Here is an 87073-nt window from a genome sequence, read left to right on the forward strand (position 1 = left end):
ATGGTCAAGCTTAGACACAAGCCGATCTCCCGTCAGAGATCGATCATTCCTCAGCCGACGCCCTCAATGGAAGGTGGGGCCGAAACAGCGCTTACTGGTTTCTGCGCGCCATCAGATCTATACCGGCAAGGTCTATCCGTTCGCGAATTATGAGCTGATGCGTGCCGGTACGTCGCCGCTGCTCGCACCGTCAGTCGCCCGGCAATACATCCGCATCACATCACCATGGGAGCTTCAAAACGCTGCGTGGGCCTATTTGGCGCTGTTGCGTGGTATCAACCAGAGCGAATAGTGCCGTTTAGAAGCTTTATCGCAAGCTCACAATCATCAGCTATTCCCTGTTCGGCTCGCGACCTCAAACAGTTCAGCAGCGCGAGCCGCGATGGAGCTCATTTCCTCAGGCGACAAAGTCGGATGCACCAGGAAAGCCAAGCTGGTTTCACCAAGCTCCCGGGCATTCGGCAAGCGTTCGGCCGGGCGGAAGCCGGTGCCTTCGAACGCCTTCTCAAGGTAGACCTCAGAGCAAGTGCCCTGGAAAACCGGAAGCTTTTCCTCTGCCGCTGCGGCCAAAATACGGTCCCGTGACCATCCGCCTGCCAGCTTTTCGGGGCGAACGTAGACGTAATATCGGTAGTTCGCGTGACGACAGCCCGACGCTTCGCACTCGAGCCGCGGCATCCGCAACGGCCCATTATCTTTCGAAAACCGCTCGAACGCATGGGTCAGGCGATCGGCATTGGCCTGGCGCTTGGCAGACCAATCCGCCATGCGCTTCAATTGAATACGGCCGATCACAGCCTGAACTTCCAGCATTCGCCAGTTGGTCCCGAACGACTCATGCAGCCAGCGGAAACCTGGCGGATGCCGACGATGATAGACGGCGTCAAAGCTCTTGCCATGATCCTTGTAGGACCACATCTTCGACCACAATTGCTTGTCGTTGGTGGTCACCATGCCGCCTTCACCGCCGGTGGTCATGATCTTGTCCTGACAGAATGACCACGCGCCAATGTCGCCGATATTGCCGACGGACTTGCCCTTGTAGATCGCGCCATGCGCCTGAGCGCAATCCTCGATCACCGCAAGACCTCGCGCTCTGGCAAGCTCCATGATCGGGTCCATGTCGCACGGCCACCCGGCCAGGTGCACGCAGATGATTGCCTTGGTGCGCTCGCTCAGAACTTCGGTGATGGTTCGCGCTGAAATGTTGCCGGAGTCGCGTTCCACATCGGCAAACACCGGAATGGCGCCAGCGTTCACGACACAGGACACCGAGGCTAGGAAAGTACGAGAAGTGACGATGACTTCATCACCCGGGCCGATCTGCAACGCCTTTAATGCGACATCCAGCGCCACAGTCCCGTTGCTGAGCGCGACCGCATAGTCTGAACCGACCCATGCAGCGAATTCTCGCTCAAACTGCTTCGTCTCTTCGCCCGTCCAATAATTGACCTTGTTCGACAGGATCACGTCGCGAACGGCGTCCGCCTCTTCCGCATCAAAACAAGGCCATTGAGAAAACACTGGCTTAGCCACGCGCCCCACCCTTCTCCATCAGACGCGCCGGATTGCCGACGACAGTTACGCCAGGCGGAACGTCTTTGGTGACCACCGCGCCCATGCCAACAACCGCCCCCTCGCCGATGCGAAGCGGTTGCCCTGGTTTGCCCTGGCGGAGTACCGCACCAGCTCCGATATAGGCTCGATCGCCGATTGCCACGTTGCCGTTACACTGCACCCCCGGCGCGAACGTCACAAAGTCGCCGATCGCGCAATCATGCTCGACGTAGCTGTAGAGGTTCGCGTGAAAATGTCGGCCGATACGGATATTCGACGTCAGCGTGACATAAGCGCAGATAATCGCTCCCTCACCAACGACCACGTCGTCATAAAGCTGAGACGCCTCCGCACGAACGGTCCACGGATTGACGCCGTGTGCGCTGCATTTCAGCGCCAATCTTTCACGGACGCGACCGTCGGCGATAGCGATATTGGCCAACCGCCGGCTCGCCGGTTCCGCCACGAATTGTGCAAAGGTCATCACGCGATGACCGTTCACCTCCGTCGCGCCCGCACCATCATCAATGAACACCAGTCGATCCACTGGCACGTTCAGTGCTCGACATTGCTGGCGAGCCAGCGGCATCACCCCCCTGCCGCAACCGCTTGCTCCATAGATCGCATAGAGGTCGCTCATGATCACATCGTGTCCTGGCTACCGCGAAACCTCGACATCGTCACCGACCCCTCTTGCGTGATCCCTTCTCGCTTCAGCACTTTGCCGACGGTGGCTGCCAAAATCCTGATATCGAGCCATAGCGATTGATGATCGACATACCAGGTGTCTAGCTGCAGCCGCGATTCCCAATCGAGGGTATTGCGTCCGTTGATCTGTGCCCATCCCGTAATCCCAGGGCGCACTTCATGTCGACGCGCTTGCTCTGGTGTATAGAGCGCCAAGTATTCAACGAGCAGCGGCCGAGGGCCGACCAAGCTCATTTCGCCACGGATCACATTAATCAATTCGGGAAGCTCGTCGAGACTGGTCGACCGCAACCACGCACCAAAGGATGTCAGGCGCTCAGAATCCGGCAACAACTGACCGTCTGGCCCCCGCGCGTCAGTCATGGTGCGGAATTTCAACATCGTGAACAAGGCGCCCCCCCGTCCAGGGCGGGATTGCCGAAACAATACCGGGCTCCCGAGCTTGATGCGCACCAAGATCGCAACAACGAGCGCGGGAAACGCAATCACTAAAGCCGCAGGGATCGCCAATATCAAATCCAGCAACCGTTTGCTCGACGAACAGCCCTTCTCTGGCACTTATCTCTCCGCAGTCAGCCTAGTCAATGTGACCTTTTGAATTTCGATACACGCGCTTCCTGTTCCCTCGAGAGCGATTGCAACCGAATCAGTGTCTGCGTGAGTTGTAAATCGCCCTTCAAAGTCCCGCTTTTGCTGCTTATCACTCAATTCAAACGTGGTGATTGGCGTCAATTCAGCTGGTTGCACCGCCCCGGCTGCACCATTCTTTAGTTGTTCGATTAAAACTCGGACAAAGCCCGATCCAAACAGTTTTAACTTGAGGACGTATTGGGCAGAACCATCAACCTTGATGGCACGCCCACTTTCGTCTCTCTCAACCCGTGCAACATTGATCCAGTGTCGATGAAATAGATCATACGGCAAGCCGCGACAGAGCCGGGCTCGGACGAGCGGTTGACGGTCTGAAGCGATGCTCGATAGCATCTTTCGCCCCCCGAGCGCCAATTTCGTCTCGATGGTCCAAGCTGACTTGTCCGGTGACAGATCGGCTGAAGGCCCAGCGACGAGCGCCTCAGGGCGCAACTGATAGTACTGCCCCGCGTCGTTTTCCCAGCGCAACGTTGAAACCTCTGGTGAAGCCAGCGCGCGAAACAGCACAGAATTATAGAGCGGCGGAATTGCATAGCTCGGCACGTGAATCGAGGTGACGCCGATCTCACGAAGCAGCTCTATCGATCTTTTTAGATCCGTTTCATCGTAGAACGGGACCATCCGCGGGTCCAGATAGCTAAGCATCTTGCGCCGACTGTAGTAGAAATCCGCTGGCTTGAGCGTCAACACGCGCCCCGCATCGGTTCCGCCGTCAACCGCGGAAATCAACTCATACTCAGCAGCCTTGGCAGTCTTGAAACGCATCGGTTTGGCAAGATCACTCAATCCAAGGTTAAGCTTATGAAAGGCATAGTGGGTAAGGACCGCGACATTTACCAAGCCCATCAGCGCAATGAGCGACAGCCCCACGCTCTTCAACGACGAAAACCGTGGAATGACATTCGAAAGCTGGACCACCCCAAAAGCCGCAACGACTGACACCATTGGCAAAGTGATCAGCAGATATCGCTCATTCTTGACAAAATGATCGATGCCGAGCGCTACCGACAGTATTGTTCCTGCGACGTAGCAGCAGATCAAGAGGATCATCAGCCATAACACGCGATCTTGCGTATCCAGCAATCGCGCGCCCGAGCAGATCAGTCCTTGAACGGTAGCCCGAGTTTGACGACCGAGAAAAACAACAATCGAGCCAGCGACTAGCCAAAAGATCAAACCATACGTTTCGAGAGCAAACAGACCCTTCAGCACGCCATATTGAACCAGTGCCGTCGGTGAACCGAGACCGCGACCGATTGTGAAATAGTCGCTCCAATGCAGCCCGCCCAACGCAAACACCACCGGATTGTCGCTGATCGGAGCGCCAAAGAGTTCGGTATTTCGCCAATATGGCCATCCAGCGATTGCCAGCGCCACAGCAAGCGCTACCGCAGCCTCACGCGCTGTTCGAAACCACCCCTTCACTCCGTTATCGAACGCCAACGCTGCGAGAGCCAGCGGTACAAACAAGACAGCTTGGGAATGGGTCCACAACGATGCACCAAGCAAGACGCCGAGCACCGCTCCAATACTGATCGCGTTCGAGTTGAAGCCGACAATCCCGGCAACAACGAGCGCAAAGCCGACCACAGGAAGCGCATCAATCAATGCCGAGCCTGCGCCGAGGAACAATAACGGTGTCGACATGAACAACAATGCGGCCATCAGAGCTGTGGCACGATCAACCAACCGACCTAGCGACCAGACGACACCCGCCCCACACCAGAGGAACCACGGCGCTATCAACCTGATTGCACCCGGCACATCAGCATGCCCTTGGATCACATCGGCCAAATACAGCAGCACGACGTACAGCGGCGGATGTGTCCACGGACCGTAGAAACCGGTAAGATTGCTCTCGGGATTCAGTACCGGATAAGCATGCAGATCTCGCGCAAAGTACAATTCGCGAGCCGCTAAGCCATATTCCAGCGCGTCGTTCTGAATGAGCGGCACCAAGAGCGTAATCGCCAACAGCGCGACAACCGCTGCTCCCAACGCAAGGACGAGCGACCACTCTCCGAGCGACAGAGGCTGCCGATCTGTTCGATCAACCTTGAACTGACGAGGCCACACCACCCGGACCGCAGCAGCACCAACGCCAACAGTCGTTACGAAGGCAAGCGCAACGCCAAGATGAAGCAAGTGACTAGCACCACCCGCGGCGGTCAATGCGAGGATCCCGCCGAAACCGAGCAGGAACGGGCCGAACGCGATCCCTGTTGTCAACGGAAGCCGAGCCTGTCTGGCTTCGATCGACCACGGAAGAACCGACGACAGCACCACTCCGCAAACCGAACAGGCAGCGACAATCCCGACGAACAGCACAGCGCCAACGAGCCCAATCTCAATCATTTCTTGTCACTCGAACGTCCTTCCCGCCCCACTCTGGCGTCGGCCTCGCCGGACTCGCTCCGATAATGAACCCGCACTACAGCGAGTTGCCGCAGTGTAGCCCCATCGTATCGAGCCGATTGATCACCTTGATGGTGTCGTTGAAATCGAGATCGATCGTCTCCAGGTACCACCTAAGACCTTCGACCCGCGGCCGGTTTTCCACCAAGACGGCCTCGAGCGCAGTTGTTCGATCGATTTGCCCTTCCCGGATTTGATTGCTGCGGAACGTATCGAACTCGGTGAAGCCACGCGCAGTCATGTAGATGTAGTTGTAGAATGGCGCGGTGCCATCACCAATTCGCCACGTACTCGGCGAGTCCGGTGCGAGTTCAAAATCATACTCGCCGATGATCGTCTTGTTGACGGTCCGCTCGTCCCAGACGATATGATTGAACATGAAGAAGAAGTCACGGCGCGGCTCAAGATAATACGACGCGAAGGCTCTCGCGGTATCGATCAGCGATTGATTCAAGTAACCTGGATTGGCCGCAAATCGGCTCAGATAGTAGCCGGCCATCTTCACTTTGCGACCTAGCGAAAGATAGTCCAAGCGCGCCTTGTCGAAATCGGGAGGCACACCGCAGAACCCAGATTTGAAGTCGGTGTTCTCGAGCGGATTTGCCGACCACAAATCCAACCGAATCCCAGTCTGCCGCTTCAGGTCGTTGACGATCTTGAAGAAGTGCTTGTCCCCCGCCATGAACAGCGGGACCATCCCAAGATCAGGCTTCTTCAACCAAGCCGATACGTTCTTGCGGACATTGTCCCGCTTTTCCTTGATGTCCGCCGACACCAAAACATTCGGAACACCCAGCGAGCCGCACAGCCGCGCTACATTACGACGTGCGAGATCGGTAACCATCCCCCAGTCGTAAGTGAAGGTGATTGGATTAAACCCGAACTCACGCTTGATCAGGTGTAAGCCATAGCAACTGTCGCGACCACCGCTGAACGGCACCAGCACATCGGGGGAACCATCCCGGCTCCGATAGCCTTCGAGCGACGCCAGGAATTCAGTCTTCGCGTCCTCGAGGTGACGTCCTTTGTACTTAAGCCTATAGCCATGGCAATAATTACAGACCCCACGCTCATCAAACGAAATGAACGGGAACGTTTCGGGGAGAATGCACGCGCTGCAGCGGCGCAATCTCCGCATCGCGTTATCATCGTAGCGGAGCAGCGACTCGTCGGCGGTTGCAGCGCGAATAGCAATCGGAGCCGGCACGTATCCTTTCGGCTGTTTGATTGTAGAGCGCGGCAAGCGCTCGGCGATGAAAGGCGCTTCATTCGCCTCGAAGCCAAATTCTCGAATAGCGCAACCCGCGGCAACGTTAACAACGATTCCCGTACCGGCCTTCACCAATACGGCCGCGCCCAACTGTTCGAGTCCTTGCAACGCCTCGGTGAGAATGTACTTCTCAGAAGCGAACACCAATCCTTGGCCACCCTCGATCCGCGACACGTACAGGTCACCTGTGTTCGTCGCGAGTGTAAGCGTCGCTGTCTCAGCGTGCGTCCAGGCAATCGAAGCAGCACCCTTCAGGGCAATATAAGCATCACGGGTCGCAGCGATCGGATCCAACTGACGATCCATGCTTGATCCGACCAGTGCCGCAAGCACCTCGGTGTCGACCTCCGCCGTTCGTTTCAGATCTGGCCGCTCAGCCCATAGACGATCGACATTCACGACGATTCCGTTGTGAATCATCGTCACATCACCCCATGTCACGGGCTGATTGTTTTCGGAACGTTCTGCCCTGCCATTCGTCACGAGGCGAGAATGAGCAATCGCGATGATGGGATCGGAAGTCGCCTCGTCGCGAGCACGGTAGACGGTATCGAGTGAGGCAGTGAGGACGGAACGGAAGTCAGCATCTTTCAACAACTGCGAGGCTGCCGTCGCACTCTTGAAGATCAACCCCTCACGAGTTGCAGGCAAGCCGACATGCAACCCTGCTGACTCTTTGCCGCGACTTTCCGACAGTCGATAGAGCTTCTCCAGAAGAGCCTCGAATGACCGTCGCGGGATGCTAGCGTTGCCCGCAAGCACAATACCGAAGATGCCGCACATACCTTCACCTGTTGCTCGTCGAACGAACGGAGTTGCTCAGCAGGTTCCAGCCCAGCATTCGCTGAGTGAATACACAAAGCAACAAAACGTTCGTGAGATAGCTGATCGCAGTCCCTGTTGCAGCGCCCTCAACTCCCAGCACCGGGAGCAGCAGGATCGCCACACTCGCGTTGGCGACGACCACACCGACCTGCTGCAATGCTTGAAAGCCAGGATGTCCCGAAACCACCATCAGATTGTCAAACGGGACAAATGAACTTGCCAACACGACACCTGTCAGAAGGATCAACAGCGATGGCATCCCTTCCATGAGCCCCCTGCCCGGAAGAATGAAGCCAGCAAGCACCCAATAGGCTGCGGCGATCACGATCGCGAGCCCCAGCACGCCGGGCACAACCAACTGCCGCGTTTTCTTCATCAGCGACTGAGCGCTTGCCCATTCCTTCTGCTTGACTGCCGCGACCAACACCGGATTGAAGTTGATGCGCACCATGGCAATCACATGATACAGCCCATCAACGAGCATCGCCGCGAAGCTGTAGATGCCGGTGGCGCGGTCGTTCAGAAAATAGCCAATCAGCAGAACATCGACCCGCGAATTAACCTCAGCGAACATACCGCTCGCGAGGCCCTTCGTTCCAAACGCGAAGTGAGACTTAACCCAGCTCAACGAGATCGCGCGCGTCCCGCCCAGTCTCTTCTTCACGATCACAGCGAACGAGCCGAGGGCGGTGACAATCTCCGCTGTGATGAACGCAAAGGTCGACAGTTCAATGCTGGCTTGGGAGGCCGCTACCGAACAGACGCCGATCATTACGACTAGATATCGCGTCGCCTGCAGAATTGAGAACGCCTTCATTTCGCGAAGGCCGTTGAGATAGGCGAGCAGAACCTTATTCAGCGGAAAAAGGAACAATCCAAACGCAGCATAGCCAATCGCGCCGCCCGCATGACCGCTCTGGAACTGACTGCCCAGCCACGGAGCCATCCGCCACAGCGCAACCGCAGCCACACACCCAAGCACAACGGCTAGCAGGGACGCTGTATGAAACATGATCCCGCGCGTGTCGGGATCGTCGGAATAGTACGCTGCGTATCGAAGCACCGAATAATGGATGCCGAACGCAGCGAATTGCGACGCAACGATATAGACAGCGTATGCGAGGTTAAACACTCCGAGAGCCGCGGCGTCTCTGAAGCCAGCAACCGCTATGTTGATAACGATTCCGCTGATTGCCAGGATGACGAAGCTACCCATCGACCACATGATGTCGCGGGTCAGCTTGTTCTTCAGGATCGCGTCACGAGCCGCAGCGACTCTCCGGATCATGCAGCATCCCTCAGCACGCTCCGCCGCTCTCTGTGTTTGAGCGGCGGATTGAGATGCTTATTTTCCGAATAGTCAAACCACATCGCAAAGAACAGCGAATTGAACCCCACCGAAAACGCGAACAGCCAACTCAGAAACGTAATCTCGGGGATCTGCCCCCGCGCGCCCCACAACAGACCAAACCGAACGAACAGAATGCAGCTCAGGGCGATGTTGAAGAAGCCGAACAGATAGAAAAACACCAGCGGGTGGAAATTCCGGATGACGTATTTCTCCTTCAATCGCCAGAAGAAGAGCCGAACCAGCAAGCTTCCGATCGTAAACACGACCTTGCGGATCTTGATGCCTGACTTCTCGCCCACATTATAGACGGGTTCGATCGGCACATCGACGACGCGCATCTCCTCAACGTTCAGCTTGACGAGCAGGTCGTTCGGCTGGCCGTACCGCTTGTACATCTTGTCCCAATTCACGGCGTTCAGCGCGCGGCGATTGATTGCCGTGTATCCCGTCTGCGAGTCGGCAACATGCCAATATCCCGACGCGATCTTCGTCAACAATGACAATGCCGCATTTCCGAAGAAACGAACTTTCGGGATCTTATCGAACGCCTGGCCGGTAACGAGGCGATTTCCCTTAGTGTAATCCGCTTCGCCATCCACCACCGGATCAAGAATGGCGGGCAGATCGTCTGGATCCATCTGGCCATCGCCAGCCATGACGACGGCTACGTCGTAGTCGTTGTCGCGTGCCCATTTGTATCCGGTCGCGATCGCGCCACCCACACCTTGATTGACTTCGTGCTCAAGCAGTGTCACTCGCCCCGATCCATAGGCCGGATGCGATCGGATCACCTCTGATGTCTTGTCTTTGCTGCAATCATTGACGATCACGATCATGTCGACGATGTCAGGCATCGTATCAATGACGCGCGCAATTTGCGTTTCCTCATTGTGGGCCGGAACGACCACGGAAACTCGTTGATTTCGGTACATTGGGGAGGCTCATCGGGCTGCGGATACAAAAACAAGTCGTTCTTGCATCCGATACAAACGTTTCATCGGCAAGCCGACGCACACAAACTCGACTATGACGCGCAGCTCCTGGCTTGATCCCAGTCGCCGGGCCTATCGCCCGTTCTCCGGGCGCATTCTCTTAGCGCTCGTCAGACGCGCTTAACGCGTGCTGTCTTCGGCCTCGCGATGAGGCTGCGCAAACACTCCGATCACGGATCGGCACGCCACTCACAACAGCTCACATCATCGATCCGATATGATCTGCCGCAGGAGCACGTCACTGCGCCCTGCCCTTTGAGCTGCAGGCCGCATAGGCACATCCAACCGATACGTCGCGCCGGCACGCCGACCATCAACGCGAACGGAGCGACGTCCTTGTTCACAACAGCGCCAGCGCCGACAAAAGCGTGCTCACCAATGGTGGTGCCGCACACGATTGTGCAATTGGCGCCCAGCGTGGCGCCACGCTTCACCAAGGTCCGCCGATACTCGTTCTTGCGGACAATCGCAGCGCGCGGATTGTAGACGTTGGTGAACACCATGCTCGGACCGCAGAACACATCGTCTTCGATCTCGACGGCGTCGTAGATCGAGACGTTATTCTGCACTTTGACATTGTCGCCCAGCACAACATCGTTGCCGACGAACACATTCTGTCCAAGCGAGCATTTGCGACCGATGCGCGCGCCGCCGCAGACATGAACCCAATGCCAGACGCGGCTCTCCTCGCCGATCACTGCACCGTCATCAACAATCGCCGTTGGATGGATCGACACCGTCATGTCAGTACTCCAGGGGCAGAGCGACGCGCTTGGAATCACGCGCAGACAGATACACCGCAACGAGCGTTTCGAGCGACTTCAAGCCCTCACGACCGTCGGTCTCCGGCTCTGCCTCGCCGCGCAGCGTTTTGATCACATTGTCGTAGTAAAGCGGATGGCCAAAACCATAGACGGATGTGGTGCGATAAGACGCATCTTTGACCTGGTCGTCATCTGCGTCTGGCTCGGCGAACTCCCAATGCTGGATCTCGTTGACGGCAACGCCGCCAACCCGCACAGTCCCCTTCTCACCGATGATCGTGATGCTGCCTTCGAGGTTCTTCGGGTAAGTCAGCATGGTGACATTCATCGATCCGAGCGCACCCGATCGCCACCGCAATGAAATCACACCCGTGTCTTCAGTCTCGATATTGCGTCCGAGCGTGGCCGTGTAGGCCTGCACGCTTTCCACGGGCCCGATCAGCCAGTCGAGCAGATCGACATAATGGCTGGCCTGATTCATGAACGCGCCACCGTCGAATTCCCAGGTACCGCGCCAGGCCGCCGAGTCGTAGTATTCTTGCGGGCGAGTCCAGAACACGTTGATGTTGACCATGTAGATACGGCCGAACCGTCGCTTCTGCACGGCGCGTTTCAAGAGTTGCAACGTTGCATTGCGGCGGTTCTGCTTGACGACGAACAGCCGCACCGAAGCCTCGTCGCAAGCTTTGACCATGCGCACGCCGTCATGCCAGCGCGTCGCCATCGGCTTTTCGGTCAGCACATGCCGCCCCGATTGTGCGATCGCGATCGCCTGTTCTGGATGCAGACCGCTCGGCGTCGCGAGCGACACAATGTCAGCATTTGTATGCTGCAAGAGCTTCATAAGGTCGTCGTGTGGCCGGGCTCTGGTCTGTGCGGCAGCGGCCGCCAGTGCCGACGGGTCGACATCGCACACATCGACCAGTTCGGCGCGATCGCTATGCGCCTGAAGTGACCCAATGTGGTTCTGAGCAATCCGGCCGCATCCGACCAAGGCAAAGCGGATTTTCCGATCGGTGATCGGCAGAGCAAAATTACGCATATTAGGCTTTGATGATGTGAGGGGCAGGCTCAAGATAACGGCCGCGGGAGTCGATGATCAGCTTCGAATTGTTCTTGATGACATCGTAGTCGAAACGGTCGTGATCCGTCGCGAGTAGCACGCAGTCGTAAGACTGCAGGGCTTCGGGCGTCGGATCGACGCTCTTCAGATCGAAACGATGCTCGCGCAGCTTGGGAAACACCGGCAAATGCGGATCGGAATAATCTACTGCCGCGCCGAGATCCCGCAACTTCTCCATCAGCAGCACCGATGGCGATTCGCGCATGTCATCGACGTTCTTCTTGTAGGCGATGCCAAGCACCAGAATCTTGCTGCCCATGATCGCTTTTCGTTTAGCGTTCAGGCCGCTCGCAACCTTGGACACCACGTAGTCGGGCATCGATGAATTGATCTCGCCAGCAAGCTCAATGAACCGGGTGTGAAGTCCGAATTCACGCGCCTTCCAAGTGAGATAGAACGGATCGATCGGAATGCAATGCCCGCCGAGGCCAGGCCCCGGATAGTAGGCAACGAACCCAAACGGCTTGGTGGCCGCGGCCCTGATCACTTCGTGAATGTCGATACCCATGCGGTCCGCGACCACTTTGATTTCGTTCATCAGGCCGATGTTCACCGCACGATGGATATTCTCAAGCAGCTTGGTCAGTTCGGCTGCGCGCGTCGAACTGACCGGCACAACACGGTCGATGACTTGACCATAGAGTGCCGTGCCGACCTCGAGACAGTCGGGCGTGCATCCGCCACATACTTTGGGAATGGTGCGCGTTGTAAAGTTGCGATTGCCAGGGTCTTCTCGTTCCGGCGAAAACACCAAGAACAACTCCTCGCCAACTTTCAGCCCACGCCCCTCGATCCGCGGCCGCAATTCTTCGTCGGTTGTTCCAGGATAAGTGGTGCTCTCAAGCGACACGATCTGGCCAGGGCGAAGGAAAGGCACCAGCGTGTCGACGGTGTTGAGCACAAAGCTCAGATCTGGCTCGCGATACTTGTTAAGCGGCGTCGGGACGCACAGGATCAGGGCATCCGCTTCAACCGCACGATCGAAATCCGACGTTGCTTCGAACCCGCTATGCCTGGCGGCCCTGACCATGTCCGACGAGATATGCTCGATGTAGCTGTCGCCGGCGTTGAGCCGTTCGATCTTGTGAGAATCGATATCGAAGCCCAGAACCTTATAGCCGACTTCGGAAAAGCGGAGCATTAGCGGCAGGCCGACATAACCGAGACCGACAATTCCTATGACTGCCGATCGGTCGTTCAGCTTTTTCAGCAGTTCGGATTTGGCGCTAGTCACGTGTCCCCCTCTTCAAATTCCAAATCGTCATTTGTCGCCCGCGGGCGACGTCTATGCATGTCATCGGCCACGCCCAGCCAGCAGCTAAATTCCTCTGCGCCGACTCATTGCGGCGGGCGCGGCTGGAGGCGGATAGCCATTCAAACTAAGCAGCTTTCGCCTCTCTGTCGGCAATAAAACTGAAAAGAATTTCCTTGGCAGCCAATTCGTCTTCGCGCCGCAATGCCTCTGTGAGGCGTTCCAACGCTTCCGCCACACGGCTCTGCTGAATCGCGCCCGCGTCGGCAGTCAGGATTTTCGGATGCTTGGTCGGCTTGGCGTTAGCGCGGTCATAAAACAGCTCCTCAAACAGCTTTTCGCCGGGACGCGCGCCCATGACTTGAATTGCGATCCCGCTATGCGGGTTCTGCTCATTGCGCACCTTGAAGCCCGCAAGCCGGATCATGTTCTCCGCCAGATCGCCGATCCTAACCGGATCGCCCATATCAAGCAGAAAGATGTCGCCGCCGACCGACAACGCGCTCGACTGAACGATCAGTTCAGCAGCTTCAGGAATCGACATGAAATAACGCGTCATGGCGGGATCAGTAACGGTCACCGGACCGCCTTTGGCGATCTGCTCTTTGAACAGCGGCACAACCGATCCATTGGAGCCGATCACATTGCCGAACCGAACTGCGCAAAAGATCTGCTCGCGTCCGAGCGTCTTCGCATCGGTTGCCTTCTGCCGCACGATCAACTCGGCCCACCGCTTAGTCGCCCCCATCACATTGGTCGGACGCACCGCCTTGTCAGACGAGATCAGCACCAATTTGCTGACGTTATGCTCGAACGCCACCTCGGCGACGGTGAGCGTACCAATTACATTGTTGCGGATCCCCTCGATCACGTTGTCTTCAAGCAACGGCACGTGCTTGTGCGCCGCTGCGTGGTAGACCACCTCGACGCCGTTGCGCGTGATCGCCCGCCGCACCGCAGCCTTGTCAGTAATCGAGCCGAGAAAAGGAATGACCTCGCAGCGTGTGGCCGATAATTCGCGATGAATGCTGTACAGTGCGTATTCATTGGCTTCGAATAGAACCAGCTTAGCCGGCTTCCACTTCGCGACCAGCCGGCACAGCTCCGAACCAATCGAGCCGCCAGCGCCGGTCACCATCACCACGCGGCCTTCAAGCACTTGGCTGAGCAGCGCAGGATCAGGCGGAATAAAAGATCGGCCGAGCAGTTCGTCGAGCTCGATCTCGCGAATCTGATTGACGATGTAGCGCCCTTCCACGATATCGGCGATATCGGGAAGCATCCGAGCAGTGATGCCGAGGCTGGTGACTTCGGAAATCACAGCATGACGAACTTCCGGCGAGATCGAGGACATCGACAACACGATTTCTTCGACGTCATATTGATCGATCAAGGTACTGAGGTTGTCGGCCGGAAACACGCGGTGACCGGCCAGATCCCTGCCATGATGTTGAGGGTCCTGATCGACAAACCCCACCACTTGCCGGGTGCCATCGCCCCTCAGCGCTCCCGCCAGCCGCACCGCGGATTGACCCGTGCCGTAGATCAGCACCGGCCGCTTGCCGCCTTGCATTGGCACGTCGGTCAACAACTGTTTCACGGCGAAACGACTGCCGGCGATTAAGAACGATCCGATCACGAAATAAAACAGCGGGATTGAACGCGGCACGATGCCCTGCCCGGTCATCTCGAGCAGGAACACCAGAATCACCCAGGCCATGGTCGCGAGCAGCATGGCCCTGGCGACCGTCCAGATCGCGGCTCCCGGCAGATGGCGCACCACCGCGCGATACAATCCCATCTTGATGAAGATCGGCACCGCAACCGCGGGCGCCAGCACGCCCAGCACAATCCGCTTCAGCGTGATATCCGGGGCCCACATCGCGTAGCGCAGCGCGTAGCTCGCCCACAGCGCAAAAAGCAGCAACACGATATCGGCGCAAATCAGCAGTATCTCCTTCCAGCGACGTGGCATTCGATCGCTTAGCGAACGAATGCCGACGCTCGCCCGCCCAAGGAAGGTGTCGTTGCTTTGCTGCGCAGCTCTCTGCAATTCAATGTGTCCTCAATTCATCACCTAACGGTTTCAGAATGCCGTTTGGTGAGTCAGGTCAAACAGATTTGGACGTTGTCCCACAGTGACGACGAAGTCTCACGCCGATGAAGTTGTGCCTCACCCCCGGCGGCAAATTCGCCGCCTTACTTCACCACGCCTCGTTCTGTGAATCAGCCGCAACCGGTCGCCCAAAGATAGTCGTGACCGCAGCTGCAGAATGTGGTTTCCTTAATCCAATCCTACCGCGCTGCGCAACTGTCCGTTGTGTCGATCCGTTCCAAAACCTAAGATTCGTGTGTCGGCGTTGCTGCGGCGCCACCCCCCTTTTGAACGCCGCGCCAAACTTTGGAACTGATCGCTTATCACGGCAGAGCAAGACGGAAATACGACCGAAATGCCGACGCACTGGCCTTCGTCACAACAAAATTCAATCGCACTTCGGCCAATGCCAAGCCTCGATCAAACCGACAGCGCTGCTGACGTGAATATAGGAGATACCCCAGCCGCAAGCTGCCGCATTGCACAAAATCAGCGCTAGAACAGAGGGTTAGACCTGGCACGCCAGACAGGGGCAGGCGCAGTGATAGCCGCAGGGCCGTTATGCCGCAACCGCGCCCGAGGCGCACGCCACTGCGAGTCATTTCCACAATTCGCCACAGGTCCGGGAACTATGCGCGACTTAAGCCTTCGCACACCCGGGAACCTGGTAGCACATCTGGCGCACTTGCCGCCGCCAAGGCTGCGTTGGAAGCACCGCCCGCGAACACGGGGTCAGCCGCGAGCTCGCCCACCTGTAATCGACTCAACCGGCGTTGCTGATCAAGGCCAGCGACGGGGTCCGCGGCTTGCGCTCGCTGAGCCGCTGCAACCGGCCGATCATGCCGTCCAGCGAATGATGCTGTCTCCACTCGTCCAGCTGGTCCGCCGGCATCGGCTTGGCAAACAGGAACCCCTGGTGGACATAACAGCCCTGGGCCTCGAGCCACGCCCGCTGATCGGCGGTCTCGACGCCCTCGGCGACGATGGTGTAACCGAGTCCATCGGCCATGGTGACGATGGTTTTCACCAGCACCTCGCCCTTGGGCGAAGAGCCGATGCCTTCGATCAACGAGCGATCGACTTTCAGCGTGGTGAACGGCAATCGCGCCAGTTGCGACAGATTGGAAAAGCCAGTTCCAAAATCGTCGACTGCGATCTGCACCCCCGCCTCGCGCAGGAAGATCAGATTCTGTTGCGCGGCGGGCAGATCCGACATCGCCATCGATTCGGTGATCTCAAATTCGATGAGGTGCGGATCGGCGCCACAATCGGCGATGGTTGCCAAGGCGTCGCGCACGAAATGGGGGTCATCGAATTGCGCCGCCGAGATGTTGATCGCGACCCGGCGCGGCTGCCCTTCGCGCTGCCAATCGGCGCATTGCTGCACGGCGCTGCGCAGCACGTGGCTGCCGAGCGCCGACATTAAGCCGGCCTGTTCGGCGAGCGGGATGAACACCGCCGGCGAGATCATGCCGCGCACCCGATGCGGCCAGCGCGCCAGCGCCTCGACGCCGCATAGCCGGCCGGTCCGGGTGTCAACCTGCGGTTGATAATGCAGTTCGATGTCGCCGCGCTCCAAAGCCTGGCGCAGTTCGCTTTCCAGCCGGCTGCGGTCAATCGCGCCATCGCTGAGCGCCGAGCAGAAAAACCGCCACGGCTTGCGCTCCGTCTTGGCGGCAACCATCGCCAGATCAGCGAAATACAGGATTTCGGACGGATCGCGGCTGTCGACCGGCACCCGCGCAATACCGAGATGCGCGGACAGTGTGAACTCGGTGCCGCCGATGTCGAACGGCAGCGTCAACGCCTGCAGCACCCCCTTGGCATGACGCTCGCAATGGTCAACGTCGACCACGCCCGGCAGCAGCGCCACGAATTGATCGGCGGCAAAGCGGGCCAATGTCAGGTCCGCGGGCGGGCGGCGCTCGAATTCGCCGAAATTCGACACGCCCCATTCGAGCTGGCTGATCTCGCGGGCAAAGCCAACGCGCGCCAGACGGCGGCCGACGTCGCACAGCAACTGATCGCCGGCGCGATAGCCGAACGCATCGTTGACCTTCTTGAAACCCTGCAGATCGATGAACATCACGCTGCCCGGCATCTCTGCGGTCGTCAGACATTCCAGCAGATGGGTCAGCACCACGCGGTTCGGCAAGCCGGTCAGCGGATCGCTGTGCGCGATCATGTTCTTGCGGCGCAGATTGGCGTTGAGGCGCCCGACCAGATGGCGGAACGCGTCAGCGAGGCCGCCGACCTCGCACGAGCACTCGATAGCGATCGGCGCATCGAGATTGCCGGCGGCCAGTGCTTCGGTGCTGTCCTGCAGCGCCTTGATGTTGCTCGCCATCTTACGGGCGGCAAAATAGGTCACCCCGGCCTGAACAACGACGATCAGCGCAAACACCAGCGCTGCGACCACCAGCGGCGTATGTTCCAGCACCTCTTGCTGCCAGATCAGCGCCTGACCGATGCCACTGATCAGAGCCAATCCGAGCGCCAGCAAACCGAAACGGATCGGCACGCTGTTGATGCCTTTGCCTTTGAGCGCGACAGCAGTTTCGGGCGCGTATGACACCTCGGCACCATTCATGCTCATGATCGACTGCTCTCCGATACGACGACATCAATGGCGACGTTGTCTGGCAGGAGAGACATAGCTTACAGAAGTAAAGCGAGTTCAAAGCCTCCGCACCGAGCAGATCAATGCTGATTTGCCTGAAATTCACGAATTCGTTCGCGTCGTGCACCCGCGTCAACCAGCACTCGAAATCAAGCGTTGACACGCGACGAAAGGCTTAGGACTGTTACGAGCAATCGTGCGCTGGCTGAACACCTTGATGCATTGCTCGTTCACGAACAGTCGAGACTTGTGATGCGCCTGAGCCATCCAGCAGCGTAGTTGTTATGATCGCCGTCATCGCATCGTCGGTTTCGCAACTGCGTGATCCAGAACTAACTGCCGATCACGGCTCGTGGGCAATTGCGGCTCAGCCTTAGCAAATGCCAAACAGCGTGGCTTAATGCTCAAACCTGCGATGAACCACGCCCCAGCGAACAAACGCCCCTGTGAGTTGCAAGAACTTCAGGCCCACACGCCAATGGTTGCGCGCAAAATTGATCACCACAACTTTTAGCTGGGACTATCCCGCAACGCACAAGCCTACCCCGCATTTTCCCCATATTGATACCGCCAACCCGAGACCTTATTGATCTCGCTCATTGCGTGATGTTGCAGTGCACCTATCTCTGAACGCCTGAAGTCAGAGAACCCGAGGAGACACCAAGTCCAAGAGCGGGGCTCGCGCGGGCCACTCGTCGATGACGAGCGGTTTTCCGATGACAGAGGACGAGCACGATGACGAAATGTACCCGATGCTGTCAGACCACCGCGACCTTGCAGGTCGAGGACGTTGATGGCGTGTACGAGATTTACTCTTGGACCTGCTCCAGCTGCGGTGAGCGTGTCGACATGGCGATGGCCAACATCGATCCGCTGTTCGAGCTGCCTGATTACTGCCTGATGCTGGATGTCGAAACGGCGGCGACGCCGGAGCCGCATGTTGTCGCCGCGTTGCCGAAGGCGAGCCGTGCGGCACCGCGCCGCGAAGCCGCGCCAGCCTGAGACCAGCAGCAACGCTGATCACACGCGCGGCAGGCCATGATTACTTCGCGTTGTCTTTGCTTGCCGGCGCTTCTTTGGCGGCGGGCTTGGCGGCCTGCGCAGCTTTCAGATCATCCACGGTCTTCTGCAGCGCCGCGACATTGGCGTTGAGCGTCTCGATCTGGCGCTGCGCGGCGTCAAGTTTTAGCCGCTGATCCTGGCCGAGCTTGGTGATCGTCTTCATCAGAAAATCGACATTGCTCTGCAGACAGCTGGTGCGACGCTCCATCGTCTTTTCGACGGTGCAGATCTCAATGCCCGGCACGTCCTGCGCGCGGGCAGCTTGCATCCCCAGCAGCAGGCAGAGGGCGGTCAGCATCAGGCGGCTTGTCACTGCAACCTCACGAGTCGTTGCTCCTGTCGGCAGCGAAGCGGCCCGCACGCCCGATTGTCAACATGGCAAAGCGCGCGCTCCAATTGCCGGCCCGCCGCTTCCATGCCAGCGTCGCCACCATGGACCCGATCGAAGAGCAATGCTTCGTCTATGTGCTCGGCTGCGCCACGCCGACGCGCTACCTGACCTATGTCGGTTGGACGCTCGATCTCGATCGCCGGCTGTCGCAGCACAATGGCGGCAGCGGCGCGCGCTCGACCCGCGGCCGGGTCTGGGTGCTGCTGCATAGCGAGCGCTTTCTGTCGCGGCGCGAAGCGATGAGCCGGGAATGGCATCTCAAGCGCGACCGACGTTTCCGCAAACAACTCGCCGACGCCGCGCTGGCAACGCCTGATCCAGGCCGCTCGCCCCGCTGAGCGCCGCTTTGTCCCGCAATGCAACAGCGGATGACCGCGCGGTTAATGTTCGGAACAGCGTCGGAACGAACCGCGCCCGAATCAGCGCAAAGCGCGGCGATCGCCAAATGTCGCGGCGAGCGCGAGGCACATCCCCATGATGTCGTAGCACCGCCTGCCGAGCTGCAATGATCAAGGCCGGCCCCGCCCCTGCAAAGGTTAACGCTGGCGCAGCGCCGAATAATCTGCCCGGCCCCGCTGTTGCTGCGGCCTGTCCCGCAATGCAACGCAGCCGGCACGGCGCCGTTAAGCTTTGGAACGCGGCTGGAACGAACCACGCCCGAATCAGCCGAATCAGCGAAGGCGCCGCCCTGCCCGCTAGATGTGGTGTCGAAGCCAATCTGATCAGCGCGAGATCTCGCACGCTTCTTGAGCGCCCCTGCGTCTGCGTGAGCTGCCAGCCTCCGAAAAGGTTAACCGCGCCGCGGCAAGCGATCAGGACGCCGATCACCGCGCTGCCAGCGCCGGCGCGGCCTCTCTGTCCAGAATTGTGACGGCGATGGTGACCTCGTTAAGGTCCGGAACGCGGCTGGAACAAAGCACGCCCGAATCAGCCGAATCATCCTGTCGGCCAATACCACCGCCAGATGTTGGGGTTTTGCGCCTCCAAGCAGCGCGACATCTCGCGACCCTTTCCCTACTCGCGGCCATCACACGGCCCGCGGCGCCTCGCAAAGGTTAACAGCGCCGCGCGCACTCTGCATCCGGCCCGGTAACCGCGCTATTCATGCGCGCGCGTGCTCATTGTCCAAAAATGCGACGACGCAGGCCGCGCCGTTAAGGTTCGGAACGCGCTTGGAACAAAGCACGCCCGAATCAGCGAAATCGGGCTCGCGGCCTAGCGCAACGCCAAATGTAGGGCATTCTCGCTCCGCCACTGCGCAGATCTGGCGGCAGTGCGAGCCGCCTCGTTCCGATCAAAGATGATGGCGCTCGCCAAAGGTTAACGGCCGCAGGCGCAGCCGACCGCGAGCGGCAACGTGGTTTCGAGATCAGCAGTTCGCAGAGCCGCGAATGGGCCAGTCCAGATGCGCAAATCGCGGTTGTCCGGAAATGTGACGACGGATGGCAGCGCCGTTAAGCAACAGAACGCGGCTTGAACAAAGCGCGCCCGAATCAGCGAAAACGCAGGTCACCAACGACATATCGGCGCGCGCCGATCCGCGGCCACGACATCTGGCAGCGTTGATCAGTCCGATCGTCACGAAAGACGGCTGATGAGGGATTGAAACGTTAACGCGGGGCGGCGGGGCGCGCGCATGCCGGCGCACGCCGCGACCAGAGTCGCGACGTCGGCTTGGCGTCGGATCGGCGATGGCGAGAAGATCAGGTGCGGAAATAAGGCTCTACCGTGCCGGTCAGCTTGATGGTCATCGGATTGCCGAAGCGATCCTTGGCGGCGCCAGCGGCGACCCGAATCCAGCCCTCGCTGACGCAGTATTCCTGGACATTGGTCTTCTCGACGCCCTTGAAGCGGATGCCGACGTCGCGCGTTAGAGCTGCCGCGTTGTAATAGGGGCTGGCGGGATCGATCGAGAGACGATCCGGCGGCGTTTCGGTGATGTCGTTCACAGCAGAGCCTCAATATCTTTTTTCAGGGAGTCCGGCGTGGTGGTCGGCGCATAGCGCTTCACCACACGGCCGGAGCGATCGACCAGGAATTTTGTAAAATTCCACTTGATGGCGGACCCGAGCAGTCCAGGCTTCTCGCTCCTGAGAAAGCGGTACAGCGGATGAGCGTCGTCGCCATTGACTTCGATCTTCTGAAACATCGGAAAGCTGACGCCGTAATTGCGCGAGCAGAACTGCGCGATCTGCGAGGCGTCACCCGGCTCCTGATGGCCGAACTGATTGCAGGGAAAGCCGAGCACGCTAAAGCCGCGCGCCGCAAAAGCCTGATGCAGTTCCTCGAGGCCGCGATATTGCGGCGTAAAACCGCAATTCGAGGCGGTGTTGACGATCAGCAGCACCTTGCCCTGAAACTGCTTGAGCGACGTTTCGGTGCCGTCCAGCGTGGTGGCAGAGAAATCATAGATCGAGGTCATGAGGCGTTATCCGGTCTTGTGCTGATTCAAGCAACCGGGTCGACCGGCGCGATCGCGCCGCCGCCCGCTTCGATCGCCTCGCCGGCGGCGAGGCACAGATCTTCGCGATAACGACCGGCGACCAGCTGGACGCCGACCGGCACGCGCCCCACCCGCCCGGTCGCCACCGCCAGCGCCGGCAGCCCCATGAACGGGATCGCCACTTGCGGCATCTGCGCCTGCCACACCCGGCGAAACGATGGCTGGTCGCGCAAGTCGAGCTGGTCGGGAAACGGCAGCTCAGCCGACACCGGCAGTAGCAGCACCGCATAATCATCAAGGAATAGCTGCCATTGCCGGGTCAGCGTGGCGCGGCGCGTCAGGATTTTTGAAAACCCGGCAAGGTCGATGCCCTGCGCGAGGTCGCGGTTGCCGTGCAGACAAGCGAGCGCACCGGGATCGCCCTCGCGCTCGGCCGCGGCCAGCATCGCGTCATACCCATCCGCGAGCCACAGCTTGGTTTGCAGCTCGGCGGCTTCGGCAAGCGGCGGCGTGGCGTCGATCTCCTCGACCTGCCATCCGGCCTCGATCAAGCGCTGCGCGGCGATCCGCAGCGCGCTTTCGATGGCGGGCGTGATCGCCAGCCCATCGGGACGCAGGCACAAAGCTGCGCGCTTCTCGCGCACCGGCCCCTCGAGCGGCGCCGGCACATACCAGGGATCGCGCGCATCGGGCTGCGCCATCGCCTTCAGCGCCAGCCGCAGGTCGGCGATGCTGCGCGCCAGCGGACCGGACACCGCGGTGATCTGCGCGCCGATCACACGATCCGGCAATGATGGATTATAGGCCGGCACCCGGCCGATGGTCGGGCGCAGCCCCTGCACGCCGCAGGCGTAGGCAGGGTAGCGGATCGAGCCGGCGATGTCGGTGCCATGCGCGATCGCGCCGATGCCGGCCGCCACCGCCGCCGCCGCGCCGCCGGATGAGCCGCCGGGCGTGATCGCGCGATCATGCGGATTGCTGGTGTGGCCGTGCAGCAGATTGCTGGTGAACCAGCGATAGGAAAACGCCGGCGCATTGCTGCGCCCGAGCAGCACCGCGCCAGCTTTGCGCAGATTGTCGACCACCGGATTATTGGCAGTCGCGATCAGGTCGCGTTGCAGCGTCACGCCATTGGTAGTGGCAAAGCCCTGCTGATCGACATTGATCTTGGTGGTCACCGGCACGCCGGCCAGCATGCCGACCTCTTCGCCGCGCGCCAGCGCGGCATCGATGGCGTCGGCCTGCGCCCGCACCTCTTGCGGACGATAGGCCACCACCGCGTTGATCAGCGGATTGACCGTTTCCAGCCGGGCCAAGGCCTGGTCGGCGACTTCGCGCGCCGACAACTCCCGGCAACGGATCAGGCGCGCCAGCTCAGTTGCCGACAACCGCCATGTTTGCTGCATGCGCCCTCCCTGCGTTGGCGGGTGCGATTATGCCAGCAAGATCGGCGCCGCCAAGCGTCCCTTGCCGCGGCGGGGCGCCGATCATGGCGCCATCCGGGGTCGTCAATGGGTGGTGGAGGTGCCGCGATGCATATCGAGCAGCGCCTCGTCGAACGGGAATTCCAGCACCACTTCGCCGCTCTCGTCGGTGACTTCCAGGGCGGCGCGCAGCAGCCCAAGCTGGCCGCCCTCGGCTTTCAGGATCTGCCGGACCGTGGTGCGCGCCACCTCCCAAGCCTCGTCGGGATCACGCAAATCCTCACCGTCCGGGTCTTGGATCAACTCGCCGTCGATCCGGGTATTGAAGTAGTAGCGTGGCATGGCGGTCCTGGTTGGCAGCGCTGGGAATACCCTCAATTGAGTGGCCACGGCCCGATCCGCAACCCTCCTAGGCTGAACCGGCGCCAAAACTTCTCGCAAAGAATTCGCATTTGCGATACCTGTATGCGATGCAAGAGAGCGCCCATCAACCGCGCCACAGATCCGATGGCTTCGCGCCGCGGTCGGTGCGGCATCTGCCGGTTGGCGACGGCCACGAACTTTATGTCGAAAGCGTCGGCCGGCCGGGTGGCCTGCCCGCGGTCTATCTGCACGGCGGCCCCGGCAGCGGCTGCCAGGCCGAGCATCGCCGGCTGTTCGATCCGGTGCGTTTTCATGCGGTTCTGTTCGATCAACGCGGCGCCGGCCGCAGCCGGCCACGCGGCGAGTGCACCGCCAACACGCTGGCGCATCTGATCGCCGATCTGGAACTGATCCGCGCCGAATTCGGCTTTGAACGCTGGCTGGTGGTCGGCGGGTCATGGGGCTCGACCCTGGCGCTGGCCTATGCCGAAGCCCATCCGGCGCGCGTCACCGGCCTCGTGCTGCGCGCCACCTTTCTGGGCACGCGCGAGGAGTTGCAGACCGCGTTCTGCAACACGCTGCCGCAATTCTATCCGGCGCTGAACCACGACTTCCTGACGCTGCTGAGCGCGGAGGAACGGCTGGCGCCGCTCGATGCCTATTGGCGCCGCATTCTCGATCCTGATCCCGCGATCCACGGCCCGGCGGCCTGGGCCTGGCACGATACCGAGCGCACGCTGTCGGAGCACATCCCGGCGCGCACCCGGCTCGATCTCAACGCGCTACCCTCATACCGTGATCGGCCACCGACTCCGCTGCTGGAAGCGCACTACTTCCAGAACGATTGTTTTCTGCGGCCCGGACAATTGCTGGCCGAAGCCGGCCGGCTCGCCGACATTCCCGGCGTGATCGTGCAGGGCCGCTACGACCTGTTGTGCCCGCCCGCCACGGCGCGAACCCTGACCCGGGCCTGGCGCGGCGCAGAGCTGCGCGTGATCCACGCCGCCGGCCACTCGCTGTTCGATTCAGGGGTGCGTGAAGCGGTGGTTCAGGGCATCGACGATCTGGCTTCAGCCGATCAGCTCGCAAATTGGCCGGATCATGACGGTCCACGCACCACTTACTGCTAATGCCGCGACGCATTCAGGAACCAACAATCCTTTAGCGCGTTGCGCTATCGTTCGTCTCACTGCCGACGCAATCGCAGTCCACCGCGCCTCTCCGAGGGCCCGACTTCGACAGGACTTTCTCCGCCGGAACGATCAATTGACAATGGCCGGTATCAGTCCAGAAAGAGCCGCAGCGCCCCTCGCCTCAGTGAACGATCAAGGTCATCATGAACCCCGTCAAAGCGCTCGAACACCACGGCCAGGCAGTCTGGCTGGATTTCCTTGCCCGCGGCTTCGTCGCCAACGGCGATCTCAAGACGCTGACCGAAGCCGACGGCGTCAAGGGAGTGACCTCCAACCCGGCGATCTTTGAAAAGGCGATCGGCGGTTCGGACGAATATGACGGCGCGATCGGCGTGGCGCTGGCGCAGGGCGACCAGCCGGTGGCCGAACTGTACGAAGCGCTGGCGGTCGAAGACATCCAGCACGCCGCCGATGTGTTGCAGCCGGTCTATCACCAGTCCGGTGGCAATGATGGTTTTGTCAGCCTGGAAGTATCGCCCTATCTGGCGCGCGACTGCGAGGGCACCATTGCCGAAGCCGAACGGCTGTGGCGCCGGGTCGATCGCCGCAACCTGATGGTCAAGGTGCCGGCGACCCCGGAAGGCATTCCCGCGATCCGGCATCTGATCTCCAAGGGCATCAGCATCAACGTCACGCTGCTGTTTTCGCAGGCGATGTATATCGCGGTCGCCGAAGCCTTCATCGACGGGCTGGAAGCCTATGCCAAGTCCGGCGGCGATCCCGCGCAAGTGGCCAGCGTCGCCAGCTTCTTTGTCAGCCGGATCGACAGCGCGGTCGACAAACAGCTCGATGACAAGATCGCCAAGGCCAACGATCCCGCCGAACAGGCGAAGCTTGCCGCGCTCAAGGGCAAGATCGCGATCGCCAATGCCAAGCTCGCGTATCAGCACTACAAGCGGCTGTTCACCGGCTCGCGCTGGGATCAGCTTGCTGCGCGCGGCGCCAAGCCGCAGCGGCTGTTGTGGGCCTCGACCGGCACCAAGAACAAGGCCTATCGCGACACGCTCTATGTCGAAGAACTGATCGGGCCGAACACCGTCAACACCGTGCCGCCGGCGACGCTCGATGCATTCCGCGATCACGGCCAGCTGCGCGACAGCCTGGAAGACGGCGTCGATCAGGCCGAACAGGCCCTCGCCGCGCTGCAGGCCGCCGGCATCTCGCTGGAAGCAATCGCCGATCATCTGTTGGCCGATGGCGTGCAGCAGTTCAGCGATGCCGCCGACAAGCTGCTCGGCGCGGTGGCGCAGAAGCGCGCCAAGGTGCTCGGCGCCCGCATCGGCGCGCAAACGCTGGCGCTCGATGCCACGCTTGGCCAAGCGCTCGCCGAATACAGCGAGCAATGGCGCGCGCAGGGCCTGGTGCGCCGGCTGTGGGCGCGCGATGCCGCGGTGTGGACCGGCAGCGACGAAGCGAAATGGCTGGGCTGGCTGGATAGCGCCGCGGCCGCGAAAGCCAAACAGCGCGACTATCAGGAGCTGGCGTCCTGGGTGCAGCAGCGCGGCTTCACCGACGCGGTGGTGCTCGGCATGGGCGGCTCCAGCCTCGGCCCGGAAGTGCTGGCGCAGACTTTTGCGCCGCGCGCCGGTTTCCCAAAACTGCACGTGCTCGACTCGACCGACCCCGCCCAGGTACGCGCGATCCGTAACGCGGTGACGCTGCCCACAACGCTGTTCATCGTGTCCAGCAAATCGGGCGGCACCACCGAGCCGAACGTGATGAAGGCCTATTTCTACGACGAGGTCAGCAAGGCGGTCGGGGCCGACAAGGCCGGCGATCACTTCCTGGCCGTCACCGACCCCGGCTCGTCGATGGAAAAGGTCGCGCAGCAGCAGCGCTTTGCCCGGATCGTGCATGGCGAGCCGACCATCGGCGGCCGCTATTCGGTGCTGTCGCCATTCGGACTGGTGCCGGCCGCGGTGGCCGGCATCGATGTCGGCCGTTTCCTGGACGCGGCGCTGACCATGGTGCGCGGCTGCGGCGGCGACGTGCCGCCGGCGCAAAACCCTACCGTGCAGCTCGGGCTAGCGCTCGGCCTTGCCGGCCGCGCGGGCCGCGACAAGGTGACGATGCTGTGCTCGCCGGCGGTCGCCGATTTCGGCGCCTGGGCCGAGCAACTGATCGCCGAGTCGACTGGCAAGGACGGCAAGGGCCTGATCCCGATCGACGGCGAACCGCTCGGCGACATCGCGCGCTATGGCGATGACCGGTTCTTCATCGATCTGCGCACCGCGGGCGAAGCCGACCGCAACGCCGACAAGCTGGCAGCGCTACAGCAGGCCGGCCATCCGGTGGCGCGCATCGTGCTGAATTCAGCAGAAGACATCGGCCAGGAATTCTTCCGCTTTGAACTGGCGACCGCGGTCGCCGGCGCGGTGCTCGGCATCAATCCGTTCGATCAGCCCGACGTCGAATCCACCAAGATCAAAACCCGCGAGCTGATCGCGGCGTTCGAGCAGTCCGGCGCGCTGCCGGCGGAAGCCGCGGTGTTCAGCAGCGCGGAGCTGGATCTGTTCACCGATGCCGCCAATGCCGCCGCGCTGCGCGCTGCCGGCGCGCAGGATGATCTTGTGTCCTGGCTGAAGGCGCATCTCGGCCGCGCCGGCAGTGGCGATTATCTGGCGCTGCTCGCTTACATCGAGCGCAATGCTGCGCATATCGAGGCGCTGCAAAGCATGCGGCTGGCGCTGCGCGACGCGCTCGGCATCGCCACTTGCGCTGAATTCGGCCCGCGCTTCCTGCACTCGACCGGCCAGGCCTACAAGGGCGGACCGAACAGCGGCGTGTTCCTGCAGATCACCCATGATGCTGCCGACCTCGCCGTGCCCGGCCAGGCGGCGAGCTTTGGCATCATCAAGGCTGCGCAGGCGCGCGGCGATTTCAACGTGCTGACCGAACGCGGCCGGCGCGCGCTGCGCGTTCATCTCAAGGGCGAGCTTGGCAGCGGTCTCGCCGCGCTCGGCGCCGCACTGACCAAGGCTCTCAGCAAGGGATGAGGCTCTGATGCAACTCGGCATGATCGGCCTGGGCCGAATGGGTGGCAACATCGTGCGCCGCCTGCTCGGCTCTGGCCATCATGCCGTGGTGTATGACAAGGACCCGCAGGCGGTCGCCGCGCTGGTCAGCGAAGGCGCACAAGGCGCCGCCTCGCTCGAACAATTGGTCCAGCAGCTCACCCCGCCGCGTGCGGTCTGGGTGATGCTGCCGGCCGGCGCCATCACCGAAACCACCATCGAACAACTCGGCCAGTTGCTGTCGCCCGATGACGTCGTCATCGATGGCGGCAACAGTTTTTGGCAGGACGACATCCGCCGCGCCGCCGCGCTCGCCGAACGCGGCATCGGCTATGTCGATGTCGGCACCTCGGGCGGCGTCTGGGGCCTGCAGCGCGGCTATTGCATGATGATCGGCGGCCCAAAACCGCTGGTCGACCGGCTCGATCCGATTTTCGCGGCGCTGGCGCCGGGCCGCGGCGAGATCGCCGCGACGCCGGAGCGTGACGGCCGCGACCCGCGCGTCGAACAAGGTTTTTTGCACGCCGGCCCGGTCGGCGCCGGGCACTTCGTCAAGATGGTGCACAACGGCATCGAATACGGCCTGATGCAGGCCTATGCCGAAGGCTTCGACATTCTGAAAAACGCCAATGCGCCGACGCTGCGCGAGGCGCATCGCTTCGATTTCGATCTCGCCGATATCGCCGAGGTGTGGCGGCGCGGCAGCGTGATCCCATCCTGGCTGCTCGATTTGATCGCGGCGGCCTTGGCGCGCAACGGCACGCTCGACGGCTATTCCGGCTTTGTCGAGGATTCCGGCGAAGGACGCTGGACCATCAACGCCGCGATCGACGAAGCGGTGCCGGCCGAAGTGCTGACCGCGGCGCTGTTCGCCCGGTTCCGCTCGCGGCGGGAACATACCTTCGCTGAAAAGATTCTCTCGGCAATGCGCGAGGGCTTTGGCGGCCACAAGGAGCCTTCGCAGCATCCCGACCCGGCGCAGCAGGCCGGGCCGGCCAAACTGAAGCCCAAGGAGGACCCGGTGTGACCGTGAGCACAGCCAGCACGTCGGCTCCCGATCGCTACGCGATGGTGATTTTCGGCGTCACTGGCGACCTCACCCACCGGCTGGTGATCCCCGCACTGTACAATCTCGCCGAAGCCGGGCTCTTGCCCGAGACGTTTTGCGTGGTCGGCATCACCCGCAAGGAAATCGCGAGCGAGGAGCTGCGCGCCAGCCTGATGGACGGGCTGAAACGCTTCGCCACCCGCCCGGTGCGCCAGGACGTCGCCGACAAGCTACTCTACTGCGTCACCGCGATCAGCGCCGATCCCAGCGATCCGCCATCATTCGACCGGCTGCGCGAACGGCTGGAAAAGCTGGAGGCGGCACGCCACACTGGCGGCAATCGGCTGTTCTATCTTGCCACCCCGCCGGATGCGTTCGCGCCAATCAGCAGCGAACTCGGCCGCGCGGGCCTGCTGCGCGAGGATCAAGGCGCGTGGCGCCGGCTGGTGGTGGAAAAGCCGTTCGGCACCGACCTCGCCTCCGCCAAGGCGCTGAATGCGCATCTGCTGGGTCTCGTGCCCGAGCACGAGCTGTACCGGATCGATCACTATCTCGGCAAAGAGACGGTGCAGAACATTTTGGTGATGCGCTTTGCCAACGGCATGTTCGAGCCGATCTGGAATCGCGATCACATCGATCACGTGCAAATCACCGTCGCCGAAACGCTCGGCGTCGGCCATCGCGGCAGCTTTTACGACGCCACCGGCGCGCTGCGCGACATGGTGCCCAACCATCTGTTCCAGTTGCTATCGCTGGTGGCGATGGAGCCGCCCTCGCAGTTCAACGCCCATGCGGTGCGCACCGCCAAATCCGCGGTGCTGTCGGCGATCCAGATTCCGAGCGAGCATGACGCGCTCGCCAATTCGGTGCGTGGCCAATATAGCGCCGGCCAGATCGGCGACACCACGATCGAGGACTATCGCAAGTCGCGCAATGTCAGCCCGAACTCGACCACCGAGACCTATGCGGCGCTGAAGCTGAATATCGACAATTGGCGCTGGGCCGGCGTGCCGTTCTATCTGCGCACCGGCAAGGCGCTCGGCGCCAAGCGCACGGAAGTGGCGATCAAGTTCAAGCAGGCGCCGTTTGCGATGTTCCGCTGCACCCCGGTGCAGCAATTGTCGCAAAACTATCTGGTGATCGGCATCGAACCCGCCGAAAGCATCTCGCTGCAATTCAACTCAAAAATCCCGGGGCCGCAGATCGCGATCGACGGCGTCGAGATGACGTTCCGCTACAAGGACTATTTTAAGGTCGCGCCCTCCACCGGCTATGAGACGCTGATCCATGATTGCATGATCGGCGACAACATCCTGTTTCAGCGCGCCGACGCGATCGAAGCCGGCTGGGCGGCGGTGCAGCCATTTCTCGATGGCTGGCGCAAGGCCGGCGCCGACGGCCTGCAAATCTATCCTGCCGGCAGCAACGGCCCGGCCGACGCCGACGCGCTGCTCGCGCGCGATGGCCGCTCCTGGCGCGAGCCGCTGGTGCGATGACCAGCCGTGCCCGCGAGATCATCGTTGCCGATGACAGCGAAGCACTGGCGCGGATCGCCGCGCAGCATCTGCTGCACCGGATCGCGCAGCAGCCCCAGCGCGTGGCAATTTGCCTGACGGGCGGCTCCGGGCCGAGCCGGCTGTACCAGCTGCTGGCCGGTGAATTCGCAGCCTCGATCCCCTGGCCGCGCGTGCATTGGTTCATCGGCGACGAACGGTTCGTGCCACCCGATGATCCGCTCAGCAACATGGGCGTAGCGCGCCGCGCCTTTCTGGATGGTCGCGCGCCGCCGGGTCACATCCACCCGATGCCGACCGACGCCGCGACGCCGGATGCCGTCGCCCGTCGCTATCAAGATGAACTGCAAAACTTCTACGGTGCCGCGCAGCTTGCGCCGGCGCGGCCGCTGTTCGATCTGACCTTGATGGGCATTGGCCCGGACGGCCACACCGCATCGCTGTTTCCGGAAGCGCCGGCGCTGGCCGAAACCTCGCGCTGGGTGGTTGGCGTCGAACACGCCGCGGTGCCGCCGCTGGTGCCGCGCGTCACGCTGACGCTGCCGGCGCTGGCCGCGAGCCGCGAGCTGCTGTTTCTGGCCGGCGGCGCCGCCAAGCGCGAGATCATCACGCGGCTGCGCGCCGGCGCCGATCTGCCCGCGGCGCGCGCCCGTGCTCTTGATGGCGACACCGTGTGGCTGATCGATCGCGCCGCCGCCGGGACAGCGCGCGATGCGTGACGCGCCGCGCTACTTCACGCGCTGGATTGCCGGCTTGTCCTTGGCCTTCTGCACCGCGGTCAGATTCTGCGCGGTGTTGATCAGCGCGATATGGGTCAGCGCCTGCGGAAAGTTGCCGGTCTGGCGGCGCGCGTCCGGGTCGTATTCCTCAGCAAACAGCCCGAGATCATTGGCAACCCCGACCACGCGGTCGAACAGCGCTTTCGCCTTGTCGACCTCGCCCGACAGCAGAAAGGCGTCAGCCAGCCACAGGCTGCATGCCAGAAACGCGCCCTCCGCCGGCTGCGGCTCGCAGGTTTCGCGCGGATCGTGACGCAGCACGAAGCCATCGCGCATCAAGCCGTTCTCGATCGCCGCGAGCGTGCCCTGTACCCGCGGGTCCGACACCGGCAAAAACCCGACCGCCGGCAGCAGCAGCACGCTGGCATCCAGCATCTGCGATCCATAGGACTCAGTGAACGCATTCTGCTTGGGGTCAAAGCCGCGCTCGCACACGTCGCGATGGATGGTGTCGCGCACCTGCTTCCAGCGCTCGACCGGCGCTTTCAGCTGAAAGCGCTCCGCGCTCTTGATGCCGCGATCAAACGCCACCCAGGTCATCACCTTCGACGACACGTAATGCTTGCCCGGCCCGCGCCGCTCCCAGATGCCGCTGTCCGGCTGCCGCCAGATCGATTCCAGATGTTCCAGGATCGCGCGTTCCAGTGCCCAGGACTCTCCGTCGAGCCGCAGATCGGCCATGCGCCACTGATGAAACACGTCGATCAGCTCGCCATAGACGTCGAGCTGCAACTGATCGTGCGCAGCATTGCCGATCCGCACCGGCTGCGCGCCTTCATAGCCGGGCAGCCAATCGGCCTCCCATTCCAGCAGCCGGCGCTCGCCCATGATGCCGTACATGATCTGCATATTGGCGGGCGAGCCGGCCACCGCGCGCAGCAGCCAATGATGCCAGGCCGAGGCTTCCTCGGTGTAGCCGGAATCCATCAGCGCCAGCAGCGTGAAGGTCGCGTCGCGCAGCCAGCAGAACCGATAGTCCCAATTGCGCGAGCCGCCGAGCTTTTCCGGCAGCGAGGTGGTCGGCGCGGCGACGATGCCGCCGCTCGGCGCATAGGTCAGCGCCTTCAGCGTGATCAGCGAGCGCATCACCAGCTCGCGATATTCGCCGCGATAGCTGCAGCGACCGGCCCATTCCAGCCAGAACGCCTCGGTGTCGAGCAGCGCGTGTTCGGGATCGATCGGGTCCGGCACCGCTAGATGCGAACGCGCGTAACTCAGCGCAAACGGCACCGACTCGCCGGCCATCACTTCGAAATCGGCAACCGTGGTCAGCCCCTCGCCATGGGTATCGACCGGCGTACGCAGCACGGTCATATCCGGGCCACAGATCGCCAGCAGCGCGCCACCATCGGTACGCTTCACCCAGGGCACATTGGCGCCGAAGCCGAAGCGGATGATCAGCTCCATGCGCATGCGCACCCGGCCGCGCTCGCCGCGCACGATCCGCACCAGATCGGACACCTCCCCGCGCGGCGGCATGAAATCGATCAGCGTCACCGCGCCGTCATCGGTCTCAAAGCGCGTTTCCAGGATCAAGGTATCGCCGCGATAGCGCCTGGTGCAGCTCCGGGTCGCGCCATGCGGTGCCAGTTGCCAGCGGCCGTGCTCGCGGCCGCCGAGCAGCGCGGCAAAACAGGCTTCGGAATCGAACGCTGGCCAACACAGCCAATCGACCGAGCCATCGCGGCAGACCAAAGCTGCGGTCTCGCAATCGCCGATCAGCGCGTAATCTTCGATCAATCCCGGCACGCGATCACCGCCCGACTATGCGCCCGGCGGTGGCGTCCTGCAGGGCCTGTCGATCGATCGCCGCCGCGATCTCGCTCAGCTCAACCGGCAGCCGACGCCGCCAATTCGGGTGTTCGTCAATCGTGCCCGGCACGTTGGGCTGATCGGCGACTTTCAGCAGATCCTCCAGCGAGATTGCCAACAGCCGCGAGCGGGTGCGCGCCATGAACCGCGTCACGGCGTAGAAATCGTTGCTGTCGATTGCCTCATGGCGCAGCACATTGTCGAGCATGCCGAGCGCGTGCCAGCGCGCGTCATCGCTTTCGCCGGGATCGATGCCGACCGAGCGCTTGAAATGCAGATCGGCAAAACCGCGCCAGCCGGCGAAGGTGGCGAGATCGTGGGTGTTGAAGGTCACCAGCGCGTCGGCCGGGTAGCGATCGACCGAGCGGAACGAGCCGTCGTCGTCGCGCTCAAAGATCATCACGCGATACGACCAGATGCCCCAATCGGCGAGCCGTTCACGAAAACCATCCGGCACCGTGCCAAGGTCTTCGCCGATCACCACGCAGCGCTGCGCCTGGCTCTCGAGCGCCGTGACCGCGAGCAACGCCTCGAATGGCATCGCCGCATAGGCGCCATTGTCGGCGCGATAGCCATGCGGCACCAGATAGAGCCGTTTCAGCCCGAGCACATGGTCGAGCCGGATCGCGCCGGCATAGCGCATCGAGGCCGCCAGCATGGCGCGATAGGGCTCGAACGCCCTCGCCTCCAGCCCCGCGGCGTTGAAGCCGGCGAGACCCCAATCCTGGCCCGCGGTGTTGAGCTGATCGGGCGGCGCGCCGACGCCGAGTTTGCGCGAAATCGCGATCTGCTCATTCCAGGCATCAAAGCCATTGCTCTGCACGCCGACCGCCACGTCGAGATAAAGCCCGACCGGCATGCCGCGGCGCTCGGCTTCAAGCTGGCAGTCCTGTAGCTGCTGGTGCGCGCACCATTGCACATATTCGACAAACGCCACCGCATCGCTGTGCTCGCCGCTGGCAAACGCCGCGCATTGCGCATCGTCCGGCCGCCGCCACACCTCCGGCCATTCCCACCAGGGCGTGCCGAACTGATGGCGCAGCACTTCAAAACAGGCAAAGCGCGTCAGCAGCGCGCCGCGCTCGCGCCGAAACGCCGCGAACGCCTCGGTGCGCGCCGGATCGACACCCCTACGAAACGCCGCAAACGCCGCGCGCAAGCCGCGCCATTTCAGCTCGGCAACCTCGCGATAGCGGATCATGTCGCTGGCGCGCAGCTCGCCGAGCAGCGTTTCGATCTCATCGAGCGTGGAACGCGGCAATTCCGGCAGTTTGGCGACATCGATATAGAGCGCGTTCAGGAACAGGCGGCTGTTCGGCGAGTACGGGCTGCAATCCTGCGGCCGATCATCAAACAGCGCATGCAGCGGATTGAGGCCGATGCCCGCGGCGCCAAGCTCGGCGGCGAGCGCGATCAGGTCGGCAAGATCGCTGAAATCGCCCATGCCCCAATTGCGCTGTGAGCGCACGCTATAGAGCTGCACCGATAGCAGCCAGCCGCGATCGAACGCACCACCAAACGCGCGCGCCGGCGCCACGATCACAGGCACCTGCTCGCACGTGCCGGCGGCATCGCGCAGATCGAGCTGGTAGAGCCCCTCGGCCAGCCCTTGCGGCCCGGCCCAATGGCGCTCGACGCATTCGCCGGTGGCCCGCACACACTCATGCTGAAGAAGCCGCCAATGCACCGGCAATTGCGCGGTAGCAGTTAGTTCGGCGCGCAGCTCGCCGCCCCGCGCCACCAGCACTGTGCCAAGCAGCGGTTTTGGCTGCGGCTGCGGAATGGCATCGACGATCGCCGCCAGCGCTGCGGGAGCGGTGACACGGTGCTGTCCTTGCCCGTCATAAAACTCCGGCGAAATTCCGAGTTCGGCGGCTCTGGCGAAAGTGTCCATTCGATCTGCTGTTTCGTCGCGCGACATAGCGACGCTGGAAGGGATTTGGCGTGATGCAGCAGGCGGAAGGCCGGTAACGCCGCAATCGCGGCTGAGTTCCGGGAACCAACTGCGGTGATCAAGAGTTTCTAGTGGTGTCGGGCGGGGGCCCTCCAGTCATGGGTCGGAACATCTTGTTTGCTCCACATATTTGGCATCACCGTGAATAAAACAACCCAAACCATGATCAGCCCCGCGCTGGGTGGGGCGTTTCACATCGAAGCCATCCATCCTTTGGTCGATGGCGGCCGCTTTCCGGTCAAGCGTATCGTCGGCGAACCGATCGAGGTCGAGGCCGACATTTATCGCGACGGCCACGACATCATCGCCGCAGCGCTGCTGTGGCGGCGCGAAGTCGATCGCGATTGGCAGCGCGTGCCGATGCAGCACGACGTCAATGACCGCTGGCACGGCCAGTTCGTGCCCTGCCAGCTTGGCCGTCATCTTTATGCCATCGAGGCCTGGACCGATCAGTTTGCCACCTGGCGCCATGGTTTTGAGCTGAAGCTGAACGCCGGCCAGGACGTCTCCCTCGACGCGCTGGAAGGCGCCGAACTGCTGTCGCGCACCGCGGCCAGCGACCAAGTCGGTGCCGTGATCCAGCGCCAATGCCAGCTTTTTCTGGAATCCGGTGATTATCAGGCCCTGCTGGCGCCGGAACTGATGGCGGCGATGGCGCTGGCCCAGCCGCGCCCCGACCTGACCCGCTCGCCCGCACTGCCGCTGATGGTGGACCGGCCGCGCGCCCGCGCCGGCGCCTGGTATGAAATGGTGCCGCGCAGCCAGGGCCGCACGCCCGGCCAGCACGGCACGTTCCGCGATTGCATCGCGCGGCTGCCCGATATCGCGGCGATGGGCTTTGACGTGCTCTATCTCACGCCGATCCACCCTATCGGCCGTACCAACCGCAAGGGCCGTAACAATGCGCTCGCCGCAGCGCCCGGCGATCCCGGCAGCTTCTATGCGATCGGTTCGGCCGAAGGCGGCCATGACGCCGTGCATCCGGAACTCGGCACCATCGAGGATTTCCGCGCTTTGGTCGCCGCGTGCCGCACGGTCAATCTCGAGGTCGCACTCGACATCGCGGTGCAGTGCTCGCCCGATCACCCGTGGCTGCGGCAACACCCAAACTGGTTCCGCCGCCGGCCGGACGGCAGCATGCGTTTTGCCGAAAACCCGCCCAAGAAATACGAAGACATCGTCAATCCGGATTTTGCCTGCGACGACGCCGGTTCGCTCTGGAATGCGCTGCGCGACGTGCTGCTGTTCTGGGTGGCCGAGGGCGTCAGCATTTTCCGCATCGACAATCCGCACACCAAACCATTCCGGTTCTGGGAATGGCTGATCCGCGAGGTGCAATTGCGCCACCCGGATGTGATCTTTCTCGCGGAAGCCTTCACCCGGCCGAAATTGATGAAGGGGCTGGCCAAGCTCGGCTTCACGCAGTCCTACACTTATTTCACCTGGCGGGTGCAGAAGTGGGAAATCGAACAATATCTGCGCGAATTGACCGGCGTGCCGGAGCGGGACTTTTTTCGTCCGAACTTCTTCGTCAATACGCCAGACATCCTGCCCTTTCATCTGCAAAGCGGTGAGCCCTGGGTGTTCAAGGCCCGCTTGGCGCTGGCTGCGACGCTGTCAGCAAGCTACGGCATCTATAACGGTTTTGAGCTACTCGAACACCGGCCGATCCCCGGACGAGAAGAATATCTCGATTCCGAAAAATACGAGATCAAGGTGCGCGACTGGGATCAGCCCGGCCACCTGAAATCCTATATCCGCGATCTCAATCAGGCGCGGCGCCGCCATCCGGCGCTGCTGCAAACCAATGATCTTCGTTTTGTCGAGATCAACGACGAGCATGTGATCGGCTTCATCAAGCGTTCGCTCGACGGCCGCAACACGGTCGGGGTGGCGATCGCGCTGTCGGGCGAGGTCCATGACGTCTGGTTCCCGCTCGGCGACACGCTGGTCGAGGTCGGCGGCGAATTGAAACCGCCGGTCGCGGTGGAAAATCTGATCACCGGCGAACGCCTGCCGGTGCAGTGGGGCGGCCTTCAGCTACGCATCGATCCGGCCCGTGACCCCGCTTTGCTGTTTCAATGTCTGGCTTGAGTGTGCAGTCCATGAACATGATGACTTCGATCGACACCGCGACGACGGCGGACGACAGCAACAATGACGCGCTGTGGTACAAGGACGCCATCATCTACCAGCTGCATGTCAAGGCGTTTGCCGACAGCAACAAGGACGGCATCGGCGATTTCGCCGGGCTGACCGAAAAGCTCGATTACCTGCAGGACCTCGGCGTCACCACGCTGTGGCTGTTGCCGTTCTACCCCTCGCCTGGCCGCGACGACGGCTACGACATTGCCGATTACGGTTCGATCAATCCCGATTTCGGCACGATGAAGGATTTTCGGCGCTTCATCACCGAAGCCAAGAAGCGCAAGCTGCGCGTCATCACCGAATTGGTGATCAATCACACCTCCGATCAGCACCCGTGGTTCAAGCGGGCGCGGCGCAGCGAGAAGAATTCCAGCGCGCGCAATTGGTATGTGTGGAGCGACACCGACCAAAAATATGCCGGCACCCGCATCATTTTCACCGACACCGAGAAGTCGAATTGGACCTGGGACCCGGAAGCCGGCCAGTTCTACTGGCATCGGTTCTTCTCGCACCAGCCCGACCTCAATTTCGACAATCCGCGCGTGGTGCGCGCGGTGGAGCAGGTGATGAAACGCTGGCTCGATGCCGGGGTCGATGGCTTCCGGCTCGATGCCATCCCCTATCTGTGCGAGCGCGACGGCACCAACAACGAGAATTTGCCGGAAACGCACGCCGTCATCAAAGCGCTGCGCCGCGCACTCGACGCCTATGCCAAGGACAAGGTGCTGCTCGCCGAAGCCAATCAATGGCCCGAGGACGTGCAGCATTATTTTGGCGACGGCGACGAATGCCACATGGCTTATCACTTCCCGCTGATGCCGCGGTTCTATATGGCGATCGCCCAGGAGGACCGTTTCCCGATCACCGACATTTTGCGCCAGACGCCCGACATTCCGAAGAATTGTCAGTGGGCGCTGTTCCTGCGCAACCATGACGAACTGACGCTGGAAATGGTCACCGATGTCGAGCGCGATTATCTGTGGTCGACCTATGCCCACGACCCGCGCGCCCGCATCAATCTCGGCATCCGCCGCCGGCTGGCGCCGCTGATGGACAATGACCGCCGCAAGATCGAGCTGATGAACTCGCTGCTGCTGTCGTTCCCGGGCACGCCGATCATCTATTACGGCGACGAGATCGGCATGGGCGACAACATCTATCTCGGCGACCGCAACGGCGTGCGCACGCCGATGCAATGGACCCCGGATCGCAATGGCGGCTTCTCGCGTGCCGATCCGGCACGGCTCTATGCGCCGATGATCATGGACCCGGTCTATGGCTATGAGGCGGTCAATGTCGAGGCACAGTCGCGCAGCCTGTCATCGCTGCTCAGCGCCACCAAGCGGCTGATCTCAGTACGCAAATCAACGCTGGCGTTTGGCCGCGGCACCATGACGTTCATCCGCCCGGCCAACCGCGCGGTGCTGGCCTATGTCCGTCAATACCAAGACGAAGTGATCCTGTGCGTCGCCAACCTGTCGCGCTCGGCGCAGGCCACCGAACTCGACCTGTCGCCGTGGAAGGAGCGCATTCCGCAGGAAATGCTCGGCCGCAGCCGTTTTCCGGCGATCGGCGAACTGCCTTACATGATCACGCTCGGCCCCTATGGCTTCTATTGGTTCCGGCTGATCGAGCGCGTCGCCGACGAACACGTTGCGCCCCATAGCCTGGTGCCGGAATTCGAGACCCTGGTGGTGCCGTACGGCTCGTCCTGGATGACGCTGGCGCGCACCCGCGGCGTGTTCGAGCGCGATGTGCTGCCCGGCTTCCTGTCGCGCAGCCGCTGGTTCCCGGAGCGCAATCCGCGCGCGATCGTGCCGCGCCTGACCTCGGCGATTCCGGTGTGCATCGAGGGCGACAACCGGCCGTGGATGATCTTCTTCGAGGCCACGGTGCGCGGTGTCACCGGGCGCTACGTGCTGCCGATGAAGATCGACTGGGTGCGGTTCGACCGCGAGCGCTACAATCCGCGCGCGTTCTCCGCGGTACGCCAGGGCGCGCGCGAAGGCACCCTGCTCGACGTCGCGACCGACACCGAGTTCGTGGCGCTGCTGCTGCAATGCCTGCGCGATCGGCTCTGCGTCGAGCACGATGGCATGAAGCTGATGTACCATCCCACGGAACGGCTGGCGGAATTGCCGCCGAAGGCACCCGAGCATATCCGCGCGGTGGAGACCGAACAGTCGAACTCGACCGCGCTGGTCGACACCGATTACGTGGTCAAGACCTATCGCCGGCTCGACGACGGTCTTAATCCGGAAATCGAGATGGGCCGGTTCTTGACCGACGTCGCCGGCTTCGCCAACACACCGGCGCTGCTCGGCAGCGTCGAATATCACGAGGGCGACAGCGCCAGCGCGATCGCGGTGGTCCATGCCTTTGTGCAGAACCAGGGCGATGGCTGGAGTGTGACCTCGGCCTATCTCGACCGCTATCTCGACGAGCAACGGCTGTCGACCGAGAACGAACAGCCGGAGGAAAGCGAGCAGCAGATGCTGTATCTGCGGCTGATGGCGCAGACCGGCAAGCGGGTCGCCGAGCTGCATCTGGCGCTGGGCAGCCACCCGGAAATCGCCGATTTCGCACCGGAGCCGATCAGCGCGGCGCAGGCCGAGGCCTCGATCGACGAAGTCGCCGCGGCTGCCGATCGGGTGATCGCCGAGCTGCTCCGCAAGCGGGAGCAGCTGCGCGAGCCGGAGCGGCTGCTGGTCGACCGGCTGCTGGCGCAACGCGATCAGATCAAGCCGCAGCTCGCGGCGCTGTTTCCGCGCGGAGAGGCCGGGCTCAGCATCCGCCATCATGGCGATTTCCATCTCGGCCAGATGCTGATCGTCAAGGATGACGTCTGCATCATCGATTTCGAGGGCGAACCACGGCGCAGCCTCGCCGAACGGCGGCGCAAGGCACCGCCAGCCCGCGACGTCGCCGGGCTGCTGCGCTCGATCGATTATTCCACGACCGCGGCGCTGGAGCGCGCCCGGCAGAGCGCCCCTGAGGAGCATGGCCGGCTCGCCGCCGCGCTGGAGGCCTGGCGCGGCCGCGCCAGTGCCGCTTTTCTCAGCGCCTACCGCGAGACGATGGATGACAACGGGCTATGGCCGGCCGAGCGGCACGCAGCGGATGGGATTCTTGACTTCTTCCTGTTAGAGAAAGCGTTGTACGAGATCGAATATGAACTGGCGCATCGGCCGGACTGGCTGCGCGTCCCATTGGCCGGCGCCGTTCGGATTTTGGCGCCGCGCAACGAGGAGGTGACATGATTGCGAAGCTGCCCGATGAGGCCTACGCGATCGTGGAAGGTCGCCATGCTGACCCGTTCCGCTATCTCGGTCCGCACCGGGACAATGATCTGACCGTGGTGCGGGCATTTCTGCCCAATGCCGCCAGCGTCGATGCCGTGGACGAGCATGGCGACTGCGCCGCGCTCGAGCGGGTGCATGATGCCGGGCTGTTCATCGGGGCGCTGCCGAACGGTTCAAGCCGCTATCAGCTGCGCGCCCGGTTTGGTGATACCACCATCGATCTGGAAGACCCCTACCGATTTCCGCCGATCCTGACCGATTTCGATCTCTATCTGCTCGGCGAAGGCACCCATCTCAAACTGTACGACAAGCTCGGCGCCCATCCGATGACGCTGGACGGCGTCAATGGCGTCGGCTTTGTGGTGCTGGCGCCCAATGCCCGCCGCGTCAGCGTGGTCGGCGATTTCAATTTCTGGGACTCGCGGCGCCATCCGATGCGGGTGCGCGGCAACGGCTATTGGGAGCTGTTCGTGCCGCACGCCATCGCCGGCGACCGCTACAAATTCGAGATCGTCGGCCCGAATGGCGCGGTGCTGCCACAAAAATCCGACCCGCTGGCCTTTGCCACCGAGCTGCGGCCGAGCACCGCCTCGATCGTGCTTGATCCCGCGCAGGTGCCGACGCCGCGTCCATCCGCCAACGGCATCAACGCGCTGTCGGCGCCGATGTCGATCTATGAGGTCCATCTCGGCTCCTGGCGGCGCAAGGACGGCAATGGCTGGCTGACCTACCGCGAGCTGGCCGACACCCTGCCCGCTTACGCCCGCGACATGGGCTTTACCCATCTGGAATTCCTGCCGGTCAGCGAGCATCCGTTCGATGGCTCCTGGGGCTATCAGCCGACCGGGCTGTTCGCGCCGACCAGCCGGTTCGGCAGCCCGGCCGATTTCGCGGCGCTGGTCGATGCCTGCCACCGCGAAGGGCTCGGCGTGCTGCTCGACTGGGTGCCCGGCCATTTCCCGGATGACGCCCATGGCCTCGCCAATTTCGACGGTACCGCGCTCTATGAGCACGTCAACCCGCTGCAGGGCCGCCATCTCGACTGGGGCACGCTGATCTACAATTACGGCCGCACCGAAGTGGTGAACTTCCTGGTCGCCAATGCGCTGTTCTGGCTGGACCGCTATGCCATTGACGGGCTGCGCGTCGATGCGGTGGCCTCGATGCTGTATCTCGACTACAGCCGCCCGGAAGGCGGCTGGATTCCCAACAAATATGGCGGCCGCGAAAATCTGGAAGCGATCGCCTTCCTGCGCAATTTCAACCGCGAAGTGTTCGGCCGCTTCCCGCAAGCCACCACCGCCGCCGAGGAATCCACTGCCTGGCCGCAGGTGTCGCAGCCGATCGAACATGGCGGGCTCGGCTTCGGCTACAAGTGGAACATGGGCTGGATGCACGACACGCTGGATTACATCAGCAAGGACCCGATCTACCGCAAATATCATCACGGTCAGATCCTGTTCGGCCTGCACTACGCGTTTTCGGAAAACTTCATCCTGCCGCTGTCGCATGACGAGGTGGTGCACGGCAAACGATCGATCCTCGGCCGGATGCCCGGCGATCCCTGGCAGCGCTTTGCCAATCTGCGCGCCTATTACGCCTTCATGTTCGCCCATCCCGGCAAGAAGCTGATGTTCATGGGCTGCGAATTCGGCCAGGAGCGCGAGTGGAATCACGATCAGTCGCTGGACTGGCACCTCTTGGAGCAGGACAGCCACCGCGGCATCCAATCGCTGGTGCGCGACCTGAACGGCCTGTACCGCACCCTGCCGGCGCTGCACGAATGCGATTGCGACCCGTTCGGCTTTGAATGGATCATCACCGATGATGGCGATCGCAACGTGTTCGCCTGGATCAGAAAGGGCAATGATGCGCGCGACCGCTGCCTGGTGATCGCCAATTTCTCGCCGAACGTCTATCACGACTACAAGGTGCGAGTGCCGTTCCCCGGCGCCTGGCGCGAAGTGTTCAATTCCGACTCGGCGCATTATGGCGGCAGCAATGTCGGCAATGTCGGCGAGGTGGAAGCCACTGGCCTTGTGCCCGAACTGTGCGTGACCGTGCCGCCGCTTGCGGTCATCTATCTGGTGCCTGAACGGCCATGATGCGGTTGTCGGCCGGCTGCGCGGCCCGGCTCGGCGCGAGTTGGGATGGCCGCGGCACCAATTTCGCGCTGTTCTCGGCCAACGCCACCAAGGTGGAATTGTGCCTGTTCGACAGCCAGGGCCGGCGCGAGCTGGACCGCATCACCCTGCCCGAACGCACCGAAGACGTCTGGCACGGCTATCTGCATGACGTCACGCCGGGCCAACTGTATGGCTACCGCGTGCACGGCCCCTATGAGCCCGAGCTCGGCCACCGCTTCAACGCCCACAAGCTGCTGCTCGATCCTTATGCCAAACGGCTCGCCGGCCGGCTGGTGTGGAGCGACGCGCATTTCGCCTATCGCGCCGGCAGCCCGCGTGAGGATCTGTCATTCGACCGCCGCGACAATGCCCGCGGCGTGCCGAAAGCCGTGGTGGTGGACGAAACCGCCACCGCCGGCCGCCAAGAACCGCGGCCGCAGATTCCCTGGGAAGACACCATCATCTACGAGGCGCATGTCAAAGGCCTCACCGAAATGCACCCCGACGTGCCGCCCAATCTGCGCGGCAGTTTCGGCGCGCTGGCGTCGCCGGCGATGATCGCGCATTTCAAGCGGCTCGGCGTCACCACCATCGAGCTGTTGCCGATCCATGGCCTGATCGATGACCGGCATCTGATCGAGCGCAAGCTGTCGAATTATTGGGGCTACAACACTCTGGCGTTCTTTGCGCCCGAGGAGCGCTACAGCCCGCACGACAACGCGCTCGATGCATTCCGCACCACCGTGGCGCGGCTGCACGACGCCGGCATCGAAGTGCTGCTCGACGTGGTCTATAACCACACCGCCGAGGGCAATCATCTGGGGCCGACGCTGTCGTTCCGCGGCATCGACAACGCCTCATATTACTGGCTGCACCAGGAAAACCGCCGCTACTACGACGACTTCACCGGCTGCGGCAATTCGCTCAATGTCAGCCATCCGCGCGTGTTGCAGATGGTGATGGACAGTTTGCGCTATTGGGTCGAGACCTGCCATGTCGATGGCTTCCGCTTCGACCTCGCCACCACGCTCGCGCGCGGCCCGAGCGGCTATGATCGCAATGGCAGCTTCTTTGCCGCCGTGCGGCAGGATCCGGTGCTGGCCCATGTCAAGCTGATCGCCGAGCCCTGGGACCTCGGCCTGGGCGGCTATCAGGTCGGCGGCTTCCCCTCGCAATGGTCGGAGTGGAACGATCGCTACCGCAGCCTGCTGCGGCGCTATTGGGGCGGCGAAGGCAGCCTGATCGGCGAAATCTCGCGGCGCATGACCGGCTCGTCCGACCTTTATCATCGCGACGGCCGCAAGCCGCGCGCCAGCATCAACTACGTCACCGTGCATGACGGTTTCACGCTCGCCGACCTGTACAGCTACAATCACAAATACAATCTCGCCAATGGCGAGGACAATCGCGACGGCTCCAACAACAACGACAGCTGGAATTGCGGCCATGAGGGCCCAACCACCAATGCCGCCGTGCAGGCGCTGCGGCTGCAGCTGCGCAAGAACCAGCTCGCCTGCCTGATGCTGGCACAGGGCGTGCCGCTGCTGCTGGCCGGCGACGAGGTCGGCAATTCGCAGAACGGCAACAACAACGCCTATTGTCAGGACAACGAGGTCGGCTGGGTCGGCTGGGAAGGGCTTGGTACCCCGCACGACGATCTGATCGATTTCATCGCACGGCTCACCGAGCTGCGCCGCCGTTTTCCGCAGCTCCGTGCCAATCGCTGGCTCGACGGCCGGCGCAGCGACGGCTCCTATGGCGTGCTGTGGCTGACGCCGAACGCCGAGGAAATGAATGAGCACGACTGGGCCTATCCCGACGGCCGCTTTCTTGCTTATGTGCTGGGGCCGACCGACCCCGGCTTCGCCGCGCTGTTCATCGTGCTCAATGCCGCCGCGCAGCCGATCGGCTTCACGCTGCCCAAGCTGCCGGAATATCACGTGTGGCGGCAATTGCTCGACACCACAGATGAACGCGCCGTGATTGCACCGTTCGCCTCGGGCGCAAGCAGCACAGCGCCGCCGCGCTCGGTGCTGGTGTTCGCCGGCTCGGTGGCCTGAGGCCCTTCCCCGCGCTACCCGCGCGGAACTATTTTCGTCAGCACGACTTGCATCAACGGGCCGCCACCGGCGGAAACGTCACCGCGAACCGTTGTCATGCCTCCCGCCATTCCGCTCGCGACCTATCGCCTGCAGCTCACCGCAGAATCTGGCTTCGACGCCGCCGCCGCGATCGTGCCTTATCTAAAGGCCCTCGGCATCAGCCATCTCTACGCCTCGCCATTCATGACGGCGCGCGCCGGCTCCACCCATGGCTATGACATCATCGACCACACCGCGCTCAACCCGCAGCTTGGCGGCGAACCAGCATTCGAGCGCCTGGCGGCAGCGCTCAAGCAGCACGATCTCGGCCTGATCCTCGATTTCGTGCCCAATCATGTCGGCGTTCATTTTGACGATAATCCATGGTGGCTGGATGTGCTGGAATGGGGACCGGCCTCGCCCCATGCTGACTCGTTCGACATCGATTGGGATATCCTGCCGCACCGCTCGCGCGACGGCGTGTTGCTGCCGATCATCGGCAGTTCCTATGGCGAAGCGCTGGAGCGCGGCGAGATCGAGCTGCGCTATGATGCCGACCAGGCCAGCTTCTCGGCCTGGTACTATCAGCACCGGCTGCCGATCGCGCCCGAGCGCTACCGCGACATTCTGCGTACCGTGGTCAAGACCACCCATGCCGAAGCCAGCGCCACAGGCCGCGCCATCCTCGAACTCGTGGCGCGCTATGCCGGACTGAAGCAGCCGGACCGCGCCAGCGCGCCGGCGTTCCGGCACAGCCTGCGCCAGATTCCCGGCGCCACTGATCTGATCGCGCGCGGGCTTGACGCTTACCTTGCCGGCGAAGGCCGCCCGGCGCAAACCCAGGCGCTGCATCTTTTGCTGGAACGGCAGCATTATCAGCTCGGCCATTGGCGATTGGCGGCGAGCGAGATCAACTACCGGCGCTTTTTCGACGTCAACACGCTGGCGGGCCTGCGCGTCGAGGACGCCTCAACTTTCGACGCGATCCATGGATTGGTGCAGCGGCTGGTGACTGAGGGCAAGCTGCACGGGCTGCGGCTTGATCATATCGACGGCCTGCACGACCCGGCGCAGTATTTTGTACGGCTCAGGCGGCTGCTGCGCGACGCGCGCGGCGGCGTCACCTCGCCATTCTATATGGTGATCGAAAAGATTCTCGGCGAGCATGAGACCTTGCCGCGCTTTGCCGGCGTGCATGGCACCACCGGCTATGAATGGCTCAATATCATCAGCCGCGTGCTGGTCGATGGCGCCGGCCTTGGCGCACTCGATGAGGTGTGGCGCCAGATCAGCAACCGCGCCCCGGATTTTCCGCCGGTGCTGCGCGAGGCCAAGCGCCGGGTGCTGCAAACGCTGCTGCTCAGCGAATTCACGGTGTTGGCGCGATTGCTGGCGCGGATCGCCGGCGGCCATTATTCGACGCGCGACTTTGCCGCGAGCAGCCTGCGCCAAGCGCTGGAACTCTATGTGCTGCACTTTCCGGTGTATCGCACCTATCTCAACGCGGCAGGACCGACCGCGCCAGACCGCGCGCTGATCGCCGACACGATCGAGCGCGCGCGCGCCGATTGGTTCGCCCCCGATGAAGGCCTGTTTGATTTTCTGCGCGAGGTGCTGACGCTCGATCTGATCAAGCGCGGCACCACCACGCACAGCAAGCGCCGGGTGCGGCGATTTGCGCTGAAACTGCAGCAATTCACTGGGCCGACCATGGCGAAGTCGCTGGAGGACACCGCGTTCTATCGCTACCACCGGCTGCTGGCGCTCAATGAGGTCGGCGGCGATCCATCGGCAGCCGCCCTGCCGATCGACGCCTTCCATGAGATGATGCGCAAGCGCGCCATCGATTGGCCGCACGGCCTAACCGCGACCGCCACCCACGACACCAAGCGCGGCGAAGACACCCGGGCGCGGCTGCTGGCGCTGGCTGAATTGCCCGGCGAATGGACCGCGGCGGTCGCGCGCTGGAAGGTGCTCAACGCCCCGCATCTGACCATCGACAATACGACCCGCGCGCCGTCGGCGCCTTTTGAATACATGCTGTATCAGACCCTGCTCGGCGCCTGGCCGCTGCAGCCCGAGCCGGATTTCACCGCACGGATTCAGGCCTATGCGCAGAAGGCGGCGCGCGAAGCCAAGCAGCAGACCAGCTGGCTCAATCCCCATGCCGGCTATGAAGCCGGTGTGCGCGGTTTCATTGAACGGATTCTCGATCCCGGCCGCTCCGGCGACTTCATCGATCAGCTGCAAATGCTGGCGGAGCGCGTCGCGCTGCTCGGCGCGCTCAATTCGCTGGCGCAGCTGACGCTGAAAGCCACGCTGCCGGGCGTGCCGGACTTTTATCAAGGCGCCGAGTGGTGGGACCTGTCGCTGGTCGATCCCGACAATCGCCGCCCGGTCGATTTTGCCGCGCGCGCCGCGATGCTGGATGATCTGCATCAGCCGGACTGGGCCGCGCTCGCCGATACATGGCGCGATGGCCGCATCAAACTGGCCTGGACCCACGAATTGCTGCGGCTGCGCGCAGCGCATCCGACGCTGTTCTCCGAAGGCAGTTATCAGCCGCTGCGCGTCGAAGGGCCGCTCGCCGACCGGGTGATTGCCTTTGCCCGCCGCCATGACCGCGAGGCGGTGATTGTCGCGATCGCCTGCAAGCTGGCGCCGCTCACCGATCAGGGCTGGCGCTGGCCGCGCGCCGATGATTTTGCCGGTGCGGTGCTGCTCGATAGCTATCAGATCGATGATCATCGCGACGGCCAGAAGCTGGCGCTGGCCGATTTGTTTGCAAACCTGCCGGTCGCGGTGCGGCGCGCGCGTTATCGCGGCAAGCTCGGGCCGTCGCGGCTGCGGCGGACACGGAGCTGAGCAACCACCATCCAGACAAGCAGAGGCCGTCCGGGATCGAGCGAGGGCCGGACGGCCTTGGCGGTCTCGTGCCGAGCTGGTCGGTTCCCTACGCCGCTGGGATCGAGGCTGGCGCCACAAGGTTAACGAAACGTTACGGGCGCACTACGCACGATCCTCAGGGCTTTTTGTCCAGCAACAGCCGGCCGCGCTGCCGGATGGTGGCCTGCGTCACCTCGGCGAATTTCTGCAGCAGCCACGGCAGCACCACTTCGACCCGAACGTGATCATCGGCGACCTCGACCTGCCCGGCCGCGACCTGACCGAGCGCACGCGCGCGGAACATCATGCGGTCGCCGTCCCAGCGTTGCTCATCAAGCTTGAGGATCGGCACGCTGGCGGTGGCGCGCGCCAGTCCGGACTCGATCCGGCGCCGTGCTTCGTCGCGGCCAAGCCGGTGCGGAATCGAAACGATCAGCGGTGCTGACATCGGCGGATATCCCTGTGGTGTGAGCCCTCGGCAAATGTAGGTCGGCGCGCGGCGCAGACCAGAGGCGAGCTACGAGTTCATAGCCCGGAACATTCGTCCCGGTCGTCCGTTGGCGCTGCATTCAGCGGGGCACACGGGCTTGAGGAGAATGCCATGTCGATCGGAACCATCATCCTGATCATTCTGATTATCGCGCTGCTCGGCGGCTTCACCGGCGTCGGCGGCGGGCCGTTCTACGGCACCGGTTATTATGGCGGCGGCGGGCTGGGGCTGGTGATCGTGATCCTGCTGGTGCTGGTGCTGCTCGGCAAACTCTAGCGTTTCCGGCGCCCCGCTCCGCTGACCGTCAAGCGCTCGATCGCCGGCGCCAGCGGGGTGGCCGCCTCGAAGTAATCGCGCCAGGCGCGACTCTTGGCGAGCAGCGCCGGCACGGTGCGCAAGGTAAAGCGCTTCGGATCAAGCCCGGCTTTGACCTGCGCCCAACTGATCGGCATCGACACTGGCGCACCCTCGCGGGCGCGCGGCGACAGCACCGCCACCGCGGTCGCCATCCGGTCATTGCGCAGATAATCGAGAAATATCCGGCCGTGGCGCTTAGCCTTGGCCATGTTGATCAGATAGCGCCGCGGACTATCCGCCGCCATCTGCGCGCACAGCGTCTGCGCAAAGGTTTTGGCGCGCGGCCAATCGGTGTTGTGGTCGGCCGCAAGCGGCACCACGACATGCAAACCCTTGCCGCCGGTGGTCTTGCAGAACGCAGCAAGGCCGAGTGCGGTCAGCCGTTCGCGCAGCTCACGCGCCGCCATGATCACGTCATCAAACGCCAGCTCCGGCGCCGGATCGAGATCGAACACCAGTCGCCCCGGCTGGTCCGGTGCATCGGGCGCGCAGTTCCAGGGATGCAGTTCGACGCCGCCAAGCTGCGCTACCGCGGCCAGCGCCTCGATCCGGTCGATCTGCAGATAGGGTTTTCGATCGCCCGATATTTTTACCAGCGTCAGCAGCTCGGAGCCGCCCGCCATGCCATGGCGCTGAAAGAAGCGCTGTCCCAACAGGCCGTCGGGCGCGCGCACGATCGAGCACGGCCGCCCTTTGAGATGCGGCAGCATCCAATCGCCGACCGCCTCGAAATAGCGTGCCAGATCGAGCTTGGTCAGCGCGCCGTCGCCGTCATCGGGCCACAGCTCCTTGTCGGGATTGGACAACGTCACGCCGAGCACGGTGGCATCATCGCGGCGGCGAACGGCGGCAGCGCGCCGGACTGTGGCCGGCTTCGCCTGGGGGCGTGGCGCAGTGGCCGTCTCATCCGTGATTTCGGCCGCGGGCTTATCGAGCCGCAAGCCCTTGAACGCCGCCTGCCGCAACTGACCGGCGCCGGTGAAGCCAGCGAATTCGATTTCGGCGACCAGCTCCGGCCTCAGCCAATGCACTTCCTTGCCCGCGCGCGGCGCATTGCTGCCGCTGAACGGCCTGGTGTCCGACGCCGCGCGCTCCAGCGCCGGCATCAGCCGCGCAACGGTGTCGCGGCCAAAGCCAGTGCCGACCGTGCCGAGATAGACAAGCTGATCATTGCGATACACGCCGACCAGCAGCGAGCGGAACTTGCCGTTGGCGCTGTTCCAGCCGCCGATCACCACCTCCTGCCCGGCCCGGCATTTTGCCTTGGTCCAGCTGGTGCTGCGGCCAGAGCGATACGGCGCGTCGAGCTTTTTTGAGACGATGCCTTCCAGCTTCATCTCACAGGCCGTTTGCAGCACTTCGTCGCCGCCGGCCTCGACATGATCGACATAGCGGATCAGCGCCCCCTTGCGCCGCCCGCGCGCGACCAGCAGTTGTTGCAGCCGCTGTTTGCGTTCCAGCAGCGGCCGCTGCCGCCAATCGGCGCCATCGGCATAGAGCAGATCGAACGCATAGCAGATCAGTTGATCGGTCTCGCCCTCGGACAGCACCGCCTGCAACAGCGCAAAATCCGGCACGCCGTTGTCGTTGAGCGCGACAATCTCGCCATCAATCAGCACATCGGGCAACGCCGCGGCCGCGCGGGCGATCGCCGGGAACTTGTCGGTCCAATCAAGGCCGCTGCGCGTGAACAGCCGCGCTTGGCCCTCTTTCACATGGAGCTGCATGCGGTAGCCGTCGAGCTTGATCTCATGCGCCCAGCCCGTGCCGGACGGCGGCCGCGTCACCAGCGTGCAAAGCTGCGGCGCCACAAAGCCCGGCATCGGCGCAGCTTGGCTGCGGCCCCGCGGCTTTGCTGGCGCGCGCGGCGGCGTGCTCGGCGCCCGACGACGGGCGCGTTCAGCCGATGGGGTGCGCGGCTTGGCGGTCGGCGACGCGGCGCTGCGCTTGCTACTGTCCCATACCGCATCGGCTTTGGCGCGCGCCGCCATCCGCCGCATGAACGGTTTTGGACCGCGCCCCTCGCCCGCAGCGATCTCCTCCATGGTGCGTCCCGACGCCACCGAGCGGTCCTGCGCAAGCACCGCCTCGCCGTCGCCCTCGCGCGCCTCGTCGTCGCGATGCTTGATCAGCAGCCAGTTGGTACGGCCGCTGCCATCACGATCATGGCGCATCCGCACCAGCACCCAGCTGCCGCGCAGCTTCTCGCCATGCAGCGTGAATTTCAGATCGCCCTTGGCGAGCCCTTGTTCCGGATCGTCACACTCCCAATAGCCGCGATCCCACAGCAGCACGGTGCCGCCGCCATATTGGCCCTTGGGAATGGTGCCTTCGAAATCGCCATAGTCGAGCGGATGATCCTCGACCTCGACCGCGAGCCGCTTGTCCTGCGGATCGAGCGAGGGCCCGCGCGTTACCGCCCAGGACTTGAACACGCCGTCGAATTCGAGCCGCAGATCGTAATGCAGCCGGCGCGCGGCGTGCTTCTGGATCACAAAGCGCAGGCGCTTGGCGCGCCGCACTGGCTGATCGCCGGAAGGCTCGGCGGTCTGCTGAAAATCACGCTTGCTGCGATACTGGGTAAGGCTGGAGCGACCCATCACGAGCATCCTGCGGCCAGCATCCTGTGGCGAGCATCCTGAAGCTGGCCAATGCACGGGCCATGCTGCCACGCGCCGCCGGCAACCCAAACCGGAAAATACGCCAGCGGTTCCCGCAGTGCCGGGCGGCGCTCGGGCTCGGCTACTTCTTGGCACCCTTGCGCTTGCTGGCGGCCTTGCTGATCGCGCTGCGCTTGACCGACTTCTTGCTGCTGCGCCGGCTGGCGGCGGCCTTGGTGGTTTTTGCGGTCTTGCTCGCCCGCTTGCTCGACTTTTCCTTCGGCACCTTGTTGCCGGCCGACCTGGCTTCCGACAGCCCGATCGCGATCGCCTGCTTGCGGCTGGTCACGGTCTTGCCGGAGCGGCCGCTTTTCAGCGTGCCAGCCTTGCGCTTCTTCATCGCGCGTTCGACTTTGCTACTTGCCGCTTTGGAATAGTTGCGCGCCATCACCGCTCTCCCGGTTGCCGGCGAACCAATCACCAATGGCAGCGATCGTTCCAAGCCGGCCCGATATTGGTGCGATGGCTCATCACCGTACGAAAACAACGAAGGGCAATAACGAGCGCCGAGCTTCCGGGTTCGCCCGCTGACGCGGGCGCCCCGGAATGACTCGTTGATCGAGCACCGCTTACTTCACCTCTGCCCGCGTGCGGGGCGCGTGCGGGGAGAGGCGCTCAGCGCGATTCGGCGCGCTTCTCGATTACGAACACGATGCGTTCGTCGCTGCGCTCGCGGCGTTCGATGCGGTCGCCGGTCTCATTGATCAGCGTCGGGATGTCGATCACCGCCATCGGATCGGTGCAATGCACCTCGAGCCGCTCACCACCACGCAGGGTTTGCAACGCCTTGCGGGTGCGCAGCACCGGCATCGGGCATTTCAGGCCGGTGAGATCGAGGATGGTGGTCATAGCCGGATCGTACTCGAGATCGTACTTGGGAGGTGGCGATCGTCAGGGCAGCACGTGGCTGTGCCGATCGCCAAGGCTGATGGACGCGAGATATTCAGTGCGAGATATTCAGTGATCGTGACCATGATGGTGGCCACAGCCGCAGCCCTGTCCGTGTGCGTCGCCGTGACCATGATCGTGATGATGATCATGGTCGTGGCCGTGGTCATGATCGCAGCCGCAACCGCAGCCATGGCCCTTGTCATGATTGTCATGCTGGTGCGCGGCGTGGTCGCCATGGTCATGATTGCAGTGATCATGCCCGCAATGCTGATGATCGTGATCACCGGCGGCAGGCTTGGCCGCGGGGGCGGCATAGACGCCGCCTTCCGGATCGAACGGCGCCTCGATGGCGAGCGTGCGCCCGCCGAGCGCCTTGGCCATCGCCTCGACCACCGGATCGCGGCGAATGCGCAACCCCTTGCCGACGATCTGCATCGGCAACTGCCGATGACCAAGATGCCAAGCGATTCGCGCCACATGGGGCAGATCGTTGCCACGAATCTCGGTCAGCGCCTCGGCCGCCGCCACCACTTCGATCAGCCGGCCGTCGTCCAGCACCAAGGCATCGCCGCCGCGCAGCGTCAACTCCTGCTCAAGGTCGAGCAGAAACGCCAGGCCGCGGGTGCCGGTCAGCGCCGTGTGCCGGCTGCGCCGTGCATCAAAATCGAGCACGACGGTGTCAGCCGCCGGCTCTGCCCAATGATGTTGTCCGAGAACTTTGCTGGCGCGGATCATGGCTGCTGCATTCAAGGTTGATGACAAAAGCGGCACCGAGCGCGGCGATCGCCGCGGCAGGCCCGCTCGCGGATTGCTGGTGAAGTACGCTCGGGCTGATGGTGCGCCATCATAGCCGCGCCGAGCGGCAGGTTCACGCTGATTCTCGCGGCGCGAACAGCCTGCGGTCGAGAAGGCTACAGCACCGCCCGGCTGCGGGCGGCGGTTTTGCGAAACAGCGTTTCCAAAGCGACATTGACGCCCTGGCAGCCGGCCGCGACCTGTTCAGCCCAGTCGAGATAGTCGACCAGCCGCTCGCGCTCCCAATCATCGGGCGGCGACACCAGCAGCGAGCGCAGATTGCTGATCTTGTCGGCGAGCTTGATCATGCGCGCCCGCGCGCTGAGATGCGGCGCATGCGCGATCTGCAGGCGCTTGCGCTCGGCCTTCGGCAACGTCTTGTCGTCGGATACTTCCACCACCAGCACGGCGACATCGTCGCCGAACAGCTCGGCGAGCTGCTCGCGGCTGACATCGGTGTCTTCGATGGTGTCGTGCAGCCAGCCGGCCGCAACCAGCGCCGCGTCCTTGCCCTCGGTCGCCGTCGCCAGCAAATGGGCCACTTCGGCAAGATGATTGAGATAGGGCTCCCGCGACGCCCCCTTGCGGCGCTGCCCGGCATGGCAGCGGGCCGCAAAATCCGCGGCGCGGGATATCAGAACCAGACCTTGCATCGGCGCTCTCCTCGTTCGTTCGCTGCGGGGACCGCCGGCCGGCGTGCAGCACTCGGCTCAGATCCGGCCCAGACCACCGTTAAGCCGCTGAATGGACGGCGATCCCGGCAACCGAGCGGCATCGCGCTCAGCGGTAGCTTGGTCGGCACGCGATACGCCACTTTGCCACCGAACGGTGGCCTCCGAACGACGTTGCCTTGTGACAGATCACGCCATGGAACCGGGCCGCCATGCAATCACACCTTGAATCCGCCGCGTTGCTGTTCCATATGGGGGCTAGGACCCTGGATTCATCGGGTCGATGCAGGCCGCGTGTTCTGAGCCGCTCTCACGGTCTCTGGCCTGCCCTCTCAGCTAACCACAACCGGCGCCCCCGACACGCGGGTGTCTCTCATACGCTGAAGGTGCGCTCGGCAAACCTGCCGTGGGCGCATGTTCGCAATGGAAAGAAACACCTTTTGTCGTCCTTTCAAGAATTCGGCCTCGCTGATCCGATTGCTCGCGCGCTTGCCGAAGAGAACTATGTGACGCCGACGCCGATCCAGGCGCAAACCATTCCTCTTGCCCTCGCCGGCCGTGACGTGGTCGGCATTGCCCAGACCGGAACCGGCAAGACCGCGTCATTCGCGCTGCCGATCCTGAACCGGATGCTGGAAAGCCGCATCAAGCCGCTGCCGAAGACCTGCCGCGTGCTGGTGCTGAGCCCGACCCGCGAGTTGTCGGGCCAGATCCTCGACAGCTTCAACGCCTATGGCCGCCACATGCGGCTCAGCACGGCGCTGGCGATCGGCGGCGTGCCGATGGGCCGCCAGGTGCGCAGCGTGATGCCGGGCGTCGAGGTGCTGGTCGCCACCCCGGGCCGGCTGCTCGATATGGTTCAGAGCAACGCCATCAAACTGACCCAGGTGGAATTCCTGGTGCTCGATGAAGCCGACCGCATGCTCGACATGGGCTTCATCCACGACATCCGCAAAATCGTCGCCAAGCTGCCGATCAAGCGCCAGACGCTGTTCTTCTCGGCCACCATGCCGAAGGACATCGCCGACCTCGCCGAGCAGATGCTGCGCGATCCGGCCCGGGTGGCGGTGACGCCGGTGTCCTCGACCGCCGAGCGCATCGAACAGCGCATCATCCAGGTCGACCATTCGGCCAAGCCGGCGCTGCTCGCCGAAATCCTGAAGAAAGAGACCATCAACCGCGCGTTGGTGTTCACCCGCACCAAGCACGGCGCCGACAAGGTGGTAAAGGGCCTGGCCCGCGCCGGCATTGAGGCCAATGCCATCCATGGCAACAAGTCGCAGAACCACCGCGAGCGCGTGCTGGCGGCGTTCCGCTCCGGCGAGGTGCGCACCCTGGTCGCCACCGACATCGCCGCGCGCGGCATCGACGTCGACGGCGTCAGCCATGTCGTCAATTTCGACCTGCCGAACGTGCCGGAGACGTATGTGCACCGGATCGGCCGCACCGCGCGCGCCGGCGCCGAAGGCGTCGCGATCTCGCTGTGCGCCGGCGAGGAGATCGCCTATCTGCGCGACATCGAGAAGCTGATCCGCATCTCGCTACCGCGCGAAGATCGCCGCACACCGGGGCATCGCGATACCGCCCCGAAGCCGACTCAGCATCGCGGCGGTCGCTCAACCTCCCATGTGCACGCCACGCGTACCGGCGAGCATGGAGCTGGTGCGGCTAACCCAGGGAAGGCCAACCGCCGGCGGCGCCGTCCGGCGAGCGGTTCGGTGGCTTTGCCCGGTGTCCGCCATGACGGCGGACGGCATGACGCCCCGCGCGCCCCATCCAACGGGCCCAGCGGCAAGGATGGCGGCTTGCAGGGCGTCGCCTTCCTGCAGCGGGACAATCGCGCCACCCAACCCAATCGCAAACCCAGACCGCAGCGCTAATCGAAACGATCCGGAGACAACCATGGCCAAAGAAGAACTGATCCAGTTCGAAGGACTGGTGACCGAAATCCTCCCAGATGCCCGCTATCGGGTGCAACTCGATGCCGGACATGAAATCGTTGCCTACACCGCAGGCAAAATGAAGAAGAATCGCATCAAGACGCTGGCCGGCGACCGGGTCACGATCGAGATGTCGCCCTACGACCTCGAAAAGGGCCGCCTCATTTTTCGGCACAAGGACGAACGTCCCGCGGGCATGGCGCCGCGTGGCGCCCCGCCCCGCGGCCAGTTCCGCCGCCGCTGAACGCTGCCTGACGGCTATGTGACGGTCCGATGTCCAACACCTTGCCGTCGCAGTTCTGCCAAATCTTGCAAGAGCTTGACCACCCAAGAAATCCCGCACGTCAGGATTGTCTTGGGGGCCGCTTTCGCATAACATCTACTAATCGATTTTCGGCCGGACGACATTAGCAATCCACCGGTACAGCCGGTTTACGCTGACGACCCTTCCAAAATTCGATCTCACCAGTCTGCCAGCGGGCAGGCGCCAAACGTATCTATATTGAGAAGGGACAATCCCGTGAGCATGGGAACCGTGAAGTGGTTTAACGCGACCAAGGGCTATGGCTTCATTCAGCCGGACGACGGCGGCAACGACGTGTTCGTCCACATCAGCGCCGTTGAGCGCGCTGGTCTCGGCACGCTGCGTGAAGGCCAGAAGATCAGCTATGAGATCGTCGCGGATCGCCGCTCGGGCAAGTCGTCGGCTGACAACCTGCGCGCCGCCGGCTAACGCCGCGGCCTGCAGCTGAGGCTGCAGTACTACAACACACGAAAGGCCGCAGTTCTTGCGGCCTTTTTTATTGTGATGAACTATCCGCGAGCGAGTGATACCAACGGCTCCTATCATTGACTCGTCATGCCCGCGCTTGTCGCGGGCATCCACGTCTTGAAAGCGGCGCAAGATCAAAGACGTGGATGGCCGGGACGAAGCCCGGCCATGACGTGCGGATGGGTTGGTATCAATTTCCGTTGGTATGATGCGCTCGCATCAGTATCGGTGCCGCTCGAACGACATGCGCGCGGCCAATTCGATCAGCTTGGGCGCACCGTGGTCGGGCACGGATCCGATTTCGATTGCGGATTAAGCAGCACACAAACCGACAAGCGCGGACGGGTGAACGTCCGATCTTGCATTTTGATGGTGCCGAATACATAGCCGACCGTGGGCTTATAGTCATACTCTACTTCGCTGAAGATCAGATACTGATTGGCGGCCACCTTGCCCTTTGAGTCCCTGGCGATCAGCGCCGATGGCACCTGCACCGCAAAACCCTGCGCATGAGGGGCATCGCCCCTGCTCCATTGCACCCGCCCCGCACCGTCCGCCGGATCGACATAGACTTCCGAAACCCGCGCTTTCAACTCCAGCGTCGAATAGGGCGTCATGATCGTGTCGCCAATCATGAAGACGTTGTTGACGTCGACATCCGTGACGGTCTCAAAGCGTGAAATCAGATCCGACACCGACTGCGTGACGACAGAGAGCTTTCGTTTCACGGCGACACCTGTCGACGCTTCGACGACCCCGAAAAACAACAACAGCATCAACGGCAGGATCAGCGCAAACTCCACGGCGCCGATACCCGTCGTATCACGCCAAAACCCGAGCTTGACGTGTCGTGAACGAAGCTTTTGGAGTGTTAGCATCATGGCATCACTTCACTGCGGCCGGAGCGCGACGGTCGACGTCAACAGAAAATAGCCACCATCGGAGCCGCCGATATTGGCAATCTTGTAGCCGAGTGCCGTGACAAATATCGGCCACTGATAGAATACGCGGATCACCACGGTATTCTGACTGCCGGCTGGCGGCGGCTGATAAGCGAGATTGTTGGCATTGTACGTGCCGCCCTGGTTCGGACTGTTCATGATGATCGGGCTTCCAGGCGGGTAGGATTGCACGTCGATATCGAGCTTCGCGCAGTTGAACAAGGCACTCGCCTCATTGCAAATCATCTGCTTAAAGTCCTCGCGCGGGGTTCCCTGGGACTGAACTTGATCGGTCAAGAACGCACGCGAGGCATCTTGAGTAGCGGTCTCAAGAGCTTGACCGGCGAAAAACACCATGGCTGTTTCGAGGATGGCGAACAGCAGCCCGAAGAACATTGGCGCGATCAGCGCAAATTCGACGGCCGCGGACGCATTGTCGCTGCGCCGGAAACGAAGCAGCTTGGTCATGGGAGCGCGAGATTCTGTGGTGCTCGACATCGACAATCCTCGATGCGGATGATTGAGCTCACAGAATAGTCTGAACTGATTGTCGAAAGATTTCGGCAATTCTCAACGCAATGCCAATTTCTGGCAATGGATCGTTAACCCTATCAATCCGCCCTTGCCTACTCCGCTTTGCCGACCGTGGACGAGGCGCCAGTGGCTTTCTCGTTCAGCTTGTCCGCCTGGTCCATCACCGATTTGAAGTAGCCCTCGCCGTCGCCGAGCGTGATGCGGCGCTGGCAGGTGGGCGCGCAGCTATAGGACTCGCGGTCGACGCCACGATAGACCGTGATTACCGGATCGATCGGCCCTTCGACCTGAATGACACGGTTGACCAGCACTTCACCGGCCCGGTCCATTGCGATCACATTGGTGGCGCCGTAACCCTTGCCGGTGACAACGACCACGCCGCCCGGCTGCAGGCTGACATCGGCGATCAGTGGATTGCCGACCACCAGCGTCGCAATGCGCGGCGGCATCTTCACCAGCTTGGCTTGATCGACAGCGACGGCAATGGTGTCCTCGCCGGCTCCTGCAAATGCAACTGTTCCGGAAACCAAGGCAATCGCCAGCGACCCCGACCGCACCGCCGCGCTCAAATCGCGGCGCACCGACTTCTTCGACATACTCAACTCCGGGACATCAACAAGCCGGCCAAAGCGATACGCAGCGGGGCCGGCGCCCGACATGGCAAATGTGCCGTTAATTGATGAATGATCTGCAAATGACCGCAATCCATCTCGGCAAGCTCTCGCGATGCGCGAGCAGAGCATTCATCGCAATCTAAAAACGATCGATTTATTAGTGGGTTGCAAGATGATGCTGTTAATTTGAAGTTTACTCTATGAAAGAAGTGCGAGTTACCTCCGAGTTTCTGCGATCGAATTAACTGCAATGAAATCCCCCCCGCATAGGGTTGGGCCATGGTCACGGTGCTGAGAACGCCGGTCCGACCAGAAGTTCACAGCCTCGTGGATACATGGAGTTATCTCATGAAGAACATCGTTGCGCGTTTCCTCAAGGATGAGTCGGGTGCCACCGCGATCGAGTACGGCCTGATCGCCACCGGCATTGCGCTCGCGATCATCACCACGGTCCAACTGGTCGGCGGCAACCTGAGCATCCGCTTCAACGACGTCGCTGAGGCGTTGAAAAAGAAGAGCTAATAGCTCCCGCTCTTCAATTGCGAAGGCCTCGGCCATCCCGGGGCCTTCGTCGTTTCTGGCATCGGGGGCGTTAGCTGATCCCTTGCCTCGAGTTAGTCATGCGTAGCCGCCACTCTATTCCACTCACCGCCCTCCCGTCGCGAACCGATGGTCGTTATCATCTCGAGGCAGGCGCGCTGATCTGCGCTGCGATGACATTAGCGATTGTCGCCGTGCTGGGCCGCATTGTCGTGATGTGGTGACACCACCACACATTTCCCGATTGTTCACGTCTGCGGCTTAACCTCGCCGCTGATGTCACCATCAGACCGGTGTGGCCTATGATCCTCGACCTGCTGCGGCTATTTCTGTTTCCAGCACTGATGGCGTTTGCGGCGGTCAGCGATCTGTTGACGATGACGATTTCTAATCGAGTCTCGCTGCTGCTGATCATCGGGTTCTTCACACTCGCCGCTTGGAGCGGCATGGACTGGCAACAATTGCTGATGCACAGCGCCGCCGGCGCCACCGTGCTGGCCTTTGCCTTCACCTTCTTTGCAATGGGCTGGATCGGCGGCGGCGATGCCAAAGTGGCCTCGGCCGCGGCGCTGTGGTTCGGCTTCGACCATCTGCTCGAATATCTGCTGTTCGCGTCGCTGTTTGGCGGGGCGTTGACGCTGGGGCTGATGCAGCTGCGAGAATGGCCGTTGCCGTCGGTGCTCACCGGCCAGGCCTGGCTGCTGCGACTGCACGCCAAAGAAAGCGGCATCCCCTATGGCATCGCGTTGGCGCTCGGGGCGCTGCTGGTCTACCCCGACACCCAGTGGATCCGGGCGGTCGACCTTAGCCATTTCGCCCTCCGCTGATGCGGCCGCGCCCTTCAGGGCGATTTAGATACCCCTCATTAACCATGCTTTGACGAATAACTGGTCAACTCCGGGTTAGGGCGGCGCATGCCGTCAGCCGTAATCTGGGAAGTTGAGCCATATGAATACCGCACGCATTGTGGTCCTGACGATCGCCGTCGGCGCGGGCGGCATTGCCGCATTTCTTGCGAGCGGCTCCGATCAGAAGCCCGCACCGGCCATCCCGGTTGCGGAGCCGATGCCGACCATCGATGTGCTGGTGGCGAAATCCGACATTCCGCTCGGGCAGACGGTCGGCCCCAATGACGTGCAGTGGCAGGTGTGGCCGGCCGGCACGGTCAGCAGCCAGTTCATCCGCCGCAATGAACGCCCCGATGCCGCCACGCAGATCGTCGGCTCGATCGCGCGCTCGCCGTTCATCGCCGGTGAGCCGATTCGCGAATTGAAGCTGGTCAAGGCCGATGGCTCCGGTTTCATGGCGGCGATCCTGCCGTCGGGTATGCGCGCCATCTCCACCGAAATTTCGCCCGAAACCGGCGCTGGCGGCTTCATCCTGCCCAATGACCGCGTCGACGTGATTCTGACCAAGCGCGACCGGAACGCGGACGCCCGCAAATCGACCGACCCGATCAATGCCGAGATCATTCTCAGCAATGTGCGCGTGCTCGCCATCGATCAGACCATTGAGGACAAGAACGGCCAAAAGGTCGTGGTCGGCAAGACCGCGACGCTTGAGCTGAAGCCGGAGCAATCGGAAACGCTGGCGCGGGCCCGGCAGAGCGGCACGCTGTCGCTGGCGCTGCGCAGCCTCGCTGACGCCGGCGCTACCGAGGCCGTGCAAGAAGATCATCGCCGCCGCGACAGCGTCAATGTGGTTCGGTTTGGCGTCTCGACGCCGACCACGACCAATCAGTGAGCAAAGGACAGGCCATGACCTGCGGCACGCCCTGCAGCCCGATCAACCGGACGACCCGAGGTCTGGGGCGCCGCGCCCTGGCGCTGTCCGCTGCCGTGCTGCTGTCGCTTCAGCCCGCGCTGACGCCAACGCTCGCTGCCGATCCTCGCTATGCGGTGTCATCCGACGGCCAGATGAACGCCCGGGTGCTATCGCTCGGGGTGTCGAAGTCCGTGGTGATCGACCTGCCGCGTGACATCAAGGACGTGCTGGTCGCCGACCCGTTGATCGCCAATGCCGTGGTCCGTTCCGCGCAGCGCGCCTACATCATCGGCGTCAAGGTCGGTCAGACCAACATCGTGTTCTTCGACAGCGCCGGCCAACAGATCGCCGCCTATGACATCGCGGTGACGCGCGACCTCAACGGCATTCGCTCCGCGATCAAGCAGACGCTGCCGAATTCCGACATCCGGGTTGAGGGCGTCGGCGTCAAGGGCGTGCTGCTCAGCGGCTCGGTGGCGAGCCCGATCGAGGCGCAGCAGGCCGGCGACATCGCCACGCGGCTGGCCGAGGGTGCCGACAACGTCGTCAACAGCATTGTCGTGCGCGGCCGTGATCAGGTGATGCTGAAGGTGACCGTCGCCGAAGTGCAGCGCGATCTGATCAAGCAGCTCGGCATCGATCTGAGCGGCAGCCTGAACTACGGCACGGCGGTGGTGAACTTCAACAACACCACGCCGTTCACCGCCTATGGCAAGCAGCTCGTCACCGGCAATGCCATCACGGCGGCGTTCGGCTCCGCGCCCAGCGTCAGCGCGACCTTGAAGGCGATGGAAAGCGCCGGCGTGGTGCGTACCCTGGCCGAACCGAATCTAACGGCGATTTCCGGCGAGTCGGCGACCTTCGTCGCCGGCGGTGAATTCCCGGTGCCGTCCGGCTACAATTACGATCCGATCAGCCGGGTCGGCACCACCCAGCTGACTTTCAAGAAGTTCGGTATTTCGCTGAACTTCACCCCAGTGGTGATGTCGGAAGGCCGCATCAGCTTGCGGGTGATGACCGAAGTGTCGGAACTGTCCGACGACAACGCCATCACGCTGGCGCAGTTCACCGGCCCCGGCCTCACCGTGCCGTCGATCAAGACCCGCCGCGCCGAGACCACGCTGGAAATTCCCTCCGGCGGCTCGATGGCAATGGCCGGCCTGATCCATGAGCAGACCAAGCAGGCCATCAACGGCCTGCCCGGCATGGCGCAGATTCCGGTGCTCGGCACGTTGTTCCGCAGCCGCGACTACATGAATCGTCAAAGCGAGCTGATGGTGCTGGTCACACCCTATGTGGTCCGCGCCGTTGCTCAGAAAGATCTGTCGCGTCCCGACGACGGCTTCACCGATGCGTCCGATCCGCAGGGCGACCTGCTCGGCAGCATCAACCGCATCTACGGCGTGCCGGGCAAGCCGGCTCCTGCGCGCAATTATCGCGGCGCCTACGGCTTCATTACCGACTGAGGCGGACAAGGACTGACACCATGACCTTCGCTCGATCCGCCCACACTTCTCGTCGCGCCGGCTCCGCTGTAGCGATGCTCGGGCTCGGCCTGATGCTCGGCGCCTGCAATCACACTGGCCAGCGCGATCTCGACGCCACTGGCGCGGTGCCGGTCGACTACCGGCAGCGCCATCCGATCGCGATTCAGGAAGCCGACCAGACCGTCCACGTATTTGTCGGCAACGGCCGCGGCGGCCTCACCGGCCCGCAGCGCGCCGACATCGCCGCGCTGGGACAAAGCTGGCTGCGCGAAGGCACCGGCCGGATCACCATCGATACGCCGGTGCAAACGCCGAATGCGCGCGCCGCCGCCGATTCCTTGCGCGAAATCCGCTCGCTGCTCGGGGCCATGGGCGTGCCCGCGCATGCCGTGGTGGTGCGCGACTATCGGCCGAGCGATCCTCGGCTATTCGCGGCGATCCGCGTCAACTATCCGCGCATCACCGCGTCGGTCGGTCCGTGCGGACTGTGGCCCGACGACCTCGGCCCGTCGATCAACAATCCCGGCTATTTCGAGAACCGGCCGTCCTACAATCACGGCTGCGCCACTCAGCGCAATCTGGCGGCAATGGTCGACAACCCGTCCGATCTCGTTCAACCGCGGCCTGAGACGCCGGCCTATACCGCACGGCGCACCGCGTCATTCGAGAAATATCGCAAGGGCAACTCAACGGCGACGGTTTACACCGAGTCCGAGAGCGCCAAAATTAGCAACACCGGCAAATGATCAGTTACGCACGCCAGACAACCGACGACGAGCAGCCTGCGCCGCCCCCGGTGCCGGTCGACGAGCACATCGCGCCTGCTCCGCGCGTATCGGTGCAAGCCTTCTGCGAGACGGTCGAAACTGCCTCGGCGGTGCAAGCCGCCGGAGAAGATCGCCGGCTCGGCAAGGCTCACCTGAAAATTCAGATGGGCGGCATCACGGCCGCGATCGAAGCCTATCGCACCGCGCCGACTCCGAACGTCATCATTCTGGAGACCGACGCGCGCAGCGACATTCTCGCCGGGCTCGATCAGCTCGCCACGGTCTGTGACGCCGGCACGCGGGTGATCGTGATCGGCAAGATCAACGACGTCACGCTGTACCGTGAACTGGTGCGGCGCGGCGTCAGCGACTACATCATCGCCCCGATTGCCCCGATCAATGTGGTGGCGTCGGTGTGCGGCCTGTTCTCGGCACCGGAAGCGCGCGCCGTCGGCCGCGTGGTGGCCGTGGTCGGCGCCAAGGGCGGCGTCGGCGCCTCAACCGTGGCTCATAACGTGGCCTGGGCGATCGCGCGCGAGCTGGCGCTCGATACTGTGGTCGCCGACCTCGATCTGGCATTCGGCACCGCAGGCCTCGATTTCAATCAGGACCCGGCGCAAGGCATCGCCGATGCGGTGTTTTCACCGGATCGAGTCGACTCCGCCTTCGTGGAGCGCCTGCTGTCAAAGTGCACCGATCATCTCAGCCTGCTCGCGGCGCCCGCGACGCTCGAACGGGTTTATGATTTCGGCACCGAGGCATTTGACTCGATCTTTGATACGCTGCGCACCACCATGCCGTGCATCGTGCTCGACGTGCCGCATCAATGGTCGGGATGGGCGAAGCGCGCGCTGGTGTCGGCCGACGATATCCTAATCGTGGCCGTTCCTGACCTCGCCAACCTGCGCAACACCAAAAACCTCTATGACCTGCTGAAAGCCGCGCGGCCGAACGATCGGCCGCCGCAATATTGTCTCAACCAGGTCGGGGTGCCGAAGCGGCCGGAAATCAGCGCAGCGGAATTTGCCAAGGCGATCGAGAGCGATCCGATCGTCTCGATCCCGTTCGACGCGCAATTGTTCGGGACCGCGGCCAACAACGGCCAGATGATCGCCGAAATCTCTGCGAACCACCGCACCACCGAGATGTTTCTGCAGATCGCGCAGCGGCTCACTGGCCGCGCCGAAACTAAGAAGTCGCGCAGCTCGTTCCTGTCGCCCTTGATCGAAAAACTGCTCGCAAAATAGTCGAGGTGGAGCCAAAGCGTGTTTGGTAAGCGTTCCGCGCCAGAAACAGACCAGCGAGTGGGCAAAACGCCTCCTTCACCGAAGGAGACGATGCCCACCGCGGCTGCGCGGCTGCCAGACCCCACGCCCGCCTCGGTGAGCTCGCCGCCGCTGTCGCCGGCACGCTACACGCCTCCCCCGGTGATCGAAAGCAAACGGTCGGAGAACTATTACCAGGTCAAAGCGACGATCTTCGGCGCGTTGATCGAAGCGATCGATCTGACCCAGCTGTCCAAGCTGGATGGCGAGTCGGCGCGCGAAGAAATCCGCGACATCGTCAACGAGATCATCGCGATCAAGAACATCGTGATGTCGATCGCCGAGCAGGAGGAACTGCTCGACGATATCTGCAACGACGTGCTCGGTTACGGCCCGCTGGAACCACTGCTGTCGCGCGACGATATTTCCGACATCATGGTGAACGGTGCCGATACCGTTTACATCGAAGTCAGCGGCCGCATTCAGCGCACCGGCATCCGCTTTCGCGACAATCAGCAGCTGCTCAACATTTGCCAGCGCATCGTCAGTCAGGTCGGCCGGCGTATCGACGAATCCTCGCCGATCTGCGACGCGCGTCTGGCCGACGGTTCGCGTGTCAACGCGATCGTTCCGCCGCTGGCGATCGACGGCCCGGCCCTCACCATCCGCAAATTCAAGAAAGACAAGCTCACCCTCGAGCAATTGGTGAAGTTCGGCGCCATCTCGCCGGAAGGCGCGGAAATCCTGCAGATCATCGGGCGCGTCCGCTGCAACGTGCTGATCTCCGGCGGTACCGGCTCGGGCAAGACCACGCTGCTGAACTGCCTGACCAATTATATCGACGACGACGAGCGCATCATCACCTGCGAAGACGCTGCGGAATTGCAATTGCAGCAGCCGCATGTGGTGCGCCTGGAAACCCGCCCCCCCAATATCGAAGGCGAAGGCCAGGTGACGATGCGCGAATTGGTGCGCAACTGTCTGCGTATGCGCCCGGAACGGATCATCGTCGGCGAAGTCCGCGGACCGGAAGCCTTCGACCTGCTGCAGGCCATGAACACCGGCCATGACGGCTCGATGGGCACGCTGCACGCCAACAATCCGCGCGAAGCATTGTCGCGCTGCGAATCCATGATCACCATGGGCGGGTTCGCCCTGCCGTCGCGCACCATCCGCGAGATGATCTGCGCTTCCATCGACGTGATCATTCAAGCCGCCCGCTTGCGCGATGGTTCGCGCCGCATCACGCACATCACCGAGGTGATGGGCATGGAAGGCGAGACCATCATCACGCAGGATCTGTTCGTGTACGACCTGCTCGGAGAGGATCAGAACGGCAACATCCTCGGCCGGCACCGCTCGACCGGCATCGGCCGCCCGCGGTTCTGGGACCGCGCGCGCTATTATGGCGAGGATCGTCGACTGGCTGCTGCGCTGGACGCTGCCGAAGTCGCTGAATAAGGGAGCGGCGCCATGCAGATGCAAACGCTCGCGATCGCCTTCATGGCCACCGTCGCCGTCGGTGGTGTGGCGTGGGTGTTTCTGTATCCGCTGTTGTCGGGTGAGAAGAAGGCCGAGCAGCGCCGTGCCGCGCTGGCTCGCAACGAACCCGTCGTGCGGCAGGTCGATCGTGTGCAACGATCGCGCCGCGCTCAGGTCGAAAACTCGCTGAAGGAAATCGAGACCCGCAATCAGAAAGAAAAGAAGCTCTCGATCGACGCGCGGATCAGTCAGGCTGGCCTCAGCCTGACGCCGAGCAAGTTCTATCTCGGCTCGGCGCTGTTTGGCGGCTTCACGTTTCTATTGATTCTGCTGTTCGGCGGCGGACTGGCGGCTGCGATCGGCCTCGGCTTCGCGGCCGGCTTCGGTTTGCCACGCTGGCTGCTGAACTATCTGAAGAAGCGCCGCGAAAATGCCTTCCTGAAAGCGCTGCCCGATGCGGTCGACGTCATCGTGCGCGGCATCAAGGCCGGACTGCCGCTTTATGACTCGATGAGGGTCGTTGCTGAGGACGCGCCGGAGCCGCTGCGCTCGGAGTTTTTGGCGATCCTCGAGACCCAGGCGATCGGCATTCCGCTCGGCGAGGCCTGCGGCCGCCTGTATGAGAGAATGCCGCTGCCGGAAGCCAACTTCTTTGGCATCGTCGTCGCCATCCAGCAGAAATCGGGCGGCAATCTCTCGGAAGCGCTCGGCAACCTGTCCAAGGTGCTGCGTGACCGTAAGAAGATGAAAGAAAAGATTCAGGCGATGTCGATGGAAGCCAAGGCCTCGGCCGGCATCATCGGTTCGCTGCCGCCGATCGTGATGATCCTGGTCTATCTGACGACGCCGGGCTACATCTCGCTGCTCTGGACCCATCCGATGGGCATCTTCATGCTGGTCTGCTGTGTCATCTGGATGATGATCGGCGTTGTCGTCATGAAGAAGATGATTAATTTCGATTTCTGAAGGCAGACCACGATGCTCGATCTTCTGCTGATGAAATTCAATGACACCCGCTTCATGGTGATGATGCTGGCTGGCATCGCGGCATCAGCAACGGTCTACACGCTGATCACGCCGTTGTTTGCCAATCAGAACTTGTCCAAGCGCCTCAAAGTGGTGGCGAGCGAGCGCGAGCGAATTCGCCAGCGCGAACGTGACCGGATCGCAGCGAACGAACGGGTGGCTTTGCGCCAGGCGCCCAAGCAAATGGTCGCGAAGGTCGTTCAGGACTTCAACCTCAGCAAATGGGTGGCGCAGGAAGAAGCACGCGAGAAGCTGGTGATGGCCGGCCATCGTGGTCACGCCCCCTACATGACGTTCCTGTTCTTCCGCTTGGTCACGCCGGTGGCGCTCCTGCTTGCGGCCGCGATGTACGTGTTCCTGATCGCGCATATTGAGTCGCTGACGCTCAAGATCGGAATCTGCGTCGGGGCCGCCTATCTCGGCATGCAAGCGCCGATGCTGTTTTTGTCGAACGCGATTGCCAAGCGGCAACTGTCGATCAAGCGCGCCTTTCCTGATGCGCTCGATCTGCTGCTGATCTGCGTGGAATCCGGCATGTCGATCGAAGCGGCATTCCGCAAGGTCAGCATGGAGATCGCTTCCCAGTCGGTCCCGCTGGCAGAAGAGTTCACGCTGACCACGGCGGAACTGGCCTATCTGCAGGATCGCAAGGTCGCCTATGAGAATCTCGCCAAGCGCACCGGGCTCGACGGCGTGAAATCGGTTTGCCTGGCCCTGCAGCAGTCGGAGCGCTATGGCACGCCGCTCGGTCAGAGCCTGCGCGTGATGGCGCAGGAAAACCGCGACATGCGCATGAACGAGGCCGAGAAGAAGGCTGCCGCGCTGCCGCCGAAGCTGACGGTGCCGATGATTCTGTTCTTTCTGCCGGTGCTGTTCATCGTGATTCTCGGCCCCGCCGGCATCCGGCTTGCCACGACGATGCAGTGAGCAAGAGCCTGCGCGGAAGCGGGCTTGTCGTGGATGAGGAAGCGGCGACCGCTTCAGCTTCGGCCGAGCGCCACGACTAAATCAGGAGCGCGCAGCGTCCGGGTCGAAGCGCGGGCCGCCTTTGCGATCGAGCATCTGCTTCAGATAGGCGACGTTGGCAGCGGCTTCCTCGGGCGGCAGCCCGGTGCGCGCGATGCTCTCGGCTTCGGCAAAGCGTCCCTGCAGCCCGACCGCGAGCGCCAGATTGTTGCGGACCCGGGCGTCGGCGCTGGGATTGGCATAGGCGCGGCGCAACACCTGTTCGGCCTGCGGCAATTGCTTGGACAGCACGTAAGACAGCCCGAGATTGGACAACACCGACGGATCCTCGGGCGCGATCTTGAGCGCGGCGTCGTAATAGCGGCGCGCTTCGTCGTGGCGGCCAAGGTTGTCCATGCAGGTGCCCTGCACCGACAGCAGCCGCCAATCGGGATTGTCCGGGCTGTGCGCCGAGGACAGCACGTCGAAGCCGCGCTGGAAACTGCCGTTGTCGGCGAGCGCGCGACCATAGGCAGCGAGCAGCGTCTTATTGCCGGGATTGGCGATCGACGCCTGCTCGAGCACGGCCACCGCCTGCGCGCGCTGGCCGGCGCTGCGCAGCGCCTGGCCATATTGCAACGCTGCATCGGCATTTTTGGGATTGGCGCGATAGCGCTCGCCAGAAACTTCGACGGCGCGGCGCGGATCGACCTCCGTCTGGCTGCTGCGATTGCCGATCGAGCCGGTGGCTTCGGACATCGCGGTGGTCTTGCAGCCGCCGAGCGTCGCCGCCACGCTCGTCATCAGCATCGCGGAAAACAGGAACCTGGCAGGTCTGGACTGCAGACGCATCACACCTTACTCACCGTGACCGCGGGTTGGATCGAGCCGATAGTTCTGCAATAGTCCGTTAACCCTAACGTTGCGTTAACCGCGGGATCGGGCCGCAAGCCGCCCGCCGCGACAGAGTGAACCAGCCATGATTGCTCCCTTTGACGCCGCGCCTGATCACGACGCGACCCCGATCGCCTTCGTCACCAAATCGAGCTGGCCGGCGGTGCGCGACGCGCTGCCCCAGCAGGCCCAGCAATTCGCCGCCGCCAATAATTATCAGGGCAAGCCCGGCGAGTTTCTGACCCTGCCCGCGGCGGGTGGCAGTATCGGCCAGGTGCTGTTCGGGCTCGATGAGCCCGGCGCCAAGGCTGCCGATCCGTTCCGCGCCGGGCAATTGCCAAAACTGCTGCCGCCCGGCAACTATCGCTTCGCTAACGCGCCGCACGATCTGCGGCTGGCGACGCTGGCGTTCGCGTTCGGCAGCTACAAATTTGGCCGCTATCGCAAGGGCAAGGACGAGCCGCCCGCGGTGCGGCTGGTGCCGCCAATCGGGCTCGACCAGGCCGAGATCGATCGCATTGTCGCCGCGACCACGCTGGCGCGCGATCTGATCAACACCCCCGCCAACGACATGGGCCCGGAGCAATTGCAGCAGGCCGCCGAAGAGTTGGCTGCGCGTTATGGCGCCGAGTGCCGCTGTGTGATCGGGGACGAGCTTGAGCAGGGTTTTCCGCTGATCCATGCGGTCGGCATGGCCTCGGTGCGTGCACCGCGGCTGATTGACCTTACCTGGGGCGATCCCGATGATCCCAAGGTGACGCTGGTCGGCAAGGGCGTGTGCTTCGACAGCGGCGGGCTCGATCTCAAACCGTCGAGCGCGATGCTGATCATGAAGAAGGACATGGGCGGCGCTGCCAATGTCTTGGCGCTGGCGCAGATGATCATGGACGCCAAGCTCAAGCTGCGGCTGCGCGTGCTGATCCCGGCGGTCGAGAATGCGGTTGGCGGCGCCGCGATGCGGCCGCTCGACGTGTTCCGCTCGCGCAAGGGCATGAGTGTCGAAATCGGCAACACCGATGCCGAGGGCCGGCTGGTGCTGGCCGACGCGCTCGCTTACGCCGACGAGGACAAGCCCGAGCTGCTGATCGACCTCGGCACGCTGACCGGCGCGGCGCGCGTTGCGCTCGGCCCCGATCTGCCGCCGTTCTACACCTCGGACGATACGCTGGCGCATGAGCTGGCGCGCTGCGCGGCGGCCGAAAACGATCCGTTGTGGCGCATGCCGCTGTGGGCGCCATATGATAGCTGGCTCGACTCCAAGGTCGCCGATCTCAACAACGCGCCCTCGGGCGGATTTGCCGGATCGATCACTTGCGCGCTGTTCCTGCAGCGCTTTGTCGAAGCCGCTCAGCACTGGCTCCATGTCGATATCTATGGCTGGACGCCGAAGCCCAAGCCCGGCCGCCCGGAAGGCGGCGAGTGCCAGGCCGCGCGCGCGCTCTACAAGCTGTTGAGCGAACGCTATGGCTGATCGCCGCCTGACGCCGGCCCGCCCCGATCTTGCCGCCCTGCATCTCAAAGGACAGGTGGAAGCGTCGCGCTTCGTCGCCGGCGAGCGCTACGAGATCATCGCCGCGATCACGCCGCTGCGGCGCGCGCCCTCGCCCGATGCAGCGCTCGAGACCGAGGCGCTGCGCGGCGAATACGTGACGATCTATGAGCGAAGCGGCGCCTGGGCCTGGGGCCAGCTCGAAAGCGATGGCTATGTCGGCTATCTGCCGTGCAATGCGCTCGGTGCACTCGGCGCAGCGCAAACCCACAAAGTCGCCGCGCTGCGCAGCTTTGCGTTCCCCGGACCGTCGATCAAGCTGCCGCCGGTCATGACTTTGCCGCTCGGCGCCAAACTCGCGATCGATCATCAGGACGGCCATTTGGCCATCACGACCGATGGCTTGTATGTGCCGCATCAGCACCTGATCGCCATCGATCAGATCGCGACCGACTTTGTCGCGGTTGCCGAACAGTTCGTCGGCACGCCGTATCTGTGGGGCGGCAAGAGCAGCCTGGGCATCGACTGCTCGGGTCTGGTGCAAGTGTCGCTGGCGGCATGCGGCATCAGCAGCCCGCGCGACAGCGACCTGCAGCAGGAAGCGCTCGGCCGCGTACTATCGGAAGCCGAAACTCACGCGTTGCAGCGCGGCGATCTGATCTTCTGGAACGGTCATGTCGCGATCGTGCGCGATGGCAGCAGCATCGTGCACGCCAATGCTCATCATATGGCGACCGCAATCGAGCCGACCACGGCGGCGCTGGCACGGATTGCGGCGGCGGGCAGCCGCCTGATCAGCATCCGGCGGCTATAGCAGCTCGCTGAGCCGCGCTCGGTTGAGCGCGAGCCACTGCAGCGCGCACACCACCATGGCATTGGCGATCCGGCCGGAGCCGAGCGCACCGATGGCATCGTCGATCGACACCACGAACGGCCTGATGTCCTCGGTCTCCTCGGCCATGCCGCAGCGTTCCGGCACGGCTGAGGCGTCGACCGACGCCAGGAAGAAGGTGACGTATTCGTCGGTGATGCCCGGCGTCGACAACACGCTGAACAATTCGGCGAGCCGTTGCGGCGCAACCCCGATCTCCTCGACGCATTCGCGCGCGGCCGCGGCCGCGGCGACTTCACCATCCTCGACGCGGCCGGCGACGATCTCCACCATCTCGCCGCGCCCAGTGACAAGATGCGCCGGCAGACGGAACTGGCGCAGCAGCACCAGCTGCTGACGCTCAAGATCGACCGGCAGCACCACCGCCACCCGGCTGGCGCGCAACAGATCGCGCTGCTGCTGCAACGGCGGCTCGCCGTCGCGCGCGATCGCGATCTGGTAGCGCTCATAGGCCATGAAGCCGCGGCCGATCGGCGACGGCGGCGACACCGTCACCAACGCTGCCCGGTCCTCGATGATCTCGCCCGATTTGTCGTGCATCGCCGTCCTATTGCGCGACGGCGTCATTCGCCGTGCTCTCGTTGCAAAATGCCGCCGCAAACAGCGCGCGCGTGTAGTCGGATTGCGGATTGGCGAACAGCTCGGCCGCCGGCCCCTCCTCCACCACCTTGCCGTGGCGCATCACGATCAGATGGCTGGCGAGCGAGGCCACCACGCGCAGATCGTGCGAGATGAACAGATAGGTCAGCTCGCGCTTGCGCTGCAATTCGCGCAGCAGATCGACCATCTGCGACTGAAACAACATGTCGAGCGCGCTGGTCGGCTCATCGAGCACCACAAAACTCGGCTCTAGTACCATGGCGCGGGCGATGCTGATGCGCTGGCGCTGGCCGCCGGAAAATTCGTGCGGATAGCGAAAGCGCGTCGCCGGATCGAGCCCGACATCGGTGAGCGCCTTGACCACCTTGGCGTCGCGCTGCTCCTGGCTCAGCCCGCGCTGATGCACGCTCAACCCCTCGGCGATGATGTCACCGACCGACATGCGCGGGCTGAGCGCGCCGAACGGGTCTTGAAACACGATCTGCATATCGCGGCGGAACGGCCGCATCTCGCCGAATTTCAGGCCCTGGATATTGTGGCTCAGGAATACGATCGGCCCGTCTGACGAGATCAGCCGCAACAGCGCAAGACCAAGCGTGGTCTTGCCGGAGCCGGATTCGCCGACCACGCCGAGCGTCTCGCCCTTGCGGATTTCGAGTTTGACGCCATCGACCGCCTTGATATGGCCGACGGTCCGGCGCAGCAGGCCGCGCTTGATCGGAAACCAGACTTTCAAATCATCGGTGGCGATCACCACCGGCGCCTCAGGCCGCGGCGGCGCCGGGTCGGGCTTCGGCTCGGCCGCCAGCAGCGCCTTGGTGTAAGGGTGCTTGGCGGCGGTGAACACCTCTTCGACCGGCCCCTGCTCGACGATCTGGCCATTGTGCATCACGCATACCCGATCGGCGATGCGGCGCACGATGCCGAGATCGTGGGTGATGAACAACAGGCTCATGCCGAATTTAGCGCGCACATCGGCGAGCAGCGCCAGAATCTGCGCCTGCACCGTGACGTCGAGCGCGGTGGTCGGCTCGTCGGCGATCAACAGATCGGGCTGATTGGCGAGCGCCATCGCGATCATCACCCGCTGGCGCTGGCCACCGGACAATTGATGCGGATAGCTGCCGAGCCGGGTCTCGGGATCGGGAATGCCGACCTGGGTCAAGAGTTCCAGCACGCGCGCCCGCGCCTTGGCGCCGCGCAGCTCACCATGCAGGTGCAAAATCTCGCAGATCTGCGACTCGATGGTGTGCAGCGGATTGAGCGAGGTCATCGGCTCCTGGAAAATGATCGAAATGTCCTGGCCACGAATGCCGCGGATTTCATTTTCCGAAATGGTCAGCAGGTCGCGATCCTTGAACAGGATGCGGCCGGAGGGATGCGAGGCATTCGGATAAGGCAAGAGCCGCATGATCGACAGCGCGCTGACCGATTTGCCCGAGCCGGATTCACCGACCAGCGCGACGCACTCGCCGCGCTTGATGTCGAACGAGATGCGATCGACCGCGGTCGATGAGCTATTGCCGTGACGAAACGCCACCGACAATTCGTGCACCGTGAGCAGTGGTTTGCTGCTGGCATCCATCGGCGTTTACCTAAAACTCTTGCGCGGGTCGAAGGCGTCGCGCACCGCCTCGCCGATGAAGATCAGCAAGGACAGCATGATCGCCACCGCAAAGAACCCGGTAAAACCGAGCCATGGCGCCTGCACATTGGCCTTGCCCTGCGACAGCAATTCGCCGAGCGACGGCGAACCGGGCGGCAGACCGAAGCCGAGGAAGTCGAGCGCGGTCAGCGTCATCACCGAGGACGAGACGATGAACGGCAGGAAGGTCATGGTGGCGACCATCGCGTTCGGCAGCAAATGCCGCACCATGATCATGCGGTTCGAGACGCCGAGCGCGCGCGCCGCGGTGATGTATTCGAAGTTGCGGCCGCGCAGAAACTCAGCGCGCACCAGCCCGACCAGCGACACCCAAGAAAACAGCAGCAGAATGCCGAGCAGCACGAAGAAGCCCGGCACCAGCACCGAGGACAGGATCAGCAGCAGATAGAGCGAGGGGATCGCGCTCCAGATCTCGATGAAGCGCTGGAACAACAGATCGATCCAGCCGCCGAAATAGCCTTGAATGCCGCCGGCGGCGATGCCGATCATCGATGAGGCGATGGTCAGGCTGAGGCCAAACAGCACCGAAATCCGAAAACCGTAAATCAGCCGGGCCAGCACGTCGCGGCCCTGATCATCGGTGCCGAGCCAGTTGTATTCCAGGTCGCGGCAACTGTTCAGCCCCTTCTTCTCGACCACTGTCTTGCACTCGGCCTCGGTCAGCATCCAGGTGGGCTTGGACGGCGCCGGCGTCGGCAGATCGAGATTATGGGTGTCGTAAGAATAGCGGATCAGCGGCCAGACCATGGTGCCGCCCTTGTCAGCGATCAGCTTTTGCAGAAACGGGTCGCGATAGTCGGCCGCGGTTTCAAAGTCGCCGCCAAAAGTGGTCTCGGAATAGGTAATGAACGCCGGGAAATACAGCTTGCCGTCCATCTTGATCAGGAACGGCCGATCATTGGCGATCAGCTCGGCAAACAGCGACACCACAAACAGCACAATGAAAATCCAGAACGACCAATAGCCGCGCCGGTTGCGCTTAAAATTCTGCCAGCGCCGCCGGTTGAGCGGCGACATGATGAACTGGCGACGTGCCGGCGGCACCGCCTCGCCGAGCGGCGCGGTGGTGGTGGCTTCGATCGGTTCGCGGGTGGCGATGGTCATCACACCTCCCGCGCTTCGAAATCGATCCTGGGATCGATCCACATATAGGCCAGATCGGACAAGAGATTGACCACAAGGCCCACCAGCGAAAAGATGAACAAGGTGCCGAACACCACCGGATAATCGCGGTTGAGCACGCTCTCGAAGCCCAACAGGCCAAGGCCGTCCAGCGAGAAGATGGTTTCGATCAGCAGCGATCCGGAGAAGAACGCGTGGATGAAGGCGCCGGGGAAGCCGGCGATCACGATCAGCATCGCGTTGCGGAACACGTGATTGTACAGCACCTGCCGCTGACTGCAGCCCTTGGCGCGGGCGGTCATGACGTATTGCTTGCGGATCTCATCCAGGAACGAGTTCTTGGTGAGCAGCGTCATGGTCGCAAACGCGCCGAGCGCCATCGACACCAGCGGCAAAGCGATGTGCCAGAAATAGTCGATGATCTTCCAATACCAGGGAAAATCGCTCCAGCCGTCCGAGGTCAGTCCGCGCAGCGGGAACCAACTGAAGAACGAGCCACCGGCAAACAGGATGATCAACAGGATCGCGAACAGGAATCCTGGGATCGCGAAGCCGACGATGATCACCGCCGAGGTCCAGGTATCGAACCGTGAGCCATCCTGCACCGCCTTGCGGATGCCGAGCGGGATCGAGATCAGATAGGTGAGCAGCGTCATCCAGATGCCGAGCGACATCGACACCGGCAGCTTCTCCTTGATCAGCTGCACCACGCTGACATCGCGGAAATAGCTTTTGCCGAAATCGAAGCGCGCGAAATTCCAGACCATCAGCATGAAGCGTTCATGCGCCGGCTTGTCGAAGCCGAATTGCCGCTCCAGGCTTTTCACGAATTCCGGATCGAGCCCCTGCGCGCCGCGATATTTGGAATTCACGGCGTCGGCCGAGGTGCCGACCTGGGTGCGCGCGCCGAAATCGCCGCCCGGCGATCCGGACACCCGCGAGGTGGCGCCGGTGTCGGAGCCGGACAGCTGGGCAATCACCCGCTCGACCGGACCGCCCGGCGCGAACTGCACCACCACAAATGAAATGAACAGAATGCCGAGCAGCGTCGGCAGCATCAGCAGGATACGTCGCGCGATATAGGCGGCCATGGGTTACTTCGCTGGGGCGTGGCTGGATGACGGCGCGGTCGACCACCACAATTCCGGAACGCCGACCCCGCCATAGCGCGGCAGCTTGTCCGGATGGCCGAACACATCCCAATAGGCAACGCGGTGCGAGGGCGCATACCATTGCGGCACCCAATAGCGGCCGGACCGGATCACCCGGTCGAGCGCACGCGCCGCCACCACCAGCTTGGTTCGGGTGTCGGCGGCGATCAATTGGTCGGTGAGCGCGTCGATCACCGGATCGGCGATGCCGGCGAGGTTGTTGGAGCCCTTGGTCGAGGCCGATTGCGAGGAGAAGAACGAGCGCAGCGCGTCGCCCGGCACGGTCGAGAAGCTGAAGCGCTCGATGGTGACGTCGAAGTCGAAATCGTCGCGCCGCGCGCGGTGCTGAACCGGATCGACAATGCGCGCCGTCGCCTCGATGCCGAGCGTCGCCAGATTTTTGATGAACGGCATGTGGTGCGCCTGGAACGCCGGCTCATCGAACAGAAACTCGATGCGGAACGGCTCGCCTTGCGCGGTCAGGCGCTTGCCGTCTTTCATCACGCAGCCGGCCTGCTGCAACAGCTGGCTGGCGCGGCGCAGCATGGCGCGGTCCTGGCCGGAGCCGTCGGACACCGGCGGCACATAGGGCTGGCCGAACACCTCGTCCGGCACCTTGCCGCGGAACGGCTCGAGCAGCGCCAGTTCTTCCGGCGACGGCAGCCCGGTCGCCATCAGATCCGAATTCTGGAACGGCGACACGGTGCGCTTATAGGCGCCATACATGATCGAGCTGTTAGTCCATTCGAAGTCGAAGGCATTGCCGATCGCTTCGCGCACCCGCGAGTCCTTGAACTTGTCGCGCCTGGTGTTGAGGAACCAGCCCTGCGCCCCGGAGGGCGTTTCGTCAGGCAGCAATTCGCGCTTGACGCGGCCGTCCTTGATCGCCGGGAAATCGTAGCGCGTGTTCCAGATGCGCGCGGTGAATTCCTCGCGGTACAGATAGCTGCGGCCGGTAAAGCCCTCAAAGGCGACGTCGCGGTCGCGATAGTAGTCGTAGCGCACCGTGTCGAAATTATAGGCGCCGCGATTGACCGGCAGATCGGCGGCCCACCAATCCTTGACGCGCTCCAGCTCGATATAGCGCCCGACCTCGAAACGGCCGACCCGGTACGGACCGCTGCCGAGCGGCGGCTCCAGCGTCGACTCGTTGAACGGGTGTTTGGCGTAATAGGCCGCGGAGAAGATCGGCAGCCCGGCCACGAACAACGGCACGTCGCGCGCGCGGTTCGGCGCAAAGGTCACCAGCACGGTGGCGTCGTCGAGCGCTTCCGCCTTCACCATCTCGCGGATCTGCTGGGTGATGATCGGGTGCCCCTGGGCTTTCAGCGTATTGAGCGAGAACGCCACGTCGCGCGCCGTCAGCGGGCTGCCGTCGTGGAAGCGTGCTTCCTTGCGCAGCGTGAAGCGATAATTCAGGCCGTCAGGGGAAATCCGCACCGATTTCGCCACCAGGCCATACATCGCATCGGGCTCATCGCCGGCGCGCGCCATCAGCGAGTCGAAAGTCAGCCCCATGCCCTGCGCGCCGTCGCCCTTCAGCACGTAAGCGTTCAGCGAGTTGAAGGTCAAAAACGACTGGTTGAAGGCGCGGGTCGACGGCACGGTCGAGAACATCCCGCCTTTCGGCGCGGCGACATTGACATAGTCGAAATGCGGAAAGTTCGGCGGATATTTCAGGTCACCGAACGCCGAGATGCCATGGGCCTCGACCTCCCCTTCCGAAAAGGCCGGAAGCGGCAACTGCGTCGCCGCAACCGCGCCGATGCCGAGCCCCAGCAAATGCCGGCGATTGAGCAGCGCCATACTTGTACCTCTCAAGAACGTCGGCCAATGCGGGCTGCCTTGTCGGCGTCATACCACCAGAGCGATGGCAGTCCTGAACGCCCATATTTCGGCAGCGGCTCGGCGTGACTGAATCGATCCCAGCGCGCGTAGCGCGAAAAGCCGTAAGTGAATTGCGGCACCAGATAGAAATTCCACAGCAGCACGCGGTCGAGCGCGCGCGTCGCCGCCACCAGCGTGGCGCGGTCCTTGGCGAAGATCACCTTGTCGATCAAGGCGTCGATCGCCGGATTCTGGATGCCCATGGTGTTGCGCGAGCCCTGCACCATGGCCGAGCCAGAGCCCCAATAGTCACGCTGCTCATTGCCCGGCGACAGCGACTGCGGCCACAGATCGGTGATCATGTCGAAGTCGAAGGCGCGGACCCGGTTCTGATACTGCGCATCGTCCACGGTGCGGATCGAAATGGTGACGCCGAGCCGTTCCAGCGACGGCTTGTAGAACAGCGCGATCCGCTCCGATGACGGGTCCTGCACCAAAATCTCGACCATCACCGGCTTGCCGCTGGCATCGACCAGGCGGCGGTCGCGCACCTCATAGCCCGCTTCTTTCAGCAGCCGGGTCGCTTCGCGCAGATTGGCGCGCACCGCTTCGGGGTTGCCGCCGACCGGGTTGCTATAGGGCTCGGTAAATACTTCGGGCGGAACCTGGCTGCGCACCGTATCGAGGATCGCGAGCTCCTCGCCCTGCGGCAATCCGGTCGCGGCGAGATCAGTCCCTTCAAAGTAGGAGTTGATGCGCTTGTACTGGCCGTAGAACAGCTGCTTGTTCATCTCCTCGAAGTCGAACGCGTAGTTGAAGGCGCGCCGCAGCCGCGGGTCCTTGAACGGATCGCGCCGCAGGTTGAAGACGAACGCCTGCATGCGGCCGGAATCGTTGATCGGAAACTCTTCCTTGATCACCCGCTGCTCGGTCACCGCGGGGAAATCATAGGCCGTCGCCCACTGCTTGGCGGAGTTTTCGGCGATCCAGTCGGCCTGATCGGCCTTGAACGCCTCCAGCGCCACCAGATTGTCGCGGAAGAATTCAAAGCGCAGCTCATCGAGATTGTGCTGGCCGATCCGCACCGGCAGTTCCGCGCCCCAATAATCCGGCACGCGCTCCAGCGTCACCGAGCGGCCGGCGACAAAGTCCTTGATGCGGTATGGCCCCGAACCGAGCGGCTTTTCCAGCGTGGTCGCCGAGATGTCGCGCGGCTGGCCCTGTTCATTGCTGCCTTCCCACCAATGTTTCGGCAGCACCAGCAACTGGCCGACGATCGCCGGCAATTCGCGGTTGCCCGGCATATCGAAGGTGAATTTCACCTCGCGCGTGCCGACCTTCTCCGCCTTCACGACATGGCGGTAATAGGACGAATAATGCGGGCTGTATTGCTTGAGCACATTTAGCGAGAAGATCACGTCTTCCGGCGTCACCGGCTTGCCGTCGTGCCAGCGCGCATTGGCGCGCAGCCGGTAGCTGGCCCAGGAATGATCGTCAGCATGCGAAACCGCCTCGGCCAAGAGGCCGTATTCGGCGCTGACCTCATCGAGCGAGCCGACCATCAGCGTTTCGTAGATATAGCTGACGGCCGGCGCGACGTTCCCTTTGACGCCCGCCACCACCAGATTGAAGCTGTCGAAGGTGCCGAGCGAGATCTGCCGCGCCACCCCGCCCTTCGGCGCGTTGGGGTTGACGTAATCAAAGCGCTTAAAGCCGGGAGGGTATTTTAGGTCGCCGAACAACGACAGGCCATGGCGCCACGGATGGCCGGAGGAACTGGCCTGCGCTGAACTCGCCAGCAGTGCATTGACGCCGCCAAGGCCCAAAGCCGGTGCAGCGGCTGCGAACGCCGCGCCCTGAAGGAGATGTCGTCGCGTGACGGCCAATGGTGGATCCTCTGATTGCCGGTGCTTCCGGCCTGGACGGAGACTCAATGCGGGGAATCCGCCGTTTATGTGCAGCACGTCCACAAATCTAGTCGGTGCGTCCGCCCAGGGCAAACCGCTTTCAAATTCCGCGCAGGCCGATGCGCTGCGCTAGCAGGCCGCGACATGGCAGCGACATGGCAGCGACGCGCCAGCCCGCGGCAGGTCGAGCTTGACGATTGCGGCTTTGAGCGCGCCGCGATCGGCGCGGCACCAAGGCTGTTCTCCTTCGATCACAGCGCGCGCCCCGAGACAACACAAGCCGCATGAAGCCGCAGGCCGTGATTCGGCCCGCGCCCCGAGCCTGTGGCGCGCTGCCGCCTAGTTCGAGGCCGTCGGCGGCGGGCCTGGCTGCGGCGCGGCCTGATCGGACAGGCTGCGCAGATAGGCGATCAAATCGGCGCGCTCGCCGTCCTTGGGGATACCGGCAAACGACATCGCCGTGCCGGGCACGGTGCCCTTGGGGCTGGCGATGAAGGCGTTCAACTCTTCAATGTCCCAGGAACCACCCGCCGCCTTCATGGCCGCCGAATAATTGAAGCCGGGCACGGCGGCGCGCGCTCGATCGACCACGCCGAACAGATTCGGCCCGGTGCGATTGGGTCCGCCCTTTTCAAACGTGTGGCAGGTCGCGCATTTCTTGGCGGCGGTGGCGCCCTTGTCGATCGAGGCGGTCTGCAGCAGCTTGTCGATCGGCTCTGACGGCGCTGGCGTGCCCTGCGGCGCGCCGGTCGGCTCCGCTGGCTTGGCGGCGACCACCATGCTGTCCGGCGCCGGTTCGGCGCGGAAGATGGCTTTGGCAGTCATGTTGGAGACCAGCAACACCAAGCAGGTGCCGAGCACCGCACCCACGATCTTGTTCAGCTCGAACGAATCCATGGCGGGCGTGTCCTTGGTCGGCCCTCGATGTTCGTCAAGGCATCGTTGGGCGTGTCGCTATCGGGCTATTGGCGGCAACTCCTTCAGCGTGTCCTGCGGCCTCTGCTGCCGGTTTCCAGGCCGAGGCGGTACACCACTCATTTTTGCTTTTTGGATGCATTTGCATCTTACCCATGCAACCAGATATCGATTTGCCGGGGCAGAGGCAACCCGTATAAGGACACTGCCTTTCCCATCGCCGCCAAAACCCGAGCGGTCTCAACAACACACGGGGCGGCTGCGGGTTCCACGGCACATCTCATCTCCGACACCATGTCCTCATCTTCGACCCTGATCCTGATCCCGGCGCGCATGGCCGCGACCCGCCTGCCCGGCAAACCGCTGCTCGATATCGCCGGGCTGCCGATGGTGGTTCAGGTGCTGCGCCGCGCCGAAGCGGCCGGCATCGGCCCAGTTGCGGTCGCGACCGACACCGACGAAATCGCCGCGGTGGTCAAAGCTCATGGCGGCCAGGTGGTGATGACCCGCGCCGATCATCCCTCTGGCTCCGACCGGATCGCCGAAGCGCTGGGTACGCTCGACCCCGACGGCAAGGTCGAGATCGTGATCAATGTGCAGGGCGACGTGCCGACCATCCAGCCGGACAGTATCCGCGCGGTGCTGGCGCCGCTCACGGACCCGCAGGTCGAGATCGCCACCCTCGCCGCCGAGATTCATAGCGACGAGGAGGCCACCAATCCCAACGTGGTCAAGGTGATCGGCTCGCCGCTGGCGCCGCGCCGGCTGCGCGCGCTGTATTTCACGCGCGCCACCGCGCCCTGGGGCGAGGGGCCGCGCTATCACCATATCGGCCTCTATGCCTATCGCCGCGCCGCGCTGCAGCGCTTCATCGGCTTGCCGCCGTCGCCGCTCGAGCAGCGCGAGCGGCTCGAACAATTGCGCGCGATCGAAGCCGGCATGCGCATCGATGTCGGCTTGGTCGATGAGGTGCCGCGCGGCGTCGATACCCCGGCGGACCTCGAAACCGCCCGCCGCTTTTTCTCATCCCAACACTGACCTCGCCAAATCGGCACGGCCGCAACGACTGGTACAGGTGCTATGACCAAGCCCATGAAAATCGCATTCCAGGGGGAACCGGGAGCCAACTCGCATTTGGCGATCGCGGAAGCTTTTCCGGATGTCGAGGCGCTGCCCTGCCCCACCTTTGAAGACGCGCTGTCGGCGATCAGCTCGGGCGAAGTCGATCTCGGCATGATCCCGATCGAGAATTCGGTGGCCGGCCGCGTCGCCGACATTCATCACCTGCTGCCGACCTCGGGCCTGCACATCGTCGGCGAGTGGTTTTTGCCGATCCATCATCAATTGATGGCGCTGCCCGGCGCCAAGCTCAGCGATATCAAGACCGTCGAAAGCCACGTGCACGCGCTCGGCCAGTGCCGCCGCATCATCCGCAAGCACGGTTTTCGGCCGATCGTCGCCGCCGACACCGCCGGCTCGGCGCGGGTCGTGTCGGAGCGCGGCGACAAGAGCTGCGCCGCGATCGCCTCGCCGCTGGCCGCCAAAATCTATGGCCTCGATATTCTGATCGAGAACATCGAGGACGAGACCCACAACACCACAAGGTTCGTGATGCTGTCGCGCACGCCGCGCTGGGCGGCGCAGGACTCCGGTCAGTTGATCACCAGCTTTGTGTTCCGGGTGCGCAACCTGCCGGCCGCGCTGTACAAGGCGCTCGGCGGCTTTGCCACCAACGGCGTCAACATGACCAAGCTGGAAAGCTACATGGTCGATGGCAGCTTCTTTGCCACGCAGTTTTATGCCGACGTGGAAGGCCATCCCGAAGACCGCGGCCTAGCCTTCGCGCTCGACGAGCTGAAATTCTTCTCGCGCGAATTCCGGATCGTCGGCGTCTATCGCGCCCATCCGTTCCGCGCCACCATCGGCGACGACCAGACCGCCTGACCTGGCATATTGCACAGCTGACGCAGCCGCCGTCTTCAGCCGGACCGCGCGCGGCCCGGCAGTCCGCATTGCGGCTTGATCAATAGCGCGGCCCCCGGCGCCAGCGCCTCACTTACCTTATTGCCCACCCAATCAGGCTCGTCCCGGCCACCCGCGAGCGACCGCGGCGCCAAACCTCATTGGGCAGTTTCGGCTGAACCAAATCTACCCGGCACGTTTCCCACCTGCATTCACAGCCCGATTCCAGCTCCGGAACCCGGCTATCTTCTTTGATTTTTCGATATATTTACTGAAACACCCGAAAACGCGCCCCGCCCACTCTATCGATCCATCATCGCATCCACCGGCGCAAAACCCGGAATGGTGGGCAAATTCCCAACCCGTAAATGTCCGGGGTGGGCTATTTCAGTAATCAACCGTTTCGTACAATGCGGCACGCTTGCCCAGCAGGGACTGAGCGTGTGTGAGATTCGCCTAACCGGGCGCCTTTGGAGCTAACTTGAAAATGAGCGACGTGATGCCCGCCATCGCCACCCGGCCTTCGATCTCGTTCGAGTTCTTCCCGCCGAAGACCGAGGAGATGGAGCGTTCGCTGTGGGAGGCCATCAACCGGCTGGCGCCGCTGCACCCGGATTTCGTGTCGGTGACCTATGGCGCCGGCGGTTCGACCCGCGAGCGCACCCACGCCACCATCGCCCGCATCATTGCCGAGACCGATCTGACGCCGGCCGCGCATCTGACCTGCGTCAACGCCAGCCGGGCCGATATCGACGAGGTGGTGCGGCGCTATCATGAGATCGGCGTGCGCCATATCGTGGCGCTGCGCGGCGACCCGACCACCGGGATCGGCACGCCCTATGTCGCCCATCCGCAAGGCTACCAGACCTCGGCCGAGCTGGTCGCCAGCATCAAGCGCACCTATCCCGAAATCGAAGTGACGGTGTCGGCCTATCCGGAAAAGCATCCGGAGAGCCGCGATTTCGATGCCGATATCGATACGCTGCAAGCCAAGATCGACGCCGGCGCGACCCGCGCCATCACCCAGGTGTTCTTCGATAACGAATTGTATTTCCGTTATCTCGACCGGGTGCGCGCCCGCGGCATCACCATTCCGATCGTGCCCGGCATCATGCCGATGCACAATTTCAAGCAGGCCTATGGCTTTGTGACCCGCGCCGGCACCACAGTGCCGGCCTGGTTCGCCGCACAATTTGAAGGGCTCGACGACGATCCGGAGACCCGCAGGCTGGTCGCCGCCACCATCGCCGCCGGCCAGGTGCACAAGCTCGCCAAGCACGGCGTCGATGCCTTCCACTTCTACACCATGAACCGCGCGGACCTGGTGTTCGCCATCAGCCATCTGCTCGGCATCCGTCCGACGGGCGCGAAGAAAGCTGCCTAATATGACCTCTCCCATTTCTGCCAAGCGCGCTGCTCTGACCGCCCTCGCCCGCGAGCGTATTTTGGTGCTGGACGGTGCAATGGGCACCATGATCCAGCGCCTCAACTTCGATGAGGCCGCGTTCCGCGGCGCGCGCTTCAAGGATTTTCACCGCGATCTGCGCGGCAACAACGACCTGTTGATCCTGACCCAGCCGCAGGCGATCGAAACCATTCACGCCCAATATCTGCGGGCCGGCGCCGACATCGTCGCCACCAACACCTTCTCCTCGACCTCGATCGCGCAGGCCGATTACGATCTGTCCGAGCTCGCTTATGAGCTCAATCGCGAGGGCGCGCGGCTGGCGCGCAGCGCCGCCGACACCGTGCAAGCCGAAGACGGCAAGCCGCGCTTTGTCGCCGGCTCGATCGGCCCCACCAACCGCACCGCCTCGATCTCGCCGGACGTCGCCAATCCCGGCTACCGTGCCGTGACCTTCGATGATCTGCGCATCGCCTATAGCGAGCAGATCAACGGCCTGCTCGACGGCGGCGCCGACATCATGCTGGTCGAAACCATTTTTGACACGTTGAACGCCAAGGCGGCGCTATACGCGATCACCGAGATTTGCGAGCAACGCGGCATCGACGTGCCGGTGATGATCTCCGGCACCATCACCGACAAATCCGGGCGCCTGTTGTCCGGCCAGATGCCGGAAGCGTTCTGGAATTCGGTGCGTCATGCCAAGCCGACCAGCATCGGCTTCAACTGCGCGCTCGGCGCCGAGGACATGCGCGCCCATATCGCCGATCTCAGCCGCGTTGCCGACACGTTGGTGTGCGCCTATCCCAATGCCGGCCTGCCCAACGAATTCGGCCAGTATGACGAAACGCCCGAGCACATGGCCGGCATTGTCGGGCAGTTTGCCCGCGACGGCCTGGTCAACATCGTCGGCGGCTGCTGCGGCACCACGCCGGACCATATCGCCGCGATCGCCAAGGCGGTGGCGCCGCATAAGCCGCGCGCCGTGCCGACCATTGAACCGCGGCTGCGGCTGTCCGGCCTCGAACCATTCGAGCTGACTGCTGACATCCCATTCGTCAATATCGGCGAGCGCACCAACGTCACCGGCTCGGCGCGCTTCCGCCGGCTGATTTCCGAAGGCGACTACGCCACCGCGCTGCAAGTGGCGCGCGACCAGGTGGTGAGCGGCGCGCAGATCATCGACGTCAATATGGACGAAGGCCTGCTCGATTCCGAAGCGGCGATGATCAACTTCCTCAATCTGGTCGCTGCCGAACCGGACATCGCCAAGGTGCCGGTGATGGTCGACAGCTCAAAGTTCAACGTGATCGAAGCCGGCCTGAAATGCCTGCAGGGCAAGCCGGTGGTCAACTCGATCTCGCTCAAGGAAGGCGAAGAGAAATTCATCCACGAAGCCACGATCGCGCGCCGCCACGGCGCCGCGGTGGTGGTGATGGCCTTTGACGAAAAGGGCCAGGCCGATACTTACGCGCGCAAGACCGAGATCTGTCAGCGCGCCTATCGCATTCTGGTCGATCAGGTCGGTTTCCCGCCGGAAGACATCATCTTCGATCCCAACGTGTTCGCGATCGCGACCGGCATCGAGGAACACAACAATTACGGCGTCGATTTCATCGAAGCGACGCGCTGGATTCGCAAGAACCTGCCGCACGCCCATATTTCCGGCGGCGTCTCCAATCTGTCGTTCTCGTTCCGCGGCAATGAGCCGGTGCGCGAGGCGATGCACTCGGTGTTCCTGTATCACGCCATCCGCGCCGGCATGGACATGGGCATCGTCAATGCCGGTCAGATGATCGTCTATGACGACATCGATCCCGAGCTGCGCCAGGTGTGCGAAGACGTGGTGCTGAACCGCGATCCTGGCGCCGCCGAGCGGCTGCTGGCGCTCGCCGAAAAATATCGCGGCCAGGGCAAGCAGGTAAAGGAAGCCGATCTCGCCTGGCGTGAATGGCCGGTGGAGCAGCGGCTATCGCACGCGCTGGTGCACGGCATCACCGAATTCATCGAGCAGGACACCGAGGAAGCCCGGCAAAAGGCCGAGCGGCCGCTGCATGTCATCGAAGGGCCGCTGATGGCCGGCATGAATGTGGTCGGCGACCTGTTCGGCGAGGGCAAGATGTTCTTGCCGCAGGTGGTGAAGTCGGCGCGCGTGATGAAGCAGGCGGTCGCCTATCTGATGCCGTACATGGAAGCCGAGAAGGCTGCCAGCGCCAGCACGGGTCGCACCTCGGCCGGCAAGATGGTGATCGCCACCGTCAAAGGCGACGTGCACGACATCGGCAAGAACATCGTCACCATCGTGCTCCAGTGCAACAATTTCGAGGTGGTCGATCTGGGCGTGATGGTGCCGGCGGCGACCATCATCGAGGCCGCCAAGCGCGAGAATGCCGACATCGTCGGCCTGTCCGGCCTGATCACGCCCTCGCTTGACGAGATGAGCTTCCTCGCCTCGGAAATGCAGCGCAACGGCTTGAAGGCACCGCTATTGATCGGCGGCGCCACCACCAGCCGGGTGCATACCGCGGTCAAGATCGCGCCGAACTATCCCGATGGCTCGGTGGTGCATGTCAATGACGCCAGCCGCGCGGTCGGCGTCGCCGCCTCGCTGCTGTCGCCCGAGAAGCAGCAGGCTTACGCCGCCGAGATCCGCGCCGATTACGCCAAGATCGCCGCGGCCCATGCCCGCGCCCAGGCCGACAAGAAGCGGCTGTCGCTGGCCAGCGCGCGCGCCAACGCCTTCAAGATCGATTGGGCCGCTGCCAAGCCGGTCAGGCCGTCCTTCCTCGGCACCAAGGTGTTTGACGATTATTCGCTGGCCGAGCTTTGCGACTACATCGACTGGACGCCGTTCTTCCGCGCCTGGGATCTGCATGGCCGGTTCCCGGCGATCCTCGATGACGAGGTGGTCGGCGAAGCGGCGCGCACGCTCTTTGCTGACGCGCAGGTCATGCTGAAGCAGATCGTTGCGGGCAAATGGTTCACCGCCAAGGCGGTGATCGGGTTCTGGCCGGCGCAGGCGCAGGGCGACGACATTGTGCTCTATAGCGATGACAGCCGCTCGACCCCGGTGGCAACGCTGCACACGCTGCGTCAGCAGCTCGAAAAGCGCGAGGGCCGCGCCAATGCCGCGCTCGCCGATTTCGTGGCGCCGCAGGGCAGCGGCGTGCCCGATTATCTCGGCGCGTTCGTGGTCACCGCCGGCATCGGCGAGCACGAGCTGGCGGAGAAGTACAAGAACGCCAATGACGATTATTCGTCGATCATGATCAAGGCGCTGGCCGACCGGCTGGCCGAAGCCTTTGCCGAGCGCATGCATCAGCGGGTGCGCATCGAATTTTGGGGCACAGCGCCCGATGAAAAGCTGTCCGGCGAGGAGCTGATCTCGGAAAGCTATCGCGGCATCCGCCCGGCGCCGGGCTATCCGGCGCAGCCCGACCACACCGAAAAGGCGACGTTGTTCCGTCTGCTCGATGCCGAACGCAAGGTCGGCGTGGCGCTGACCGAGAGTTTTGCGATGTGGCCGACCGCTTCGGTGTCGGGCCTGTATTTCGGCCATCCCGAGAGCTTCTATTTCGGCGTCGCCAAGATCGAGCGCGATCAGGTCGAGGATTATGCCGAGCGCAAGGGCTGGACCGTGGCTGAGGCCGAGCGCTGGCTGTCGCCGGTGCTCAACTATCAGCCCGCGCGCGGCGAGCCGGCTGGCCCGATCGCCGAGGATGAGGCGCCGAACCTCGCCAGCCATCCGCAAGGCTGCAGCTGCGTGCTGCATATGCGGCTGCGCACCAAAACGGTCGGGACTTCACCGTCCTGCTGAGTTGCGAGGAAGCTATTCAGTGCAGGGCTTTGCAAGGCATGGCCCTTGATCTGGATTACTTCGCTACGCTCGCAATTGTGCATGTTCAACAATTCGGTGATCGAATCCGCCCTTCAGGGAGGCTTCGATGCGTGACAATAGCTTTGATCGGACGATCGAACGGAATTACATCCAGAAGTGGCGTTTTCTGATCGCCGAGTACGAGGCGGTGAAGGAAGGTCGCTCGACCCAATTCCGTCGAGTGGGCGACTTTTACCGTCATCACGGCACGTGCTCGCAAACCTTCCGGAAGTACTACAACCGCTATCTGCAGAGCGGTGAT

General features: G+C 62.9%; 69 protein-coding genes. 33 read left to right on the forward strand and 36 right to left on the reverse strand.

All coding sequences use genetic code 11. The features are described 5' to 3' along the window. The coding region (locus tag BJ122_RS13670; protein WP_210205460.1) for a hypothetical protein at positions 1-292 on the forward strand (292 nt) is incomplete at its 5' end. Positions 293-327: 35 nt separating this feature from the next. On the opposite strand, the gene BJ122_RS13675 is transcribed toward BJ122_RS13670, so the two are convergent. The 12 genes from BJ122_RS13675 to BJ122_RS13730 form a co-directional block, all read right to left on the reverse strand. Further along, positions 328-1536 (reverse strand): DegT/DnrJ/EryC1/StrS family aminotransferase, encoded by a 1209-nt coding sequence (locus tag BJ122_RS13675; protein ID WP_110781649.1) that lies wholly within the window; start codon positions 1534-1536, stop codon positions 328-330. Then, positions 1529-2197 carry an acetyltransferase gene (locus BJ122_RS13680; protein WP_110781591.1) on the reverse strand — a complete coding sequence of 223 codons (669 nt, stop codon included), beginning with the start codon at positions 2195-2197 and terminating at the stop codon, positions 1529-1531. The genes BJ122_RS13675 and BJ122_RS13680 overlap by 8 nt, the downstream gene beginning before the upstream one ends. Before the next feature lie 2 nt (positions 2198-2199). Beyond that, on the reverse strand, positions 2200-2823 hold the full coding sequence (locus BJ122_RS13685) for a sugar transferase (RefSeq protein ID WP_110781592.1): 624 nt from the start codon (positions 2821-2823) through the stop codon (positions 2200-2202). Beyond that, positions 2824-5271, reverse strand: coding sequence for an ArnT family glycosyltransferase (locus BJ122_RS13690; protein WP_110781593.1), 2448 nt, complete (start codon positions 5269-5271; stop codon positions 2824-2826). A gap of 76 nt (positions 5272-5347) precedes the next feature. Further along, a complete protein-coding gene (locus tag BJ122_RS13695; RefSeq protein WP_110781594.1) occupies positions 5348-7384 on the reverse strand; it encodes a hypothetical protein in 2037 nt (678 codons plus the stop codon). Positions 7385-7388: 4 nt separating this feature from the next. Beyond that, entirely contained in the window at positions 7389-8714 is a 1326-nt protein-coding gene (locus tag BJ122_RS13700) for an oligosaccharide flippase family protein (RefSeq protein ID WP_110781595.1), read from the reverse strand. Beyond that, a complete protein-coding gene (locus BJ122_RS13705; protein ID WP_210205461.1) occupies positions 8711-9685 on the reverse strand; it encodes a glycosyltransferase family 2 protein in 975 nt (324 codons plus the stop codon). Before BJ122_RS13705 ends, BJ122_RS13700 begins: the two co-directional genes overlap by 4 nt. A gap of 254 nt (positions 9686-9939) precedes the next feature. After that, complete coding sequence (locus BJ122_RS13710) at positions 9940-10512, reverse strand: acyltransferase (protein WP_110781597.1); 573 nt, start codon at positions 10510-10512, stop codon at positions 9940-9942. Position 10513: 1 nt separating this feature from the next. After that, on the reverse strand, positions 10514-11575 hold the full coding sequence (locus BJ122_RS13715; RefSeq protein WP_110781598.1) for a Gfo/Idh/MocA family protein: 1062 nt from the start codon (positions 11573-11575) through the stop codon (positions 10514-10516). A 1-nt stretch (position 11576) separates the two neighbouring features. Beyond that, entirely contained in the window at positions 11577-12890 is a 1314-nt protein-coding gene (locus BJ122_RS13720; protein WP_210205462.1) for a nucleotide sugar dehydrogenase, read from the reverse strand. Between the two features lie 145 nt (positions 12891-13035). Then, entirely contained in the window at positions 13036-14961 is a 1926-nt protein-coding gene (locus BJ122_RS13725; RefSeq protein WP_245407729.1) for a polysaccharide biosynthesis protein, read from the reverse strand. An 805-nt stretch (positions 14962-15766) separates the two neighbouring features. Continuing rightward, complete coding sequence (locus BJ122_RS13730) at positions 15767-17599, reverse strand: putative bifunctional diguanylate cyclase/phosphodiesterase (protein WP_110781601.1); 1833 nt, start codon at positions 17597-17599, stop codon at positions 15767-15769. A gap of 798 nt (positions 17600-18397) precedes the next feature. Between BJ122_RS13730 and BJ122_RS13735 the strand changes: the two genes are divergently transcribed. Continuing rightward, positions 18398-18625, forward strand: a complete 228-nt coding sequence (locus BJ122_RS13735) for a hypothetical protein (protein WP_110781602.1) — start codon at positions 18398-18400, stop codon at positions 18623-18625. Positions 18626-18665: 40 nt separating this feature from the next. Here BJ122_RS13735 and BJ122_RS13740 read toward each other — a convergent pair whose 3' ends face one another. Next, positions 18666-18983 carry a hypothetical protein gene (locus BJ122_RS13740; RefSeq protein ID WP_181418959.1) on the reverse strand — a complete coding sequence of 106 codons (318 nt, stop codon included), beginning with the start codon at positions 18981-18983 and terminating at the stop codon, positions 18666-18668. 134 nt (positions 18984-19117) lie between these two features. Between BJ122_RS13740 and BJ122_RS13745 the strand changes: the two genes are divergently transcribed. Further along, positions 19118-19414, forward strand: coding sequence for a GIY-YIG nuclease family protein (locus BJ122_RS13745; protein ID WP_110781651.1), 297 nt, complete (start codon positions 19118-19120; stop codon positions 19412-19414). A 1365-nt stretch (positions 19415-20779) separates the two neighbouring features. Here BJ122_RS13745 and BJ122_RS13750 read toward each other — a convergent pair. The 4 genes from BJ122_RS13750 to BJ122_RS13765 all read right to left on the reverse strand — a co-directional run bounded on the left by BJ122_RS13750 (position 20780) and on the right by BJ122_RS13765 (position 23285). Then, positions 20780-21016, reverse strand: coding sequence for a DUF3297 family protein (locus tag BJ122_RS13750; RefSeq protein ID WP_110781653.1), 237 nt, complete (start codon positions 21014-21016; stop codon positions 20780-20782). Positions 21017-21021: 5 nt separating this feature from the next. Continuing rightward, positions 21022-21498 carry a glutathione peroxidase gene (locus BJ122_RS13755; RefSeq protein WP_110781604.1) on the reverse strand — a complete coding sequence of 159 codons (477 nt, stop codon included), beginning with the start codon at positions 21496-21498 and terminating at the stop codon, positions 21022-21024. Between the two features lie 26 nt (positions 21499-21524). Beyond that, positions 21525-22925 (reverse strand): amidase family protein, encoded by a 1401-nt coding sequence (locus BJ122_RS13760; RefSeq protein WP_110781605.1) that lies wholly within the window; start codon positions 22923-22925, stop codon positions 21525-21527. A gap of 102 nt (positions 22926-23027) precedes the next feature. Further along, positions 23028-23285 (reverse strand): DUF6894 family protein, encoded by a 258-nt coding sequence (locus tag BJ122_RS13765; protein ID WP_103011006.1) that lies wholly within the window; start codon positions 23283-23285, stop codon positions 23028-23030. Between the two features lie 128 nt (positions 23286-23413). On the opposite strand from BJ122_RS13765, the gene pip reads away from it, so the two are divergent. The 5 genes from pip (at position 23414) to pgl (ending at position 30794) form a co-directional block, all read left to right on the forward strand. Next, on the forward strand, positions 23414-24436 hold the full coding sequence (pip, locus tag BJ122_RS13770) for a prolyl aminopeptidase (RefSeq protein WP_110781606.1): 1023 nt from the start codon (positions 23414-23416) through the stop codon (positions 24434-24436). 206 nt (positions 24437-24642) lie between these two features. After that, on the forward strand, positions 24643-27495 hold the full coding sequence (locus tag BJ122_RS13775) for a bifunctional transaldolase/phosoglucose isomerase (protein ID WP_110781607.1): 2853 nt from the start codon (positions 24643-24645) through the stop codon (positions 27493-27495). Between the two features lie 7 nt (positions 27496-27502). Beyond that, a complete protein-coding gene (gene gnd / locus BJ122_RS13780) occupies positions 27503-28540 on the forward strand; it encodes a phosphogluconate dehydrogenase (NAD(+)-dependent, decarboxylating) (RefSeq protein WP_110781608.1) in 1038 nt (345 codons plus the stop codon). A gap of 41 nt (positions 28541-28581) precedes the next feature. Next, positions 28582-30057 (forward strand): glucose-6-phosphate dehydrogenase, encoded by a 1476-nt coding sequence (zwf, locus tag BJ122_RS13785; protein ID WP_245407734.1) that lies wholly within the window; start codon positions 28582-28584, stop codon positions 30055-30057. Then, positions 30054-30794 (forward strand): 6-phosphogluconolactonase, encoded by a 741-nt coding sequence (pgl, locus tag BJ122_RS13790; RefSeq protein WP_110781610.1) that lies wholly within the window; start codon positions 30054-30056, stop codon positions 30792-30794. The genes zwf and pgl overlap by 4 nt, the downstream gene beginning before the upstream one ends. A 9-nt stretch (positions 30795-30803) precedes the next feature. On the opposite strand, the gene BJ122_RS13795 is transcribed toward pgl, so the two are convergent. Continuing rightward, complete coding sequence (locus tag BJ122_RS13795) at positions 30804-32603, reverse strand: glycoside hydrolase family 15 protein (RefSeq protein WP_110781611.1); 1800 nt, start codon at positions 32601-32603, stop codon at positions 30804-30806. 4 nt (positions 32604-32607) lie between these two features. Continuing rightward, positions 32608-34560 carry a 4-alpha-glucanotransferase gene (malQ, locus tag BJ122_RS13800; protein WP_110781612.1) on the reverse strand — a complete coding sequence of 651 codons (1953 nt, stop codon included), beginning with the start codon at positions 34558-34560 and terminating at the stop codon, positions 32608-32610. Positions 34561-34782: 222 nt separating this feature from the next. Between malQ and BJ122_RS13805 the strand changes: the two genes are divergently transcribed. The 5 genes from BJ122_RS13805 to treY all read left to right on the forward strand — a co-directional run bounded on the left by BJ122_RS13805 (position 34783) and on the right by treY (position 47142). Continuing rightward, the gene (locus tag BJ122_RS13805; RefSeq protein ID WP_110781613.1) at positions 34783-36714 is read left to right on the forward strand and encodes an alpha-1,4-glucan--maltose-1-phosphate maltosyltransferase; all 1932 of its coding nucleotides are present in this window, start codon (positions 34783-34785) and stop codon (positions 36712-36714) included. An 11-nt stretch (positions 36715-36725) separates the two neighbouring features. Continuing rightward, the gene (treS, locus tag BJ122_RS13810; protein WP_110781614.1) at positions 36726-40028 is read left to right on the forward strand and encodes a maltose alpha-D-glucosyltransferase; all 3303 of its coding nucleotides are present in this window, start codon (positions 36726-36728) and stop codon (positions 40026-40028) included. Then, positions 40025-42175 carry a 1,4-alpha-glucan branching protein GlgB gene (gene glgB, locus BJ122_RS13815; protein WP_110781615.1) on the forward strand — a complete coding sequence of 717 codons (2151 nt, stop codon included), beginning with the start codon at positions 40025-40027 and terminating at the stop codon, positions 42173-42175. The genes treS and glgB overlap by 4 nt, the downstream gene beginning before the upstream one ends. Continuing rightward, the gene (glgX, locus tag BJ122_RS13820) at positions 42175-44256 is read left to right on the forward strand and encodes a glycogen debranching protein GlgX (protein ID WP_110781655.1); all 2082 of its coding nucleotides are present in this window, start codon (positions 42175-42177) and stop codon (positions 44254-44256) included. Before glgB ends, glgX begins: the two co-directional genes overlap by 1 nt. 96 nt (positions 44257-44352) lie before the next feature. Further along, on the forward strand, positions 44353-47142 hold the full coding sequence (gene treY / locus BJ122_RS13825; protein ID WP_110781616.1) for a malto-oligosyltrehalose synthase: 2790 nt from the start codon (positions 44353-44355) through the stop codon (positions 47140-47142). A 157-nt stretch (positions 47143-47299) separates the two neighbouring features. Here treY and BJ122_RS13830 read toward each other — a convergent pair whose 3' ends face one another. Then, on the reverse strand, positions 47300-47611 hold the full coding sequence (locus BJ122_RS13830; protein WP_103011013.1) for a polyhydroxyalkanoic acid system family protein: 312 nt from the start codon (positions 47609-47611) through the stop codon (positions 47300-47302). Between the two features lie 153 nt (positions 47612-47764). Between BJ122_RS13830 and BJ122_RS13835 the strand changes: the two genes are divergently transcribed. Then, complete coding sequence (locus BJ122_RS13835) at positions 47765-47929, forward strand: DUF3309 family protein (RefSeq protein WP_080674752.1); 165 nt, start codon at positions 47765-47767, stop codon at positions 47927-47929. On the opposite strand, the gene ligD is transcribed toward BJ122_RS13835, so the two are convergent. The 5 genes from ligD to BJ122_RS13860 form a co-directional block, all read right to left on the reverse strand. Further along, a complete protein-coding gene (ligD, locus tag BJ122_RS13840; RefSeq protein ID WP_110781657.1) occupies positions 47926-50610 on the reverse strand; it encodes a DNA ligase D in 2685 nt (894 codons plus the stop codon). The genes BJ122_RS13835 and ligD overlap by 4 nt on opposite strands. A 142-nt stretch (positions 50611-50752) precedes the next feature. Further along, positions 50753-51058: a DUF6496 domain-containing protein gene (locus BJ122_RS13845; RefSeq protein ID WP_110781617.1), complete on the reverse strand. Its 306-nt coding sequence runs from the start codon at positions 51056-51058 to the stop codon at positions 50753-50755. 227 nt (positions 51059-51285) lie between these two features. Beyond that, on the reverse strand, positions 51286-51519 hold the full coding sequence (locus BJ122_RS13850) for a sulfurtransferase TusA family protein (RefSeq protein WP_110781618.1): 234 nt from the start codon (positions 51517-51519) through the stop codon (positions 51286-51288). Between the two features lie 108 nt (positions 51520-51627). Then, positions 51628-52296 (reverse strand): urease accessory protein UreE, encoded by a 669-nt coding sequence (locus tag BJ122_RS13855; RefSeq protein WP_110781619.1) that lies wholly within the window; start codon positions 52294-52296, stop codon positions 51628-51630. Positions 52297-52472: 176 nt separating this feature from the next. After that, positions 52473-53009 carry an HD domain-containing protein gene (locus BJ122_RS13860; RefSeq protein WP_110781620.1) on the reverse strand — a complete coding sequence of 179 codons (537 nt, stop codon included), beginning with the start codon at positions 53007-53009 and terminating at the stop codon, positions 52473-52475. A gap of 458 nt (positions 53010-53467) precedes the next feature. On the opposite strand from BJ122_RS13860, the gene BJ122_RS13865 reads away from it, so the two are divergent. The 3 genes from BJ122_RS13865 (at position 53468) to BJ122_RS13875 (ending at position 55700) form a co-directional block, all read left to right on the forward strand. Next, entirely contained in the window at positions 53468-54907 is a 1440-nt protein-coding gene (locus tag BJ122_RS13865; protein WP_110781621.1) for a DEAD/DEAH box helicase, read from the forward strand. Between the two features lie 22 nt (positions 54908-54929). After that, positions 54930-55211 carry a translation initiation factor IF-1 gene (gene infA / locus BJ122_RS13870; RefSeq protein ID WP_110781622.1) on the forward strand — a complete coding sequence of 94 codons (282 nt, stop codon included), beginning with the start codon at positions 54930-54932 and terminating at the stop codon, positions 55209-55211. Between the two features lie 276 nt (positions 55212-55487). Then, positions 55488-55700, forward strand: a complete 213-nt coding sequence (locus tag BJ122_RS13875; protein ID WP_002714433.1) for a cold-shock protein — start codon at positions 55488-55490, stop codon at positions 55698-55700. 302 nt (positions 55701-56002) lie between these two features. Here BJ122_RS13875 and BJ122_RS13880 read toward each other — a convergent pair whose 3' ends face one another. From BJ122_RS13880 to BJ122_RS13890, 3 genes are all read right to left on the reverse strand, one after another. Then, a complete protein-coding gene (locus BJ122_RS13880; RefSeq protein ID WP_210205463.1) occupies positions 56003-56617 on the reverse strand; it encodes a TadE/TadG family type IV pilus assembly protein in 615 nt (204 codons plus the stop codon). A gap of 12 nt (positions 56618-56629) precedes the next feature. Further along, on the reverse strand, positions 56630-57148 hold the full coding sequence (locus BJ122_RS13885) for a TadE/TadG family type IV pilus assembly protein (RefSeq protein WP_245407731.1): 519 nt from the start codon (positions 57146-57148) through the stop codon (positions 56630-56632). 158 nt (positions 57149-57306) lie between these two features. Continuing rightward, positions 57307-57810 (reverse strand): pilus assembly protein N-terminal domain-containing protein, encoded by a 504-nt coding sequence (locus BJ122_RS13890; protein ID WP_110781625.1) that lies wholly within the window; start codon positions 57808-57810, stop codon positions 57307-57309. A 366-nt stretch (positions 57811-58176) separates the two neighbouring features. Here BJ122_RS13890 and BJ122_RS13895 point away from each other — a divergent pair, with 366 nt between their 5' ends. The 9 genes from BJ122_RS13895 (at position 58177) to BJ122_RS13935 (ending at position 67086) form a co-directional block, all read left to right on the forward strand. Beyond that, positions 58177-58350 (forward strand): Flp family type IVb pilin, encoded by a 174-nt coding sequence (locus tag BJ122_RS13895; protein ID WP_110781626.1) that lies wholly within the window; start codon positions 58177-58179, stop codon positions 58348-58350. A 320-nt stretch (positions 58351-58670) separates the two neighbouring features. Further along, entirely contained in the window at positions 58671-59195 is a 525-nt protein-coding gene (locus BJ122_RS13900; RefSeq protein ID WP_110781627.1) for an A24 family peptidase, read from the forward strand. Positions 59196-59316: 121 nt separating this feature from the next. Continuing rightward, positions 59317-60111 carry a Flp pilus assembly protein CpaB gene (gene cpaB / locus BJ122_RS13905; RefSeq protein ID WP_110781628.1) on the forward strand — a complete coding sequence of 265 codons (795 nt, stop codon included), beginning with the start codon at positions 59317-59319 and terminating at the stop codon, positions 60109-60111. 14 nt (positions 60112-60125) lie between these two features. Then, a complete protein-coding gene (locus BJ122_RS13910; protein WP_110781629.1) occupies positions 60126-61598 on the forward strand; it encodes a type II and III secretion system protein family protein in 1473 nt (490 codons plus the stop codon). A gap of 20 nt (positions 61599-61618) precedes the next feature. Next, positions 61619-62365, forward strand: a complete 747-nt coding sequence (locus tag BJ122_RS13915; protein WP_110781630.1) for a CpaD family pilus assembly protein — start codon at positions 61619-61621, stop codon at positions 62363-62365. Beyond that, on the forward strand, positions 62362-63633 hold the full coding sequence (locus BJ122_RS13920; RefSeq protein WP_110781631.1) for a CpaE/TadZ family protein: 1272 nt from the start codon (positions 62362-62364) through the stop codon (positions 63631-63633). Before BJ122_RS13915 ends, BJ122_RS13920 begins: the two co-directional genes overlap by 4 nt. Before the next feature lie 18 nt (positions 63634-63651). Next, positions 63652-65112 (forward strand): TadA family conjugal transfer-associated ATPase, encoded by a 1461-nt coding sequence (locus tag BJ122_RS13925; protein ID WP_110781632.1) that lies wholly within the window; start codon positions 63652-63654, stop codon positions 65110-65112. Positions 65113-65124: 12 nt separating this feature from the next. Continuing rightward, positions 65125-66099, forward strand: a complete 975-nt coding sequence (locus tag BJ122_RS13930; protein ID WP_110781633.1) for a type II secretion system F family protein — start codon at positions 65125-65127, stop codon at positions 66097-66099. A gap of 12 nt (positions 66100-66111) precedes the next feature. Next, positions 66112-67086 (forward strand): type II secretion system F family protein, encoded by a 975-nt coding sequence (locus BJ122_RS13935; protein WP_110781634.1) that lies wholly within the window; start codon positions 66112-66114, stop codon positions 67084-67086. Positions 67087-67167: 81 nt separating this feature from the next. Here BJ122_RS13935 and BJ122_RS13940 read toward each other — a convergent pair whose 3' ends face one another. Beyond that, positions 67168-67956, reverse strand: coding sequence for a tetratricopeptide repeat protein (locus BJ122_RS13940; protein ID WP_110781635.1), 789 nt, complete (start codon positions 67954-67956; stop codon positions 67168-67170). A 127-nt stretch (positions 67957-68083) separates the two neighbouring features. Here BJ122_RS13940 and BJ122_RS13945 point away from each other — a divergent pair, with 127 nt between their 5' ends. Together BJ122_RS13945 and BJ122_RS13950 are read left to right on the forward strand one after the other, a co-directional pair. Then, the gene (locus BJ122_RS13945; protein WP_110781636.1) at positions 68084-69469 is read left to right on the forward strand and encodes a leucyl aminopeptidase family protein; all 1386 of its coding nucleotides are present in this window, start codon (positions 68084-68086) and stop codon (positions 69467-69469) included. Next, positions 69462-70301, forward strand: a complete 840-nt coding sequence (locus BJ122_RS13950; RefSeq protein ID WP_110781637.1) for a C40 family peptidase — start codon at positions 69462-69464, stop codon at positions 70299-70301. Before BJ122_RS13945 ends, BJ122_RS13950 begins: the two co-directional genes overlap by 8 nt. Here BJ122_RS13950 and BJ122_RS13955 read toward each other — a convergent pair. The 7 genes from BJ122_RS13955 to BJ122_RS13985 form a co-directional block, all read right to left on the reverse strand. Continuing rightward, complete coding sequence (locus BJ122_RS13955) at positions 70296-70919, reverse strand: NUDIX domain-containing protein (RefSeq protein ID WP_110781638.1); 624 nt, start codon at positions 70917-70919, stop codon at positions 70296-70298. The two genes, BJ122_RS13950 and BJ122_RS13955, sit on opposite strands and share 6 nt — an antisense overlap. 7 nt (positions 70920-70926) lie before the next feature. Beyond that, on the reverse strand, positions 70927-72564 hold the full coding sequence (locus BJ122_RS13960; protein WP_110781639.1) for an ABC transporter ATP-binding protein: 1638 nt from the start codon (positions 72562-72564) through the stop codon (positions 70927-70929). 6 nt (positions 72565-72570) lie between these two features. After that, positions 72571-73749 (reverse strand): ABC transporter permease, encoded by a 1179-nt coding sequence (locus BJ122_RS13965; protein WP_110781640.1) that lies wholly within the window; start codon positions 73747-73749, stop codon positions 72571-72573. Then, positions 73749-74858: a microcin C ABC transporter permease YejB gene (locus BJ122_RS13970; RefSeq protein WP_027276641.1), complete on the reverse strand. Its 1110-nt coding sequence runs from the start codon at positions 74856-74858 to the stop codon at positions 73749-73751. The genes BJ122_RS13965 and BJ122_RS13970 overlap by 1 nt, the downstream gene beginning before the upstream one ends. Positions 74859-74861: 3 nt before the next feature. Continuing rightward, positions 74862-76724: an extracellular solute-binding protein gene (locus BJ122_RS13975; protein ID WP_110781641.1), complete on the reverse strand. Its 1863-nt coding sequence runs from the start codon at positions 76722-76724 to the stop codon at positions 74862-74864. A gap of 11 nt (positions 76725-76735) precedes the next feature. Next, entirely contained in the window at positions 76736-78631 is a 1896-nt protein-coding gene (locus BJ122_RS13980; protein WP_110781642.1) for an extracellular solute-binding protein, read from the reverse strand. A gap of 360 nt (positions 78632-78991) precedes the next feature. Next, on the reverse strand, positions 78992-79549 hold the full coding sequence (locus BJ122_RS13985) for a c-type cytochrome (protein ID WP_110781643.1): 558 nt from the start codon (positions 79547-79549) through the stop codon (positions 78992-78994). A gap of 312 nt (positions 79550-79861) precedes the next feature. Here BJ122_RS13985 and BJ122_RS13990 point away from each other — a divergent pair, with 312 nt between their 5' ends. From BJ122_RS13990 to BJ122_RS14010, 5 genes are all read left to right on the forward strand, one after another. Continuing rightward, positions 79862-80605: a 3-deoxy-manno-octulosonate cytidylyltransferase gene (locus BJ122_RS13990; protein WP_110781644.1), complete on the forward strand. Its 744-nt coding sequence runs from the start codon at positions 79862-79864 to the stop codon at positions 80603-80605. Between the two features lie 42 nt (positions 80606-80647). After that, positions 80648-81511, forward strand: a complete 864-nt coding sequence (locus BJ122_RS13995; protein ID WP_110781645.1) for a prephenate dehydratase — start codon at positions 80648-80650, stop codon at positions 81509-81511. 505 nt (positions 81512-82016) lie between these two features. After that, positions 82017-82913 carry a methylenetetrahydrofolate reductase [NAD(P)H] gene (metF, locus tag BJ122_RS14000; protein ID WP_110781646.1) on the forward strand — a complete coding sequence of 299 codons (897 nt, stop codon included), beginning with the start codon at positions 82017-82019 and terminating at the stop codon, positions 82911-82913. 1 nt (position 82914) lies between these two features. Next, positions 82915-86751 (forward strand): methionine synthase, encoded by a 3837-nt coding sequence (gene metH, locus BJ122_RS14005; RefSeq protein ID WP_110781647.1) that lies wholly within the window; start codon positions 82915-82917, stop codon positions 86749-86751. 127 nt (positions 86752-86878) lie between these two features. Next, positions 86879-87073, forward strand: a 195-nt coding sequence (locus tag BJ122_RS14010; protein ID WP_146227200.1) for a hypothetical protein, incomplete at its 3' end; no start/stop codon positions are given.

It is taken from the genome of Rhodopseudomonas faecalis (genome assembly GCF_003217325.1).
GTDB lineage: Bacteria > Pseudomonadota > Alphaproteobacteria > Rhizobiales > Xanthobacteraceae > Rhodopseudomonas > Rhodopseudomonas faecalis.

Excerpts from the sequence above, each read along its gene's own strand:
- BJ122_RS13680 (WP_110781591.1), bottom strand. The coding sequence starts at position 2,197 with ATGAGCGACCTCTATGCGATCTATGGAGCAAGCGGTTGCGGCAGGGGG.
- BJ122_RS13690 (WP_110781593.1), bottom strand. The coding sequence starts at position 5,271 with ATGATTGAGATTGGGCTCGTTGGCGCTGTGCTGTTCGTCGGGATTGTC.
- BJ122_RS13695 (WP_110781594.1), bottom strand. The coding sequence starts at position 7,384 with ATGTGCGGCATCTTCGGTATTGTGCTTGCGGGCAACGCTAGCATCCCG.
- BJ122_RS13700 (WP_110781595.1), bottom strand. The coding sequence starts at position 8,714 with ATGATCCGGAGAGTCGCTGCGGCTCGTGACGCGATCCTGAAGAACAAG.
- BJ122_RS13710 (WP_110781597.1), bottom strand. The coding sequence starts at position 10,512 with ATGACGGTGTCGATCCATCCAACGGCGATTGTTGATGACGGTGCAGTG.
- BJ122_RS13715 (WP_110781598.1), bottom strand. The coding sequence starts at position 11,575 with ATGCGTAATTTTGCTCTGCCGATCACCGATCGGAAAATCCGCTTTGCC.
- BJ122_RS13730 (WP_110781601.1), bottom strand. The coding sequence starts at position 17,599 with ATGAGCATGAATGGTGCCGAGGTGTCATACGCGCCCGAAACTGCTGTC.
- BJ122_RS13740 (WP_181418959.1), bottom strand. The coding sequence starts at position 18,983 with ATGCTGACCGCCCTCTGCCTGCTGCTGGGGATGCAAGCTGCCCGCGCG.
- BJ122_RS13745 (WP_110781651.1), top strand. The coding sequence starts at position 19,118 with ATGGACCCGATCGAAGAGCAATGCTTCGTCTATGTGCTCGGCTGCGCC.
- BJ122_RS13755 (WP_110781604.1), bottom strand. The coding sequence starts at position 21,498 with ATGACCTCGATCTATGATTTCTCTGCCACCACGCTGGACGGCACCGAA.
- BJ122_RS13760 (WP_110781605.1), bottom strand. The coding sequence starts at position 22,925 with ATGCAGCAAACATGGCGGTTGTCGGCAACTGAGCTGGCGCGCCTGATC.
- BJ122_RS13765 (WP_103011006.1), bottom strand. The coding sequence starts at position 23,285 with ATGCCACGCTACTACTTCAATACCCGGATCGACGGCGAGTTGATCCAA.
- pip (WP_110781606.1), top strand. The coding sequence starts at position 23,414 with ATGCAAGAGAGCGCCCATCAACCGCGCCACAGATCCGATGGCTTCGCG.
- BJ122_RS13775 (WP_110781607.1), top strand. The coding sequence starts at position 24,643 with ATGAACCCCGTCAAAGCGCTCGAACACCACGGCCAGGCAGTCTGGCTG.
- gnd (WP_110781608.1), top strand. The coding sequence starts at position 27,503 with ATGCAACTCGGCATGATCGGCCTGGGCCGAATGGGTGGCAACATCGTG.
- zwf (WP_245407734.1), top strand. The coding sequence starts at position 28,582 with ATGGTGATTTTCGGCGTCACTGGCGACCTCACCCACCGGCTGGTGATC.
- pgl (WP_110781610.1), top strand. The coding sequence starts at position 30,054 with ATGACCAGCCGTGCCCGCGAGATCATCGTTGCCGATGACAGCGAAGCA.
- malQ (WP_110781612.1), bottom strand. The coding sequence starts at position 34,560 with ATGGACACTTTCGCCAGAGCCGCCGAACTCGGAATTTCGCCGGAGTTT.
- BJ122_RS13805 (WP_110781613.1), top strand. The coding sequence starts at position 34,783 with ATGATCAGCCCCGCGCTGGGTGGGGCGTTTCACATCGAAGCCATCCAT.
- treS (WP_110781614.1), top strand. The coding sequence starts at position 36,726 with ATGAACATGATGACTTCGATCGACACCGCGACGACGGCGGACGACAGC.
- glgB (WP_110781615.1), top strand. The coding sequence starts at position 40,025 with ATGATTGCGAAGCTGCCCGATGAGGCCTACGCGATCGTGGAAGGTCGC.
- glgX (WP_110781655.1), top strand. The coding sequence starts at position 42,175 with ATGCGGTTGTCGGCCGGCTGCGCGGCCCGGCTCGGCGCGAGTTGGGAT.
- treY (WP_110781616.1), top strand. The coding sequence starts at position 44,353 with ATGCCTCCCGCCATTCCGCTCGCGACCTATCGCCTGCAGCTCACCGCA.
- BJ122_RS13830 (WP_103011013.1), bottom strand. The coding sequence starts at position 47,611 with ATGTCAGCACCGCTGATCGTTTCGATTCCGCACCGGCTTGGCCGCGAC.
- BJ122_RS13835 (WP_080674752.1), top strand. The coding sequence starts at position 47,765 with ATGTCGATCGGAACCATCATCCTGATCATTCTGATTATCGCGCTGCTC.
- ligD (WP_110781657.1), bottom strand. The coding sequence starts at position 50,610 with ATGGGTCGCTCCAGCCTTACCCAGTATCGCAGCAAGCGTGATTTTCAG.
- BJ122_RS13845 (WP_110781617.1), bottom strand. The coding sequence starts at position 51,058 with ATGGCGCGCAACTATTCCAAAGCGGCAAGTAGCAAAGTCGAACGCGCG.
- BJ122_RS13850 (WP_110781618.1), bottom strand. The coding sequence starts at position 51,519 with ATGACCACCATCCTCGATCTCACCGGCCTGAAATGCCCGATGCCGGTG.
- BJ122_RS13855 (WP_110781619.1), bottom strand. The coding sequence starts at position 52,296 with ATGATCCGCGCCAGCAAAGTTCTCGGACAACATCATTGGGCAGAGCCG.
- BJ122_RS13860 (WP_110781620.1), bottom strand. The coding sequence starts at position 53,009 with ATGCAAGGTCTGGTTCTGATATCCCGCGCCGCGGATTTTGCGGCCCGC.
- infA (WP_110781622.1), top strand. The coding sequence starts at position 54,930 with ATGGCCAAAGAAGAACTGATCCAGTTCGAAGGACTGGTGACCGAAATC.
- BJ122_RS13880 (WP_210205463.1), bottom strand. The coding sequence starts at position 56,617 with ATGCTAACACTCCAAAAGCTTCGTTCACGACACGTCAAGCTCGGGTTT.
- BJ122_RS13885 (WP_245407731.1), bottom strand. The coding sequence starts at position 57,148 with ATGACCAAGCTGCTTCGTTTCCGGCGCAGCGACAATGCGTCCGCGGCC.
- BJ122_RS13890 (WP_110781625.1), bottom strand. The coding sequence starts at position 57,810 with ATGTCGAAGAAGTCGGTGCGCCGCGATTTGAGCGCGGCGGTGCGGTCG.
- BJ122_RS13895 (WP_110781626.1), top strand. The coding sequence starts at position 58,177 with ATGAAGAACATCGTTGCGCGTTTCCTCAAGGATGAGTCGGGTGCCACC.
- BJ122_RS13900 (WP_110781627.1), top strand. The coding sequence starts at position 58,671 with ATGATCCTCGACCTGCTGCGGCTATTTCTGTTTCCAGCACTGATGGCG.
- cpaB (WP_110781628.1), top strand. The coding sequence starts at position 59,317 with ATGAATACCGCACGCATTGTGGTCCTGACGATCGCCGTCGGCGCGGGC.
- BJ122_RS13910 (WP_110781629.1), top strand. The coding sequence starts at position 60,126 with ATGACCTGCGGCACGCCCTGCAGCCCGATCAACCGGACGACCCGAGGT.
- BJ122_RS13915 (WP_110781630.1), top strand. The coding sequence starts at position 61,619 with ATGACCTTCGCTCGATCCGCCCACACTTCTCGTCGCGCCGGCTCCGCT.
- BJ122_RS13920 (WP_110781631.1), top strand. The coding sequence starts at position 62,362 with ATGATCAGTTACGCACGCCAGACAACCGACGACGAGCAGCCTGCGCCG.
- BJ122_RS13930 (WP_110781633.1), top strand. The coding sequence starts at position 65,125 with ATGCAGATGCAAACGCTCGCGATCGCCTTCATGGCCACCGTCGCCGTC.
- BJ122_RS13935 (WP_110781634.1), top strand. The coding sequence starts at position 66,112 with ATGCTCGATCTTCTGCTGATGAAATTCAATGACACCCGCTTCATGGTG.
- BJ122_RS13940 (WP_110781635.1), bottom strand. The coding sequence starts at position 67,956 with ATGCGTCTGCAGTCCAGACCTGCCAGGTTCCTGTTTTCCGCGATGCTG.
- BJ122_RS13945 (WP_110781636.1), top strand. The coding sequence starts at position 68,084 with ATGATTGCTCCCTTTGACGCCGCGCCTGATCACGACGCGACCCCGATC.
- BJ122_RS13950 (WP_110781637.1), top strand. The coding sequence starts at position 69,462 with ATGGCTGATCGCCGCCTGACGCCGGCCCGCCCCGATCTTGCCGCCCTG.
- BJ122_RS13955 (WP_110781638.1), bottom strand. The coding sequence starts at position 70,919 with ATGCACGACAAATCGGGCGAGATCATCGAGGACCGGGCAGCGTTGGTG.
- BJ122_RS13960 (WP_110781639.1), bottom strand. The coding sequence starts at position 72,564 with ATGGATGCCAGCAGCAAACCACTGCTCACGGTGCACGAATTGTCGGTG.
- BJ122_RS13965 (WP_110781640.1), bottom strand. The coding sequence starts at position 73,749 with ATGACCATCGCCACCCGCGAACCGATCGAAGCCACCACCACCGCGCCG.
- BJ122_RS13970 (WP_027276641.1), bottom strand. The coding sequence starts at position 74,858 with ATGGCCGCCTATATCGCGCGACGTATCCTGCTGATGCTGCCGACGCTG.
- BJ122_RS13975 (WP_110781641.1), bottom strand. The coding sequence starts at position 76,724 with ATGGCGCTGCTCAATCGCCGGCATTTGCTGGGGCTCGGCATCGGCGCG.
- BJ122_RS13985 (WP_110781643.1), bottom strand. The coding sequence starts at position 79,549 with ATGGATTCGTTCGAGCTGAACAAGATCGTGGGTGCGGTGCTCGGCACC.
- BJ122_RS13990 (WP_110781644.1), top strand. The coding sequence starts at position 79,862 with ATGTCCTCATCTTCGACCCTGATCCTGATCCCGGCGCGCATGGCCGCG.
- BJ122_RS13995 (WP_110781645.1), top strand. The coding sequence starts at position 80,648 with ATGACCAAGCCCATGAAAATCGCATTCCAGGGGGAACCGGGAGCCAAC.
- metF (WP_110781646.1), top strand. The coding sequence starts at position 82,017 with ATGAGCGACGTGATGCCCGCCATCGCCACCCGGCCTTCGATCTCGTTC.
- metH (WP_110781647.1), top strand. The coding sequence starts at position 82,915 with ATGACCTCTCCCATTTCTGCCAAGCGCGCTGCTCTGACCGCCCTCGCC.